The 112309-nt window shown below is 68.5% G+C and carries 108 protein-coding genes and 1 pseudogene (1 of these 109 cut by a window edge); 34 read left to right on the forward strand and 75 right to left on the reverse strand.

Annotated elements, in window-relative coordinates:
- The 12 genes from AB3K92_RS16065 to AB3K92_RS16120 form a co-directional block, all read right to left on the reverse strand.
- On the reverse strand, nt 1-152 hold the 5' end (the start) of the coding sequence (locus AB3K92_RS16065; RefSeq protein WP_369465416.1) for a collagen-like triple helix repeat-containing protein. Its footprint begins 1171 nt before the window's first position; the window shows 152 of its 1323 coding nt (coding positions 1-152); it begins with the start codon at nt 150-152; the stop codon falls past the left edge of the window.
- Between the two features lie 281 nt (nt 153-433).
- Nucleotides 434-781, reverse strand: coding sequence for a copper-binding protein (locus tag AB3K92_RS16070; RefSeq protein WP_318828155.1), 348 nt, complete (start codon nt 779-781; stop codon nt 434-436).
- A 66-nt stretch (nt 782-847) separates the two neighbouring features.
- Nucleotides 848-1639 carry a DUF2182 domain-containing protein gene (locus tag AB3K92_RS16075; protein WP_318828156.1) on the reverse strand — a complete coding sequence of 264 codons (792 nt, stop codon included), beginning with the start codon at nt 1637-1639 and terminating at the stop codon, nt 848-850.
- Nucleotides 1636-2280 carry a DUF1326 domain-containing protein gene (locus tag AB3K92_RS16080; protein WP_059588880.1) on the reverse strand — a complete coding sequence of 215 codons (645 nt, stop codon included), beginning with the start codon at nt 2278-2280 and terminating at the stop codon, nt 1636-1638. The genes AB3K92_RS16075 and AB3K92_RS16080 overlap by 4 nt, the downstream gene beginning before the upstream one ends.
- A gap of 178 nt (nt 2281-2458) precedes the next feature.
- Nucleotides 2459-2758, reverse strand: coding sequence for a hypothetical protein (locus tag AB3K92_RS16085; RefSeq protein ID WP_021164379.1), 300 nt, complete (start codon nt 2756-2758; stop codon nt 2459-2461).
- 39 nt (nt 2759-2797) lie between these two features.
- Complete coding sequence (locus AB3K92_RS16090; protein WP_124922708.1) at nt 2798-2944, reverse strand: LysR family transcriptional regulator; 147 nt, start codon at nt 2942-2944, stop codon at nt 2798-2800.
- A 42-nt stretch (nt 2945-2986) separates the two neighbouring features.
- Entirely contained in the window at nt 2987-3235 is a 249-nt protein-coding gene (locus tag AB3K92_RS16095; protein ID WP_042978349.1) for a hypothetical protein, read from the reverse strand.
- 94 nt (nt 3236-3329) lie between these two features.
- Nucleotides 3330-3857 carry a transferase hexapeptide repeat family protein gene (locus AB3K92_RS16100; RefSeq protein ID WP_175925280.1) on the reverse strand — a complete coding sequence of 176 codons (528 nt, stop codon included), beginning with the start codon at nt 3855-3857 and terminating at the stop codon, nt 3330-3332.
- 2 nt (nt 3858-3859) lie between these two features.
- Nucleotides 3860-4804, reverse strand: coding sequence for an electron transfer flavoprotein subunit alpha/FixB family protein (locus tag AB3K92_RS16105; RefSeq protein ID WP_192389359.1), 945 nt, complete (start codon nt 4802-4804; stop codon nt 3860-3862).
- A 16-nt stretch (nt 4805-4820) separates the two neighbouring features.
- Nucleotides 4821-5570, reverse strand: coding sequence for an electron transfer flavoprotein subunit beta/FixA family protein (locus AB3K92_RS16110; protein ID WP_369465417.1), 750 nt, complete (start codon nt 5568-5570; stop codon nt 4821-4823).
- A 32-nt stretch (nt 5571-5602) separates the two neighbouring features.
- A complete protein-coding gene (locus tag AB3K92_RS16115) occupies nt 5603-6391 on the reverse strand; it encodes an SDR family NAD(P)-dependent oxidoreductase (RefSeq protein WP_021159456.1) in 789 nt (262 codons plus the stop codon).
- Between the two features lie 66 nt (nt 6392-6457).
- Nucleotides 6458-7294, reverse strand: a complete 837-nt coding sequence (locus AB3K92_RS16120) for an alpha/beta fold hydrolase (protein WP_048025117.1) — start codon at nt 7292-7294, stop codon at nt 6458-6460.
- Nucleotides 7295-7433: 139 nt separating this feature from the next.
- Here AB3K92_RS16120 and AB3K92_RS16125 point away from each other — a divergent pair, with 139 nt between their 5' ends.
- The 7 genes and pseudogenes from AB3K92_RS16125 to AB3K92_RS16155 form a co-directional block, all read left to right on the forward strand.
- A complete protein-coding gene (locus tag AB3K92_RS16125; protein WP_193093921.1) occupies nt 7434-8213 on the forward strand; it encodes an SDR family oxidoreductase in 780 nt (259 codons plus the stop codon).
- Nucleotides 8214-8366: 153 nt separating this feature from the next.
- The gene (locus tag AB3K92_RS16130) at nt 8367-9932 is read left to right on the forward strand and encodes a DUF1302 domain-containing protein (protein WP_021159453.1); all 1566 of its coding nucleotides are present in this window, start codon (nt 8367-8369) and stop codon (nt 9930-9932) included.
- A gap of 38 nt (nt 9933-9970) precedes the next feature.
- Nucleotides 9971-11353, forward strand: a complete 1383-nt coding sequence (locus AB3K92_RS16135; protein ID WP_369465418.1) for a DUF1329 domain-containing protein — start codon at nt 9971-9973, stop codon at nt 11351-11353.
- A gap of 98 nt (nt 11354-11451) precedes the next feature.
- Nucleotides 11452-12234: a 2-oxopent-4-enoate hydratase gene (gene dmpE, locus AB3K92_RS16140; protein WP_021159451.1), complete on the forward strand. Its 783-nt coding sequence runs from the start codon at nt 11452-11454 to the stop codon at nt 12232-12234.
- Between the two features lie 13 nt (nt 12235-12247).
- Nucleotides 12248-13147: an acetaldehyde dehydrogenase (acetylating) gene (locus AB3K92_RS16145; protein ID WP_369465419.1), complete on the forward strand. Its 900-nt coding sequence runs from the start codon at nt 12248-12250 to the stop codon at nt 13145-13147.
- Nucleotides 13148-13163: 16 nt separating this feature from the next.
- On the forward strand, nt 13164-14195 hold the full coding sequence (gene dmpG / locus AB3K92_RS16150; protein WP_059484845.1) for a 4-hydroxy-2-oxovalerate aldolase: 1032 nt from the start codon (nt 13164-13166) through the stop codon (nt 14193-14195).
- A 6-nt stretch (nt 14196-14201) separates the two neighbouring features.
- Nucleotides 14202-14378, forward strand: a pseudogene (locus tag AB3K92_RS16155) (MFS transporter); the annotation flags it as partial.
- 12 nt (nt 14379-14390) lie between these two features.
- Here AB3K92_RS16155 and AB3K92_RS16160 read toward each other — a convergent pair.
- Nucleotides 14391-14633, reverse strand: a complete 243-nt coding sequence (locus AB3K92_RS16160) for a hypothetical protein (RefSeq protein ID WP_021159448.1) — start codon at nt 14631-14633, stop codon at nt 14391-14393.
- Entirely contained in the window at nt 14630-15877 is a 1248-nt protein-coding gene (locus tag AB3K92_RS16165; protein ID WP_059864082.1) for an alkaline phosphatase family protein, read from the reverse strand. The genes AB3K92_RS16160 and AB3K92_RS16165 overlap by 4 nt, the downstream gene beginning before the upstream one ends.
- 420 nt (nt 15878-16297) lie before the next feature.
- Between AB3K92_RS16165 and AB3K92_RS16170 the strand changes: the two genes are divergently transcribed.
- Nucleotides 16298-17104, forward strand: coding sequence for an alpha/beta fold hydrolase (locus tag AB3K92_RS16170; protein ID WP_369465420.1), 807 nt, complete (start codon nt 16298-16300; stop codon nt 17102-17104).
- Between the two features lie 168 nt (nt 17105-17272).
- On the opposite strand, the gene infA is transcribed toward AB3K92_RS16170, so the two are convergent.
- From infA to AB3K92_RS16320, 30 genes are all read right to left on the reverse strand, one after another.
- Nucleotides 17273-17536 carry a translation initiation factor IF-1 gene (infA, locus tag AB3K92_RS16175; RefSeq protein ID WP_027791717.1) on the reverse strand — a complete coding sequence of 88 codons (264 nt, stop codon included), beginning with the start codon at nt 17534-17536 and terminating at the stop codon, nt 17273-17275.
- A gap of 468 nt (nt 17537-18004) precedes the next feature.
- Nucleotides 18005-18208 (reverse strand): cold-shock protein, encoded by a 204-nt coding sequence (locus AB3K92_RS16180; protein WP_006483056.1) that lies wholly within the window; start codon nt 18206-18208, stop codon nt 18005-18007.
- A 290-nt stretch (nt 18209-18498) separates the two neighbouring features.
- On the reverse strand, nt 18499-19578 hold the full coding sequence (locus tag AB3K92_RS16185; protein ID WP_021159445.1) for a Rieske 2Fe-2S domain-containing protein: 1080 nt from the start codon (nt 19576-19578) through the stop codon (nt 18499-18501).
- Between the two features lie 68 nt (nt 19579-19646).
- Complete coding sequence (locus AB3K92_RS16190; protein WP_059484842.1) at nt 19647-22112, reverse strand: RND family transporter; 2466 nt, start codon at nt 22110-22112, stop codon at nt 19647-19649.
- Between the two features lie 64 nt (nt 22113-22176).
- Complete coding sequence (locus AB3K92_RS16195; RefSeq protein WP_369465421.1) at nt 22177-23154, reverse strand: WD40/YVTN/BNR-like repeat-containing protein; 978 nt, start codon at nt 23152-23154, stop codon at nt 22177-22179.
- A 181-nt stretch (nt 23155-23335) separates the two neighbouring features.
- Complete coding sequence (locus tag AB3K92_RS16200; protein ID WP_369465422.1) at nt 23336-24541, reverse strand: acetyl-CoA C-acyltransferase; 1206 nt, start codon at nt 24539-24541, stop codon at nt 23336-23338.
- A 17-nt stretch (nt 24542-24558) separates the two neighbouring features.
- Nucleotides 24559-25044: a MaoC family dehydratase gene (locus AB3K92_RS16205; RefSeq protein WP_027791722.1), complete on the reverse strand. Its 486-nt coding sequence runs from the start codon at nt 25042-25044 to the stop codon at nt 24559-24561.
- Complete coding sequence (locus AB3K92_RS16210; protein WP_059622847.1) at nt 25044-25844, reverse strand: SDR family oxidoreductase; 801 nt, start codon at nt 25842-25844, stop codon at nt 25044-25046. The genes AB3K92_RS16205 and AB3K92_RS16210 overlap by 1 nt, the downstream gene beginning before the upstream one ends.
- On the reverse strand, nt 25841-27043 hold the full coding sequence (locus tag AB3K92_RS16215; RefSeq protein WP_059622845.1) for an acyl-CoA dehydrogenase family protein: 1203 nt from the start codon (nt 27041-27043) through the stop codon (nt 25841-25843). Before AB3K92_RS16215 ends, AB3K92_RS16210 begins: the two co-directional genes overlap by 4 nt.
- A complete protein-coding gene (locus tag AB3K92_RS16220; protein WP_060324537.1) occupies nt 27040-28371 on the reverse strand; it encodes an acyl-CoA dehydrogenase family protein in 1332 nt (443 codons plus the stop codon). The genes AB3K92_RS16215 and AB3K92_RS16220 overlap by 4 nt, the downstream gene beginning before the upstream one ends.
- A gap of 2 nt (nt 28372-28373) precedes the next feature.
- Complete coding sequence (locus AB3K92_RS16225; protein WP_369465423.1) at nt 28374-29252, reverse strand: SDR family oxidoreductase; 879 nt, start codon at nt 29250-29252, stop codon at nt 28374-28376.
- Nucleotides 29253-29293: 41 nt separating this feature from the next.
- Nucleotides 29294-30445, reverse strand: coding sequence for an acetyl-CoA C-acetyltransferase (locus tag AB3K92_RS16230; protein WP_059498520.1), 1152 nt, complete (start codon nt 30443-30445; stop codon nt 29294-29296).
- Nucleotides 30445-31512 (reverse strand): acyl-CoA dehydrogenase family protein, encoded by a 1068-nt coding sequence (locus tag AB3K92_RS16235; protein ID WP_369465424.1) that lies wholly within the window; start codon nt 31510-31512, stop codon nt 30445-30447. Before AB3K92_RS16235 ends, AB3K92_RS16230 begins: the two co-directional genes overlap by 1 nt.
- Before the next feature lie 35 nt (nt 31513-31547).
- Nucleotides 31548-32717 carry an acyl-CoA dehydrogenase family protein gene (locus AB3K92_RS16240; protein ID WP_059484833.1) on the reverse strand — a complete coding sequence of 390 codons (1170 nt, stop codon included), beginning with the start codon at nt 32715-32717 and terminating at the stop codon, nt 31548-31550.
- Nucleotides 32714-33529, reverse strand: coding sequence for an enoyl-CoA hydratase family protein (locus AB3K92_RS16245; RefSeq protein WP_059484832.1), 816 nt, complete (start codon nt 33527-33529; stop codon nt 32714-32716). The genes AB3K92_RS16240 and AB3K92_RS16245 overlap by 4 nt, the downstream gene beginning before the upstream one ends.
- A 19-nt stretch (nt 33530-33548) precedes the next feature.
- Nucleotides 33549-34649 (reverse strand): nitronate monooxygenase family protein, encoded by a 1101-nt coding sequence (locus AB3K92_RS16250; RefSeq protein ID WP_175849931.1) that lies wholly within the window; start codon nt 34647-34649, stop codon nt 33549-33551.
- Nucleotides 34646-35566 (reverse strand): enoyl-CoA hydratase, encoded by a 921-nt coding sequence (locus tag AB3K92_RS16255; RefSeq protein WP_369465425.1) that lies wholly within the window; start codon nt 35564-35566, stop codon nt 34646-34648. The genes AB3K92_RS16250 and AB3K92_RS16255 overlap by 4 nt, the downstream gene beginning before the upstream one ends.
- A gap of 8 nt (nt 35567-35574) precedes the next feature.
- Nucleotides 35575-36372: a CoA-transferase subunit beta gene (locus AB3K92_RS16260; protein WP_048025082.1), complete on the reverse strand. Its 798-nt coding sequence runs from the start codon at nt 36370-36372 to the stop codon at nt 35575-35577.
- Between the two features lie 10 nt (nt 36373-36382).
- Complete coding sequence (locus AB3K92_RS16265) at nt 36383-37276, reverse strand: CoA transferase subunit A (RefSeq protein ID WP_369465426.1); 894 nt, start codon at nt 37274-37276, stop codon at nt 36383-36385.
- Between the two features lie 9 nt (nt 37277-37285).
- Entirely contained in the window at nt 37286-38182 is an 897-nt protein-coding gene (locus AB3K92_RS16270) for a VOC family protein (protein WP_104766184.1), read from the reverse strand.
- A 199-nt stretch (nt 38183-38381) separates the two neighbouring features.
- Nucleotides 38382-38852 carry a type II toxin-antitoxin system VapC family toxin gene (locus AB3K92_RS16275; protein ID WP_175755016.1) on the reverse strand — a complete coding sequence of 157 codons (471 nt, stop codon included), beginning with the start codon at nt 38850-38852 and terminating at the stop codon, nt 38382-38384.
- Nucleotides 38785-39021, reverse strand: coding sequence for a hypothetical protein (locus AB3K92_RS16280; RefSeq protein ID WP_021159426.1), 237 nt, complete (start codon nt 39019-39021; stop codon nt 38785-38787). Before AB3K92_RS16280 ends, AB3K92_RS16275 begins: the two co-directional genes overlap by 68 nt.
- Nucleotides 39022-39417: 396 nt before the next feature.
- Complete coding sequence (locus AB3K92_RS16285; RefSeq protein WP_059487948.1) at nt 39418-40095, reverse strand: hypothetical protein; 678 nt, start codon at nt 40093-40095, stop codon at nt 39418-39420.
- A 774-nt stretch (nt 40096-40869) separates the two neighbouring features.
- Nucleotides 40870-41643, reverse strand: coding sequence for an SDR family NAD(P)-dependent oxidoreductase (locus tag AB3K92_RS16290; RefSeq protein WP_060072513.1), 774 nt, complete (start codon nt 41641-41643; stop codon nt 40870-40872).
- Between the two features lie 32 nt (nt 41644-41675).
- Entirely contained in the window at nt 41676-43262 is a 1587-nt protein-coding gene (locus tag AB3K92_RS16295) for a FadD3 family acyl-CoA ligase (protein ID WP_369465427.1), read from the reverse strand.
- A 39-nt stretch (nt 43263-43301) separates the two neighbouring features.
- Complete coding sequence (locus AB3K92_RS16300; protein WP_369465428.1) at nt 43302-44345, reverse strand: 2Fe-2S iron-sulfur cluster-binding protein; 1044 nt, start codon at nt 44343-44345, stop codon at nt 43302-43304.
- A 15-nt stretch (nt 44346-44360) separates the two neighbouring features.
- Complete coding sequence (locus tag AB3K92_RS16305) at nt 44361-44879, reverse strand: flavin reductase family protein (RefSeq protein WP_021159417.1); 519 nt, start codon at nt 44877-44879, stop codon at nt 44361-44363.
- A complete protein-coding gene (locus AB3K92_RS16310; RefSeq protein WP_369465429.1) occupies nt 44876-46636 on the reverse strand; it encodes an FAD-dependent oxidoreductase in 1761 nt (586 codons plus the stop codon). Before AB3K92_RS16310 ends, AB3K92_RS16305 begins: the two co-directional genes overlap by 4 nt.
- Before the next feature lie 10 nt (nt 46637-46646).
- On the reverse strand, nt 46647-47840 hold the full coding sequence (locus AB3K92_RS16315; protein WP_060055500.1) for an acyl-CoA dehydrogenase family protein: 1194 nt from the start codon (nt 47838-47840) through the stop codon (nt 46647-46649).
- A 170-nt stretch (nt 47841-48010) separates the two neighbouring features.
- A complete protein-coding gene (locus tag AB3K92_RS16320; protein WP_011355016.1) occupies nt 48011-49150 on the reverse strand; it encodes an LLM class flavin-dependent oxidoreductase in 1140 nt (379 codons plus the stop codon).
- Nucleotides 49151-49410: 260 nt separating this feature from the next.
- Between AB3K92_RS16320 and AB3K92_RS16325 the strand changes: the two genes are divergently transcribed.
- A complete protein-coding gene (locus AB3K92_RS16325; RefSeq protein WP_011355015.1) occupies nt 49411-49761 on the forward strand; it encodes a VOC family protein in 351 nt (116 codons plus the stop codon).
- An 85-nt stretch (nt 49762-49846) separates the two neighbouring features.
- Here AB3K92_RS16325 and AB3K92_RS16330 read toward each other — a convergent pair whose 3' ends face one another.
- Nucleotides 49847-50707, reverse strand: a complete 861-nt coding sequence (locus tag AB3K92_RS16330) for a LysR family transcriptional regulator (RefSeq protein WP_021159414.1) — start codon at nt 50705-50707, stop codon at nt 49847-49849.
- Between the two features lie 150 nt (nt 50708-50857).
- On the opposite strand from AB3K92_RS16330, the gene AB3K92_RS16335 reads away from it, so the two are divergent.
- Nucleotides 50858-52246, forward strand: coding sequence for a DHA2 family efflux MFS transporter permease subunit (locus AB3K92_RS16335; protein WP_059622818.1), 1389 nt, complete (start codon nt 50858-50860; stop codon nt 52244-52246).
- Nucleotides 52247-52255: 9 nt separating this feature from the next.
- Here the strand turns inward: AB3K92_RS16335 and AB3K92_RS16340 are convergent, their stop codons facing one another.
- Nucleotides 52256-52639 carry a DUF4377 domain-containing protein gene (locus AB3K92_RS16340; RefSeq protein WP_059588922.1) on the reverse strand — a complete coding sequence of 128 codons (384 nt, stop codon included), beginning with the start codon at nt 52637-52639 and terminating at the stop codon, nt 52256-52258.
- Between the two features lie 624 nt (nt 52640-53263).
- On the opposite strand from AB3K92_RS16340, the gene AB3K92_RS16345 reads away from it, so the two are divergent.
- Nucleotides 53264-54457, forward strand: coding sequence for a tyrosine-type recombinase/integrase (locus AB3K92_RS16345; protein WP_369465430.1), 1194 nt, complete (start codon nt 53264-53266; stop codon nt 54455-54457).
- A gap of 46 nt (nt 54458-54503) precedes the next feature.
- Here AB3K92_RS16345 and AB3K92_RS16350 read toward each other — a convergent pair whose 3' ends face one another.
- The 4 genes from AB3K92_RS16350 to AB3K92_RS16365 form a co-directional block, all read right to left on the reverse strand.
- Nucleotides 54504-54902 (reverse strand): lysozyme inhibitor LprI family protein, encoded by a 399-nt coding sequence (locus AB3K92_RS16350; protein WP_021162957.1) that lies wholly within the window; start codon nt 54900-54902, stop codon nt 54504-54506.
- Between the two features lie 184 nt (nt 54903-55086).
- Nucleotides 55087-55305 carry a YXWGXW repeat-containing protein gene (locus tag AB3K92_RS16355; RefSeq protein WP_027791772.1) on the reverse strand — a complete coding sequence of 73 codons (219 nt, stop codon included), beginning with the start codon at nt 55303-55305 and terminating at the stop codon, nt 55087-55089.
- Between the two features lie 60 nt (nt 55306-55365).
- Nucleotides 55366-56529, reverse strand: coding sequence for a DUF1501 domain-containing protein (locus tag AB3K92_RS16360; protein ID WP_175852910.1), 1164 nt, complete (start codon nt 56527-56529; stop codon nt 55366-55368).
- Nucleotides 56526-57920, reverse strand: coding sequence for a DUF1800 family protein (locus tag AB3K92_RS16365; protein WP_059864064.1), 1395 nt, complete (start codon nt 57918-57920; stop codon nt 56526-56528). The genes AB3K92_RS16360 and AB3K92_RS16365 overlap by 4 nt, the downstream gene beginning before the upstream one ends.
- 481 nt (nt 57921-58401) lie before the next feature.
- Between AB3K92_RS16365 and AB3K92_RS16370 the strand changes: the two genes are divergently transcribed.
- Entirely contained in the window at nt 58402-59247 is an 846-nt protein-coding gene (locus AB3K92_RS16370) for an alpha/beta hydrolase (RefSeq protein ID WP_369465431.1), read from the forward strand.
- Nucleotides 59248-59391: 144 nt separating this feature from the next.
- Here the strand turns inward: AB3K92_RS16370 and AB3K92_RS16375 are convergent, their stop codons facing one another.
- The 4 genes from AB3K92_RS16375 to AB3K92_RS16390 form a co-directional block, all read right to left on the reverse strand.
- Nucleotides 59392-59895 carry a periplasmic heavy metal sensor gene (locus AB3K92_RS16375; protein WP_226165256.1) on the reverse strand — a complete coding sequence of 168 codons (504 nt, stop codon included), beginning with the start codon at nt 59893-59895 and terminating at the stop codon, nt 59392-59394.
- Nucleotides 59892-60314, reverse strand: a complete 423-nt coding sequence (locus AB3K92_RS16380; RefSeq protein WP_021162949.1) for a hypothetical protein — start codon at nt 60312-60314, stop codon at nt 59892-59894. Before AB3K92_RS16380 ends, AB3K92_RS16375 begins: the two co-directional genes overlap by 4 nt.
- The gene (locus AB3K92_RS16385) at nt 60311-61075 is read right to left on the reverse strand and encodes an RNA polymerase sigma factor (RefSeq protein WP_081052779.1); all 765 of its coding nucleotides are present in this window, start codon (nt 61073-61075) and stop codon (nt 60311-60313) included. Before AB3K92_RS16385 ends, AB3K92_RS16380 begins: the two co-directional genes overlap by 4 nt.
- Before the next feature lie 250 nt (nt 61076-61325).
- A complete protein-coding gene (locus AB3K92_RS16390; protein ID WP_027791779.1) occupies nt 61326-61625 on the reverse strand; it encodes a YXWGXW repeat-containing protein in 300 nt (99 codons plus the stop codon).
- A gap of 323 nt (nt 61626-61948) precedes the next feature.
- Here AB3K92_RS16390 and AB3K92_RS16395 point away from each other — a divergent pair, with 323 nt between their 5' ends.
- Nucleotides 61949-63634 (forward strand): metallophosphoesterase family protein, encoded by a 1686-nt coding sequence (locus AB3K92_RS16395; protein WP_059498566.1) that lies wholly within the window; start codon nt 61949-61951, stop codon nt 63632-63634.
- A 66-nt stretch (nt 63635-63700) separates the two neighbouring features.
- On the opposite strand, the gene AB3K92_RS16400 is transcribed toward AB3K92_RS16395, so the two are convergent.
- Nucleotides 63701-64312, reverse strand: a complete 612-nt coding sequence (locus tag AB3K92_RS16400) for a C39 family peptidase (protein ID WP_059498568.1) — start codon at nt 64310-64312, stop codon at nt 63701-63703.
- Nucleotides 64313-64487: 175 nt separating this feature from the next.
- Between AB3K92_RS16400 and AB3K92_RS16405 the strand changes: the two genes are divergently transcribed.
- Nucleotides 64488-64727, forward strand: a complete 240-nt coding sequence (locus AB3K92_RS16405; RefSeq protein ID WP_059498570.1) for a hypothetical protein — start codon at nt 64488-64490, stop codon at nt 64725-64727.
- Entirely contained in the window at nt 64711-65655 is a 945-nt protein-coding gene (yddG, locus tag AB3K92_RS16410) for an aromatic amino acid DMT transporter YddG (RefSeq protein WP_148095767.1), read from the forward strand. Before AB3K92_RS16405 ends, yddG begins: the two co-directional genes overlap by 17 nt.
- A gap of 72 nt (nt 65656-65727) precedes the next feature.
- Here yddG and AB3K92_RS16415 read toward each other — a convergent pair whose 3' ends face one another.
- Entirely contained in the window at nt 65728-66360 is a 633-nt protein-coding gene (locus AB3K92_RS16415) for a LysE family translocator (RefSeq protein WP_042977494.1), read from the reverse strand.
- Between the two features lie 123 nt (nt 66361-66483).
- Complete coding sequence (locus tag AB3K92_RS16420) at nt 66484-67380, reverse strand: LysR family transcriptional regulator (RefSeq protein WP_060308014.1); 897 nt, start codon at nt 67378-67380, stop codon at nt 66484-66486.
- Between the two features lie 318 nt (nt 67381-67698).
- On the opposite strand from AB3K92_RS16420, the gene AB3K92_RS16425 reads away from it, so the two are divergent.
- On the forward strand, nt 67699-68547 hold the full coding sequence (locus tag AB3K92_RS16425) for a sulfite exporter TauE/SafE family protein (protein WP_369465432.1): 849 nt from the start codon (nt 67699-67701) through the stop codon (nt 68545-68547).
- Between the two features lie 369 nt (nt 68548-68916).
- Here AB3K92_RS16425 and AB3K92_RS16430 read toward each other — a convergent pair whose 3' ends face one another.
- Nucleotides 68917-69873, reverse strand: a complete 957-nt coding sequence (locus AB3K92_RS16430) for a LysR substrate-binding domain-containing protein (RefSeq protein WP_369465795.1) — start codon at nt 69871-69873, stop codon at nt 68917-68919.
- Nucleotides 69874-69976: 103 nt separating this feature from the next.
- Between AB3K92_RS16430 and AB3K92_RS16435 the strand changes: the two genes are divergently transcribed.
- The 3 genes from AB3K92_RS16435 to AB3K92_RS16445 all read left to right on the forward strand — a co-directional run bounded on the left by AB3K92_RS16435 (nt 69977) and on the right by AB3K92_RS16445 (nt 72192).
- Nucleotides 69977-71302, forward strand: coding sequence for a D-serine ammonia-lyase (locus AB3K92_RS16435; protein WP_369465433.1), 1326 nt, complete (start codon nt 69977-69979; stop codon nt 71300-71302).
- Between the two features lie 53 nt (nt 71303-71355).
- Nucleotides 71356-71610, forward strand: coding sequence for a hypothetical protein (locus AB3K92_RS16440; RefSeq protein WP_027791787.1), 255 nt, complete (start codon nt 71356-71358; stop codon nt 71608-71610).
- 282 nt (nt 71611-71892) lie between these two features.
- Nucleotides 71893-72192 (forward strand): DUF4148 domain-containing protein, encoded by a 300-nt coding sequence (locus AB3K92_RS16445; RefSeq protein WP_048025041.1) that lies wholly within the window; start codon nt 71893-71895, stop codon nt 72190-72192.
- Nucleotides 72193-72292: 100 nt separating this feature from the next.
- On the opposite strand, the gene AB3K92_RS16450 is transcribed toward AB3K92_RS16445, so the two are convergent.
- From AB3K92_RS16450 to AB3K92_RS16460, 3 genes are all read right to left on the reverse strand, one after another.
- The gene (locus tag AB3K92_RS16450) at nt 72293-74080 is read right to left on the reverse strand and encodes a diguanylate cyclase (RefSeq protein ID WP_369465434.1); all 1788 of its coding nucleotides are present in this window, start codon (nt 74078-74080) and stop codon (nt 72293-72295) included.
- On the reverse strand, nt 74077-75207 hold the full coding sequence (locus tag AB3K92_RS16455; protein ID WP_059498580.1) for an extracellular solute-binding protein: 1131 nt from the start codon (nt 75205-75207) through the stop codon (nt 74077-74079). Before AB3K92_RS16455 ends, AB3K92_RS16450 begins: the two co-directional genes overlap by 4 nt.
- Before the next feature lie 159 nt (nt 75208-75366).
- Nucleotides 75367-76089 carry a FadR/GntR family transcriptional regulator gene (locus AB3K92_RS16460; RefSeq protein WP_042977492.1) on the reverse strand — a complete coding sequence of 241 codons (723 nt, stop codon included), beginning with the start codon at nt 76087-76089 and terminating at the stop codon, nt 75367-75369.
- Between the two features lie 267 nt (nt 76090-76356).
- On the opposite strand from AB3K92_RS16460, the gene uxuA reads away from it, so the two are divergent.
- From uxuA to AB3K92_RS16490, 6 genes are all read left to right on the forward strand, one after another.
- Nucleotides 76357-77421, forward strand: coding sequence for a mannonate dehydratase (uxuA, locus tag AB3K92_RS16465; protein WP_185633887.1), 1065 nt, complete (start codon nt 76357-76359; stop codon nt 77419-77421).
- A gap of 71 nt (nt 77422-77492) precedes the next feature.
- Nucleotides 77493-78803, forward strand: coding sequence for an MFS transporter (locus tag AB3K92_RS16470; RefSeq protein ID WP_369465435.1), 1311 nt, complete (start codon nt 77493-77495; stop codon nt 78801-78803).
- Nucleotides 78804-78932: 129 nt separating this feature from the next.
- The gene (locus AB3K92_RS16475; protein WP_060220403.1) at nt 78933-80366 is read left to right on the forward strand and encodes a PLP-dependent aminotransferase family protein; all 1434 of its coding nucleotides are present in this window, start codon (nt 78933-78935) and stop codon (nt 80364-80366) included.
- 91 nt (nt 80367-80457) lie between these two features.
- Complete coding sequence (locus tag AB3K92_RS16480; RefSeq protein ID WP_060220402.1) at nt 80458-80853, forward strand: hypothetical protein; 396 nt, start codon at nt 80458-80460, stop codon at nt 80851-80853.
- A 216-nt stretch (nt 80854-81069) separates the two neighbouring features.
- Entirely contained in the window at nt 81070-82854 is a 1785-nt protein-coding gene (locus AB3K92_RS16485) for a nitrite/sulfite reductase (protein WP_060220401.1), read from the forward strand.
- A complete protein-coding gene (locus tag AB3K92_RS16490; protein WP_060220400.1) occupies nt 82851-83288 on the forward strand; it encodes a DUF934 domain-containing protein in 438 nt (145 codons plus the stop codon). The genes AB3K92_RS16485 and AB3K92_RS16490 overlap by 4 nt, the downstream gene beginning before the upstream one ends.
- Nucleotides 83289-83366: 78 nt before the next feature.
- Here AB3K92_RS16490 and AB3K92_RS16495 read toward each other — a convergent pair whose 3' ends face one another.
- The 7 genes from AB3K92_RS16495 to AB3K92_RS16525 all read right to left on the reverse strand — a co-directional run bounded on the left by AB3K92_RS16495 (nt 83367) and on the right by AB3K92_RS16525 (nt 91368).
- Nucleotides 83367-84647 carry a virulence factor family protein gene (locus AB3K92_RS16495; RefSeq protein ID WP_048025030.1) on the reverse strand — a complete coding sequence of 427 codons (1281 nt, stop codon included), beginning with the start codon at nt 84645-84647 and terminating at the stop codon, nt 83367-83369.
- Nucleotides 84644-87238: a bifunctional lysylphosphatidylglycerol flippase/synthetase MprF gene (mprF, locus tag AB3K92_RS16500; protein ID WP_059622789.1), complete on the reverse strand. Its 2595-nt coding sequence runs from the start codon at nt 87236-87238 to the stop codon at nt 84644-84646. Before mprF ends, AB3K92_RS16495 begins: the two co-directional genes overlap by 4 nt.
- A 539-nt stretch (nt 87239-87777) precedes the next feature.
- A complete protein-coding gene (locus AB3K92_RS16505) occupies nt 87778-88395 on the reverse strand; it encodes a hypothetical protein (protein ID WP_059496792.1) in 618 nt (205 codons plus the stop codon).
- A 172-nt stretch (nt 88396-88567) separates the two neighbouring features.
- Complete coding sequence (locus AB3K92_RS16510) at nt 88568-88795, reverse strand: hypothetical protein (protein WP_369465436.1); 228 nt, start codon at nt 88793-88795, stop codon at nt 88568-88570.
- Nucleotides 88796-88991: 196 nt separating this feature from the next.
- Nucleotides 88992-89372, reverse strand: coding sequence for a hypothetical protein (locus AB3K92_RS16515; protein WP_369465437.1), 381 nt, complete (start codon nt 89370-89372; stop codon nt 88992-88994).
- Between the two features lie 563 nt (nt 89373-89935).
- Nucleotides 89936-90370, reverse strand: coding sequence for a hypothetical protein (locus tag AB3K92_RS16520; protein ID WP_021162920.1), 435 nt, complete (start codon nt 90368-90370; stop codon nt 89936-89938).
- An 83-nt stretch (nt 90371-90453) separates the two neighbouring features.
- Complete coding sequence (locus AB3K92_RS16525) at nt 90454-91368, reverse strand: LysR family transcriptional regulator (RefSeq protein ID WP_081057341.1); 915 nt, start codon at nt 91366-91368, stop codon at nt 90454-90456.
- A 95-nt stretch (nt 91369-91463) separates the two neighbouring features.
- Between AB3K92_RS16525 and AB3K92_RS16530 the strand changes: the two genes are divergently transcribed.
- Both AB3K92_RS16530 and AB3K92_RS16535 read left to right on the forward strand, forming a co-directional pair.
- Complete coding sequence (locus AB3K92_RS16530) at nt 91464-91901, forward strand: heme-binding protein (RefSeq protein ID WP_059622785.1); 438 nt, start codon at nt 91464-91466, stop codon at nt 91899-91901.
- A gap of 4 nt (nt 91902-91905) precedes the next feature.
- Nucleotides 91906-92682 carry an SDR family oxidoreductase gene (locus tag AB3K92_RS16535; RefSeq protein ID WP_369465438.1) on the forward strand — a complete coding sequence of 259 codons (777 nt, stop codon included), beginning with the start codon at nt 91906-91908 and terminating at the stop codon, nt 92680-92682.
- 186 nt (nt 92683-92868) lie between these two features.
- Here the strand turns inward: AB3K92_RS16535 and AB3K92_RS16540 are convergent, their stop codons facing one another.
- From AB3K92_RS16540 to AB3K92_RS16555, 4 genes are read right to left on the reverse strand one after another with little or no spacing between them, the layout of a single operon-like run.
- Nucleotides 92869-97056 carry a molybdopterin-dependent oxidoreductase gene (locus AB3K92_RS16540; protein WP_369465439.1) on the reverse strand — a complete coding sequence of 1396 codons (4188 nt, stop codon included), beginning with the start codon at nt 97054-97056 and terminating at the stop codon, nt 92869-92871.
- Between the two features lie 16 nt (nt 97057-97072).
- Nucleotides 97073-97420: a nitrite reductase small subunit NirD gene (gene nirD / locus AB3K92_RS16545; protein ID WP_021162917.1), complete on the reverse strand. Its 348-nt coding sequence runs from the start codon at nt 97418-97420 to the stop codon at nt 97073-97075.
- A gap of 31 nt (nt 97421-97451) precedes the next feature.
- Nucleotides 97452-100049: a nitrite reductase large subunit NirB gene (gene nirB / locus AB3K92_RS16550; protein WP_369465440.1), complete on the reverse strand. Its 2598-nt coding sequence runs from the start codon at nt 100047-100049 to the stop codon at nt 97452-97454.
- A gap of 21 nt (nt 100050-100070) precedes the next feature.
- Nucleotides 100071-101396 (reverse strand): MFS transporter, encoded by a 1326-nt coding sequence (locus tag AB3K92_RS16555; RefSeq protein WP_369465441.1) that lies wholly within the window; start codon nt 101394-101396, stop codon nt 100071-100073.
- Nucleotides 101397-102113: 717 nt separating this feature from the next.
- On the opposite strand from AB3K92_RS16555, the gene cobA reads away from it, so the two are divergent.
- The 7 genes from cobA to AB3K92_RS16590 all read left to right on the forward strand — a co-directional run bounded on the left by cobA (nt 102114) and on the right by AB3K92_RS16590 (nt 108152).
- Nucleotides 102114-102893: a uroporphyrinogen-III C-methyltransferase gene (gene cobA, locus AB3K92_RS16560; protein WP_369465442.1), complete on the forward strand. Its 780-nt coding sequence runs from the start codon at nt 102114-102116 to the stop codon at nt 102891-102893.
- A gap of 159 nt (nt 102894-103052) precedes the next feature.
- Entirely contained in the window at nt 103053-103649 is a 597-nt protein-coding gene (locus AB3K92_RS16565) for an ANTAR domain-containing response regulator (protein ID WP_042977474.1), read from the forward strand.
- A 5-nt stretch (nt 103650-103654) separates the two neighbouring features.
- Entirely contained in the window at nt 103655-104707 is a 1053-nt protein-coding gene (locus AB3K92_RS16570) for a CmpA/NrtA family ABC transporter substrate-binding protein (RefSeq protein ID WP_369465443.1), read from the forward strand.
- A 120-nt stretch (nt 104708-104827) separates the two neighbouring features.
- Nucleotides 104828-105427 carry a uracil-DNA glycosylase family protein gene (locus AB3K92_RS16575; RefSeq protein ID WP_369465444.1) on the forward strand — a complete coding sequence of 200 codons (600 nt, stop codon included), beginning with the start codon at nt 104828-104830 and terminating at the stop codon, nt 105425-105427.
- Between the two features lie 60 nt (nt 105428-105487).
- Nucleotides 105488-106267, forward strand: a complete 780-nt coding sequence (locus tag AB3K92_RS16580; protein ID WP_219706620.1) for a YkgJ family cysteine cluster protein — start codon at nt 105488-105490, stop codon at nt 106265-106267.
- 119 nt (nt 106268-106386) lie between these two features.
- Nucleotides 106387-107328: a helix-turn-helix transcriptional regulator gene (locus AB3K92_RS16585; RefSeq protein ID WP_027791818.1), complete on the forward strand. Its 942-nt coding sequence runs from the start codon at nt 106387-106389 to the stop codon at nt 107326-107328.
- Nucleotides 107329-107453: 125 nt separating this feature from the next.
- Nucleotides 107454-108152: a fumarylacetoacetate hydrolase family protein gene (locus tag AB3K92_RS16590; RefSeq protein ID WP_048025513.1), complete on the forward strand. Its 699-nt coding sequence runs from the start codon at nt 107454-107456 to the stop codon at nt 108150-108152.
- A gap of 76 nt (nt 108153-108228) precedes the next feature.
- Here the strand turns inward: AB3K92_RS16590 and AB3K92_RS16595 are convergent, their stop codons facing one another.
- From AB3K92_RS16595 to AB3K92_RS16605, 3 genes are all read right to left on the reverse strand, one after another.
- Nucleotides 108229-108768, reverse strand: a complete 540-nt coding sequence (locus AB3K92_RS16595) for a DUF4303 domain-containing protein (protein WP_369465445.1) — start codon at nt 108766-108768, stop codon at nt 108229-108231.
- Between the two features lie 173 nt (nt 108769-108941).
- Complete coding sequence (locus tag AB3K92_RS16600) at nt 108942-110153, reverse strand: MFS transporter (RefSeq protein ID WP_124589052.1); 1212 nt, start codon at nt 110151-110153, stop codon at nt 108942-108944.
- A 238-nt stretch (nt 110154-110391) separates the two neighbouring features.
- On the reverse strand, nt 110392-111978 hold the full coding sequence (locus tag AB3K92_RS16605; RefSeq protein ID WP_369465446.1) for a trypsin-like peptidase domain-containing protein: 1587 nt from the start codon (nt 111976-111978) through the stop codon (nt 110392-110394).
- Between the last annotated feature and the right edge of the window lie 331 nt (nt 111979-112309).

The following is a 112309-nucleotide window of genomic DNA, read 5'->3' on the forward strand; positions in this document are numbered from 1 at the left end:
CCGCTCGTCCCACCCGTCCCGCTCGTACTCGTTCCGATGTTGTTGCCACCCGGCTTCGGCGCCGTGACATCGCTGCCACCGCACGCCGCCAGCGCACACGCCGCGGCAATCGCGGCGAGCGCAACGTTCGCCTTGATGAAATGATTTTGCATGGAAGCCCCCGTCTGCAATTCAGCGCGATCCTTCCTGCAAGCATCTACCGTGCCATGCCCGTCGGTTCCGGGAACGATCCCGCCGCCGCACCGCAGCGCCCCTGCCGACGCCATACTCCCGCGCAGCACATCGCCCGCGCCTCCACCCGCGGCGTTCAATCCGGCCGTGCGTTCCGGCAGCACCGACGTAACACCGATCCGGCGTTACGTAGCACGACTCCAAAAAAAACGGCCGGGACCGCACACCGCCGGTCCCGGCACATTGCACATGCCACGCGTCGTCACGGACGCTTCACGATCTTCACGATCGTAAGCGTGCCGTTCACGCTTTCGACCCGCACCCTGACCTTGTCGTCGACATGAAGCGACGTCAGCATCGCAGCATCCTCGACCTTGAACGCCATCGTCATCGGCGGCATCCCGACGTTGTCGAGCGGGCCATGCTTCAACATGACCAGCCCGCGCCCGGCATCGATCTCCTTGACCTCGGCATCGGTCAGCGCCGCATCCGGCGCCGACATCTTCGAGCTCCCCATGCTCATCGCAGGCATGTCGCTGCCCGCGAACGCCGGCATCGCGACGACTGCCGCCGCGCACCACGCGGCGAAAGCGTGAAAGCAGGTCTTCATCGATCGCCCCCCGCAGCCCCGACGACATTCCCGTTGTTCATCGAAGCCGCGACGTGGATGCCCGGCTCAAACGAACAACGTCGCACCGGCCCATGCGATCAGCACGACGCCCAGCACGCGCCCGGCGCGCTCGCCGCCGGGCAGGATTTTTTCCGCGAACACGAACACCGACAGCGCGGCGATCCACACGACGTTCATCACGCCGCCGACGAACAGCAGCGCCATCAGCAACCCGCAGCACCCGACGCAATACATCCCGTGTCGCGCACCGAGCAGGAAACTGCCGGCGATGCCCGGACGCCAGTGCGCAACCAGAAAGGCGGCCGGCGCGCGGCATTGCCGAAGGCATGCACGTTTCAGCGGCGAGAATTGATAGAGCCCGGCCAGCGCGAGCACGGCCGCGGAAAGCACCGCACTCTTCGACCACAGCATCATCGCGGAGATCAGCCCGGCCGGCTGCAGCAGTTCCTGGAGCAACGCCGCGCCGACCGAGAACGCGAACCACGCGGCCAGATAGCCGGCCAGCAGCGACAGCGACGTCAACGCAGCCGCCGCACCGTCCGCGCCGCGATGCGTTAGCACACGCCGGTAGAGCATCACGAGCGGCGCCGCGCTGGGCGTCATCATCGCGATCATCATCACCCACCACATCACGATCACGGTCGGCAGCGACGGATCCATGCTGCCCATGTCGCCCGTCAGCCGATGCGGAAAGAGCGCGATCGCCGTCATCTGCAGCGCCGACATGCCGGTGCCTGCGCCGGTCCACAGGTAGAACCAGCACACGCCGACGAGCGCGGCCATGCCGAGCAGCGTGACGACGCGCTCGCGCCCGAGCCAGGTGTCGAACGGGGTCATGCCGCCGCGCGATGCCGGATCAGCCCGTGGTTGTTCAGGTGCAGCCGCGCGAACTGCGCATAGGTTCCGTCGAGGTTCAGCACGATGTTGCCTTGCGAGCGCCCGGTGCCCGAACCGATCTCGGCGAGTTCGTACTCGAAACCGTTCGGCAGGTCGATCCGCGCGCGATGCTCGGCACCCGTCACCGGGTTGCGGATCGGATCGCCCGCGACGTCGAACACGCCGTCGACATGAATCCGGCCGTGCCGCGCATCGACATCGACGTCGAAATCGATCTTCGTGAAGATCGGCTCGAACGCGTGCTCGAGCGTCGACGCGAATACCGCGAACATCGTCGCAAACGGATCGGTATCCTGACCGGTCATGATCTTCAGCACCGCTTCGCGCTGCGCCGGACTCGCGCGCTCGTCGACGATCGGCTGACACTTGCCCCGGCCTTCGTGGACCGCCCCCGGCCACTGAAACACGACCGCGATCCTGACGCCGTCGAGCACCACGTCGCCATGGTGGCCGCTGTCGATCGAAATCGCACCCATTGCTTCGCATCCGCCGTGCGTCGGCGGTGCATTGAACTGGCAAGGGCATCCGTATGAGCAATTGCAGCTCATCATTTCGGTGCCCTGAATCTCCCACGGCGTCATGGCTTCACCTCGCGCGCTGTAACACATGAACGCTTCGAATCTAGTGCACGGCATCGGGGAAATCAAAGCGGGAACGGATGACCGATACGGCAGGAGAAACCCGCGAATTCCGGTGTCGCGCATGTCGCGTCGACCGGCTCGCGGACGGCCGCTCAGATCCAGACGTCACGCCCGCACGTCACACGACCAGCGACGCGACGATCGCACACCACACGGCACTTGCGCCGCACAGAAACACGCGCCGCGCGACGAGCATCCGCGACTCGTCGCCGGCAGTCTTCATCGGCGAAGTCGCGAGAAACGGAACGCTGGCGAGGCACGCGAAACCCGCGAGCGCGAGCACGATCACGACGTAATCGCCGAACCGCCAGGGCAACGGTTCGTGCAATCCCCAGTAGCCGAGAAACAGCATGCCCATCGAAAACATCGTCGCGGCGGCCGAACTGAGCGCGACCACCGATCCCGTCGGAAATTGCATGGGAGCCTCTCCTCGCGCAGCATGCGCGACGCCGGATCATTATCCCGGCGCGGAGGGGAAAAGCACAACGCCGGCCGGCCGCAACCCGCGCGGCGCGCGCTCGAGCAACGATACGCCGATCGCTTCCTCGAGCAGCCGCAGATGCGTGTCGATCGCGGACGGCGCGGCGCCGATGATCGTTGTCACGGATTGACAGAAACCGGATTCGCGCGATGGAAGTGCCCGCCTTCAACCCGGCTTCTTCGTGGCCTGCACGACGGAAATCCAGCCCACCACCGCCGCGGCGACCCAGCAACAGGCGATCATCAGGTCGAGATCCATCCAGCCTTCGAAATTCGCGCTGTTTTCGAAGCTGCAGCGCTGATGGCCCCTGACCCACACGCAGCCGCTGATGAGCTGCTGGATGTGCATATAAACGCTGTAGACAGCAAAAGCCGACGCGATGACCGTGAGCCGCAAACGGACGTTCTTTTTCATGTGACGCGAATGCCGGTGGAAAGCCAGTGCCGATCTTACGGCAACGGCAACCTGCCCGGCAATCCGTCGCATCCTGCCCCCGGATGCCTTTCGCTCACGCGTCGATCCGCCTGATCGTCCTCAGGCAATCCGCTGCCAGCTGCTGATAAATCCGCGTGCCGTTCGCCTTCGCGTCGATCTCCGCGTCGCTCAGCCGACGCACGACCCGCCCCGGCATGCCCGCGAGCAGCACGCCGCGCGGCACGTCGTAGCCGGCCTTCACGAATGCGCACGCGGCAACGATCGTCGTGGCGCCGATGGTCGCGCCGTCCATCACGACCGCATTCATTCCAATCATCGTGTCGGGTTCGAGCGTCGCGCCATGCACGATCGCGCCGTGACCGATGTGGCTGTTGACGCCGAGGCGGCACGTCTCGCCGATCCCGACGTGCAGCACGCAGCCATCCTGCACGTTGCTGCCGTCCTCGACGACGATCGCACCGAAGTCGCCGCGCAGGCTCGCATGCGGGCCGATGTAGCAGCGCGCGCCGATCGTCACGTCGCCGATCACGACCGCGCTCGGGTCGATGTACGCGGACGGATCGACGCGCGGCCGCATCCCGTTGAATTCGAACAGCGGCATCGTCAGAGCGCCGCGACCGCTTCCGGCACGAGCGCGAACAGGTCGCCGACCACGCCGTAGTCGGCCACGCTGAAGATCGGCGCTTCCGGGTCCTTGTTGATCGCGACGATCACCTTCGAATCCTTCATGCCGGCCAGATGCTGGATCGCACCCGAGATGCCCACCGCGATGTACAACTGCGGTGCGACGATCTTGCCGGTCTGGCCGACCTGGTAGTCGTTCGGCACGTAGCCGGCGTCGACTGCCGCGCGCGATGCGCCGAGCGCCGCCGACAGCTTGTCGGCCAGCGGCTCCAGCACCTTCGTGTAGTTCTCGCCGCTGCCCAGACCACGGCCGCCCGACACGATGATCTTCGCGCTCGTCAGCTCCGGACGGTCCAGCTTCGTCACTTCACGGCTCACGAACTGCGACTTGCCGGCGTCTGCCGCCGCCTCGATCTTCTCGACCACCGCGCTGCCGCCTTCCGCTGCAACCGGATCGAAACCCGTCGCGCGCACCGTGATGACCTTGATCGGGTCGCTCGACTGCACCGTCGCGATCGCGTTGCCCGCGTAGATCGGGCGCTCGAAGGTATCGGCCGACACGACCGCCGTGATCTCGGAGACCTGCGCGACGTCCAGCTTCGCGGCGATACGCGGCGCGATGTTCTTGCCGTACGCAGTCGCAGGCGCGAGGATGTGCGAATAGTTCTTCGCGATGTTCAGCACGGTCGCCTCGACGTTTTCCGCGAGGCCCGCTTCGAGCTGCGGCGCATCGGCCAGCAGCACCTTCGATACCCCCGCGATCTTCGCTGCCGCATCGGCCGCGCCTTGCGCGTCGTGGCCCGCGACCAGAACATGCACGTCACCGCCGCCTGCCGCGCCGAGCGCCTGCGCAGCCGCGACCGCATTGAGTGTCGCGGCCCTGATCGATGCGTTGTCGTGTTCCGCAATTACCAGAATCGTCATTTCGTTGCGTTCCCTGTTACAGCACCCTGGCTTCGGTCTTCAGCTTCGCGACCAGCGTCTGCACGTCCGACACCTTCACGCCGGCTGCGCGCTTCGGCGGCTCGTTCACGTTGAGCACTTTCAAACGCGGCGTCACATCCACGCCAAGGTCGCCGGGCTGCACAATCTCGAGCGGCTTCTTCTTCGCCTTCATGATGTTTGGCAAGGTCACGTAGCGCGGCTCGTTCAAACGCAGGTCGGTGGTCACCACGGCCGGCAGCGTCAGCGACAGCGTTTCCGCGCCGCCGTCGACTTCGCGCGCAACCGTCGCACGCCCGTCGGCTACCACCACCTTCGATGCAAACGTCGCCTGCGGCAAACCGGCCAGCGCGGCCAGCATCTGCCCGGTCTGGTTCGAATCGTCGTCGATCGCCTGCTTGCCGAGAATCACGAGCGACGGCTGCTCCTTGTCGACCAGCGCCTTCAACACCTTCGCGACGCCCAGCGGTTCTACGCTGTCGTTCGACTCGACGAGGATCGCGCGATCCGCGCCGATCGCCAGCGCCGTGCGCAGCGTTTCCTGCGCCTGCGCGACGCCGACCGACACCGCGACCACTTCGGTCACGACACCGGCCTCCTTCAACCGCACGGCCTCCTCCACCGCAATCTCGTCGAACGGGTTCATCGACATCTTCACGTTCGCGATGTCGACGCCCGTCCGGTCGGATTTCACGCCGACCTTCACGTTCGCGTCGACCACGCGTTTCACTGCCACGAGCACTTTCAACTGCGCGTCTCCCTTGTGGTGCGATAGCCGCGTCAGCGCGCGGTATAACCGCCGTCGATCACGAGCTCCGCGCCCGTCACGTAACGGCCGGCCGGCGACACGAGATACAGGATGCCGGCCGCGATGTCGCGCGGGCTGCCGATCTTCGCCATCGGGACGTGCGTCTGCAGGTAGCCGAACACGTTGTCCGGGTCCTGCCCCATCTGGCGGAACGCGTCCTCGAGCATCGGCGTGCGGATATAGCCGGGGTGCACCGAGTTCGCGCGGATGTTCTTCGCCGCGTACAGCATCGCATCGACCTTCGCCATCATCCGCACCGCGGCCTTCGACGCGTGATACGCGGGCACATCGGGGCCGCCGACGATCCCGTACATCGACGACAGGTTCACGATCGACCCGCCGCCGGCCGCGTCGATGTGCGGAATCGCGGCACGCGTGCACAGGAACACGCCGTTCACGTTCACGTCCTGCACGCGCTGCCACTGCGCAAGCGTGAGCTCGTGCGTCGGCACGTTGTGGCCTTCGATGCCCGCGTTGTTGACGAGCACGTCGAGGCGCCCGAAGCGCGCGACGATCTCGCCGAACACGCGCGCCACGTCGGCCTCCTGCGTCACGTCGAGCGCCCAGAACGCGGCCTGGCCGCCCTGCGCGCGAATCTCCTCGACGAGCGCTTCCGCCGGTTGCGACAGCACGTCGAGAATCGCGACGCTCGCCCCGGCCGCGGCCAGCGTGCGCGCGGTCTCCGCGCCGATGCCGCGCGCGCCGCCGGTGATCGCGGCCACCTTGCCGCGCAGGTCGAACAGGTCTTCGATGAGCTTCATGTCGTCTCCATGTATGTGTTCAGACGGCCCGCCCGCATCGGGGCAGGCCCTCGCGGGCATCCGGCGTTATCGCGTATTCCGCGCCGCAAGAAAATCGAGGCATTCCCGATTGAAATAGTCGGCGTGTTCCACCATCACCCAGTGGCCGCACCGGTTCATCAGCACGAAACGCGCGTCGCGACAGTGTTCGAGGAACTTCAGCGCGCCGCCGACCGGATTGAATCGGTCGTCCGTTCCCCAGAAACCCAGCACCGGGCAGCGCAGGTCGCCGAGCGCACCGGTCAGGTTCGGCACGCTCATCGTCGACAACACTTCGGTCGGCTGCTCGACGCACACCTTCATCCGCTCGGCCACGAGCGCGTCGGTGACGATCGCCGGATCGTGCACGAGCAGCGTCAGCAGCTCGCGCATCGTGTCGTCATTCATCTGGCGATTGGTGAACAGCTTCACCATCCGCTGGATGCCCTCCATCCGGAAATAGGTGTCGCGATCCTCGACGCCGCCCGGCGCCATCATGATCAGCCCGTCGACTTCGTCCGGGTAATCGAGCGCGTACTTGAGTGCGATCGCGCCGCCGAGCGAGTTGCCGAGCAGCACGGCCGGCCCGATCCCGAGCGCGTCCAGTTGCGCATGCAGCGCGCCGACGAAGAAATCGAGCGTATAGGCGACGTCGGACGGCTTCGACGACTGCCCGTAGCCCGGCAGGTCGACGACGATCGCGCGATGGCCGGCCGCCGCGAACGCGGGCACGTTGTGCTTGAAATTGCTGAAACCGCTGGCGCCCGGGCCGCTGCCGTGGATGAACACCACGGGCCGGCCCTCGCCCGCCTCGTAATGGTGCAGGCGCAGGCCGCCCGGCACGTCGGTGAAGATGCCGGCCGGCGGCGTCGTGGGGATCGTCATCGCGGGTTGTCTCCTTCGTCGTTCGATGGATGCCTGACCACGATGATTGCGTCGCCGGAGCCGGCCGGCATCGTCCTTTCAGACTACGAAGCCGCGCGCGCTTCTTCCTATCATCGGCCCACCGAAACGGAGGCAGACGATGAACGGATTCGACTACAGCGGCAAGACGGTGCTCGTGACGGGCGGCACCAAGGGCATCGGGCGGCGCATCGCCGAACGGTTTCTCGCGGCGGGCGCGCGCGTGTTCGTCTGCGGACGCAGCGCGCCCGACACGCCGCCCGCGGCCGGCGGCCGCACGGCGGCATTCGTCGCGGCCGACCTGCGCGACATCGAGCAGGTCGACACGATGCTCGCAACCATCCGCGCGGAGGCCGGCGGCCTCGACGTGCTCGTCAACAACGCGGGCGGCTCGCCGTTCGCGCTTGCAGCCGATGCGTCGCCGCGCTTCACCGAATCGATCGTGCGGCTGAACCTGATCGCACCGCTGCAGCTCGCGCAGCGCGTGAACGCGATCATGCAGCCGCAGCCCGAGGGCGGCGTGATGCTGTTCATCGCGAGCGTCAGCGCGTCGCGGCCGTCGCCCGGCACGGCCGCGTACGGCGCCGCGAAAGCGGGCCTCGTCAATGCGGTCACGTCGCTCGCGGTCGAGTGGGCGCCGCGGGTGCGCGTGTGCGCAATCAGCCCGAGCCTCGTCCAGACGGAATCGGCCACCGAAGGCCACTATGGCGACGACGATGCGCTCGACGCGATCCGCGCGACGATTCCCGCCGGCCGCCTCGCGACACCCGACGACGTTGCCTCCGCGTGCCTCTTTCTCGCGTCGCCCGACGCGTCGTACACGTCGGGCGCGAACCTCCGGCTCGACGGCGGCGGCGAACGGCCCGCGTTCCTGTCGGCGGCACAGGCGAACGCGCGATGACACGCGCCGCGCACGCGGCCTCGCGCGATCGTTGCCAGTCCTAGGGAAGTCATCTAGTTCATTTTGACGATTCCCTGCTACCGCGATCTCCCTACTCTGCCTCTCACGACAACACATAGTCGACCGTCGTCGATACCCCCAAGAGGAGACACCATGCATCAACGGATTTCGCGCCGTACCGGCAAGCGGGCAACCGCCACGCTGTCGACGCTGGCCGCCGCGCTGCTGACGTGCGCCGTTCCCGACGCGCACGCCGGCAGCACGATCGAGCTGGGCGCCGACACGACGCTGGACTACACGTTCACGCTCAGTTACGGCCTCGGCATGCGCACCCGCGCACCGAGCGGCAATCTCCTCACGCCGGCGAACATCAACGGCGACGACGGCGATCGCAACTTCGCGAAGAACAAGCTGATCGAGAACCAGGTCAGCCTGCTCGGCGAAGTGAACCTGAAGCACGACGACTGGGGTGTGTTCGTGCGGGCCGACACGTTCTACGACCAGGCGTACCACCGCCCGAACTACAACGACGCGCCGGGCACCGTGAACCAGTCGGGCCAGTACAACAATTTCACGAGCGACGCTCGCTACTGGTCGGGCGGCCACACGACGCTGCTCGCCGCGTACGCGTACAACACGTTCCACATCGGCTCGACGAGCCTGAACGTGAAGGTCGGCGATCAAGTGGTCGCGTGGGGCGAAAGCCTGTTCTTCCCGAACATCGCGGGCGCGCAGGGCCCCGCCGACGCGACCAAGTCGTACATGGCCGGCGCCGAGGTGAAGGACATCCTGCTGCCGGTGCCGCAGATCTCGACGCAGTGGCAGATCACGCCGAACTTCAGCCTGCTCGCGTACTACCAGTTCGCGTTCAAGGAGAACCGCCTCACCGCGCCGGGCACCTACTGGAGCTATTCGGACGTGGTTGGCCCGGGCGCGCAGTTCATCATCGGCCCGGGTGGGATGATCATTCCGCGCGGCGCCGACGACAAGCCGAGCGCACGCAACCAGTGGGGGATCGGCGCGCGCTTCCGCGTGTTCGGCGACACCGAGCTGGGCGTGTATCACCTGCACTACAACGACATGAACCCCAGTGTCGTCACGACGTACTTCCCGACGCTCCAGTACCAGCAGACCTACTTCAACAACATCAAGCTGACCGGTGCGAGCTTCTCGACGCAGGTCGGCCCCGTGAACGTCGCGGGCGAAGTGTCGTACCGCCAGGGCGCGGCCGTGCTCGTCAATACCGCGATGGGCCCGCAGTCGACGCGCGCGAACGTGCTGCAGACCAACCTGTCCGGCATCTACTCGATCGGGCCGAGTTTCCTCGCGAATTCGCAGTCGCTGATCGGCGAACTCACGTACGTGCACGCGGGCAGCATCTCGGAGCAAGGCGGGTCGACCACGCTCGCGAATTCGCGCAACGCGCTCGCGATGGAGATCGCGTGGACGCTCAGCTACAAGAACGTGTTCAACGGCTGGGATCTCGACGTGCCGCTGACCTACACGCACGACCTGACGGGCACGTCGCCGCTCGCCGGCGCGCTCGGCTCGCTGACGGGCCAGGGCGACCACCGCGTGACGGCCGGCGTGACGTTCACGCGCCTGAGCAACCTGCAGCTGTCGCTCGTCTACGCGAAGTTCCTCGGCTCGCCGAACCCGGTCACGCGCCCGCTCGCGGATCGCGACTACGTGCTGGCCACGGCGACCTATCACTTCTGAGCGGCCCGGCCGCTCGTCACTCAGCAAGAGGATTTGTCATGAAGCGAATTCGTCTCCCCCTCCTGCGCGCGTCGGCGATCGCCGCGTGCGCACTCGCCGCGACGGCGTCGTACCCGAAGGTCACGCCGGACGACCTGAAGGCGCTCGACGGCCAGTTGACCCCGATGGGCGCCGTGCGCGCCGCAAGCAAGGACAGCGGCGTGCCCGAGTGGTCGGGCAAGTGGCTCGGCACGCCGCCGGACGTGCAGTACAAGCGCGGCAGCCGTTACCCCGATCCGTACGCGAGCGAGAAGCCGGCCGCGACGATCACCGCGGAGAACATGGCGCAGTACGCCGAGCACTTGACCGACGGCCAGAAGGCGATGTTCAAGCGCTATCCGGCCACGTTCAAGATCGTCGTCTACCCGACCCACCGCGACTTCCGCTACCCGGATTCCGTCTACAAGGACATTCGCACGTATGCGCCGGACTCGACGATGACGTCCGACGCAAACGGCCTCACGAACGCGCCGCCGACGGTGCCCTATCCGATCCCGAAGACCGCCGCCGAATTGCTGTGGAACCAGCGCTTCTCGTCGTCGATCGGCACCGAGCAGGCCACCTACGACCAGGCGGTCGTCTACTCCGACGGCAACATCGCGTGGGGCAAGGTGCGCTACGACATCTACTCGCCGCGCAACGTCGGCAAGTACGACGTGAAGAGCGACCTGAACAACCGCACGTACTACCGCAACGCGACGGAGCTGCCGCTGTCCGACCGCGGCTCGCTGATCGTCGGCTTCACGAACTGGGACAAGGCCGGCGCGGACAACTCGTCGCGCACGTGGATGTACAACCCCGGCACGCGGCGCGTGCGCCAGGCGCCCGAATACGGCTACGACCAGCCGCAGGGCCCGGGCGGCTTCCGCACGGTCGACGACGACCGCCTGTACAACGGCCCCGGCGATCGCTACGACTGGAAGATCGTCGGCAAGCGCGAGATCTACGTGCCGTACAACAACTACAAGGTGATGGACAGCGCGGTGAAGTACGGCGAACTGCTGACCAAGGGCCACGAGAACCCGAGCTACATCCGCTACGAACTGCATCGCGTGTGGGTGCTGCAGGCCACGCTGAAGAGCGGCTACCGTCACCAGTACGCGAAGCGCGTGCTGTACATCGACGAGGATTCGTGGCAATCGCTGCTCGCGGACAACTACGACGCGCGCGGCCAGCTGTGGCGCACCAACGTCGCGACGTCGCTGTACGCCTACGACGCGAAGGTGTTCTACCCGAGCGCGGTGTTCTTCCACGACCTGATCTCCGGCGCGTACATGGCCGACCGTCTGACGAACGAAGGCCCGATGCCGAAGCTCGACAACAGCCCGCAGTTCAACGAGGCGTATTTCTCGCCTGACGCGATCCGCAGTTCGGGCAACTGATCGACCGACGCGGCATGCCCGTGACCCACGCGCCGGAGCCCCGCTCCGGCGCACCACGCCGCCCGTGACGGCGGCCATTTCCATTCGAGGGCCCTTTCATGTCTTCCCGCCTGCATACGACGCTCGGCGACGAGCTGTACGCCGCATGGCACGCGCGCGCACCGGTCGCGCCGCTGTCGGGCCGGGCGCGCCGCCTGTCGCTCGACGACGCGTACCGCATCCAGCAGCGCTTCATCGAACGCCGCGTCGAACACGGCGAGGCGGTCGTCGGCAAGAAGATCGGCGTGACGAGCCAGGCCGTGCAGGACATGCTGAACGTGCGCCAGCCCGATTTCGGCATCCTGCTGTCGGGCATGCACTACGCGGCCGGCGAGGCGATCGCCGCCGATTCGCTGATCGCGCCGCGCGCCGAGGGCGAGATCGCGTTCATCCTCGCGCGCGACCTGCGCGGGCCCGGCATCGACCGCACCGACGTGATCGCCGCGACGGCCGCCGTCGCGCCCTGCTTCGAGATCGTCGACTCGCGCATCCGCGACTGGGCGATCCGCATCGAGGACACCGTCGCCGACAACGCGTCGTGCGGCGTGTACGTGCTCGGCGAAACGCGCGTCGACCCGCGCACGCTCGATCTCGCCGCGTGCGAGATGACGATCGAGAAGAACGGCGAGCCCGTCGCGCAAGGCCGCGGCGACGCGGCGCTCGGCCATCCCGCCGACGCGGTCGCGTGGCTCGCGAACACGCTCGCCGCGTACGACGTGCCGCTGCTTGCCGGCGAGATCGTGCTGTCCGGCTCGCTCGCGAAACTGATTCCGGTCACGGCCGGCGACGCACTGTCGATGCATATCTCCGGCATCGGCAGTTGCGACGTCCGCTTTATCTAAAGGAACCATCCTGATGAAGAAAATCAAATGCGCACTGATCGGGCCCGGCAACATCGGCACCGATCTGTTGGTCAAGCTGCGCCGCTCGCCGGTGCTCGAACCCGTGTGGATGGTCGGTGTCGATCCGGCCTCCGACGGCCTCGCGCGCGCCCGCGAATTCGGCCTGAAGACCACCGACAAGGGCGTCGACGGGCTGCTGCCGCACGTCGCCGCCGACGATATCCGCATCGCGTTCGACGCGACGTCGGCCTACGTGCACCGCGACAACTCCGACAAGCTCACCGCGCTCGGCGTGAAGATGATCGACCTGACGCCCGCCGCGATCGGGCCGTACTGCGTGCCGCCGGTGAACCTCGACGCGCATCTCGACAGCGCGCAGATGAACGTGAACATGGTCACGTGCGGCGGCCAGGCGACGATCCCGATGGTGTACGCGGTGTCGCGCGTGCAGCCGGTCGCGTACGGCGAGATCGTCGCGACGGTATCGTCGCGCTCGGTCGGCCCCGGCACGCGCAAGAACATCGACGAATTCACGCGCACGACATCCGGCGCGATCGAACAGGTCGGCGGCGCCCGCAAGGGCAAGGCGATCATCGTGATCAACCCGGCCGAGCCGCCGCTGATCATGCGCGACACGATCCACTGCCTGACCGACGGCCCGCCCGACGTCGACGCGATCACCGCGTCCGTGCATGCGATGGTCAAGGAAGTGCAAAGCTACGTGCCCGGCTATACGCTGAAGAACGGCCCGGTGTTCGACGGCAATCGCGTGTCGGTGTTCATGGAAGTCGAAGGGCTCGGTGATTACCTGCCGAAGTACGCGGGCAACCTCGACATCATGACCGCCGCCGCGGCCGCCACGGCCGAGCGTTTCGCCGAACAGATGCTGGCCGCGACGGCCGCCACAGCTTGAGTCGAGGAGTCACACGATGTCACTTGCAGGCAAGAAGATCACCGTCCACGACATGTCGCTGCGCGACGGGATGCACCCGAAGCGCCACCAGATCACGCTCGACCAGATGCGCAGCATCGCGCGCGGGCTCGACGCGGCCGGCGTGCCGCTGATCGAGGTCACGCACGGCGACGGGCTCGGCGGCGCCTCGGTCAACTACGGTTTCCCCGCGCACACCGACGAGGCGTACCTGGGCGCCGTGATCCCGGAGCTGAAGCAGGCAAAGGTGTCGGCACTGCTGCTGCCCGGCATCGGCACCGTCGAGCATCTGCGCATGGCGCACGAACTCGGCGTCGGCACGATTCGCGTCGCGACGCACTGCACCGAAGCGGACGTATCGGAACAGCACATCGGCCTCGCGCGCACGCTCGACCTCGATACGGTCGGCTTCCTGATGATGGCGCACATGTCGTCGCCGGCGCAGCTCGTCGTGCAGGCGAAGCTGATGGAATCGTACGGCGCGAACTGCATCTACATCACCGATTCGGCCGGCCACATGCTGCCCGACGACGTGACCGCGCGGATCGGCCAGGTGCGCGACGCGCTGAAGCCGGAGACGGAGCTGGGTTTCCACGGCCATCACAACCTCGCGATGGGTGTCGCGAACTCGGTCGCGGCCGTGGCGGCCGGTGCGAACCGGATCGATGCGGCCGCGGCCGGCCTCGGCGCCGGCGCGGGCAACACGCCGATGGAAGTGTTCGTCGCGGTATGCGACCGGATGGGGATCGAGACGGGCGTCGACGTGTTCGCGATCTCGGACGTCGCCGAGGATCTCGTCGTGCCGATCATGGATGCGCCGATCCGCCTCGACCGCGATGCGCTGACGCTCGGCTATGCGGGCGTCTACTCGTCGTTCCTGCTGTTCGCGAAGCGCGCGGAAGCGAAGTACGGGATTCCCGCACGCGACATCCTCGTCGAGCTGGGCCGGCAGCGGCTCGTCGGCGGGCAGGAGGACATGATCGAGGACGCAGCGCTGACGATGGTGCGGGCGCGGGAGGTGGCGGCGTAAGCGAGCGCCGGCGTCGGTGCAGTGCAACGGGTTGTCGGCATCGACAACCTCGCTTGCGCGGCACTGCTGCCGACGGGCCGGCTGCTCGCCGATTTGCACGGCCGGCGCCGCATCGTCATCGCAGGCACGGCCCCCTTCACCGTCGCGTCGCTGCTGTGCGCGCTCGCGCCTTCGATATCGGTGCCGCTCGCCGCATCACCGATGCTTCCCGCCGTGCCTGCGCCGCCGATGCGCTTCGCGCGCCTGCAGCAGCGACGGCATCAGCTCCTCGATGTATTGCCGCGCCTGCCCTCGCGTCACGATCTCGCTGAAGCGCTGATGGGCCTTGTCATGGCCGACCAGCGCCGCATGCGCTTTCTTCAGGATGTGTAGGTACGCGATCAGGCTCGTGCCGTCGCGCACGGGCAGCGCATCGCGCGGGTCCGGTGTCGTACTCATGTTCCGATCCTTTGCGGACAATCCGTCCGGCACGTAGTCGTCACGAGCGCCAGCAGGTCGTTCGCGAGACGGTCGCGGTCGGTCAGCGGCGCCAGGCCGAACAACCGCTCGAGCGTCGCGGCGACCGACGCATGGTCGTACACCGTATGGTCGACCCGCCCGGCCGCGACCCACGGCGAAATCACGATCGCCGGCACCCGCACGCCGTACACGTCGAACCCGAAGCCGCTCGCGTTCAGCGTCGCCGCCGCGCCATCGTTCGGCGGCGGCGCAGCGCCCGGCCCGACCGAATCGTAGAAGCCGCCGTGCTCGTCGTAGCAGATCACGAGCAGGCTGCTGTTCCACACCGGCGAATTGCGGATCGCGTTGTACACGCGCGCGACGAGCTGGTCGCCGCCGGCGAGGCCGTCCATCGGATGCTGCGAGCTGCCGTTCTGGTAGGTGCCGTGCACGATGTCGCCGTAACCGGGCTCGATGAACGTATAGCGCGCCGTATAGCCCGCCGCTAGATCGGCCTCGAAATGCGCGAGGTCGTCGATGTCGAAGAAGCTGATGCCCTTCAGCGACGCCACCTGCGGCACGTGGCCGAGCGGATTGCCCGTCTGGTCCTGGTAGATGCGCCAGTTGTCGTCGCCGAGCGCGGCGAAGATCGAACCCTTCGGATACGGGAAACCGTCGAACGCGTCCCACCCGGCCATTTCCTCCTTGGTGGGCGAATGGTCGAGCCCGGCCGACGACGCACCGTGCAGGAAAAAGCGATTCGGCCAGGTCGGCCCGGGCATCGACGCGTGCCACGCGTCGCACAGCACGAACGCGTTCGCGAGTGCGTGCAGCGACGGGGCCTGCGTCGCGATGTCGACGCCCTGCATGATCTTGCCCGCGTCGGCCGGCTGCGGCGGCTTGCCTTCGGAACGCGACGTCGCGTAGTTCGACACGAATCCGGTATTGCGGACCGGCGGATAGGCCTGCCCTTTCACGAACGGCACGCCCGCGCCGCAGAGCTGCTCGAGCACGTCGGTGAATTCGTGGCACGGATCGGTCGGCATCCGGTCGGGCGCGCCGCCGCCGAACGGATAGACCGCGCCGCCATACGCGTTGCTGTTGCCCGGCGACGCGGCGACGATGCCGGGGTAGCCCGACAGCGCGAACAGGTGATCGAAGGAGCGGTTCTCGAGCATCAGCACGAACACGTGCCGGATGCGGTCCTGAACCGACGGAGATGCGGGGGCTGCGTCTGCACTCATGGCGCCTCCTGGCGTCGCGCGACGAAAGTCCGGCTGGCACGGCCGTTGGCCCGCTGAAAGACGCTGAAGGGATTGAAAGCCGCACGCGCGGCGCGGGCCGCGAATTGCCGACGAGTGTACGACCGCGCCGGCCCGCACGTAAAGCCATACGCGAGCCGCACGCGAACCGCGTCGCCGCGCGTGCGGTCAGCCGCCGGCCGGCGCGGTTTTCCGCGTCACGACATCGGGCTGACGATCGCGTTGCGGCTGTCGGACGACAACGGCCAATGCGCGCCGCATCGACGTATCGGGCGGGATAGCGCGTCGAACGTTGACTTTCGCCGATCGGCCCGATACGATCGACGCACTTTCAAGACGCCCTCCCGGTCCGCCGGGAGGGCGTTTCGTTTTGGTTCACCCACCAAAAGGAAACGCCTTGAAATGAACCGTATCGACACCCTATCCTCCGCGCCGAACGCCGACCACGACGGCCTCGGCTACCTGCGGCACGGTACCGGCCCCGAATGCGTGATGGTCCTGCACGACTGGCTCGGCGACCATACGAACTACGCGGCGCTGCTCCCGTATCTCGACGAATCGACATTCACGTACGTGTTCGTCGACCTGCGCGGCTACGGCGAATCCATCCACCTGCGCGGCACCTGTACCGTCGACGAGATCTCGGCCGACTGCCTCGCGCTCGCGGACCGTCTCGGCTGGCCGCGCTTTCACGTGATCGGCCATTCGATGACGGGCATGGCGACACAACGGCTCGCCGCCGATGCGCCCTCCCGCATCAAGAGCGCGATCGCCGTGTGCCCGGTGTCGGCCGCCGGCAACCGCCTGAACGACGACGCACGCGCGTTCTTCGCGAGCACGGCCGTCGATGACGATGCGTTTCGCCGGCTCATGCGATTCGTGACGGGTGGATTGTCGGCGCGCTGGGCCGACCTGAAGCTGCGGCAGAACCGCGAGCGCGTGGCGCCGGCCTGCCGGCTCGCGTATCTCGACATGCTGACCGGAACGGATTTCGTCGACGATATCCGCGGGCTCGACACGCGCTTCCTGGTGATCGTCGGCGACAAGGATCCGGGGCTCGACGAAGCGGCGATGCAGGCGACGTTCCTCGCGTGGCACCCGAACGCGCGGGTCGCGACGATACCGAATAGCGGGCATTACCCGATGCAGGAGTGCCCGCCGTATTTCGCGATGGTCATCGAGGATTTCCTGCGGGACGCGGCTGCCTGAGCGTTGGCGCACGCGCGGCGGCCGGTGAAGGCGATGTGGGCCGCTGCGGCATGACGACGCTGCCGGCGGCCGGTAAACGGCAAGCAACGGGCCGTTCATCCGGATCGTCCGGCCGTGGAGGCCGGACGGGATTCGATCGGCACGCGGTTGCGCGCCGATCGTTGCCGCTTAACGACGCGGCCCGCCGGTGCGCTGCGGACGCGGCGAATTCGCGTCCTTGTGCCGGAAGTTGATGCGGCCCTTGGTGAGGTCATAGACCGACAGTTCCAGCGTCACGCGGTCGCCCGCGAGAATGCGGATGTGGTTCTTGCGCATGCGGCCGGACGCGTATGCGCCCACCACGACGCCGTTTTCCAGCGTGACACGGTATTTGCTGTCCGGCAGCACTTCGTCGACGATTCCGTCCAGTTCCAGCAGTTCTTCTTTTGCCAAACCAATTCCTCCAGACAAGGTAATTGACCGCAGCCGCGGCGATCTGCCCGGCGCCGTGTCCCGCAACGGGACGGCGGCCGGCAGGCTGCCGGGGATCGGTTCGTTCAGACGGGCCATGGGCCTGTCTTGCGATCGGAGCCCGGCGCGTTGCGGCGTTCAGGCGGTCGGTGGCGGCGGCGCATACGGCGCCGCGCAAGTCGGGACCGCGCCGGCAAGGCATGGCGGCGGTCTGCTCGGGTTGATGCGTTGAAGCGGTGATGCGCTGGCGAAGCGGCGGGCGCTTCGCGAGGGCGTTGCGTCGCACGCCGTACAGGCATGCGATGAGGGAGGCGACACGACCGATGCATCGTGAATGTCGCGATGCATCGGTCGTGCGCATCGGAAACGCGCCGGCTGCCGCCAAAGCGGCGCCGTGCGCGCCAATCCGTCCGGCGACGGCCACCGTTTGGCGGCCGCTGCCGATGCGGCTTACTGCGGCGTGATGTTCGACGCTTGCAGACCCTTCGGGCCGCGCTTCACTTCGAAGCTGACCTTCTGGCCTTCGGCCAGGGTCTTGAAGCCCGTGCCGCGAATTTCAGAGAAATGGGCGAACAGATCGTCGCCGCCGTTGTCCGGGGAGATGAAACCAAAGCCCTTGGTTTCGTTGAACCACTTGACGGTACCGGTATCCACAAATACTTCCTTAATACGAATAATTGAACATGCGCCCGCAATGGGCACAGAAAGACTCAAAAGAGGGAGAGACCAACGACCGCCGCACGGAGTGCGGCCAATGATGAGCAATCGAACTTCTTGAACACTTCGGCCATGGACACTACGCGGTAGCGGCCGTTTCGTCAAGTCATTTTGATGCGGCGCACAAGCACACCCGCCGCGTGCGCCTTGCGCGACGGGTGTTGCCGGCCGACGGGACGCATTTCGATGCGCCCCCGCTTTCCGGCCGGCGGACGGGCCGCCGGTTCTTACCGCGGCTCGAACACGTGATGCAGCGCCGGCGGTGCATCGCCTTCGCGAATCCGCATCTCGAACGCCTTGCGCGCGACGCTCGTCGGCCGCACGTCCGCCACGTCCAGGTAGAACTGCGAATACCAGTCGCGCATCTGGTACAGCGGCCCGTCGCCCTCGCACAGCAGCGGGTTGTCGATCCGCGTCTTGCTGTGCCAGATGTCGACGTCCTCGTAGAACGCGCGCTGCGCTTCCTTCACGTACGCGTTCGCGATCTCCGTGTTCTGCTCGTCGGACAGCCCGGCCACCTTTTTCACGATCACGCCGTAACGCAGCTCGAAGCTGTTCATGTCGATCGGCACGTGGCAGTTCAGCAGCACCGAGTGGATCGGCTGCCCGCCGCTCTGCCCCGTCATCTGCGTGATGTGCACGGCCGGCCCGAAATACGTCGACAGCGCGGTCAGGGCGTCGCCGCCGAGCTTCTCGCTGCGGCCGACCATCAGCTGCGTCGCCTTGTGGCCCTCGAACAGGTTCGCGAAATAGTCGATCGGCGCGCGGTGCACGGTCGCGAAGTGCGCGACGTCCGAGATGTTGTCGACCAGCTCGCGACAGTTGGCCTGGATCACCATCTTGTCGACGACCCAGCCCGACCATTCGTCGGAGAAGCACACGTCGAGGCGCGGAATCGCGACTTCGGGCGGCGGTGCGTTGCCTTCCGGGTCGTTCCAGACGAACAGCAGGTTGTTTTCCTCGCAGGTCGGCCATGCGCCGATGCGCGCCTTCGGCGGGATCCGCTTGCAGTATGGAATCGATGCGCACTGGCCTTCGCCGCTCCACGCCCAGCCGTGGAACGGGCACACGAGGTTGTCGCCCTGCACCGTGCCGAGGCTCAGGTCGGCGCCCATGTGCGGGCAGTACGCGTCGACGACGTTGACCTTGCCGGTCGAATCGGCGAACACGGCGAGCTTGCGGCCGAAGGCGTTCAGCGTGTGCGGCTTGCCGTCCTTGTAGTCGCGGGCGAGCCCGAGGCAGTGCCAGCCGCGCGCATAGCGCTGCGCGAGCGGCTGGGCTTCGATCTTGTAAGGGCGTGCGGACATGTGGGTTGACTCCTCTTGTGGACAACGCGCGGCGGCCGGCCGCGCGCAGGGGGAAATGGGGGCGCCGGTCAGCGCATCGGGCTGCCGGGTTCGAGCGCGGGCGACGGTTTCAGCGTTGCCGGAGCCGCCGGCGACGGCTGCGCGTGCGCGTGCTGCACGCGGCGCTCGGCACGCTCGACGCCGAGCCACGCGGCGAGCGCGGGCAGCAGGAACACGGCGCCGAACAGGTTCACGAGGAACATGAACGCGAGCAGCACGCCCATGTCGACCTGGAACTTCAGCGCGGAAAACGCCCACGTGCCGACGCCGATGAACATCGTGACGGCCGTGAACAGCGCGGCCGTGCCGCGCTGGCGCATCGCGTCGGCGAATGCGTCCGGCAGCGTCGCGCCGTGGCGGAGGTCGTGCTGCAGGCGTTCGTACAGGTAGATCCCGTAGTCGACGCCCACGCCCACGCCGAGCGTGATCACCGGCAGCGTCGCGACCTTCAGCCCGATGCCGAGAAGCGCCATCACCGCATTGCACAGGATCGACACGAGCGTGAGCGGCACGATGATGCACAGCACCGCGCGCCACGAGCGGAACGTGACCGCGCAGAGCAGCGCGATCGCGCCGAAGATCGACAGCAGCATCGCGATCTCCGCGTCGCCGACCGCCTCGTTGGTCGCCGCCATCACGCCGACGTTGCCGCCCGCGAGCCGGAACGCGACGTTCGGTGTCGGGTTCTCGGCCGCGAAACGCTTGATCTCGTCGACGATGTGCGCGATGGTCGTGCCTTCGTGGTTCTTCGTGTAGATCAGGACCTGGATCGCCTTGCAGTTCGCGGTGTTCATCCCGTTGTCGGGGTCGAACGCGTTGGAGCCTTGCGTGAGCCCGTCGCTCGAGCGCGGCAACGCGGCCCAGCGCGGGTTGCCTTCGTTGAACGCGGCGATGAACACCTTGCCCTGCGACGACACGCTCGTCACCGACTGCACGCCGGCCACGCCGCGCATGTTCATCTCGAACTGCTCGATCGCGCTCATCACCGGGTAATGCAGGCACGCGTCGTCGAAGCCGGTCGTCTCGACGATCACCGACAGCACGTCCACGCCGATGTTGTACTGGTGCGTGATCGCCGCGTTGTCGATGTTGTAGCGCGAGTTCGCGCGCAGCTCCGGCGCGCCGGTGCCGATGTCGCCGATCTCCAGCTTGCGCGACTCGAGCGTGCCGTACGCGAGCAGCGCCAGCGCCACCGCGAACACGCCGAGCGCGGGCGCCGGCCGCGCGAATACCGCGAAGCGCGACCACCTCCCGCTCCCGCCGGCCGCCGCCGTGCGCTGCGCGCGCGCGAGCGTGCCGCGTTCGAGGCGCGTGTACGACAGCAGGATCGGCAGGAACACCTTGTTCGTCACGATCATCAGCAGCACGCCGAGGCACGCGGTAATGCCGAGCTCGCGCACGATGTCGATCCTGATCCGCATGATCACCATGAAGCCGAGCGCGTTGGTCAGCAGCGCGACCGTGCCCGGCACGAACAGCTTGCGGAACGCGTCGCGCGCGGCGTCGGCCGGCGACGCGCCGCGCACCAGCGCCTGCTTCCACGCGTTGGTCATCTGCACCGCGTGCGACACGCCGATCGAGAAGATCAGGAACGGCACGAGGATCGACATCGGGTCGATGCCGAGCCCGAGCAGCGGCAGCGCGCCGAGCAGCCACACGACCGGCAGCAGCGCGACGACGAGCGCCAGCACGGTGGTCTTCAGCGAGCGCGTGTAGGCAAACAGCAGCGCGGCCGTCACGAGGAACGCGAGCGCGAAGAACGCCATCACGCCCGCGATGCCGTTCTCGACGTCGCCCACCAGCTTCGCGAAGCCGATGATGTTCACGTCGATGCCCTGCTTCGCATAACGCGCGCGGATTTCCTCGAGCTGGCGCGCGACCGCGCTGTAGTCGAGCCGCTTGCCGGTGGCCGGGTCGGTCTCGCGCAGTTCCGCGCGGATCAGCGCCGATTTCAGGTCGTTGCCGACGAGGCGGCCGATCTGCCCGGAACGCGCGACGTTGCGGCGCACCTTCGCGAGATCGTCCGGGTTCGCGCTCGAGAACTGGCCGGGCACGACCACGTCGCCGCGAAAGCCGGCTTCGGTCACTTCCGTGTAGTGGACGTTCGGCGTGAACAGCGAGAACACGCGCGAGCGGTTCACGCCGGGGATGAAGAAGACGTCGTCGGTCGCGTGGCGCAGCGCGTCCATGAACGTCTGGTTGTAGATGTCGCCGTCGCCCTTCCAGCGCAGGCTCACGAGGATCGTGTTCGCGCCGGGGAACGCACCCGCATAGCGCTCGAACACCTGCATGTACGGGTGCTGCATCGGGATCATCTTGTTGAAGCCCGGATCGAGCTTCAGGCGCGTGGCCGACAAGCCGAGCGCGAGCGTCACCGCGACGCACAGCAGCATCAGCAGCTTGCGCCGGCGGATGATCGTGTCGGCGCAGCGCTCGACGAACGCGGCGAGACGCGACGCGGAAACGGCTTCAGGAGGACGTGACAGGTCGTTCATGGAATTCTCGGGTCGGGACGGACGATGCGAAACGAACGGAAGCTGGCGGTGCGGGCGGCCGGCGTCAGGACGGCGACGGCGTCGACGCAGGCGCGCCGGCCAGCGGCGCGACGCCGGCCTCGCCGCCGAGCAGCAGCGCGCCGTGGCCCATGTCGAGCACGGCCGCGAGGCTCTGCACGCCGCCGAGCTTGCGCACGTCGAAGGTCAGCCCGCCGTCGCGCGACGCGACGATCGCGCCGCCCTGGCCTACCAGCACGAGTTCGCCGTCGGCGAGCTGGGTCGCGCCGAAATACGACACCGGCACATGGCTGTCCACATGCGTCCAGGTCGCGCCGCGATCGGTGCTGCGCACCACGTTGCCGCGCATCCCGTATGCGACCCAGTCGCCGTTCGCGAGCATCAGCGCGCCGAACAGCGAACCGGCGTACGGCGACGGCAGCTTGTCCCACGTGGCGCCGTTGTCGGTCGAGCGCAGCAGCGTGCCGCTCTCGCCCGCGACCAGCAGGTTGCCGTGGCCGTCGCCGACGATCGCGTTGAGGTGACGGTCGCCGGCCGGCGTCTTCAGCGGCTGCCACGTGAGGCCCGCGTCGTCCGAGCGCAGCAGCTGGCCGAAGCTGCCGGCCGCGAACAGCGGGCCGCCCGCCGCGCCCCACACGGACAGCAGCGGATCGGAATGCTCGTGGTCGATATGCACTTCACGCCAGTGCATGCCGGCGTCGTCGCTGCGGACGATCCGGCCGTCGTGGCCGACCGCGATCCCGAGCGTCGGCGTGACGAAACGCACCTGCGTGAGCGTCGATGCCTGGTCGGGCGTGACCGACGCCGGCCGCCAGCGGGCGCCCGAATCGTCGCTCAGCAGGATCACGCCGCGTTCGCCGACCGCGACGATGCGCGCGCCGGCCCGGGCGAGCCCGTTGATCTGCAGCCGGTCCGCATGGATCGCGGTAACCGGGAACGCCGGCAGCGGGCGCGGCGAAAACGCGAACAGCGCGGCGCCGAGCACGAGCGCCGACATCGCGAGTCCGGGCAAGGTTCGTTTCATGGCTTGTCTCCTGTTTCTGCGTTCGACGGCCGTTGGCGCGTACGCGCCGACGACCGTCGCCTGCAAGTCTCCGGGCCGCCGGTCATGGCCGCGGCCTCGAATCGTCGTTCGTGAATGGTTCGCCGCGTGCGCGGCGCGGCCCATCCGCGTGCCGCTACGTCCGAGACGTGCGCTACGTGCGCTATGCGCCGACCTCGAACAGCGCGGCGGCACCCATCCCGCCGCCGATGCACATCGTCACGACCGCGTGCCGTACGCCGCGCCGCGCGCCTTCGAGCAGTGCGTGCATCGTCATCCGCGTACCCGACATCCCGAACGGATGGCCGAGCGCGATCGCACCGCCGTCGACGTTCAGCCGGTCGTCGGGAATGCCGAGCGTGTCGCGGCAGTACAGCGCCTGGCACGCGAACGCCTCGTTCAGCTCCCACAGCCCGATGTCGCCGACGGTCATGCCGAAGCGCGCCAGCAGCTTCGGAATCGCGAACACCGGGCCGATGCCCATCTCGTCCGGCTCGCAGCCGGCCACCGCGAGGCCGCGGAACACGCCGAGCGGCGTCAGCCCGCGGCGTAGCGCCTCGCTGCGCGACATCACGACCACGGCCGCCGCGCCGTCCGACAGCTGCGACGCATTGCCGGCCGTCACGAACTCGCCCTGCTCCACGACCTTGCCGCCGCTCCACGACGGCTTCAGCCCCGCGAGCCGCTCGGCTGTCGTATCGGCGCGGACGCCTTCGTCGCGCGCCGCACGCAGATCCTCGTGGCCGGCCGGGTTGCCTTCCTTGTCGAACAGCGCGCGTCGCACGTCGAGCGGCCCGATTTCCGCATCGAAGCGGCCGGCCGCCTGGGCGTCGGCCGTGCGCTGGTGGCTCTGCAGCGCGAATTCATCCTGCGCCGCACGCGAGATCCCGTAGCGGCGCGACACGATCTCGGCCGTCTCCATCATCGCCATGTACGCGGCCGGCTGGTGGTCGAGAACGGCCTGCGAACGCGCGCGATACGCGTTCTTGTGCTTGTTCTGCGTAAGCGAGATCGACTCGACGCCGCCCGCGACGACGATCCGCGCATCGCCCGCGCCGATGCTGCGCGCGGCGCTCGCGATCGACATCAGGCCCGACGAGCACATGCGGTCGATCGCCATGCCGGGCACCGATGCCGGCAGCCCGGCCGCCGCCGCCGACAGGCGGCCGATGTTGTAGCCCTGCGTGCCCTGCTGCGCGGCGCAGCCGATCAGCACGTCGTCGACGTCGGCCGGCGCGACGCCCGCGCGCTCGAGCGCGGTACGCACCACGTGGCCGCCCAGCGCGGGCGCCTCGGTGTCGTTGAACATGCCGCGAAACGCCTTGCCGATCGGCGTGCGCGCGACGGAAACGATGACTGCGTCTTCCATGAGCTGGTTCTCTGAATCTAGAAGTAGTAACGGCTGATCGTGTCGGCCACGCAGCCGGGTTTCGCTTCGCCTTCGATCTCGACGGTCACGCGAATCCATGCCTGCACGCCGCCGTCGAGCGGCTCGACGCGCAGCAGCTCGCCGACGCCGCGCACGCGCGCGCCGACCTTCACCGGCGCGGGGAAACGGATCCTGTCGCAGCCGTAGTTGACGCCGAGCCGCGCGCCGTCGATACGCACGATCTGCGGCAGGAAATGATTGACGAGCGACAGCGTCAGGTAGCCGTGCGCGATGCACGCGCCGAACGGGCCGTCCTTCGCGCGCACCGGGTCGACGTGCACCCACTGGTGATCGCCGGTCGCGTCGGCGAAGCCGTCGATGCGGATCTGGTCGATCGCGAGCCACGCGCTCGCGCCGAGCGTGTCGCCGACGGCAGCCGCGAGTTCGCCGGGATGCGCGAACACGCGGGGCGTCGCGCGCACGGGGTCGAGGGTCGTGCTCATCATGCGTGCTGGCTGCTGACCGACAGCACTTCGCCCGTCATGTACGACGCGTAATCGCTTGCAAGGAACACCATCACGTTCGCGACCTCCCAGACTTCGGCGGCGCGCCCGAAGGCTTCGCGCGACGCCAGTTGATTCAGCAGGTCGGCCGGGGCCGACTTCTTCAGAAAATCGTGCATCGCGATGCTCGGCGCGACCGCGTTGATGCGCACGCCGTACGGCGACGCCTCGAGCGCCGCGCAGCGCGTGAGCGCCATCACGCCCGCTTTCGCCGCCGCGTAGTGCGCCTGTTCCGCCTGCGCGCGCCAGCCGAGCACCGATGCGTTGTTGACGATCGCGCCGCGGCCGCGGGCCTGCATGTGCGGCAGCATCGCGCGCGTCATCCGGAACGTCCCGGTGAGGCTAATGTCGATCACCCGCGACCATTCGGCATCGTCCATATCGACGATGCGGGTCGCCCCGCCGAGCCCCGCGTTGTTGATCAGCACGTCGACGCCGTCGAGCTTGTCCTGCGCGTCGGCAACGAGTGCCTGCACGTCGGCTTCGACCGCGACGTTGCACAGGCGGCCATAGACCTGTTGCAGCCCCGTTTCGGCGCGCAGTGTCTGAACCGCCTGTTCGAGGCGCTTTTCGTGGATGTCGGAGATGAACAGCGCGCGGCAGCCTTCCTCCGCGCAGCGGCGCGCGGCCGCGAAGCCGATGCCGGCGCCGGCGGCGGCCGTGATCAGCACCGATTTGCCGGCGAGCAGCTGGTGGCCCGGCACGTAGGCCGGCGCTTTCTGGATCTGGGGTTCGGTCATGCGGTGCCTCGTGGTTCCCTGGGCATGCCGAGCCCGCGCTCGGCCATGATGTTGAGCTGGATTTCGTTGGTACCCGCGTAGATCGTGTCCGCACGGGAGAACAGGAATACGCGCTGCAGATGGGTGAGCTTTTCGTCGGCCGGATCGATCACGTTCGCGCGAGGCCCGAGCGCATCCATCGCAAGCTGGCCGAGGTCGCGGTGCCAGTTCGACCAGAAATACTTGTAGATCAGTGCCTCGCGGCGCAGCGGCGCGGTGCCACCGCCATCGGCGTCGTCGGCGCCGGACAGCATGCGCAGCGCGTTGTAGCGCATCACGCGCAGCCCAGCCCACGCGCGGCCGATCCGCTGCCGCAGCACCGGGTCGCGGTCCGCGCCCGATTCGCGCGCGGCGTCGATCACCCATTCGAGTTCGCGGACGAACTGCATCTGCTGGCCGAGCGTCGACATCCCGCGTTCGAAACCGAGCAGCGTCATCGCGATCCGCCAGCCGTCGCCGGGGGCGCCGACGAGGTCGCGTGCTTCCGCGCGCGCGCCGTCGAAGAACACCTCGTTGAATTCCGCACCGCCGTTGAGCTGCCTGATCGGCCGGATCTCGATGCCCGGCTGGTCGAGCGGCATCAGCAGGAACGACAGCCCCTTGTTGCCCTTCGACGCGGGATCGGTGCGCGCGAGCACGAAGATCCAGTCGGAATCGTGTGCGAGCGACGTCCAGACCTTCTGGCCGTGGACGCGCCACGTACCGTCCGCATCCTGTTCGGCACGCGTGCGCACGTTGGCCAGGTCGGAACCCGCGCCCGGCTCCGAATAGCCCTGGCACCAGAACTGCGTGCCGGCAAGAATGCCGGGCAGGAAGCGCGCGCGCTGGTCGTCGGTGCCGCAGGCGACGAGCGTCGGCCCGAGCAGCCCTTCGCCGATGTGGCCCATCCTTCCCGGGCCTCCGGCGCGCGCGTATTCCTCGTGGAAGATCACCTGTTCGGCCACCGAGAAGCCACGCCCGCCGGCGGCGGTCGGCCAGCCGAGGCCGGTCCAGCCGCCCTGCGCGAGTTCCCGCTCCCATGCCTTGCGCAGGTCGGGAAACGCTTCCTCGTCGCCGGGGCCGCCGCGGTATTTCAGGCACGCGAATTCGCCGGTCAGGTGCGATTGCACCCAGTCGGCCACTTCGTGCCGCAATTGCTGTTCGCGCGTTTCGCTGTTCATTGAAGGGCTCCTGCGCGTGCGGCGGACGGGCGGGATGCGGCTGCAGCCGGTGGCTCGAACGCTTCGCCACGCTGCGATGCGCCGCCTTCGATCGCATGGCATGCGATCCATTCGAGCAGTTGCGGCGTGCTGCCGAACTGCGCGCCCGACGCCTGCGCGCGCTTGAAGTAGAGATGCGGGTCGTATTCCCACGTAAAGCCGACGCCGCCGTGCAACTGGATCGCTTCCTGGGCGCAGAACGCGTACGCGTCGTTCGCGGCGGATTTCGCCGCGGCGATGTCGGCACGCAATGCGGCGCCCGGCCCCACGCTGCCGGCTTCCGCGTCCCATGCGTGCGCGGCGCCGAGCACGGCCGAGCGCGCCGATTCGATCAGCACCATCATCTGCGCGCAACGGTGCTTGACGGCCTGGAACGACGCGATCGCGCGGCCGAACTGCACGCGCTGGCTCGTGTAGTCGAGCGTCAGGTCGAGGCATTGCTGTGCGCCGCCGAGTTGTTCGGCGGCCAGCGCGAGCGCCGCGAACCATGCGGCGCGTTCGAGCACCTGCGCCGCGTCGCGGCCTGCAATCAGCGCGTCGCGGCTCACGCGCACGTCGTCGAGCGCAATTCGTGCGAGCGGCCTCGTCGCGTCGAGCGTGTCGAGCGGCGTCACCGCAACGCCGGCCGCGCCGGCGGTCATGTCGATCGCGAACAGGCCGACCGACTGCCCTTCGTTCGCGATCCGCGCCGGAACCAGCAGCAGGTCGGCGCGCGCACCGTCGAGCACTTGTGCTGCGACGCCGGACAATGCGAAGCCGGCCGCGGTTTCTTCCGCGATGAACGGAAGCGATCGCGCACTGGCCGGTTCGTCGAACGAGTCGCCGAAAGATGCGCCGAACGCATTGGCACCCGGCCGGCCATATGGCCGGCCGACCCGCGCGCCACCCGGCTCGCCGAATAGCCAGTCGAACGGCAGCGCCAGCGTCGCGCTGCACGCGCCTTCGGCGATCTTCGCGAGCCAGCCGGTCGCCAGCGACGTGTCGCAGCCGCCCAGCGCGGTCGCCGCGAGGCACGCGGTCGAAAAATACGGCACGCATGCGATGCGCCGGCCCAGCTGTTCCATCAGCACCGCCTGCTCGACCGCACCGAGCCCGAGCCCGCCCGCCGCCTCCGGCAGCGCAAGCGCGTTCCAGCCGAGTTCGCCTGCTAGTGCAGCCCACAGCGCATCGTCGCGGCCGGCCGATTGCTCGAGTGCGCGGCGCACGTCGGCGGACGCGCTGCGTTCGGCGAGCACGTCGGCGGCCGCGTCGCGGATCATCGCCTGTTCGTCGGTGAGCGCCAGATCCATGCTCAGCTCCCGTACACGCGCTGCGCGGGCCGCGCGTCGGCGAGCAGCCGCGCGACCGCCGGGCCGACCTCGGCCGCCGCCCAGCGCGCGCCGCGGTCGACGCTCGGGCCCGTGCGCCAGCCTTCCGCGACCGCGATCATCCCGCCCGCGACCTCGAACACCCGGCCCGTCACGTCGGCCGACAGCGCGCTGCCGAGCCACACGACGAGCGGCGCGACGTTGGCCGGGTCGAAATAGTCGAAGCCGCCGTCCTCGGGCTTCTTCATCATGTCGGCGAACACGCCTTCGGTCATCGACGTGCGCGCGGCCGGCGCGAGCGCGTTCACGCGCACGCCGTAGCGCTGCAGCTCGGCCGCCTGCATCAGCGTGAGCGCGGCAATGCCGGCCTTCGCCGCGCCGTAGTTCGACTGGCCGATCGAGCCTTGCAGCCCGGCGCCGGAACTCGTGTTGACGATCCGCGCGTCGACCGCGTGGCCGGCCTTCGCGGCATCGCGCCACACACGCGCCAGCACGCTCGACAGGCAGAAGTGGCCACGCAGATGCACGCGCATCACGTCGTCCCAGTCGGTTTCGGTCATGCTCGTGAACATCTTGTCGCGGCAGATGCCCGCGTTGTTGACGAGCACGTGCACATCGCCGAACGCTCCGCGGGCCGCGTCGACGATCCGCTGCGCCGTTTCGACGCGCGTGATGTCGTCCGCATTCGCAAGCGCGTTGCCGCCGCGTCGTGCGATCTCGTCGCACACGGCCTGCGCGGCCTCGTGCCGGATGTCGTTGACGACGACCGCCGCGCCTTCGGCCGCAAACGCGAGCGCATATTCGCGCCCGAGCCCGCCGCCCGCGCCGGTGATGATGACGGTGCGTCCGTTACAGATTCCCATGCTGGTGCCTCTTGGATCGTGAGATCGTGAAAGTGACGCGCTCACAGGCGCTCGATGATCGTGACGTTCGCGAGGCCGCCGCCTTCGCACATCGTCTGCAATCCGTAACGGCCGCCGGTGCGTTCCAGTTCGTGCAGCAGCGTCGTCATCAGCCGCGCACCGGTCGCGCCGAGCGGATGGCCGAGCGCGATGCCGCCGCCGTTCGGGTTGGTCTTCTCATGCGGGAAACGCGTATCGGCCAGCCACGCCTGCGCGACCGACGCGAACGCCTCGTTCATCTCGACGACGTCGATCTGCGACCAGTCGAGCCCGCTCTTCTTCAACGCGGCCTTCGTCGCCGGGATCGGCGCGGTCAGCATCCACAGCGGATCGTCGCCCAGCACGCTCAGGTGATGGATGCGCGCGCGCGGCGTGAGGCCGTAGCGCTTCAACGCGTCCTCCGACACGATCAGCAACGCCGCAGCCGCGTCGCAGGTCTGGCTCGCGACGGCGGCCGTCAGCGAGCCGCCCGGCGTCAGCGGCTCGAGCGTCGCCATCTTTTCCAGCGACGTGTCGGGGCGCGGCGTCTCGTCGTGCAGCACGCCTTCGAGCGGCACGATTTCCCGCTTGAAATGCCCGGCCTCGATCGCGGCGACCGCACGGCGGTGGCTTTCGAGCGCATAACGCTCCATTGCGTCGCGCGACAGGTTCCAGTGATCGGCGATCCGCTGCGCGGCGACGAACTGCGACACCGGCGCATCGCCGAAGCGCGCGCGCCAGCCGGTGCTGCCCGAGAACGGGTCGTCGAAGCCGAGCGGCGCCGCGCAGGTCATCGCGGACGAGATCGGGATCTGCGTCATCGTCTGCACGCCGCCCGCGACCACCACGTCCTGCACGCCGCTCATCACGGCCTGTGCGGCGAAATGCACGGCCTGCTGCGACGAGCCGCACTGGCGATCGACCGTCACGCCCGGCACCTGCAGCGGCAACCCGGCCGCGAGCCAGCAGGTGCGCGCGATGTTGCCCGCGAGCGGGCCGATCGTGTCGACGCAGCCGAACACCACGTCGTCGTATTCGTCGGCGGGAATCGCGTTGCGCTCGACGAGCGTCTTCAGCACGAAGCCGCCGAGGTCGGCCGCATGCACGTGCGCGAGCCCGCCCTTGCGGCGGCCGGTCGGCGTGCGCAGCGCGTCGACGATATAGGCTTGTCTCATCAGTTGGATTCCTCGAGGTCGAAGGTCTGCGCGGGGCCGATCGGCAACGCGTCGCCGAGGATCGCGTCGGCCACGCGGGCCTTGTGGAACGCGTTGTCGCCCCAGTTGCCGGAGAGCGCCCAGATGCGCTTCATGAAGATCTGCAGGTCGAGTTCCCACGTGTAGCCGATCGCCCCGTGCACCTGCATCGAGTGCCGCGCGGCGAGCTGCGCGGCCGACGTCGCCGCGAGCTTCGCGTGGGACACGAACACCGCGCGCTGCGGGTGATCGTCGGCGATCGCCTGCGCGGCGCGCGCGACCACCGGCCGCGCGAACTCGTAGCGGATCGCGACGTCGGCAAGCAGATGCTTGAGCGCCTGGTACGACCCGATCGCCTTGCCGAACTGCTTGCGCTGCGCGCTGTAGTCGATCGCGACGTCGAGCACGCGCTGCGTGAGGCCGAGCAGTTGCGCAGCGACCGCGAACGCGCCGTGGTCGAGCGCACGATCCAGCAACGGCGAGGCTTCGTCGGCGCCTGCGATGCGCGTGGCCGCCGACGGCTCCCAGTCGAGCGTGAACAGCCGCCGCGACGGGTCGACGCTGTCCACCGCGCGCCACGCGCACTGCGCAGGATCGACGCGGTGCAGCTCGCCACGGTGCTCGCACAGGAGCGTCTGCGCGACGTGCACGTCGGCCGCATACGGGTTCGCCGGATGCACGAGCGCGACGCGCGCGCGCCCTTCGGCGATGTCGCGCAGCAGCGCGTCGCGCCAGTCGCTCGCCGGCAGCCGCGCGAGCACGCCGGCCGAGACGAGCGCCGTGTCGAGCAGCGGCTCGGGGCTGCCGAAGTAACCGTAGGTCTGCGCGAGCAGCGCCCATTCCGCTTCGCTCAGGCCGAGGCCGCCGTACGCCTCGGGCACCGACACGGCGGTCAGCCCCTGTGACGCGAACAGCGCCCACAGGTCGTCCGAACGCCCGGTCGGCGTGGCCCAGAGCTCGCGGATCAGCTCGGGCGTCATCTCGGTCATCAGCAGGCGCTTCACGCTGTCCGCGAGCGCTTCCTGGTCTTCATCGAATACGAAATCCATACGATGTCCGTTCAGTGAGGGTGGCGCCGGCGCCGTCATGCGCGCGGCATGCCGAGCATCCGTTCGGCGACGATGTTCCGCTGGATCTCGTTGGTGCCCGCGTAGATCGTGCCGGCCTGCGCGAACAGGAAGCCGTCGAGCCAGTGGCCGAGCGTCGCGTGCTGCGCGGCCGTCTGCGGGACGACCTCGCCGTGCGCGCCGAGAATGTCGAGCGCGGTCTGGTGCATGCGCAGGTCGAGCTCAGACCAGAACACCTTGTTGGTGCTCGACTCCGCGCCGATATGGCCGCCCTTCAGCAGCCGGCTCGCGGTCGCGTAGGTCGACAGCGCATACGCCTGCGCATCCATCCACGCCTGCACCACGCGCTCGCGCAGCGTCGGATCGCGATCCGCGCTGTCGCGATGGGCGAGATACAGGTCGCGCAGCGCCTGCGCGGTGCGCTGGAAGCGCGCGGGCGAACGCAGCATCAGCCCGCGCTCGAAGCCGGCCGTCGCCATCGCGACCTGCCAGCCCGCGCCTTCGGCCGCGAGCCGGTTCTCGACCGGCACGCGCACGTCGTCGAAGAAGATTTCCGCGAAGCCCGTCTGCCCGTTCAGCTGGCGGATCGGCCGCACCGTGATGCCCGGCGCGGACAGCGGCACCATCAGGAACGTGAGCCCGTGGTGGCGTGACGATTCCGGGTCGCTGCGGAACAGCCCGAACAGCCAGTCGGCCCACACCGCGCGCGTCGACCAGATCTTCTGGCCGTTCAACACGTATTCGTCGCCGATCCGGGCGGCCGTCGTGCGGATCGCGGCCATGTCGGAACCTGCATTCGGCTCCGACCAGCCCTGTGCCCATACGTGCTCGCCGGCCGCCATCGCGGGCAGGAAACGCGCCTTCTGCTCCGCGGTGCCGAAATCCATCAGCGTCGGGCCGAGCAGGAAGATGCCGTTCTGGTTCACGCGCATCGGCGCGTCGGCACGCCAGTACTCTTCCTCGAAGATCAGCCACTCGATCAGGTCGCAGCCGCGTCCGCCCAGCTCGCGCGGCCACGTGACCATGCTCCAGCGGCCCGAGTGCAGCGTGCGCTCCCATTCGCGGTGCGCGGCGAAGCCTTCCTCGGTGTCGAAGCTCGGCAGCCGCTCGCGCGGCACGTGCGCGGCGAGCCATTCGCGGATCTCCGTGCGAAACGCCTGTTGCTGCGGCGTGTAGGTCAGGTTCATGCGCGTGCCTCCTCGGCGGCGGCATGCGCATCGAAACGCGCGTCGCGCTTCTCGACGAACGCGGCGCGCGCTTCGGTCGAATCGTTCGTCATGTACGCCTGCAGCGTGAAGCCCTGCTCCCAGCGGTACTTGTCCTCGAGATCGCCGTCCTCGACGCCGTTCAGCGCCTCCTTCGCGAGCCGCACCATCGCCGGGCTCTTCTCCGCGATCTTGCGGGCGAGCGCGAGCGCCGCGTCGCGCAGCGTGTCGCGCGTCACGACCTGCTCGACCGCACCGAGCCGGTACGCTTCGGCCGCATCGATCATCTCGCCGGTGAAATACATCGCGCGTACCTTCTGCACGCCGAACAGCCGCTGCAGGTGCGCGCCGCCGCCCATCGCGCCACGGTCGATCTCGGGCACGCCGAAGCGCGCGCAGTCGGCCGCGACGACGATGTCCGCCGCGCCGCAGATGCCGATCCCGCCGCCGAGCACGAAACCGTGCACGGCCGCGATCACCGGCTTCGGGTTGCGGTGCACTGCGCGGAACGTCTCGTAATTGCCCGCGTTGACCGCCACGATCCGCTCCGGATGCGCGGCCAGCTCCTTGATGTCGACGCCCGCGCAGAAGCCGCGCCCCTCGCCGCGCACGACGATCACGCGGACCTCGTCGTCCTCGCCGAGCGCATCGAGCGCGCGGGAGAGCGCATGCCAGCCCTGCGCGTCGAGCGCGTTCACGGGCGGATGGGCGATCACCAGCTCGGCGATGCCGTCGGCGCGATCGATCCGGAACGGCATCGCGCCGGCCGGTTGGTTGGATCCTGTCATCTCCATTGCCTCCCTGTGATGTTGTTCATGCGGCCTGCGCTGCCGCCGCGCCGCGCAGCGCGGCCAGTGCGTCGAGTCGCTCGCCGGCTTCCGCGACGATCCGGGCGATCAGCGCGTCGCACGGTTCGATCGCGCCGATCATCGCGGCCGCCTGGCCGCTCGGCAGCACGCCTTCATCGGGGCGGCCCTCGACGATCGCGCGCTGGATCAGGAACGGCGCGTTCGCCGCCATCAGCGTCTGGCTCGCCGTGTAGTCGTGCGAGCGCAGCGCCTTGATCGCGAGACCGAGCATGTCGCCCGTGCTCAGGCCGTTCTGGCGGCGCCATGCGTCGGCCGTCTTCAGCGCGAACAGCGTGCGGCGCAGCGGGCCGAAGCGCTCGAGCTTCAGCAGGTACGGGTTGTCGATCATCCGTTGCGGCAGCCCGTCGAGCGCATCCGACACGCGGATGCGCGCCGGGTCGCCGACCGCGACGTAGCGTTCGAGCGTCTCGCGCGGCACCGGCGATTCGGCGCTCATCAGGAAGCGCGTGCCCATCGCGATGCCGGCCGCTCCGTATGCGAGCGCGGCAGCCAGCCCGCGCCCGTCGAAGAACCCGCCGGCCGCGACCACCGGCACCCGCACCGCATCGAGCACCTTCGGCAGCAGCAGCGTGGTCGGCACCGAGCCCGTGTGGCCGCCGCCTTCCGCGCCCTGCACCGTCACGATGTCCGCGCCGAGCTCGACCGCCTTCACCGCATGCTTCGGTGCGCCGACGGTCGGCATGCAGACGATGCCGGCGTCCTTGAAGCGGCGGATCGTCTTTGCATCCGGCCCGCGGCCGTAGCTCACCGCGCGCAGCCGGTGCCGAATGGCCAGCTCGACGACCTGCTGCGCGTTCTTCTGGAACATGTGGAAATTGATGCCGAACGGCTTGTCCGTGAGCGACTTCACTTTCAGGATCTCGGCCTCGACCTGCTCGGGTTCGAGCGTCGCGCCGGCCAGGAAGCCGAAGCCCCCGGCGTTGGCGGTCGCCGCAACGAGCCGCGCGTCGGCCACCCAGCCCATCGCGGTCTGCACGATCGGATAACGGCAGCCGAGCAGCTCGCACAAAGGCGTATGCAGCGGGCTTTGAAGCGTCGTGCTCATGCGGCTGCTCCGTTGGCGGCGACCGGTGCGGACGCGTCGCCGCGATCAACGCCGTTCGGCTGACGCTGCGAACTGGCCATGCTGCGCGCGTCGTAGCCGCCGAGACGGTCGCCGCTCACGAGCTCGTTGTGCGCATGCGCGAAGTGATGCCACGCGAACGCCGCATCCATCGCCGCGCGCTTGCCCTGCAGTTCCTCGACGTGATTCAGTGCCTGCTTGGTCAGCGCGAGCCCGAGGCGCGGCATCGTCGCGACCTTCGCGGCGATCGCATAGGTCGCGTCGTGCAGCCGTTCGCGCGGCACGACGCGGTTGACCATCCCCATCTGGTACGCACGCTCGGCCGGCATCCGTTCGCCGAGGAACAGGAATTCCTTCGCGATGCGCGGGTTCAGTTCGTACGCGTGCGCGAAATACTCGACGCCCGGAATCCCCATCCGCACGACCGGATCGGCAAAAAACGCATCCTCGGACGCGACGATCAGGTCGCACACCCACGCGAGCATCAGGCCGCCCGCGATGCATGCGCCCTGCACCATCGCGATCGTCGGCTTCGGCAGGTCGCGCCAGCGCCGGCACATCCCGAGGTAGACCTCCTGCTCGCGTGCATAGAGGAATTCGCCGCCGTCCTTGTCGACGTGGTCGTACCACAGCGATGCGCGATCGAACGACTCGTGGATGTCGCGGCCCGGCGTGCCGATATCGTGGCCCGCCGAGAAATGCTTGCCGGCGCCCGCGAGCACGATCGCCTTCACCGCGTCGTCGTGCGCCGCGCGCCGGAACGCCGCGTCGAGCGCATACGTCATCTTCGAGTTCTGCGCGTTGTGATACTCGGGGCGGTTCATCGTGATCGTCGCGATGCCGCCGTCGACCGCGTAGTCGACGACACCGTCGCCGAACGTCATCTGGGTCGCTTCCATGTGGGACCTCATCCCCGGCGCGGCGCCGGATTGTTGCGCACGATCGTCGCGCGCAGGTTGTGCGGATCGAGCGCGCGCACGATGCGCAGGTCTTCCGCGTTCGGCGCTGCCGTCGTGCCGAGCTCCGGATGCGCGATCAACGGGAAGCCCGTCGCGTCCTGCACCTCGTCGAAGCTCACGCCCGGGTGCAGCGAGCGCACGCGGATCGCGTGGTCGGGGCCGCCGAAATCCATCACGCACAGGTCGGTGACGATGCTGCGCAGGTCGACGAAGGTTTTCATCCCGGGCAGCCGGCGCGCCGGGTTGTGGCCGACGGTGCACACCATGTCGACTTCGCCTTCGACGAACGTGCGCTTGCCGTGGCCGCTGACGAAGAACGAGTTCGCGTGGTTCGTCGTGTTGCCGGGGAAGCCGCGCGCGCCGAGCAGCTGGGTTTTCGGGCGCGCGTAGTCGTCGCCGAGCCACGAGATGTTGGCCTGGCCGAAACGGTCGATCTGCGTCGGCATCACGAGCGCGTGGCGGCGGCCGTGCCACAGGCAGTCGAACACGCGTTCGTAGGTCATCCAGCCGCTCGCCTTCACGCGGTAGCCGTCGGGGCGCGGGCCGAGCGGCACCGGCTCCTCGACGAGATACGCTTCGCCGTCGGTCAGCATCAGCCCGTTGTTGTACGCAAGCCGCGCGAGGCCGGCCGCGAGCCGCGGGCCCGTACCGATGCCGGTCGCCAGCACTTCGCCGTCGTCGCGCCAGAGTCGCGCGGACGCGACGATCATCAGTTCCGCGAGGGAATGGTCGAGAGATTCGCTCACAGGCGCTCCTTTACAGAATCGGCAACGGCAGCGTCGTCACGTGCGACAGCCCGCCGACGCCTTCGAGGTACTGGCGTTCGTCCTGGCCGACCACGTCGCGCAGGTACGCCGCCGTCTTCGCATCATCTTCCGCACTGGCGCAGTACGCGCGCAGGTGCGGCAGGTCCCAGCCGTAGGCCGGCCCGCACGACGTCGGGTGTGCGCCGCCCGGCGCGTGCACGACGCCGGTGACGAGCGAGCGCTCGAACGGATTGCGTTTCGCTGCGTCGAGGTCTTCGCTCGCGAGCGACGCGTCGACCGTTTCCGCCGACACGTAACAACGCTGCGCGGCACGTGCCATCCACGCGTCGAAGAACGGATCGGGGCCGTCGATACGCGTGTTGCCCATCCGGTCGGCCGCGTTCACGTGCAGCAGCGCGACGTCGAGGCCGATCGCCGGCATCGCGAGCAGCGTTTCGCCGTCGTCGTACGGCGACTGCACCGTGCGCAGTGGCGGCGCGTGATCGAGCAGCGCGGTGCCGAGCCCGGCACGCGTCGGCAGGAACGGCAGCCGGGCGGCGGCCGCGCGCAGGCCGAGCTGCAGCATCCCTTCGTCGAGTTCCAGCACGTCGATGCGGCCCTGTTCACGCGCACGGCGGAATTGCGGTTCGAGCGGGATCACGTCGAGCGACACGAAGCCGAACACCACCTTGCGTACCTTGCCGGCCGCGCACAGCAGCCCGACATCGGCGCCGCCGTACGCGACGATCGTCAGGTCCTTCAGGTTCGAGCGCGCGATTTCGCGCACCAGCGCCATCGGCTTGCGCCGCGGCCCCCATCCGCCGATGCCGATCGTCATGCCGTCGGCGAGTTGCGCGACCACATCGCGCGCGGACATCGTCTTGTCGAGAGGTTTCATCGTCATCGTGCTGGCTTACCGGTATCCGATGCTGAAATCGTGGCCCCACTGGCTCACCTTGGTGGCCTCGAACACCGCGTGCTTCGACCAGTCGACCGTGAGGCCGCCGAAGCCGTATTCGAGATCGAAGCCGCCGGGGGTCTTCATGTAGAAAGAGATCATCTGGTCGTTGCAGTGACGGCCGAGCGTCGCGGACATCTTCACGTCGTGCGCGGCGACGCGGTCGAGCGCGCGGCCGACTTCGTCCATCGAGTCGACTTCGGCCATCACGTGCACGCAGCCCGACGGCACGGCCATCTCGAACAGCGCGAGGCTGTGATGGCGCGCGTTGCGGCAGTGCATGAAGTGGATGCGCTTTTCGGGTTCGGCGGGATCGGGCGTGAATTTCACGCGATAGATGTCGGACAGCTCGAAGCCGAGCACGCCGCGCACGAACGCGTCGGTCGCGTCGAACTGCGGCGCGGGCAGCACCGCATGGCCGAGCCCCATGTCGCCGGTGACGAAGTGCGCAACACCCAGCGGCGACACGAAACGGCGGAAATCGCAGCGCGCGCCCCAGTACAGCTCGTGGCGGTTGCCGGACGGGTCGGTGCACCACGCCATCGCCTGCACGCGGCGCAGCGCGGCTTCGGCGGGCGTCGCGCGGATCGGCTCGATGCCTGCCCGCTGCAGCACCGCAAGCGCGGCGTCGAACGCGGCGCCGTCGGGCAGTTCCCAGCCCGACGCGAAATAGCGGTCGGTCGAGGCGGGGACGATCACGTAGCGGAAATCGCGCTCGTCCATCTTCAGGTACAACGCACCGTCGGGCGCGTCGAGCGCCTGCATGCCCAGCACGTCTTCCGCGTAGCGGCGCCACGCATCGACGCGCGTCGCCTCGACGACGATATAGCCAAGCGCACGGACATCGATCATGTCGGCCTCCTCCTGGTTCAGAATCCGTTGTTCGTGAAAGGATTCTGGCCGGTCGGGGGTGGTGTTACATCGTCTGTTGGGACGAGAGGCGGCGGCGAATCGGAGCGGCGCGGACGCGCGCGGCAGCCCGGCGGAACGGGCCATGCCTGCGGAAGGAGACGGGAAGCCGTAACAGGTTGCCGCGACGCGGCAACCCGGATCAGTCGAACGGGTTCAGCAACCTGACGCCGGTGCGGGCGAAATCCGCGACGTTGCGCGTAACCACGGTGAGATCGTTGATCAGCGCGGTGGCCGCGATCAGCTTGTCGAGTTCGTGCGTCGGATCGGGCACGCGCAAATGCCCCCACGTCTGGCTGATCTCGATGTCGACCGGCAGGATGTTCGGTGCATAGCCGGCCAGGATGGTTGCCACCCAGGCCTCGAGCGCCGACGCCTGGGGGTGATCGCCGCGATGACGGATCAGGTCGACGCCGCGCCGAAGTTCAGCAACTGTCACGACGGACAGGTAAAGCGGGCTGGCGTCCGCCGCGGCCTGCCTGAAGAACGCCCGCACGCCACGGTTGGTTCGCTTGCCCTTCCTGATTTCACTGATGACGTTGGTATCAATCAAATACACGCCTGGCCTCGCCGGAATCCTGAATACGTTGAAAATCCGCGTCTTCGCCGACATCGGGCATGCTCATCAGCACTTGCGCAAACGTCTTTCGCTTCGGCCTGCCGAGCGCATCGGCCAGAATGGCCCGATGTTCGGCCTCGGCACTCCGGCCATTTGCCGCAGCCCGCTCACGCAGGCTCTGAACGATATTGTCATCCACGTTACGTACCAGTAGATTTGCCATGGTTCCCTCCATCCAGATTGATATCAATGATAGCGCCATGACCGGGAATTGCAATCATTGCTATCATCGCCGCCAACGGAAGGAGGACGGTGGTCGGCGTCAGCGAACGGCAACGAACCGCATGCCCCCTTTCGGCATGCGCCGCTCGCCCGACACGTCGAACTGCTGTTTGAAAGGTAAGCCGGATCGGAACGGCAGGAAAGACGGCCGATCGGCTATTCACGGCTGAACGGCCTGCGCGGGCGCGCGCCGGTCGATGCGGGACGGCTGCATTCACCGACTCCGCGCGCGGTGCTCGCGAGGGTCGTCGGCCCTCGCGTGCCGACATCCGTTGGCCCGGCCTGATCGGCGATGCCGGCCATTCCCCGCCCGGCGCACGCAACGACGCCCCGCCGCTCAGAACCGATACGAAATCCCGATCTGCAACACCGGATACCACCGGTAGCGCGACATTACCTGCCGCAGCGAATCCAGCCCGCTCGCGGCCAGGATCTGGCTCTTCGCGGGGCCGGCCGCGGCCGCCAGTTCCGGCGACAGCGTGTACGAGCATTTCGGTATCCCGTACGCAACGCCGAGATCGGCGACGAATCCCAGCCCTTTCGACGCCGGCCGGTGCCCGTAGCCGATCCCGAAGTACGGCATCACGGTCGGATAGCGCGCTTCCGCGACCGCGTACATCCCCGGCATCGCCGGATAGCGCTTGCCGCCGAACACATAAGTGCCATTGGTCGGCACCGATACGCCGCGAAGCTCGTCGTCGTTGAAGCGTAGCCCGAGCGTCGCGCGGAAGCCGCTGCCTCGCCACGGAAAGATGTCCGCGTACAAGCCGCCCTGGCGCAGCTTCAGGTCGTCCTGATAGCGATTGCCGGCCACCGTGAAGTCATGCGAAAGATCGATCGCATTGAAATCCGCATGCGCACCGAGCATCGAATTGAAGCTCACGGCCGCGCCGATGCCGACGCCCTGCGTGCCGCCCTGCAGGTAGATTTCCTGCGCATGCGCACTCGCGGCGAACACCACCGCGACGAATGCCCATTGGTTCACTGTCGTTTTCACGGGCGCCTCCCCCGACATGTGCCGGGCGCGCCTCGCCAACGCATGCGACCTGCGTCGCCATGCGTGATGCGAACCCCGGCACGACACCTTGCAAGCACGCTTGCTGTTCGACGGATCGGGAACACGTTGCCGATTCGCATGACCGATACGACATGCGCGGCAGGTACGCCGCGACAGGCGGCAACCGCGGCCCGATCCGATTCCCCGTTTGTTTCGATGTCCTTGCATGCCGCCGACGCGTTCGTCGTTCTCGCGAAATTCGTTTGCGCCAGCGGCACCGGGTCAACCGCAAGGCACGTGCCATGCGGCGCAAATCGAAGCGGGAAAAGCGTGTCCGCGTCGCACGGGCGGCAACGCGGGGCGCAATGGTGGGGAAATGTTTCAGGAACGTATCCGTATCCGGCGCGCCGCGCCGAAAGGCGCGATTGGCGGATTTGCGCGTCGATCGCGCAACGCCTGCGGAACGAGGCCGGACGGCCGTCAGCGCACGCGCGTCGCCACGACGATCAATCGTGGGCAGAGGAATACGTCGGAAAAGCGTTGCAAAAGTGTGACCTTTGGGCGGGCGCACGCGATGCCGATGCGCGATCGTGCGTGACGAGGCAGGGTGAATACCGATGCGTGCGCATCCATCTGTCCGTGTCCGGGACAGATGCAATACGCGAGCCGATCGGTATATCGGCCCGCGTCGTCGATGATTTTCGGAAGGGATGGTGCGCGCGATATCCGCGCGCAAAACCACCGACCGTTCAGATACGGTTGTCCGAATGAATTTGCCGCTTCGGCATGCCGCTACAACCCATACCCACCGGAAACATTCAACTGCTGCCCGGTAATGTAACCAGCCCGATCAGACGCCAGGAACACCGCCGCCCGCCCGACATCGTGCGCCTTCCCCCATCGCTTGAGCGCGAGCATCTTCTGTGTCTCGTCGATCCACGCCTGGTCGAACTGCCCCTGTTCGAGCAGCACCGGAAACATCCCGGCCTCGATCACGCCGACCAGGATCGAATTCGCGCGAATGTCGTAGCGCCCTTCCTCGCGCGCCAGCCCTTTCACCAGCGCCTCGTTCGCCGCCTTCGGTGCGACCGACAGCCCGTCGCGGTCGGGCCAGCGCAGATGCCCGGCCGACCCGAGCGTCACGAACGATCCGCCGCCCGACGCGCGGAAGTGCGGCAGCGCGGCCTTCGCCGCCACGAAGAAGCCGATCGTCTCGACGTCGATCGCGCGGCGCCAGTCGTCGTGTGTCATGTCGCCGATATGGCGCTGGTTCACGAACGGCCCGGCCGCCCAGACCACCGTGTGCACGCGGCCATGCGCGCCGATCGCGGCCGCGAGCGCGGCGTCGACCTGTGCGGGATCGGTCACGTCCACGCAGTGCGTGGTGGCCGCGACACCCTCGCCGCGAATGTCGCGCGCGACCCGCTCGGCCACGTCGGCCTTGCTGCGGTAGCCCACCGCGACCGGCACGCCGGCCCGCGCGAACTCGAGCGCGACACCCTGCCCGATCCCGCCGCTGCCGCCGAACACCAGCACCGCACCCTGCGGAAACCCGTTGTCGTTCATGCGTTCATCCCGATCGTGTACGGCGGCGGCGCTCAGGCCGCCGCCTCGGTCCCCGCCCGCAGGCGGTACTTCAGCACCTTCCCGGCCGCACTCGTCGGTAGTTGCCCGACGAACGTGAAATAGCGCGGCACCTTGTAGTTCGCCATGTTGCGGCGCGCCCAGTCGTTCAGTTCGTCGGCGTCGGCATGCGCGCCCGGCCGCAGCACGACATACGCGTGCCCGACCTCGCCGAGCCGCGTATCGGGCACGCCGACCAGCGCGACCTGCGCAATCGCCGGATGCGCAGCAAGCAGCCGCTCGATCTCGGCCGGATAGCAGTTGAAGCCGCCGACGATGAACATGTCCTTGATGCGGTCGGTGATCTTCAGGTTGCCGTTCGCGTCGACGCAGCCGAGATCGCCCGTATGCAGCCAGCCATCGGGATCGACGGTTTCGCGCGTCGCGTCCGGCTGGTTGAAATAGCCGCGCATCACGTTGTAGCCGCGCACCCAGATCTCGCCGGTCTCGTCCGGCCCGAGCGGCGTGCCGCCCGGCCCCGCGATACGTAATTCGACATCCGGCATCGGCCGGCCCGACGTACAGGCGACCGTCTGCGCATCGTCGCCTTGACGGCACAGCGTCGCGAAGCCGCACGATTCGGTCAGCCCGTAGCCGGTCAGCACCGTCTCGAAGCCGAGCTCGGCGCGCATCCGTTCGATCAGGCTCGGGGCGATCGCCGCCGCGCCCGTGACCGCGATCCGCAGCGACGACAGGTCGTGCGTCGCCCGATCGGGCGCGTCGAGCAGCGCGTAGTACAGCGTCGGCGGGCCGGGCAGCACCGATATGCGGTCGACGGCAACGCGCCGCAGCACGTCGGCCGGCTGGAACACGAGATGCGGCAGCACGGTCGCACCGCTCGACAGCGCGGCGAGCCAGCCCGCCTTGTAGCCGAACGTGTGGAAAAACGGATTGACGATCAGGTAGCGGTCGTCGGCACGCACGCCGGCGATCGCCGCCCATGCCTGCGCGGCGCGCAGGTTCTGGCCGTGCGCGGTCATCACGCCCTTCGGGCGGCCCGTCGTGCCGGACGTGAACATCAGGTCCATCACGGTGTCGGGCGTCACCCGTGCCTCGCGTTCACGCACCGCGTCCAGCGGCACCTCGGCGCCGCGCGCGAGGAACGCGTTCCAGGTCTCGTCATGCGCGCCGCACGGCGGTTCGCCATCGAACACGACGACACGTTCGAGCGTCGCGGGGCGGTGCGGCGCGAGCATCGCCGGATAGGATTCGCCGAGGAACGTGCCGCAACAGAACAGCAGCCGCGCGCCGCCGTCGTGCAGGATGCCGCCCACCTCCATCCCCTTCATCCGCGTGTTGACCGGCACGAGGATCGCGCCGACGGTGTGGATCGCCAGCGCCGCGACGATCCATTGCGGCAGGTTCGGCGCCCATACCGCGATGCGGTCGCCGGCCTCGATGCCGCTCGCGAGCAGCGCGCGAGCTGCGTCGAGGCGGGCCGTGTCGAGTTCCGCGTAGGTCAGCCGGCCGTGCTCCGACTCGATCGCCGGATGCGCGCCGTGGCGCGCGGCTGCCCGCGCGATCAGCGCGGGCGTGGTCAGGATTTCGTTGTCCATCGTCATAGATCAGGGTGGCCGTGCGCGCCGCCGGCGCGCGTCGGCTCAGTCGGGAAACACCACGCGCAGTGCATCGCTCGCGGGCCGTGCGCAACAGGCGAGCGTCCAGCCGGCCGCGATCTCGTCGTCGTCGAGCACGTGGTTGCTGTCGAGCGCGACCTCGCCGCGCTCGATCCGGCACATGCACGCGCCGCATTGCCCCATCCGGCAGGAATTCGGCGCCGGCACACCCGCGCGCAGCATCGCGTCGAGCAGCGTTTCGCCGGGCGCGCTGTCGAATGCGAACGCGTCGCCGTCGAGCACCGTCTCGATCGCCGCACCGTCGCCGGCCGACGACGCTGCCGCCGTTGCCGCCGTCGCCGCGGCCTGCGCCGGTGCATCGGGCAACGACGCGAACCGCTCGACATGCACGCGCGCACGCGGCAGCCCGAGGCCGAGCATCGCGGCCAGCGCGTTCTCCATGAACAGCGCGGGCCCGCAGATGAACGTCTCCTGCCGGCTGAACGGCCGCGCGAGTTCCTCGAGATGGCGCTGCTGCGGAATACCCTGCACGCTGTCGAGCCAGTGAATCACGCGCACGCGCCCCGGATGGCGCTGCGCGAGCTGCTGCAGTTCGTCGCGGAAAATCACCGAGCGTTCGTCGCGGTTCGCGTAGATCAACGTCAGCATCCCGCGCCCGTGCACAAGCGCCGATTTCAGGATCGACAGCACGGGCGTGATGCCGCTGCCGCCCGCGAACAGCAGCAGGTCGCCGTCGAGTGCGCGCGGCGTGAACACGCCGGCCGGCGGCAGCACCTCGAGCGTGTCGCCCGCCTGCACGCGGTCGCACAGCCAGTTCGACGCCCGGCCGTCGCGCACGCGCTTGACGGTGATCTTCGGCGCGGCGTCGATGCCGGGCGCACTCGACAGCGAATAGCAGCGCGCAACGGCCGCGGCCGCGCACGGCACGTTCAGCGTCAGGAACTGCCCGGGCCGGTACGCGAATGCGTCGCGCAACGCGACCGGCACGTCGAACACGAACGAGCACGCGTCGTCGCTTTCGGCAATCACTTCGGCGACGGTCAGCCGATGGAAGCGCGAATCGCTCATCGCCGGCTCCTCACGTCACGCGGCCGCACGGGCCACCGGCGCGCCGGGCGTCGTGTAGGCGCCGTCGAGATAGACGAGCGGATCGACGTCGCCGCACATCAGCACCTCGCGAATGCGCCCGATGAACACCGTATGCGTGCCGTATTCGAAGCGGCCGTCCTGCTCGCATACGAGGCTCGCCTGCGAATCGCGCAGATAGGGCACGCCGTGCGGCGACGTGTGCCAGTCGCCGGTCGTGAAGCGCGCCTCGCCCTTCAGCCGGCCGCTGCAGTCGATCGCGATGCCTTCGTGGCGGGCCGACAGCACGTTCACGCAGAACGGGGCGCCCGCATCGAGCGGCGGATACAGCGACGCGGTGCGGTTGATGCAGATCAGCAGCGAAGGCGGATCGGTCGACAGCGAGTCGACCGCCGTCGCGGACATCGAGTAGCGCCGGCCGTCGTGCGCGCTGCTGATGACCGTGACGGAGCGCGCGAGGCGGCGCATCGCGAGCAGCATGTCGGTGCGCAGCGGATGGGGGGTGAGATCGCTCATCTTTGGACTCCGTCAAGTTCAGTCGTGGATGGCCGGGCCGGCCGGCCGCCGGCGTCGGCCGCGTGCGCGGCCAGGTGATCGGCGGCGATGAAACCGAAGGTCATCGCCGGGCCGAGCGTCGAGCCCGCGCCGGGGTAGCTCGCGCCCATCATCGACGCGCTGGTGTTGCCGATCGCGTAAAGGCCGGCGATCGGCTCGCCGTCGGCGCGCAGCACGCGGGCCAGCGCGTCGGTGACGAGCCCGCCTTTCGTGCCGATGTCGCCCGCGTCGATCCGCACCGCGTAGAACGGCGCCTGGTCGACCGGCCCGAGGCACGGGTTCGGCTCGTTCCGCGGATCGCCGTAGTACGTGTCGAACGCGTTGTCGCCCTTGCCGAACGCCTCGTCGATTCCGGTCGCCGCGTAGCGCGCCATGTCGCGCAGCGTGTCGTGCAGCCCGGCCGCGTCGACGCCGATGCGCGCGGCCAGCGCGTCGATCGTGTCGGCCTTCACGAGCACGTCGCGAAACGCCGCCGGAATCCGCGCATCGGGCATCATCGACGCCGGCATGATCGGCCCGCACGGATACTTGCGCCGAAACCGCGCGTCGAACACCATCCATGCAGGCACGCTCGCACCGGTGCGCGCATGGTCGCGATACATCGCCGGCACGAATTCGGAATACGGCGCGGCTTCGTTGACGAAGCGCTTGCCGAGGCTGTTGACGATCACGCAGCCCGGCAGGTTGCGCTCGACGAACAGCGCGCGCTGTTTCTCCTCGCCGGCGATCCCGACCGTCGGTGCGCCCCACACGTGTTCCATCAGCGCCAGCGCGGCGCCGAGCCGATGGCCTTCGGCGATCGCATCGCCGGTGTTGGCAGGCGGCGTCGCGCTCCACTGCGCCTGCGTCGGCTGCGGCAGGTAGCGTTCGCGCATCGGCTGGTTACGCTCGAAACCGCCCGCGCCGAGGATCACGCCGCATCGCGCGGCGATCGTCACGGGCTGCCCGAAGCGCTGCGCGCGCACGCCCGTCACGCGGCCGTCCACGTCGAGCAGGTCGCGCATCGGCGTGTCGAGCCACACCGGCACGTTGCGCTCGAGCAGCGCGCGGCGCAGCCCGCCGATCAGCGCGTTGCCGAGCGTCAGGCGCCGGTCGCGCCGCGTGCGGCGGCGCATCCCGATATCGAGCCAGTAACGGCCGAACTGTGCGATCGCGAGCTTCATGAAGCCGGGCCCGCGCGAGAAGAGCGTGTGCGCTTCCTTCGACGTCACCGCCACGCGCCCGCCGATCAGCGTGCCGGGCGACGGCGGCCGCAGCCGGTCGAGCTCGTCGCCGAGCAGCGCGCCGTCGAACGGCAGCGGATCGAGCGCGCGATAACCCGGCATCGCGCCCGGCACCTTCTGGAAATAGTCCGCGTACTTCGGCAGCGACTGGTAGCGCACCGGGGTCTTCGATTCGAGGTAGCGCAGCATCTCCGGCGCGCGGTCGAGATACGTGTCGAGCTTCTCGGGTGTCGACGCGCCGGCCACGCAGGCTTCGATGTAGCCGCGCGCGGCCTCGCGCGAATCGGTCGCGCCCAGCTCGGCGATATGGTGGTTGCACGGCACCCAGATCCCGCCGCCCGACACGGCCGACGTGCCGCCGTACAGCGCCGTCTTCTCGATCACGACGACGGACAGGCCGCGGTCGGCCGCGCGGCACGCGGCGAGCAGCGCGCCCGCGCCCGAACCGACGACCACCACGTCGTACACGTATTGCTGTGCTTGCGGGTCGTTCATCGCGTCTCCGTCAGATGAAGAAGTCGGTGTTCTCGCGGCCGAGCATCACGGCGCCGAGGTTCTGGCCGAAACGGTCCACGTTGTTCGCGTAATGCGCGCGGGCCGCATGCAGGTCGAGGAAGCGGCGCACCAGCGGATTGCGGTGATAGATGCCGTTGCCGCCCGCGTAGCGCAGCAGCGCGTTCGCCGCCTGCGCGCAGCGCTCGGCGACCTGCGCGGACTGGTAGCGGAAATGCACGCGGCGCTCGATCGACACGGCCGGGCCGCCGGTCACCGACGCCATCAGTTCCGCGAAATTGCGCCTGAGCAGCACCTTCATCTCGTCGATCGCGACGGCCGCGTTCGCGCACGCGTTCTGCGCGCCCGGATCGTCGGTCGTCTTCGCGCCGCTGTTGGCCGATACGCGCGTGGCCGCATAACCGGTGAAATCGTCGAGCGCGCCCTGCAGCGCGCCGATGCACGACGTGCACACGGCGCGCACGAAGATCTGCGCGAACGGCAGCCTGAACAGCGGCGCGTCGTTGACCGCCAGGCCCGGGCTCGTGCCCATCATCCCGTCGATGGCCTTGTGCGTGCGGTACGCGGGCACGAACACGTCGTCGACGACGATGTCGTGGCTGCCCGTCGCGCGCAGGCCGAGCACGTCCCAGTCCTGCTCGATCCGGTAATCGGATTTCGGCAGCAGGAAGGTGCGGTATTCGGGCGGCTGGCCGGACTCGGCCGGCGGCACCAGCGCGCCGAGGAACACCCATTCGCACAGTTCGCTGCCGCTCGAGAACTTCCAGTGGCCCGACAGGCGAAAGCCGCCGTCGACCGGCGTGACGCGGCCGACCGGCATGTAGGTCGACGCGATCAGCGTCGCCGGGTCGTTGCCCCACACGTCCTGCTGCGCGCGCTCGTCGAACAGCGCGAGCTGCCAGTTGTGCACGCCGACGACGCCATACACCCACGCGGTCGACATGCAGCCGCGCGCGAGTGCCATCTGGATGTCGAAGAAGGCCTGCGGATCGAGCTCGTAGCCGCCGTAGCGCTTCGGCTGCAGCACCTTGAAGAAGCCGGCGGCCTGCATGTCGGCGATCGTCTCGGCCGGGATGCGGCCCTGCGCTTCCGCCTGCGCGGCGCGGCCGGCCAGCGTCGGCGCCAGCGCCTCGGCCCGGGCGACCAGCGTGGCGGCCAATGCGTTCGAATCGTTGTCGCGATGCACGAATGTCTCCTGTGGAACGGGGCATGCGCCGCGGCGCCCGCCCCGCTCTCGTTCAAAGTTGTTCTGCGCGGCCTGGCCGCGGGCGATGCTCGCCACCACCGATGGTCGGCTTCGCGCGACCGCGCCGCATCGTCCGACCGGACGGGACGACGGGCGCGGCCCGCCCCGCCTTACGCGCAGGCCCGCTCCTTCTCCTTGTTGAAGAACGGGATCACGTGCTCGCCGATATTGCGGATCGTCTCCATCTGCGCTTCGTGCGGCACCGTGCCCATCTGGCACAGGAACAGCACTTCGTCGACGCCGGCTTCCTGCAGGCGGCCGACATAGCCGATGCAGTCGTCCACCGTGCCGTACGCGTGGTTCGGGTTCATCATCGCGAGCGCCGGATCGGCGAAGTTCACGACGACTTCCTCCGACGCGAAGCGCGAGCGGATCACCATCTCGCCGGTGTCGGCCTGCACGAGGTCGTCGCCCCACTTCGCCGGGTCCGGACGCTCGCCGCCCGTGTACCAGTACGCGAGCGATTCCATGAAGTAGCGCTGGCCGCGGATGCCGATCTTGCGGGCGGCCTGGCCGTCGGCCATCACGACCGTCGGGCACAGCGCCGCGAGGTGCTGGGTCGGGCGGAAGCCGACCTGGTCTTCGGGCTTGCGGTTCGCCCACGCTTCGCGATACACGGCGTTCTTCTTCGCGACTTCATCGGGGCCGCCGAAACCGAGCACCAGCGCGCCCATCCCGCGCTGGCCGGCGCGCAGCAGCGCGTCGGTGTTGGTGCACGCGAGGTACATCGGCGGGTGCGGATCCTGGAACGGCTTCGGGTGGATCGGACGCTTCGGGATCTTGATGTACTTGCCGTCGTGCTCGATCTCGTCCTGCACGAACATCTTCGGCACGAGGTACATCGATTCGTCGATCATCGGCTGCAGCTCGTTGAGGTCGTAGCCGAACGCGCCGGCTTCCTGCTGGCTCCCGCCCTTGCCGACGCCGAAATGCACGCGGCCGCCCGACAGGATGTCGAGCAGCGCGACGCGCTCGGCGACCTTGATCGGGTGGTTCATCGCGGGCGGCAGGCACACGACGCCGTGGCCGAGGCCGATGCGCGTCGTGCGGCCGGCCAGGTACGCAAGGAAGGTTTCCGGCGCGCTCATGTGCGCATAGTTGGTCAGCGACGTGTGCTCGACGCACCAGATCGTGTCGAAGCCGACCTGCTCGGCAAGCAGCGCCTGTTCGACCGTCTCCTTGAACACCCGGTGGTCGCCCTCGCGCGATGCGTCGGTGGTCTGGGCTTCGTAGATGAGGGAAAACTTCATTGCGTGCGTCTCCATGTATGTTGGACGAGTCGGGGTCGCGCAGCCCGCCCGCACGATACGGACGAATAGCGACGGTCCACGGATGGGAGTGTCGGCGCGCGGCCGGGCGCGGGCATCGTCTGTTCGGAGTATCGGCACGCGTGCGGGGACAGAGGGGTTTCACGGTCATCCGATCGGACTGCGTGAGCGCGCGAACGGCGCGCTAGCATCGAACGGCGGCACGTTGCACGCCGCCCACATCAAGACAAGGGAGATCCGGGATGAAGGTTTCGATGCTGCTGTATCCCGTCGACGACATCGATACGGCGCTGCCGCTGTTCGTCGACGGGCTGGGCCTGAACGTGAAGTTCCGCGACGGCGATCGTTATTGCGCGCTCGACGGCGGCCCGCTGACGATCGCGCTGGTCGCGGGCGACGAGCAGATCGTCGAGCGCGCGGCGCTCACGCTGCGCGTCGACGAGGACGACGACCTGTATGCGGCGATGGCGCGGGTCGTGAAGGCCGGCGCGTCGGTGCGCGTGCCCGTGCAGGCCGGGCCGCACGAATACCGTGCGGTGCTGGAGGACAAGAACGGCGCGCTGCTGGTGATTTCGCAGAAGCGGGCCGCATGACGGTCGCATGATGGCCGCGTGACGGAGCACATCACATCGCGTTGCGCGGGCGCCGGAGCCGGGCGCGTCGCGCGTGGCGAGCCCGTTACGCGTTCGCGCCCGGCGTGCTCAGGTCGCTCGCTTCCAGCAATTCGAGCAGCGTGCGCGCCGGCTGGCTGAGCCGCTTCGCAGCCAGTGCGATGAATTCGATGTCGGGCAGCACGGGCAGCGCGCCGCCGTTGACCAGCGGCGCCAGCCCGCCCGTCGACAAATAGTGCGACGTCGCGGTCAAGCCGAGCCCCGCGCGCGCGGCCGCGATGCAGCCCGGCTGGCTGCTGCTCGAGCACACGACTTCCCAGCCGATGCCCTTCTCGGCGAGCGCGTTCAGGACGATCGCGCGCGTCACGCTCGGCTCGGCGACCAACACGAGCGGCAGCGGCCGCTCCGGATCGACGACGGTGCCGGGCCGCGCGACCCACTCGAGCCGCGTGCGCAGGAGCGGCGTGCCGCGCCGCTCGCCGAGCCGCCGCTTGCCGATCATCAGGTCGAGCGCCCCCGCGTCCAGCCCTTCGTAGAGCCGGCTCGTCATGCCGGTGGTGATCTCCAGCGCGACGTCCGGGTGCGCGGCGCGAAATCCGGCCAGCACGTCCGGCAACGCGACGAGCGCGAGATCGTCCGGCGCGCCGAGCCGCACCAGGCCCTGCAGCCTCGGCTTGCGGAATTGCGATTCCGCGCGGTTCAGCGCCTGCAGGATCACGTTCGCATGCACGAGCAGCGCCTCGCCATCGGCCGTCATCGCGATCGAATGGGTGTCGCGCACGAACAGACGCCGCCCGACGCTTTCCTCGAGACGACGGATGTGTTCGCTGACGCTCGACTGGTTGAGCCCGAGCTGCCGGCCCGCTTCGGTGAAGCTGCGGCAGTTCGTGACGGTCGCGAACGTCTTGAGCCAGACGGGATTGAGCATCCCGCATTGTCATCGTTGTTTCCGATGACAGTCAATGTCATCAGGCAGCTTCCCGATGACCGCCGGAATCGGTACCATCGTGCGCTTGAAGACCGGCTGGCGCCGTGCCGACGCGCCGCCCGCGCCGGCCTTTGCACCATCGAATTCGCCATGTCCCGGGAACCCACACACTCCGCGCTGCTCTGGATCGTCGCCGCTGCGTTCTTCATGCAGTCGCTCGACACGACGATCGTCAACACCGCCCTGCCTTCGATCGCGCAAAGCCTGCACGCGTCGCCGCTCGCGATGCAGCCCGTCGTGGTCGTCTATACGCTGACGATGGCGATGCTCACGCCGGCGTCCGGCTGGCTGGCCGACCGGTTCGGCACGCGCCGCGTGTTCTCGATTGCGATTCTCGTGTTCGTGCTCGCATCGATCGCCTGCGCGGCGTCGCATACGCTCGGCCAGCTCGTCGCCGCGCGCGCGCTGCAGGGCATCGGCGGCTCGATGCTGCTGCCGATCGGGCGGCTCGCCGTGCTGCGCCGCGTGCCGGGCGAACAGTACGTCGCGGCGATCGCGTTCGTGTCGACCGCAGGCCAGCTCGGCCCGATCGTCGGGCCGACGCTCGGCGGCTGGCTCACGCAGGCGATTTCGTGGCACTGGGTGTTCATCGTCAACGTGCCGGTCGGTGTGGTCGGCTTCCTCACCGTGCAGCGCTACCTGCCGCACGACCAGGCGACACAACCGCCGCCCTTCGATTTCGTCGGCTGTGCACTGCTGTCGGTCGCGATGATCGCGCTGTCGCTCGCGATCGACCCGCCGATGCCCGCGCATCGCGCCGCCTGGGCGGCCGGGCTCGCGGCGCTCGGGCTGGCGAGCGCGCTCGCGTACCTGCCGTATGCGCGGCGCCGCGCGCAGCCGCTGTTCCGGCTCGGGCTGTTCCGCGAGCCGAATTTCGGTTCGGGGCTGCTCGGCAACCTGCTGTGCCGGATCGGCACGAGCTCGGTGCCGTTCATGCTGCCGCTGCTGATGCAGGTGCAGCTCGGCTATACGCCGCTGCAATCGGGGCTGATGATGCTGCCGGCCGCGATCGCGGGGGTCATCGCGAAACGCTGGATCGCGCCGCTCGTGAAGCGCTTCGGCTATGCGGCGTTCCTGGTCGTGAATACGGGGATCGTCGGGTGCGCGATCGCGGGGTTCGCGCTGGTGTCGGTGCGGCCCGCGCCGCTACTGGAAAGCGCGCTGCTGATCGTGTTCGGCACCGCGAACTCGATGCAGTTCGCGGCGATGAACGGCGTGACGCTCAAGGGGTTGTCGCATGCCGACGCCGGCAGCGGCAACAGCCTGTTCACGATGATGCAGATGCTGGCGATGGGGCTCGGCGTGTCGATCGGCGGCGGCCTCGTCAACCTGTTTGGCGCCTACCGGGGCTCGATGGCGCACGGATTCATGCTGTCGTTCGCGTGCATGGGTGGGGTGACGCTGCTGTCGTCCGTCGTGTTCCGGCGGATCGACACGGTCGCGCCGGCGGCCGGTGCCGCAGCGCGCCCGTCCGCGTGAGCGCGGCCGTCAGTTCACCTGACGGCGCTCGACGACGCGCTTGAGCACCCAGCGAATCGACGAGCCGTCGGCCGGCGGCTGAGCCACGCGGTATTCGTCGATTTCGAGCGTGTACAGGTATCCGGGCTGGTAAGCGAAGCCTTCGATGCCCGCGTACCACAGGCTCCACGGCTCGTTCGGGCGGTTTCGCACCTGCAGGCACTCCATCGGCGCGACGCCCGTGCATCGCGCGGATTGCGGCGCGACCTGGACGGTCCTGGCCACCGGCTTGCCGTCGTCGGCCGGGCGCACCGCGTTCGGCGCCGTGGCGACCGCGTCGGTCTGGCATCCGGCGACGAGCGTGCTGCCGGCAATGACGGCCGCGCCGAGCAGCGTTCTGGATTGGCGAATCATCTGATGTTCCTCAGGAAGCGTTGGCGGGCCGATTAGAAACCCTCGCCGCAAGAAAGTTCACAAACACCTTACAGAAATCGGGCCGCCACCTTCATTCGTGGGACGCCGCGCGCGCCGGTACATTACCGCGATCCGGTTCAGCCGCGCGCATCACCGCCAGCTGCTCGCACACGCGCGCCGGGCGACGCGGCCTGTTCAGCCCTGCCGGCCCGGTGCCCGCAACAGGAGACAACCCGAATGTCCACGGCGCCCGCGGCCCCGCCGTCGTATCTCGCCCAGCACGGGCCTGCGCACGCCCGACGGAATCGAGTGCGGTTTCCGCGTGTGCCACGGCGGCAATGCCCGTTCGACGAGCACCGGCCGCCCGGAAAACCGCGACGACAACGCGCAACGCACACCAGCCACGCCGATGGCGCGGCGCGGCGAGTCACCGCCACATCGCGAAAACGATGACGCGGCTGTGCTCGCCCGCCGCGCGCTTCATTACCCGTCTGGCAATCGCCGTCGACGGCGGGTTCACCGTGTGATGATCGTGTACCATCGACGCTTCCCGATTGGCCTGATCGCGCCGCGTTCGTCCGCCCGTCTCCACGCGTACGATCCGCTCAGCGCACCCCGCTTCGCATGACCTCACCCGTTCCGTCCGACACCGCGCTGCGCCCGCTGCCGATCGATGCGCTGACCGTGCCGGCCGCGCTCGATGGACGCACGGGCACCAACCGCTCGACCGGCACGCATCCGCAGATTGCCGCGACCAACGACCTCGACGCGGTGCGCGCCTGGCTCGCGCGCTTCGTCGATACACCGACCACGTTCCAGAACTACCGCAAGGAAGCCGAGCGCCTGCTGCTGTGGGCCGTGATCGCGTGCGGCAAGCCGCTGTCGTCGCTCACGCACGAAGATCTGATCGTCTACCGGCAGTTCCTGCTCGCGCCCGCGCCGGCCGAGCTGTGGTGCGCGAACGGCGGACGCAAGCATCCGCGCGACGATCCGCGCTGGCGGCCGTTCTACGGGCCGCTGTCGGCGGCCAGCCAGCGGCAGGCGCTGGTGATCCTGAACGTGATGTTCTCGTGGCTCGTGCAGGCCGGTTACCTGGCCGGCAATCCGCTCGCGTTGTCGCGCCAGCGGCAACGCCGGCCCGCACCGCGCGTCACGCGCCATCTCGGGCCACCGCTGTGGCAGTCGGTCAAGGAAGCGATCGCCGCGATGCCGCGCGACGACGCGCGGGCAGGCTTCCATGCGGACCGCGCGCGGTGGCTGTTCACGCTGCTGTATCTCGGCGGGCTGCGCATCACCGAAGCGGCCGACACGACGATGGGCCAGTTCTTCTGCCGGCGCGACGCGGACGGGCGCGACCGCTGGTGGCTCGACGTGACGGGCAAAGGCGGCCGGCAGCGGCTCGTGCCGGCCACCGACGAAATGATGGCCGAGCTGTCGCGCTACCGGCGCGCGCACGGCCTGCCCGCGTTGCCGTCCGACGGCGAGTCCACGCCGCTCGTGCTGCCGGTCGGCAAGGCGTACAAGCCGCTCACGCGCGCGGCGCTGCACCGGATCGTGAAGCAGGTGTTCCGGCATGCGGCCGACCGGCTGCGCGCGAACGGCGAAGCCGGCGAGCAGCAGGCACGCGTGCTCGAACAGGCATCCGCGCACTGGCTGCGCCACAGCGCGGGCTCGCACATGGCCGACGGCCGCGTCGACCTGCGGCTCGTGCGCGACAACCTCGGCCACGCGTCGCTCACGACGACGAGCCAGTACCTGCATGCGGACGACGACTGGCGGCATCGCGAGACGGAGGAGAAGCACCGGATCGGATGGTAGGCGCGCACCGGCCTGGCGGCTCCCGGCTCGCACGCCACGCCGGCGCTCAGTGATCGAGTTCGAGCCCGCCCAGGCCGCCGTTGCTGCGGCATTTCGCGCGGTCGCTTTTCGCCGGCACGTCGATCTGGCCGCACAGCACGTCGATGCGCTTGCGGTAGCTGTCGATCAGGCACTGCGTCGTCGTGCAGCGGTTACGCGTCTTCAGCCACGCCCTCTGCGTCGCCATGAACTGCTCGTACTCGGGCGGATCCTCGACCGGATAGTTGCTGAAGTCGTAGAGCATGTGCTGGAAATCCGCGTTGAGCGCATCGTCGAGACGCGACAACGTCGGATTGGTGCAGATTTCACGCTCCACGAACGTGGACGCCTTCGTGCAGTTGAACGACGCGGCGTGCGCGCCGGTCATGCCGGCGACGACGGCCAGCGCAACGAGCCATGCTTTCATGTGGGTGCCGTAACGAAGAAACCGGCGGCCGCGGATCGGCTCGCCGTGGCGGACGAACGGGAATGCGCGTCGCCGGATGCCCGTCGCCACGATCCGGCAGCTTAGGGCAACGCGCATCGCAGTTCAATACGCAGCGCCGCTTCCCCGCACCCTCGCCGCACGCCGCGCGGCACGTCACGCCCGATCAGTACACGCCCACCCAGTGCCCGGGCACCCACGCCCAGTGATTGCCGGCCCACCGGTAATGCCCCTTCGCCCAGCGATAGCCCGGCGCGGGCATCGGCGGCGGCACCTCGACGACCGGCGCCGGCTGCGGCGGCCGCACGGGCTCGACCACGCAGGCGGACATCAACGTCGCACTGGCCGCTACCAGCACGGTGAGCGAAACGGAGCGGATCTTCATCATCTTGCATTCTCCCTTTGTGTCGTGAATGAATCGGCGCGGAAGCGGCAACCCGGTGCATCACGCCGTGCCGCGAATCAGCCCGCTCATCGGCCGCATCGCGCCGCTTTCGGCGAACAGCGCGGACGCGGTGCGGTGCGGATCGAGCCGCAGGCTTTCGGCGGCGGCGCCCGAGATCAGCGCGTCGAGCGACGCGGTCGGCTTCAGGTCACGCCCTTCGTACAGGTCGCCGGGCCGCAAACCCGGCCAGTCGGCGATCACGCGGCCGCCCGCGACCGCGCCGCCCGCGAGCATCGCGACCGACGCCTGCCCGTGATCGGTGCCGCCCGTGCCGTTCGCGGCGGCCGTGCGGCCGAACTCGGTCGCCACCAGCACCGTGGTCTGCTGCCATGCGGGCCCGAGGCCGTCGCGCAGCGCGGCGAGCATCGTGTCGAGCGCTTTCAGCTGATTCGCGAGCCGTGCGTTCTGCGCACTATGCGTGTCCCAGCCGCCCGTTTCGATCATCGCGATGCGCGGACCGTCGTCGCGAGCGAGAAACGTCGCGGCGAGCTTGCCGACACCCGCCGGATCCTGCCGCGCATGCGCATCGCCGGCGAGGCCGCGCGCATCCATCGCCGATTGCCACAACGGGCCGAGCTGCGCGTCGGCCTCGTAGAGCGCCGACACGCGCGCGAGCAGGTCGTCCGGTGCGGCCGGCAAACCGGACGGCGCGTACGACGCCGCCTGCACGGTGCCGCGCAGCGCGAGCGGCACGGTCGGTGCGAACGCGATCGCGCTTTCGCGTGTCGCCGGCAGCAGCGCGGCGAGCCGGTTCAGCCATCCGTCCTTCACCTGGTACGGCGCACGGCCGCCCGTCTCGAGCACGTTCTGGCCGTCGAAATGCGAGCGGTCGCGATACGGCGACGCGATCGCATGAACGAACAGCGCCTGCCCGTCGCGGTACAACTGCGCGGTCTGCACGAGCGACGGATGCAATGCGAACGTGCCGTCGAGCCGCGTCGCGGCCGCCGTGTCGATCGCCAGCGGGCCGCGCAGCGACGCATATGCGGGTTCGGCATACGGCACCAGGGTGTTCAGGCCGTCGGCGGCGCCGCGCTGGATCACGAACACGAAGCGCCGGTCGGTCTCGACGTTCGCGAACACGATTCGCGGCGCGACGAGCATCGCGCCGGCGCCGGCGGCCGCCACGCGCAGGAATTGTCGGCGGGACAGTGCCATGGTCATCTCCGTTGGAAATCGGGCGATACGAGCAGCAACGCGAGCGATGTGGTCGCGCTTTCGGCACGCGACAGCGCGGTCGCCGTCGGCGCGCTCAACGAACCCGCGAGCAACGTGTTGCCGAGCGTGCGCGGATCGAGCCGGTCGCCCGTGCGGGCGGCCAGCCGCTGCGCCAGCTCGACGCGGCGCACGAGCGCATCGGGCGCGGCCCAGCTCGCGGCCACGTCGTCGTAGCCGGCCGGCGAGCCCGGCCGCCACACCGGCTGGCCGAGCTGCGCGAGCAGCGGCGCGGCCTTCAGGTCGCCCGTGTCGTGCCAGCCGAGCCCGCGCAGCGAAGAAACGGCCCACTCCCACGGCGTCTTGAACTTGCGGTTGACCGGCGACCACGCATCGGGCGCGTCGACGAGCGCGCGATAGACGGTCGGCAAATCGCCGCCGCTCGCGTCGAATGCGCGGGCGAGCCGGTCGGTCAGCGCGGGCGGCGGATTGTCGGCGACGAAATGACGCGCGAGCTGGAACGCGATATGCCGACCGGTCGCCTCCGAATGCGCGAGGTCGTGCAGGATCGCGCGGGCCTGCGATTCGCCGGGCTGGTCGTAGCTGCGCCCCATCACGGTCCGCACGCCGGGCTCGTGCAGTTTCGGGCGAAACACGAACGCGCCGGGCGCCGCATCGCCGGGCTGCGGGCCGCGCCCGCCGACGATGCTCCAGCCGGTCAGCGCGCGCGCGAATTCCGTCACGTCGGCTTGCGTATAACCCGTGCGTACGCCAAGCGTGTGCAGCTCCATGATTTCGCGCGCGAGATTCTCGTTGAGCCCGCGTCGGCCCGACGGATTGCGCGCTTCGGCACGCAGCGCGGCCGGGCTGTCGGGGCCGACCGAGCGCGCCTGGTCGAGGAACAGCTGCATCGCGGGATGCTGCTCGACGGCGACCAGCATGTCCTCGAAACGGCCGAGCACGTGCGGGCGGATCGCGTCGCGTTCGAACGCGCCCGCGTAGGCCGCCACCGGCCCCTTGTCGACCGATACCGCGAAATGGTTCGCCCAGAAGTGCACGAGACGCTCGACGAACGGCGCGGGCGTGTTCAACGCACTGTTGACCCGCGCGACGACGGCACTGCGATACGTGTCGTTGCCGTCACGCCGGATCGACTGCTCGGTCGCGCGCTTCGTTGCGGGATCCTCGCTGGTCATCGCATTGCGCGCGTTCGCGAAGCGCGTGGCGAGCGCCACCGCGTCGGGCTCGCCGGCCCACGCGGCCGGCCGTACTTCGTAACGGTCGAATTGCGCGACGAGCGCCGCCTTCGGGTCGGCAGGCGGCGCTTCGTCGGCCCGCGCGCCGAGACCGAAGCGGTTCAGCGCGATGGCGGCCGGGGTGATGTCGTTCGGGTGGTCCATGGCGGGGCTCGTGCGATGCGTACCCGTGTTAAACGTCGGCCGGCGGGAAATCCGTCGCCGGGAAGACGAATATTTCGGGTTTGGCGCGCGGGGTTGAAAACGTGTGTGTCGGCGTGCGAGTTTCCGGCGTGGACTTCAATGCGTGTGTGTCGCCGTTCGAGTTTCCTGCGCGGATTCGACCGACGGTGGCAACGCATCGACAGATCGCTCAGCCGCCGCAACGCGGCACCGTGCCCCGCCGAGGGACGGACACGCTTCGACATTCGGCCGACAGGCTTTCACCCGCCTGACCGGCGTGGACCGGCCGGATCGTGCGTCGGCCGAAACCCTGGACGGGTCGAATGCCGCCTTGTCGCCCATATCCGCCCGGCGCTTGCCGTTCCCGGAAAGCGGCCTAGACTCAATGGAATGTATCGCTCCGGGTCACGGAGGTAACGTCGTCCCGCCCCGAACAAGAATTCGACGCCACCGGAGATCGGCCATGACCAAGCTGCTCGCCATCCTGCTGCCGGCTCCCGTTGTCGCCTTTGCAGATCGGTTCGCACGCGCGTGGCTGCTCGCCATGGTGCTGGCGCTGCACGGCTATCCCGCTCACGCGCAGGGTCAGCCCAAGGTCGTCGACGTCCCGACCCGCCCCGGGGTCACCCAGCGGTTTCTCTTCATCGCGCCGGATGCGCCGAAAGCCGCGGCCATCCTTTACGCCGGCGGACACGGCGGGCTGCAACTGGACCCGTCCGGCCGTTTCGGATGGGGTGCAGGCAACTTTCTCGTCCGCACCAGGCAGCTGTTCGTGAATGACGGTATCGCTGTCGCGGTCATCGATGCACCGAGCGACCGGCAATCCGCGCCCTACCTCAACGGCTTTCGACTCTCGAAGGAACACGCCGACGACGCGCGTGCCGTGATCGCGTGGTTGAGGGAGCAACTGCACGTGCCGGTCTGGCTGGTCGGGACAAGCCGCGGCACCCAGTCCGCGGCTGCCGTTGCGATCGCGCTGGCCGGCGGCGGCGGGCCGGACGGTATCGTGCTGACGTCCACGATCCTCCGTGAAGATCGAGGCGGTACCGCGGTCACCGACATGAACCTCGCCAGCCTCAGGATTCCGGTGCTCGTCGTTCATCACCAGGATGACGGCTGCAAGCATTGCCCCGTGTCCGACACGGATACGCTGTTGAAGAAACTGGATGCATCGCCGAAGGCCGAACGGATGATCGTGTCGGGCGGCACGTCCCGGGGCGATCCATGCGAAGCGTTCGCCTATCACGGCTTCAACGGCCTGGAGAGCAGCGTGGTCGACGCGATCTCCGCCTGGATGCTGGCACGTTGAACGTCTCCGTCGCGTCACGTGGCCGTGGTCGCGTTGCGATCGTTCACGAACGCGTACCTGAAAGCATTGCCGACCGGTGTTCCGCGTAGGCGTTGCACAGCGCAGGAAAGGCGCGCCGCCGCACGTCCCCCGCGCCGCGTTTCCTTACTGACTCCCCGCCTCGCCCTGCTTTTTCTGCAACTTCGGCGGCAACCGCCAATTGCCGCTACGCCGCAACCCGTCGACGAACTTCGCGCGCTCGTCCGGCGTCAGCGTCGCCGCGAAATCGACGACGCTGCGCTCCACCTGCGCACGCAGCGCGGTATCGGCCGCACGCGTGCGGTCGAGCGCGGCGTCGATCGCCGTGCGATCGAGTTGCGGCGCGGCGAGCAGATCCAGCACGGTGATCCGGTCGTCGCGCCCTTCCCGCGCGAAATCGCGACCGTCCTTGCGTGCCGCCTTCAGCGCGGCGGCGAATTCCTGCTGGCGCGTGTCCGGCAACTCGTCCGCGGCGAAACGCAATGCGGTGCGCGAAGCAGGTGCGCCCGCGGCCCGCAGGTCGCGATGCGTCGAGAACCACTGATACGCGCCGCCGCCGATCGCGCCGAGCATGAATACGTTCAGCAAGACCGAGCCGACGAGAACGAATTTCCAGCCACGCTCACTCATTCATCACTCCAGTCCACGCTCGGTCCGCCGAACGTCGTTGTCAGGTAGCCCTGCTCGTGCGCGGGCGGCACGCTCCCGAGCATCAGCATCGACACGGCCACCGCGCCCGCGAGCGCGCCGGCAAGGCCCACGCCCGCGAATGCCGCGCCCGACCACCACACGGTGCCCCGCCGCCGCGTGCGCCGCGGCGCCGGGGCCGGCGCCGTCGCGACGATGCGCTCGACGAGCGCCGGCGCGGGCGGTGCGACCGTATCGTTGGCGAGCCACGCGTCGAGTTCGGCGGCCTCGTCCAGCGCCGCCAGCGCGTCGCCCGGATGCGCGCGCGCCCATGCCTCGGCAGCCGCGCGCTCGCCGTCCGGCCAGCGCCGCGCATCCGAGCCGTACGCGGCGACGATGGTACGAAATCGTTCGGGTGTCATCGGATGTCCTCGCTAGGTGAATCGCCGGCCAGTTGCGCGCGCAAGTTTCGCCGCGCGCGCGCAAGCAGACTTTCCAGCGCGTCGACGGTAATGCCCATCAGGTCGGCCGCCTCGATGTTCGACATGTCCTGATAGTACTGGAGCACGAGCGCTTCGCGCTGCCGCGCCGGCAACGCCGCGAGCGCCTGCCGCACGCGCGCGTCGCGCGAGCGGGTCTCCGCGCGGGCGGCCGGTTCCGGTTGCGGATCGGGCACGTCGGGCAACACGTCGACCGGTTCCTCGCGGCGGCCGCGCAAGCGGTCGTAGCACAGGTTCAGCACGACACGATGCAGCCACGTGTCGAACCGTGCCTCGCCCTCGCGCCAGCCCGGCGCCTGTTTCCAGATCCGCAAGAACGTCTCCTGTGCGACGTCCTCGGCTTCCGTGCGGTCGCCGAGCATGCGCGTCGCGAGTGCGAGCAGCCGCGGCAGCTTGCGCGCGACGAGCACGCGCACGGCCGACGCGTCGCGCGCGCCGACCCGTGCCACCAGCGCGGCGTCCGGATCGCCGTCGCTCAACGCGGGGCGCTCCAGCGCATCGCGCGTCTGTGCCGCGGCGCGTTCGTCAATGCGCCCGCCGTCAGACCGAAGCTCATCGTCGTGCTCTCCTTGCATGCGCCGCGCCATTACCCGGCCCCGCCACGCTGGCGGTTCGGGATCGCCGCACGCATCGCGCACGGCATCGGCAAGGTCCGTTTCATCGGCATCCGTTTCAGGCCGCATGGCGATCGTGTCGATCGGTTCGATCGGATGCCGGCCGCCCGGTCGCGCGAGCGGCGGCCGGCGCGCTCAATATACGACGACCGGCGCGGGCCGGTAATAGACCGGACGCGCCGGCACGACGACACAGCCGGCCAGCACGATGGCTGCGGCTGCCAGTATCACCACGGTTCGAAAGGGCATGGCTGCGACTCATGACGTTGCGGGAAGGCGCCGCCGCGCCGGCACCGCGTGCCGTGCGACGGCGTGCGCATCAGGCCCAATGACCCGGAACCCAGCGCCACGCCGGACCGCGCGCGGCCCAGTGGCCCGGCACCCAGTGATAACCGACGCGAACCACTTGCCAGTGGCCTGGAATCCAGACATAACGACCCTGGCGCCAGTGCCAGTGGCCCTGGTCCCACACATAGCCCGCGCGCGGCGCCGGCATCACTTCGACGCGAGGCGGCGGCGGCGCGTAAGGCGCGACGATGACGGCCTGCGCGAACGCAGCGGACGCAGCCAGCGCGGCCACGCATGCCGTGGCAAACCGCAACGGGATGGAAAGCTTCATGAAAGACTCCGATGTGGCAGGTATCGACCGGAAGCGGCCGTTCATGCGTTAAACGGCGCGAGTGATCAGAATCCGTCGCGATGTCGGCAAATAAATATCGGCGCGAAGCGGACGCGCGTCGGCGCGGATGGGATGCCCCGATCCGCAAGCTCGGCAGGTGCCGGGGTTCCCGCGGGGCTGCCGTGCTGTCACAACCCGGCAAAACTGCGCTCCGACAATGTCCGGCACCGGGATCCCGCTCGTTTCCGGCCCACGCCCCGGCCACGCTCACGCGCGGCCGGATGGTTCCGCATCTCGCGTCTCCACCCACGAAAACACCGACCATGTCGAACCAGGACAACTCCCCGATCCAGCCGAACGAGCCCGCCGCGTCCGTCTCGCGCCGCGGCTTCCTGAAACTCGCCGGCGTATCCGGCCTCGCCACCGCCGCCGGTGGCCTCGCGGCAGCCCGGGCCGCCGCGTCGACCCCGGACGGCACACCCGAACAGGTCCACCTGACGTGGGGCAACGACCCGACGTCGGAAGTCGTGATCTCGTGGGCATCGCTCGCGTCGGCCGTCAATCCGCGCGCGCGCATCGTCGCCGACGGCGAGCCGCCGCGCACCGTGCATGGCGTCCAGCGCCTGTACACCGACGGCCTGAACGGCGAGACCGTGTTCGCGTACCACGCGCGCGTGCACGGCCTGAAGCCGAATACGCGCTACCGCTACGAGATCACGGCCGACAACGACAGCAATGCCGCGCAGCCGTTCTCCGCGAATTTCTCGACCGCACCGCGCGGCCGCGCGCCGTTCCGCTTCACGAGCTACGGCGACCTTGCGACGCCGAACGGTGCGTGGGTGCTGTCGTCGCCGCAGAGCCGCTTCGCGGTGCAGGCCGTCGAGCAGTTCCAGCCGCTGTTCCACCTGCTGAACGGCGACCTCTGCTACGCGAACCTGAACCCCGCGCACCAGCCCGAGGTGTGGCGCGATTTCGGCAACAACAACCAGACGTCGGCGGCGAATCGTCCGTGGATGCCGTGCCCCGGCAACCATGAGATCGAGTTCAACAATGGTCCGCAGGGGCTCGACTCGTATCTCGCGCGCTATACGCTGCCGGAGAACGGCACGCGCTTCCCGGGCCGCTGGTACAGCTTCCGCGTGAGCTCGGTGCTGTTCGTGTCGCTCGACGCCGACGACGTCGTGTACCAGGATGCCGCCGCGTTCGTCGGCGGCCCCGCGCCGCTCGTGCCGGCCGCGAGCACGGGCCGCCCGCCGATCGAGCCCGGTACGTCGTTCTACGTGCGCGGCTACAGCAACGGCGAGCAGACGCGCTGGCTCGAACACACGCTGCGTCATGCCGCGCACGACGACGACATCGACTGGATCGTCGTGCAGATGCACCAGGACGCGCTCAGTTCGTCGAAGACGGGCAACGGTTCCGACAAGGGCATTCGCGAAGCATGGCTGCCGCTGTTCGACCGTTACGGCGTCGACCTCGTGCTGTGCGGCCACGATCACGACTACGAGCGCAGCTACCCGGTACGCGGCTGCAATCACCACGCTGGCGTCGATGCGACGACCGGCGAAGTGGTCGAGACGCTGCAGCCGCGCCCGGTCGGATCGAACGACCCGGACCGCACGACGTTCGACACGAGCCACGGCACGATCCACCTGATCCTGGGCGGCGGCGGCACCAGCGCGCCGCTCGACGTATACGGCGAGAACCCGGCAACCGGCTTTGCGCGGGCGAAGGTGTTCACGAAGCCGAACCGGCCGGTGCCGGGCACGGCGCCGAATACGTTCGTGCGCCAGCCGGCCGATGCACTCGAGGATGCGATCTGGTCCGCGCGTCGCGATACGGGCACCGGCTACGGGATTGCCGTGTTCGACCACGACCCGGGCAAGCCGGGCGGGCATACGACGATCACGATGCGCTACTACCACGCGCCGGGCGCCGACCAGCACCCGACCGCCGACTACGCGCTGTTCGAGACGATCGAGCTGAGCAAGAAGCGCAACGACCGGTGATCGGTCAGGCGCCCGTTGCGACGGGCGCCTGACGCTGCGCGCGCAGGATTCGTTGCATGCGCAACGTCATGGGGCAATCAGGATGCCGCGGTTCGCGAAATAGCGGTCGAACGCGGCGCGCGGCATCGCCACGTTCCGCTGCGTGCGCACGTCGAACCCGGACGGGTTGTGGAACAGCCAGTCACCGGTGTCGCGATTCGTGCCGAACACGAGCACCAGGTGCCCGCCCCGCGACGGCGGCTCGAAGCCGTCGTGCCGGATACCGGGATGCACCGACGCCATCAGCATGTGCCCGTCATGCAGCTTCGGTTCGAGCGCGGCCGAATCGACTCCTTCCACCACATCGCCATCGATCCCGTAGCGCTCGCGCACCCAGTGCACGAAGGGCCGGTAATGCAGGCGCTTGCCGGTGTCGCCGAGTTCGGGCCGGTAGACGCCGAACCCGACGGCCTCGCGTACCAGTTCGAGCAGCGGCACGATCGTGTTCAAACGGTATGCGAGCAACATCTTCAGGCACGCGATACCGCAGATGTTCGGGCTCCACTGCGCGTATTCCTCCGGCGTGCTGGCGCCGGAGCGATGCCACAACGGGTCGTCCTCCGCGCGCAATTCGCGGGACACGAACCGCGAAACCAGGTGCATCGATTCCCACTGCGAGAAATACGGCACTTCCTTCATGGCTTCCCTCCCTGAAAGCGCGATACGGGCGACTGGCTGCAACGAAAACCTGACCAACTGCTCGATGCGAATCTGCTGCGCGACTATACCGCGATGGCGCACGGTGACGTGTTGTACGCCCATCTCAAGCCATTGCGCGACGACACGCGGTAGACTGCGCGCCTCGTACTCCGCCATGAGCGAGACGTTCGCGACCGTCAGCTGCTTCGGCGAAGACGACGGGACGACGCCGTTCGACAGCGACGAGGCGTCCGGGGTCGGCGGCCGTGACATGTCGATCCCGGTGCGCGGCCGGCACACCGGGATCGAGACCGTCCGGATCGACGTACCCGTGGGCCCTGCGCAGGCGGAACCGAATCATCCGATAGCGAATTTGAATGTTGAAACAGGCAGGACGCATGAAGCGCAAGAATAAGGCAACGCTCGCCGGGCTCGGCGCGGTGTTGTTGTGGGCCTCCGTGGTCGCTCTCGTTCGTGGAGTCAGCGAAAGCCTCGGCGCGACCGGTGGCGCCGCGATGATCTATACCGTGGCATCCGTGCTTCTGCTGTTCTCGATCGGGTTCCCCGACCTGAGCCGGTTCCCGAAAAACTATCTGCTCTGGGGCGGGCTGCTGTTCGTCTCGTACGAGGTGTGCCTGTCGCTGTCGATCGGCTATGCCAGCAACGGCCGGCAGGCGATCGAAGTCGCGATGGTCAACTATCTGTGGCCGAGCTTCACGCTGGTCGCGGCAATCGTGTTCAACAAGCAGCGCGCCAACCTGCTGGTCGTGCCCGGCGTCCTGCTGTCGATGCTCGGGATCTGCCGGGTGCTCGGCGGCGACCAGGGGCTCGATCCGGCCGGCATGCTGCACAACGTCACGGACAATCCGCTGAGCTACGGCCTCGCGTTCTTCGGCGCGCTGATCTGGGCCGGCTATTGCACGGTGACGGCGCGCATCGCCGACGGCAAGAACGGCGTCACGCCGTTCTTCATGCTGGTTGCGCTGGCGCTCTGGATCAAGTTCGCGATCGAAGGCGGCGGCGGCATGACGTTCAGCCTGCAGGCGGCCATCTACATCGTGCTGGCGGCATCGGCGCTGGGGTTCGGCTATGCGGCCTGGAACACCGGCATCATGCACGGCAACGTGACGATCATCGTCGGCGCATCGTATTTCACCCCGGTACTCGCCGCCATGCTCGCCGCGACGTTGCTGCATGCGCCGCTGTCGATCGAATTCTGGGAAGGCGCGTCGATGGTATGCGGCGGGTCGATCCTGTGCTGGCTCGCGACGCGCGGCCGGCGCAACGCAAAAGCCGCGCCCGTGCGGGCCGGCAATGAAGCGCAGGGCAACTGCCAGCGCTGACGATACCGGGTGCGTTCGTCACGATGCAACTCGGGAGCCCCCTGCTATCCCGCAACCCGTCGGCCACTCGCGTCAGCTGCGCGACTCCAGTGCGATACGCACGGCGAGTCCCGCCAGCACGGTGCCCATCAACCAGCGCTGAACCGACGCCCAGACCGGCCGCCCCGCCAGAAAACCCGCGATGGCGCCGGCCATGCAGGCAATCAGCGCGTTCACGCTGACGCTCACCGCGATCTGCACGCTGCCGAGCGCCAGCGATTGCGCGAGCACGCTGCCGTGCCCCGGCAAAATGAACTGCGGCAGCAGCGACAGATACATCACCGCGATCTTCGGATTCGCGAGGTTCGTGACGAAGCCCATCGTGAAAAGCCTGGCGCGGCTATCGTGCGGCAGTTGCCTGACCTGGAACGCCGAGCGGCCGCCCGGCTTCAGCGCCTGCCACGCCAGGTACGCCAGATAAAGCGCACCGGCAAAGCGCAACACGTCGTACGCATACGGCACGGCCAACACCAGCGCGGTGATGCCCAGCGCCGCGCACACCATGTAGAAGACGAACCCCAGCGCGACGCCGCCGAGCGACACCAGCCCGGCACGGCGGCCCTGGCAGATCGAGCGCGACACCAGGTAGATCATGTTCGGCCCGGGTGTCAGCACCATGCCGAGCGACACGAGTCCGAATGCAAGCAAGGTGGGCAAGGCCGGCACGGCAATCTCCTTCGGGACTAAGCGGTCAAGGGCGAGTTAGATCAATATATTGCATCTCGACCACCATCGGCATGAATAAACTGCAAGCCACCCATGAGCGCTTTTCATCGCATCGGCCGTTCGTCACCGGCTCCTTTTCGCGCGCGCGTGAATCGCCTTCGCCGCCTTCGAGCGTTGCGCGTCGACGAGCCGCACGAACGCATCGGCGATCGCATTGCCGGACGTGTTCCACGACAGCCGGACGGAACGATGCAGCCGCGGCGAAAGCGCCAGCACGCGGCCACCGAACGGCGTGTACGTGAGCGTGATGCGCGGAACGATCGACACACCCATGCCGGCCTCCGCCATCGACAGGATGGTGCGCATCTCGACCACGTTGAACGCGGCGCGAAGCGGCGTGCCGCTGCGCGCGAAGTAATCCGCGATCACCGGCCCGCATCCGGCCTTCGAGAAAATGAACGGGGCCGCGGACAACTGCTTCGCCGACACGCTCTTGCGGCCCGTGAACATGCCATCCGCCGCCACCGCGACGAAGTCCTCGTCGAGCAGCGGCAGCGTGTGCGCGAAGGTCTTCGTGCCGGCCACCACGCCGACGTCGGCGGTACCGTCCTCGATCCACCCTTCGACTTCGCTGTCCGTGCCTTCGAGCAGCACCGCCGACACGCCCTGGTGCATCTCCTTCAACGCCTCGAGCGCAGGCACGACGAATGCCAGCGACACGCTCGGCAGCGACGCGACCACCAGCTTCCCTTCGAGCTTGCCGCGCGACACGCTGAACTGCTGGCGCAGCAACTGCGCTTCGCGCACCACGTTCTGGATGTACGGCCACAGGCGTTCACCCGCCGCCGTCAGGACGACCGGCTGCCGGTCGCGCCAGAGCAGCTTGACCTCCGTGATGTCTTCCAGCTCGGTCAGCGCATGACTGATCGCGGATTGACTGCGGCTCAGGCGGTCGGCCGCGGCCGTGAGCGAGCCGAGTTCGACCACGGCTGCCAGGGCCTGCAACTGCGCAAGCGTCATCGGGTCTCCTTGTTCCAGTGAATGCATATCGCGCATGAGGCGACACACGGTCATGAATTATATTGAACCGCGTACCTGATCGCGCCGACGATACCGGCGGCACGCCGCGCCCCGCGCCGAATGCCCTCCGCAACGCTCGGGTAAAATGCATCCTCGAACCGCGCGTCGATTGCCTGCGGACGCGGCCGCGCAACGGTGCGGCGCCGTGCAATCGACGCCCGGTCAAGCCGATCCAGAACACATGCGTGCAACACGCACGCGCCGCAACGGGCACCTTCGACAGCGCTCGCTGCCGGATATGCCGCGACAAGCCGATCCATGATGCATTTCAATCTGACTGAAGGTGTGCTGGTTTCCAGCCTGCAGGGGCTCGGCGCGTTCGATCTGGCCGGCATCGCCGTCGCGCTGCTGCTGGGCGGCATGGCCAAGGGGATCACGGGCATCGGTGTGCCGTTGATCGCGATGCCGATACTCAGCCAGTTCCTGCCAATCCGGCATGCGGTGCTGCTGCTGTCGATGCCGATCATCCTCGGCAACATTCCGCAGGCGCTGGAAGGCGGCCAGGTGCTGGCGACGGCACGCAAGATCGCCGCGCCGATCGCGGGCACCGTGATCGGCAATATCGTCGGTGTCGCGATCCTGCTCTCGCTCAATCCGGGTCATGCGCAGGCGGCGTCCGGCGCACTGCTGATCGTCGCCGCGACGCTGATGCTCGCGGCGCCGAAGCTCAACCTGCCTCCTGCGTGGCAGAAGCCCGTCGGCTTCGTACTCGGCTTCGGCGCCGCGCTGATGGAAAGCATCGCGTCGGTTCCCGGCCCGCTGCTCGCCACCTACCTGATCTCGTCCGGCGCGACCGGGCGCGCCTTCACGAAGCAGATCGCGATCATCCTCGTGGTGTCGATCGTCACGCTGCTCACGACGTTCAGCGGCGCCGCGCACGCGAGCGCCGCCGACCTCGCGATCTCGGCGGCGGCCAGCCTGCCGGCCATTGCCGGCATGTGGCTCGTCCGCCCGCTGCGGGACAAGATGTCGCCCCGCAGCTTCAGGATAGTCGTGCTGCTCTTCGTGCTCGTCGCGGCCTCACAGATGATCTGGAAATCGGGCGTGTTCCGGCACGGCGGATCGCACGTTACCCAGCTGGACAACACGCACGCGGTCAAGCAATGACAGGCGGCGGATTGCCATCGATCCCGCATGCGTTCTGAAAGCTGCCGAGCGTAGTATTCGCGGACCCGGCGTATCGCCGCGCCCGACGATGCGAACGATACGTCACCGACTGCCCTGCTCGCACGCCGATGTCCGCATCGGCGCTGCCACGCTTTCAGAGACCTGCAATGGAAACCTACGTGTTGCTCGGCTGCGGATTCGGCCTTGGCCTGTTGATCGCCATCTGGGGTATCTGGCAACTCAAGTAACGCTCGCCAGCCGCGTCCGTGCGCAAGCATTCCGTATGGAGACGGACGGGAAATCGTAGTGTGCGGCGCCACCCGTTTCTCAACTACTTCGCACTCCGACGCAGCCATCCGGCAGTTTCGGCTACCCGTGCCGGCTTCCGTTCGAAAGCAGGCGTGACCGAGCCGCCTCGAAGCGTGCGCACTCGGCCTTGAGCCAGTCCGAAAAAACCGTGGTGCGCGGATCGTCGGGATTGCGTGACAACAGCATGTAGCGCGCCGGCGCACGCACTTGCCTGCGGAATACATCCACGAGCCGTCCGCTCGCGATCTCGTCGTGTACCAGCGCGGCGCGCCCCATCGCGACGCCCTGATGGTTCAGCGCAGCCGTGATTGCCAGGCTGGAGAAATTGAACTGCGGGCCGTCAAGATGCGCCATCCACGCAGGACGAACCGCCTCCAGCCACGTGCGCCACTCCACGAACTCGGGTGCGCCGCCCCACGGAGCCGCGTCGTGCAGCAGAACGACGCCGTCCAGCGACTCCCCGCCGGCAAAGGACGGATGCTGCGCCAGATACGTGGGCGTGGCGACCGGAAACAGGACTTCGTCGAGGATGGCCTCGGCATGCAGCCGCCCGTATTGCACCGGGTCGTAGCGCACCGCCACGTCGATGTCGTCGGTCTCCATGGCCTGACGATCCAGCACCTGAAACTCGGCCTTCACGCGAACCGGCACGTCCGGTTGCAGCCGATGAAATTCGGACAGGCGCGGCATCAGCCATTGCAGCGCGAGCGACGGCAGACAGCTCACCTGCAGCGGCGCGTCCGGGATGCCGAGCGCCTGAAGCGTGCGATGGATGTCGCCGAACGCGCTCGACATCGTTCCGAGCAGGGTCGCGCCCTTCTCGGTCAACTTCAGCCCGCGCGCCTGACGTACGAACAGCGGGTAACCCAGCCGCTCCTCCAGGTTCCGGATTTGCTGGCTCACGGCGCTTTGCGTCAGGTTGAACGCCTGAGCCGTTTTCGTGAAGCTCAGCAACCGGCCGGCTGTTTCAAAGCACAGCAACGCACCAAGGATCGAACCATCGAGTCGCATCGTTATAAGTCAGGCTAATGCATTCATTAGAAATCGGCGCTTTTGCGCAACCGGTTCGAATCGTAGCATTCAAGCCTGATTCGCCGTTCATCCGACGCAAGACCGATCCATGACCTTCACGCTCCAGCCTTCCGATCTATTAGCCAAGCTGCAATCGTGCCACCCGCTGCTGTGGCTGAACCCCCACGCCGGCAGCCCGCTGCCGCACGACGCACCGGCGATCGACGCCATTGCGATGGCCGAAGCGCGGCTGGCGCGCTGCGAACCGCTGATGGCCGAGCTGTTTCCCGAACTCGCGGCGAGCGCGGGAAAAATCGAATCGCCGCTGATGCCGGCAGACAGCCTGCAGCGCAGCCTGTCGCTCCCGGCGGACGAACACGGCGCGTGGTTCATCAAGCGCGACGACGCACTGCCGGTCGCCGGCTCGATCAAGGCGCGCGGCGGCTTTCATGAAGTGCTCGCGCTCGCGGAGTCGATCGCGATCGGACACGGCCTGCTCGAACCCGCGGGCGACCGACGGCTCCTCGCATCGACCGCCGCACGCGAACTGTTTGCCGCGCACACCGTCATCGTGGGCAGCACCGGCAATCTCGGCCTGAGCATCGGCGTGATGGCCGCCGCGCTGGGGTTCGAGTCGGTCGTCCACATGTCGACCGACGCGAAGCCGTGGAAGAAGGCGCGCCTGAGAGCACGCGGCGTTCGCGTGATCGAACATGACGGCGACTACGCGCAAGCCGTCGCGGCGGGACGCGCGCAGGCACGCCATCAGCCGCGCAGCCACTTCGTCGACGACGAAGGCTCGCTGATGCTGTTCCTCGGCTACGCGGCCAGTGCCCGGCATCTCGCCGCGCAGCTCGCCGGGACGGGCCGCGTCGTGGATGCGGCGCATCCGCTCTTCGTCCATATCCCGTGCGGCGTCGGCGGCGCGCCGGGCGGGATCGCCTATGGTCTCAAGGCGCTGTTCGGCGAGCACGTGCATTGCTTTTTCGCGGAACCCGTCGCTTCGCCGTGCATGCTGGTCCAGTTGGCCGCCGGCCCCGGGAAGCCCGTTTCCGTCTACGACGCGGGGCTCGACAACCGGACCGAGGCCGATGGTCTGGCAGTCGCGCAGGCGTCGCACCTCGTCAGCCCGCTGATGGCGTCCCAGCTGTCGGGCGTCTTCACCGTCAGCGACGCGCAGCTTTACGCGCAGTTGCTCGCGGTCCGGCGCGCGACGGGCGTGGAACTCGAGCCGTCGGCCGCCGCTGCCGTCGGCGGCCCCGGCTGGCTGGCGCACTCTCCGGCCGGAAAGGACTACGTCCATCGCCATGCGATCGACCTGCGCCGGGCGACGCACGTCATCTGGGCGACGGGCGGCTCGCTCGTGCCGCCGGAAGAACATCGCCGCTTCCAGTCGCATGCGAAAGCGCTCGCCGCTGCCGCGCCCGGCGCGTGACGCGTTCAGGCCAGCGTCCAGCCCCGTTCCCGAAGACGCGTTAGACTGTCCGGATGGAACAATGCCGTTATTGCCAGAGAATCCGCGATGAATGGGATTGCCACGGTGACGAATGCCGCCGGGCAATCGCCAAGGCGCTGCGCCGGCAGCGCGCGGGCCTGCCCATGGTGCCCGATCGCATCCGCAACGAACTGCCGTCCGGCGCGCCGACCCAGCAGGTGATCGCCGTGCTGTCGCGCCAGCGCCTGCGCGCGCGCCGCGGCAACGAGGAACGCCGGGAACGCAAGGAAATCGACGACGACGTCTGACCCGTCGGCAACGCAACCCTTCCGCCGCCTCTCCACCCGCGCTTTCGCCGCCCGGCACCTGTCCGCGTACGCCGTCCGCGTGGCGCGCATTCGCTCCGCTCCCTTGCAAATCCGGCAACATCGAATAGGGACGGAACGCGTATATCCCGGAATTATTACTCCAGCGACAACGATCTTTCACCAAAACTCACGTTTACCCTAGGTCGACCGGCGCCTACGATGTAATCAACCGCTTACGACATGGTGTCGAACGCGGAAAGCCAATAAACATCGGAGGTCATCATGAAATCGCTCGTTTCCGCAGTCGTTGCCGCTGTCGCCCTGTCCGCTTCGTTCGGCGCATTCGCCCAAAGCACCGTCACCCGCGCGCAAGTGAAGAACGAACTGGTTCAGCTCGAACAAGCCGGCTACAAGCCGAGCCAGGCAAGCCCGCACTACCCGGCCGACATCGAAGCCGCGCAAGCCCGCGTGCGCGGCGCCGACAACAGCGGCTACGGTGCGCAACCGGCCGCGACCGTCCAGGGCGGCGCACCGGCCGTCAAGGTGCAGAACCCGCGCGACTCGGTCTACTTCGGCCACTAAGCCTGCCGCCGCGCGCCTTCGCGCGCAGCCCGCACCATCGACGAGCCCGTCCCGCGACGGGCTCGTTGCGTTTGCATCGCACGGATCGTGCGGCCGGCCGTCACCGGCTTCCGCCCGACGCGACGCGGCCGGCCGCTTCGTCCGCCCCGCCGCCGGCACGCCCGCTGCCGACCAGCTCCTGGTAGCGCACGTATGCGCATTGCGCAGACGCCTTCGCCGCGTACATCGCCGCATCCGCCTTGACGAGCAGTTCCTCGGCGGACGCGCCGTCGGCCGGAAACTCGCTGACGCCGATGCTCGCACCGACGGCCATGCGCCGGTCGCCGAACTCCAGTTCTTCAGCCATCACGAGCTGGATGCGCGACGCGACGTCGCCGATCACCGCCGGTGAGCGCACGTCCGCAATCAGCACGATGAATTCGTCGCCGCCGAGCCGCGCAACCATGTCGCCGCCGCGCAGCACGAGGCTCAACCGCTTGGCGACCGCGACGAGCGCGCGGTCGCCGGCCGAGTGCCCGTGCTGGTCGTTGATCTGCTTGAAGCGGTCGAGATCGACGAACATCACGGCCAGCCCCTCGTGCATCGCGGCCGCCCGCCGGATCGCGGCATCGAGCTGCTCCATGAACAGCAGCCGGTTCGGCAGCGCGGTCAGCGCATCGTGGCCGGCGAGGTGCGTGAGCTCCCGCTGCTTCGCGCGCAGCATCGCGACCTGCGTGCGGATCTCGACACGCATGCTGTCGAAACAACGCGCGAGCACGCCAATCTCGTCGGCGCGCCCGACCGGCAGCTGCTCGGTGGCCGGATCGTCGAACACGTGCGTCGCCGCGCGCGCGAGCGTCTGCAGCGGCCGCGTGATCGCACGCGCGAACAGGATCGCGAGAATGACCGCCATTAGGCTCGACACGAGCACCATCCGGATGATCCGCTCGCCGAGCACGCCGGCCGGCACCAGCACGTCGGCCAGCGGACGCCCCATCCCGAGCACGACGAAGCGGTTGCCCTCGTCGTGCCCGAACGGCGTGCGCGCGAACGCGAACATCTGCCCCGGCGCATCGGCGGGATCGGTCAGGCCGTTGAGGGTAACGTTCGTGCGGGCGCTGTCGAACAGCGCGCGCGTGACGGCGAAGCGGTCCTGCATCAGCACGCGCCGCCCGCGATCGAAGCCGAACGTCTGCGACGGATCGGGGTGCACGAGGAAATCGCCCCACTCGTTCGCGAGATACACCGCGTAGTCTTCCGGCAGATCGCGCTCGAGCCGGTCGAACACGCGCGACAGTTCGACATCGACGACGAGTGCGCCGACCGTCTGGCCCGACCCGTCGACGACCGGCGTGCCCACGCGCAGGATCGGCAGCCCCTCGGCCGCGTGCGTTCCCGTCTCGTGGTTGATCACGATCGGCGACAGGTAGATATGACCCGGTGCCGTCGCGAGCGTATCGAATACGTAGGAAAACTGTCCTTTCTCCTGGAACGCGCTGTCCGGCAGCACGACGATGCCGTGCGCATCGCGATCGACGCGAATGCGTTCGAGCCCGAAATCCCCGCGCGCGATCAGGCGAACCTGCAGGTATTCCGGGTGATTTCTCATGAAGCTGTAGAACACCTGCTCGAGCCGCGCGCGTGCCGCGCCATCCCGGTTGTCGCCGCCCGAGACCAGTGCGCACGACGGCATCTGCGCGAGCACGAGCGCATCGTCCGCAACGTCGGACAGCGCGGTGGTGAAGCGTTGCCCGAGCAGTTGCGTCGACATCAGCAGGCTGTGCTGTGCCTCCTGCACGAGCATCGCGCGGTTCGCGCGATACGCGTAATAGCCAGTCGTGCCGGACGCGATCACGCCGATGCACGCGAACAGCACCGACAGTTTCGATGTGAGCCCGAGCCGGATCATTTTCCGAACCGCTCCGGACGGTCGCCCGACACGATGCGGCTCCACAGCGATTCGCGCCGCGCGATGTCCTCGACGGGCTGGAGCCAGACGAGATGCTGGTGCCCGGTGTCGAGGCCCGGCGGCGGCGCGAACGTGTTCGCGAGGCCCTGGCGTTCAGTCAGCAGCGCACCGATCGCCGGTTCGAGCATGTAGTTGATCCATGCGAACGCGAGCTCGGGATGCTGCGCGCCGCGCGTGACGGCCCAGCAGTCGAGCCACGCGAGCGCACCTTCGTCCGGGATCACGTAGCCGACATCCGCGCCGGCGCGCCGCAGCAGTTCCACCTGTTGCGTGCCGTAATTGCCGAACATCAGCGCCGCGCGATGCTGGACGAACAGCGCGGTCGCCTCTTCAGGAAGCGTGTAGTACGTCAGCAGGTTGCGGCGCAGATCGATCAGCTTGTGCGCGACGGCGAGCGTCTGCGCGGGCGACAGGCGGAACGGATCGGGATAGCCGAGCGCCAGCGCCGCGAACGAAAAATTGTGCTGCGCGCTGTTGAAGTCGAGCACCTTGCCGCGGTAGCGCGGATTCCACAGCTCCCGCATCGAGCGCGGCACGGCGGAAACCTGCTTGCGGTCGTAGATCAGCCCCATCGACGAATACGTAAACGGGATCGCATAGGCAGCCCCCTCTTCCACGAGCCCGTCGATCGTCGCGAGCTGCTGGAAGTTCGGCAACTGCCGCCGCCGGTTCGGGATGCGCGACAGGTCGATCGGCGCGAGCAGGCGTTCGTGCGCGTAGCGCTGGATCTCGGCCGTGTTTGCGGCCAGCACGTCGTACGGCGGCGGCGCCGCGCTGTGCATCCGCGTCCACAACGCTTCGTCGGAGTCGACGAACGTCACTTCGACGCGTACGTGAAATTGCGCCTCGAACGCGCTGACGACATCGCTGTCCGCATAACCGGGCCATGCGAGCACGCGCAGCACGTTGTCGTTGACGGTTTCGGGAGAGGCGGCGAGCACCGGCAGCGCAGCGGCAAGTAAGCCTGCCGTCAAAATGATGAGCAGCCTGCGCACGGCGATACGTACGCGTGTACGTGCGCCGATTCCCCTGATCAATCGGACCCCGCGTGAATCGCCCCGCTGCATTCGACTGTCCTTTTTCGAGTCGATGCGATATCACGCAACAAGACCATAAAACCTACGGTCGCGCAATTGGAAGAAGCCGTATACGGCGCCCGCGCGCCATCAGCGACGCCGCATGCCGGTGCCGTTACGGCGGCCCGTTTCCGTCGACCGGAACGAACGTCAGCGCCACGCCTGCGTGAATTCCGCGATCACGCGCGACAGGTGTGCGCCCATCGCCTCGCGTGCAGCCGCCGCGTCGCGCGCCATGATCGCCGCGAAGATCCGCTGGTGATCCTCCTGCGATGCCTCGCGCAGCGCGCTCGAGTGAAAGTGCTCCTCGATCTTGTCCCACAGCGGATCGCTGCGCGCGCAGTCCCACATCGCGGTGACCATGTGCAGCAGCACCGTGTTGCCGGTCGACTCCGCGATGCGCAGGTGGAACTGGCGATCGGCCGCGTCGTACGCGGCCTTGTCGTCCATCTGTTCGCGCATCGTCGTCAGCGAGAAGAACAGCCGGTCGAGATCCGCATCCTTGCGCTCGGTCGCCGCGAGCGCGGCGACTTCCGCCTCGATCAACCCGCGTGCGCGCAGCGTCTCGATCGGCCCGGGGCCGCGCGGCACCTCGAACGTCACCGGCCGCGCGGCATCGGCCGCCGATACGTAGATGCCCGAACCGATCCGCACCTCGACGATCCCCTGCACCTCGAGCGCGATGATCGCCTCGCGCACCTGCGTGCGGCTCACGCCGAACTGGTCGGCCAGGCTGCGCTCGGACGGCAGCCGCGCGCCGGCCTCGAACGCACCGGCAGCCACCATCGCGTGAATCTGCCGCGCGAGGCCGATATAGGAGCGGTCCGCGGCATCGGTATCGCGGCTGGCTGGCTGGCTGGAAAGATCGGTCATCGAAAGGCTCGCAACAGGCTGGCCGGCGCCGTCGCGGCGCCGGATCGGCAAAATGGTACACCAATTTCGGCCAGCGTCCGGTTCGACGTATTGGCCGGCGCGCGAGGGTGCGTGCCGAAGCGTCATGCCGCCGGTTGCGATCCCGACAACTGGTAAACCACTATCCCGCGTAACTGGCATACCAATCATAATCCGCACACCGGAGACGGGCCGGCACGCCGCCGCCCGTCCGCCCGATGCATCAACCGCCAGCCAGGAGCCGCTCCAGTGAAGATGTCTTTCCGTTGGTACGGCGAGTCCGATCCGGTCTCGCTGCAATACATCCGCCAGATCCCGGGCGTCACGCATATCGTGTCGGCGATCTACGACGAACCGGTGGGCGAAGTCTGGCCCGCGCACAAGATCGACGCGCTGAAGGCGACGATCGAACGCGCCGGCCTGCAGTTCGAAGTCGTCGAATCGGTGCCGGTGCACGAGGACATCAAGCTCGGCAAGCCGGGCCGCGACCGCCTGATCGACAACTACCGTCAGACGATTCGCCACCTCGGCGCGGCCGGCGTGCGCGTCATCTGCTACAACTTCATGCCTGTCTTCGACTGGACGCGCACCGAGCTGTCGAAGACGCTCGACGACGGCTCGACCTGCCTCGCGTTCAGCACCGACGCGGTCGACCGGATCGATCCGGACGACGGCATCGCGCTGCCGGGCTGGGATTCGAGCTACCAGCCCGAACAGTTGCAGGCGCTGCTCGCCGAGTATCGCGACGTCGACGAAGCGGCGCTGTGGGCGAACCTCGAATACTTCCTGAAGGCGATCGTCCCGGTCGCCGAGGAAGCCGGCGTGAAGATGGCGATCCACCCCGACGATCCGCCGCGCCCGATCTTCGGGCTGCCGCGCATCGTGAAGAACCGCGACGATCTCGCGCGGATCGTGCGCATCGTCGACACGCCCGCGAACGGGCTGACGCTGTGCTCGGGCTCGCTCGGCGCGGGCCCGCAGAACGACGTCGAGGCGCTCGTGCGCGAATTCGGCGCGATGGGCCGCATCCACTTCGCGCACATCCGCAACGTGAAGGTCGACGCGAACGGCGATTTCGAGGAAACGGCGCATCTGTCGAGCTGCGGCTCGCTCGACATCGCCGCGATCGTGAAGGCGTACCACGACACCGGCTTCACCGGCTACGTGCGCCCCGACCACGGCCGCATGATCTGGGGCGAGACGGGCAAGCCCGGTTACGGCCTCTATGACCGCGCGCTCGGCGCGGTCTACCTGAACGGCCTGTGGGAAGCGCTCGCGAAGTTCGACCGCACGCCGTCGCAAGTTACCCGATAAGCCGCCCATCGAGGCGGCCGGCGCAGCGGATCGCCGGCCGTCCGTCACGACATTCCGCGCGGAGACACCGCATGCCACGCATCCGATGGGCCATGATCCTGATGTGCTTCCTGGCCAACGTCATCAACTTCATCGATCGCGCGAACCTCGCGATCGCGGCGCCCAGCATCCGCGCCGACCTCGGCCTCGACGCGGTCGGCATGGGGCTCGTGCTGAGCGCGTTCTTCTGGACCTACGCGTTCCTGCAGTTGCCGGCCGGCTGGTTCATCGACAAGGTCGGCGTGCGCGTGAGCCTCGCGCTCGCGGTCGGCTGGTGGTCGGTGTTCACCGTCGCGACGGGCGCCGCGCGCGGCCTCGCGCAGCTCGTCGGCGTGCGGCTGATGCTCGGCGTCGGCGAAGCGGCTGCGATCCCGTCGTTCGCGAAGGTCGCGTTCAACTGGTTCCCGCGCAGCGAACGCGGGCTCGCGAGCAGCATCTTCGACAGCGGCTCGCGCGTCGGCTCCGCGCTGTCGCTGCCGCTCGTCGCATGGCTGATCTCGATCGTCGGCTGGCGCGGGTCGTTCGTGATCACGGGCGGCATCGGCATCGTGTGGGCGCTGGCGTGGTGGTTCGTCTATCGCGACCCGGAACGCTATCGCGCGATCGCGCCTGACGCCGTCGATGCCCTGCTCGCGCAACGCGGCGCGCCGGCCGTTGCGGCCGCAACCAACGGCCCGAAGGTGTCGTGGCTCGACCTGTTCCGCTATCGCACCGTGTGGGGCATGATGATCGGCCTGTTCTGCCTGAACTTCGCGATCTACTTCTTCATCACGTGGTTCCCGAGCTACCTGCTGCAGTCGCGCGGCTTCTCGCTCGCGTCGCTCGGCACGTGGGGCATGCTGCCCGCGCTGCTCGCGATTCCCGGCGGCTGGCTCGGCGGCTACGTGTCGGACAGCCTGTTCCGCCGCGGCTGGAGCGCGACTGCCGCGCGCAAGACCTGCCTCGTGCTCGGGATGCTGCTGTCTTCGTCGATCGCGCTGTCGGCCTTCGTCGAGAACGTCTGGGCGTGCCTTGCGCTGTTCGCGCTCGCGTATGCCAGCCTGTCGTTCGCGGGCGCCAACGTGTGGACGCTCGTCGGTGAAGTCGCACCGACGCCGGCGCATGTCGCGTCGCTCGGCGGCATCCAGAATTTCGCCGGCAATCTCGCGGGGATCTTCATCACGACGTTCACGGGCGTGATGCTGTCGATCACGAAGGGCTCGTTCGTCGTGCCGCTCGCGGTGGCCGGTGCGTTGTGCGTGGTCGGCGCGCTGTCGTACCTGTTCATCGTCGGCAAGGTCGAGCCGCTGCCGCCGCTGCGCGGCGGTGCGAACCGTCGGAACGTGGAGCCGAACGCGGCCTGACGCGGCAGGAACGCGCGGTCGACACGCGTGCACTTTCCTTTTCGGGCCGCGCATCGGACAATGAGCCGCGCCCGCCGGCGCGGCGCCAGTCCGGCCCGCGCGTGGCGACGGCGCGCACCACCCTCGCCGATGAAACGCTACGAAACCCTCGCCCACACGATCGCCGACGACATCCGCAACGGCAACCTCGCCGTCGGCACGCGCCTGCCGTCGCTGCGGCAGATCATCGCGCAGCACGGCGTGAGCCAGTCGACGGTGTTTCGCGCGTACTACCTGCTCGAACAGTGGGGGCTGATCCGCGCACGCGAACGCTCGGGCTACTACGTCGCGCCGGGCGCAACGCCGGAGGCAGGCCCGGCGCCCACGCGCCGCGCGAAACGGGCCGGCGCCACGCGCAAGGTCGACATCAGCAGCCTCGTGTTCTCCGTCCTCGACGCGGCCACGCAGCCCGGCATCGTGCCGCTCGGCTCCGCATTCCCGTCGCCGCAACTGTTTCCGTTGCCTCGTCTAGCGAAATCGCTCGCGCAGGCCACGCGGCTCGTCAGCCCGTGGAGCACGGTCGTCGACCTGCCGCCCGGCAACGAGGCGCTGCGCCAGCAGATCGCCCGGCGCTATCTCGCGACGGGCATCTCGCAGCCCATCGACGAGATCGTCGTCACGAACGGCGCGCTCGAGGCGCTGAACCTGTGCCTGATGGCCGTCACGCGGCCCGGCGACGTCGTGGCCGTCGAAGCGCCCGGCTTCTATGCGGCGCTGCAGGCGATCGAACGGCTCGACCTGCGCGCGGTCGAGATTCCCGTCGATCCGCGCACGGGCCTCGATCTCGATGCGCTCGCGAACGCGCTCGACCGGCACGACATTCGCGCGTGCTGGTTCATGACCAATTTCCAGAATCCGACCGGCGTCACGCTGTCCACCGAAAAAAAGCGTGCGCTCGTCGAAATGCTCGCCGCGCGCGACGTGCCGCTGATCGAGGACGACGTATACGGCGAGCTGCATTTCGGCCCCGACTACCCGCTGCCCGCGCGCGCGTTCGATCGGCACGGCCTCGTGATGCACTGCAGCTCGTTCTCGAAGACGCTCGCGCCCGGCTACCGGATCGGCTGGGCCGCCGCCGGCCGGTTCGCGGAGAAGGTGCAGCGGCTCAAGCTGATGACGACGCTGTCGGCCAGCATTCCCGCGCAGGCCGGCATCGCGAATTATCTCGAGCACGGCGGCTACGACCGGCACTTGCGCAAGCTGCGCGGCGCGCTGCACACGCAGCTCGACCGGATGGACGACGCGCTGCGGCGCTGGCTGCCGGCCGGCGTCGAGTGGGTGCGGCCCGAAGGCGGCTATTTTCTGTGGCTCGCGTTTCCCGACGCGATCGACGCGATGGAGTTGCATCGCCAGGCGATCGCACGCGGGATCAGTTTCGCGCCGGGGCCGCTGTTTTCGGCCGCGCACGGCTTCGAACGTTGCGTGCGCGTGAACTTCGGCCATCCGTGGAGCCGCGACATCGAACGCGCGATCCGCATGCTCGGCGAGCTGGTCGCGCAGCCGTCGGTCCGCAAGGGCGATTGAAGCGCACACGGTGCGCCGCCTGCGTCACGACCATGCACGCAACCGGTGCGCGGGTTACAGTGCTGATCCCGCCGCCTCTTCATGATTTCCCATGAGTCAACTGCCCTACCTCGATCACGACGCGCTGTTGAAACTGGCCACCGAAGCAGCGCACGTCACGCAGCCGTGCGCCTGCACGAAAACGCCGCTCGCCGGATGGACGACCTTGCCGCTGTCGCTGCAGGACACGCAATTGACCGAAGTCGCCACGCTCACGCCGCCCGGCGAGGCTGAGCCGACCTACGCCGAATATCATCCGGCCGGCACGCGCTACGCGTCGGACGACGCGCCGATCGCACTGCGCCATTTCCCGTACAACCGCTGCACCGTGAGCCGCTGCCGCGCGTGCGGTCGCTTGTTCCTGCGCTACCAGGAAGGCGGCGGCTACTTCATCGACCAGCGCATCCGCGCGCTCGATCCGGCGCTCGTCGTCGACGCCGACGCGTAAGCACCCGTCGCGGGCATGCACGCATGCCCGGCCCGCGCCGGCCTGCACCGGCCACCACCGGCCTCTCGCCGGCCATCTGCTGCGCCCTTTTCGTCCCGATCTGCTGCTTGTCCCGCCGCGCCGCGTTCCCTACGCTGTCTCCGGTTGCCTGACACCCGTCGCAACGCCTTCCCGAGCCGCGCGCATCGTGCCGTGGCTCCTCTCGCGTACCACGTCATGTATCGATATACCGTTTTCGACCGGGCGCTCGTGCACAGCCGCGCCGCCCAGTTTCGCGACCAGCTCGAGCGCTGGCAGCTCGGCACGCTGAGCGAAGACGCGTTCCGGCCGCTGCGCCTGCAGAACGGCTGGTACGTGCAGCGCCACGCGCCGATGCTGCGCGTGGCCGTGCCGTACGGCGAACTGTCCAGCGCGCAGCTGCGCGTGCTCGCGCGGATCGCGCGCGACTACGACGTGCCCGACGATGCCACCTACCGCGCCGCATGCGACGCGCAGGCCCTGCTCGGCACGATGCGCCTGCCGACCCGCAGCGCGCACTTCACGACGCGCACCAACGTGCAGTTCAACTGGATTCCGCTCACGAAGGCCGCCGACGTGATGGACCTGCTCGCGACCGTCGACATGCACGGCATCCAGACGAGCGGCAACTGCATCCGCAATATCTCGTGCGACGAGCGCGCCGGCGTCGCGCCGGACGAGATCGCCGATCCGCGCCCGTTCGCCGAAGTGATGCGCCAGTGGACGACGCTGCACCCCGAATTCGCGTTCCTGCCGCGCAAGTTCAAGATCGCGATCACCGGGGCGGCCGAGGATCGCGCCGCGACCGACTGGCACGACGTCGGCCTCAAGCTCGTGCGCGACGACACGGGCGCACTCGGCTTTCGCGTGAGCGTCGGCGGCGGAATGGGTCGCACGCCGACTATCGCGACGCTGCTGCGCGCGTTCCTGCCCTGGCAGCACGTGATGAACTACATCGAGGCGATCGTCCGCGTGTACAACCGCTACGGACGGCGCGACAACAAGTACAAGGCGCGCATCAAGATCCTCGTGAAGACCGAGGGGCAACGCTACATCGACGACGTCGAGGAAGAGTTCCGCCAGATCGTCGAACACGACGGCGGGCTGCACACGATCGCCCAGGTCGAGTTCGACCGCGTCGCCGCGTCGTTCGTCGCGCCGCGCCTCAAGCCGCGCACGGTCAGCCTGCGCGACGCGAACCTGCGCGTGTCGGCCCAGGCGGCACACCACCCGGCCTTCGCGCGCTGGCTCGCACGCAATGTCGCCGATCACCGCGACCCGGCGCTGCGCATCGTCACGCTGTCGTTCAAGCGCCGCCTGCAGGCACCGGGAGACGCATCGCCGGACCAGCTCGACGCGCTCGCCGATCTCGCCGACCGCTTCTCGGCCGGCGAGGCGCGCGTCACGCATACGCAGAACGTCGTGCTGCCGTGGGTGCATGTCGACGACCTGTTCCCGCTGTGGGAAAACGCCCGTGCGATCGGGCTCGCCAGCGCGAACGTCGGACTCCTGACGGACATGATCGCGTGCCCAGGCGGTGACTTCTGCGCGCTGGCGAACGCACGCTCGATCCCGATCGCCGATGCGATCGCCGAGCGCTTCCAGGATCTCGACATGCTGCACGACGTCGGCGACATCGACCTGCACATCAGCGGCTGCATCAACTCGTGCGGCCATCATCACAGCGGCCACCTCGGCATCCTCGGCGTCGACAAGGACGGCGCCGAGTGGTACCAGGTCACGCTCGGCGGCTCGGACGGCTCGACCGCGAGCGGCCCGGCGCGGCCGGGCAAGGTGATCGGCCCGTCGTTTTCGGCGGACGAGATCGTCGATGTCGTCGACGCGATCGTCAACGCGTACCTCGACGCACGGATAGACGACGACGGCCGCAGCGAACGGTTCATCGACACCGTGCGCCGCATCGGTACGGAACCCTTCAAGGCCGCCGCGAACGACGCGCGCCATCAGGTGGAGCCCGCATGAACCAGCAAGCTTCGAACGCACACGCGCGCATCCGCCTGCTGACGCCGGCCGAACACGTCGGCAACACGCAGCCGCACGACGACACGATGCTGACGATCGGCAACGACGAGGAACTGCCGCCGCTTGCCGGGCGGATCGCGCAAGTCACGCGCATCGACCTGCAGTTCCCGTCGTTCACCGACGGCCGCGCATACAGCCAGGCGTACCTGCTGCGCAAGCGCTACGGCTTCATCGGCGACCTGCGCGCGACCGGCGAGGTGCTGGTCGACCAGTTGCTGCTGATGGAACGCACGGGGTTCTCGAGCGCGGTGCTCGGCGACGGCACGGACATCACGGCCGCGCGGCGGCAGCTCGACCGGTTCCCGGGCTTCTATCAGCGCGATGCGAGAACGGTCGCGCCGCAGCAGAACGCGGCAACGCCCGCCGCAAAATGAAACGGGCGGCACGCTGGCCGCCCGTACGAAGAACCGGAAAGGTCCGGCCGGCGCCCGCCGCGAAGCGGGCGCCGGCGTTCAGCGCGCCGCCACCGGCTTGCCGAACGCGCCGAGAATCTTCTTCTCGAGCGCGATGTAGTCGCGGCCGAAGTGGTGATCGCCCTGCGTCTTGATCACGTCGGCGCCCGTGTTCACGAGCGCCGGACACATCGTGTCCTTCTCCTCCGCGCCATAGAAGCACTGCACGAGCTGCGGCGGCACCTTCGCGATTTCCGGCGCGACCTTCAGCGCCTTGTCGCTCGCGGGCATGCCGAGCCAGCCCGTCACGCGGATCTGGAAATCGGCGGCCGGCGCGAAGCCGAGCAGCGACATCACGGCGACCTTGTCGCGCAGGTCGGCCGGCAGCCGGTTGTACGCGAACGGCATCACGTCGGCACCGAACGAGTAGCCGACCAGCGCCACGCGATTCGCATGCCAGCGCGCCATGTAGGTGCGCATCACGCGCGCGAGATCGCGGCTCACCTGCGCCGGCGGCTTCTCGCTCCAGAAATAGCGCAGGCTGTCGATACCGACCACCGATACGCCGTCGCGCTGCAGCGCCTCGGCGATCGTCTTGTCGAGATCGCGCCAGCCGCCGTCGCCCGAGATCACGATCGCGAGCTGGCCGTTGCCGCCCTTGGCCGGCAGCTCGACGAGCGGCAGATCCGACACGTCGAGTTCGTCGCTGCTGGTGGTGTCCCGCAGGTGCGACGTGACGAGCGACACGAGCTTCGCGGAATCGCCCGCGGCCGCCGTTTCGACGAAACCCGGCATCGCGCGGCGCACGATCGTCGGATCGGGCGGACACGGCTTGAAGCGCGGATCGAGCTTCGCCGCCGGATCGACCGATACGACGCCGGCAATCGTGTTCTCCGGCGCCATCGACAGGATCTGCTTCGCGATCGCGCCGCCCTGGCCCACGCCCGCGACGATCGGCGTGAAATAACGCGACGACTGCGCAAGGCGTTCGAGCTGGTGGCTGACCGCTTCGGCGTCGCCGTCGAGGTGGTGGCAGGTCTCCTGCTTCGCGGCGAGATTCGTCGCGTAACGCTCCGAATCGACGCCGACCGTCATCGCACCGGCTTTCGCGAGCGCGTCGGCCGCCTGCTGATCGGCGGCATTCCAGCCCGCCTCACGCGAGAACAGTACGACGAATCCGCGCAGCGGCCCGCTGGGTTTGGTCACGGTGACGGGCCCATACCGACCGCCCGACACGGTTTCTGCTTTTACGGCGGCAGGCTGCGTGGCGCACGCGGCGCCGGCCAGCATCATTCCCGCGCAGGCGGCTGCCGCCCGCGCGATTCCCTTCTTCAAACTCATGAACGCCGACCTCCAGCCAGCAATGACAGATCCGCGAGCGTGACGAACACGCCGACCGTGCCCGAGGCCGCGAGGTAACGCGGTTCCCAGTGCGGTTCAAACTTGCTCTTGAAAGCGCGCAAGCCGCGGAAGTTGTAGAAACGGCCGCCGAAGCGCCAGACCATCAGGCCGATCCGGTGCAACGGCGACGGCATCTTCGCCGCCCCCATCCCCGAGAACGGCGCGATACCCAGGCTCAGCTTGCGGAAGCCCGCTTCCTTCAGATGCAGCGCGAGCTGCGTAAATAGATATTCCATCGCGTACGGCGACGCGTCCGGAAGATGGCGCATCACGCCGACCGTCGCCTCGGTGTTGAGGTCGGTCGTCATGAACGTGACGAACGCGATCGGCTTGTCGGCCTGCCGCACGAGCATCACCGACTGCGTCGCGAGATAACCGTCGTGGAACGCGGCCACCGAGAAGCTCTTCTCGCGCGCGTCGCGGCTGTCGAGCCAGCCGTCGGAGATGTCGCGCAAAGCCGGCAACGTGGCCGGCACGTCGGGCGGTGCGATCACCTCGACCGTCAGTGCATCCTTGTCGCCACGGCGCAGCGCGTAGCGCAGGTGCGACCGGTTCGAACCCTTCAGGTCGAACTGGTCGAGCGCGATATGCGCTTCCTCGCCGAGCTTCATCAGCGTGAGCCCCGCGTCGAGATACAGCGGCAGCGCGTTGGCGCGCACCTGGTAGAACGCCGCACGGCCGCTGTGCGCGTGTGCGAGCGCGATGAACTTGCTGATCAGCCCCGGCCACTCCTCGCGCGGCCCGACCGGGTCGTGGAGCGCGGCCCACGTGCGGCCGTTCTTGGCATACATCAGGAAGGCCCGGCGGGATTCCGAGAACAGGAACGACTTGTCGCCCATCAACGCGAGGCCCGCATCGCTGCACTCCTGCGCGCGGATGATCCGTTCGGCGTCCGACAGGTCCTGCGCCGCGGGCTTCACGAAACGGCCGGGCGCCGGGCGCAGCAGTTGCCAGAGCGCGAACAGCGCGACGAACACGCCGGACGCAAGCGTCGCACGCAGCGCCCGCGGCGCGCGCGCGTCGAACGAGAAATGCGACCACAGCTCGCGCGTGTACGGCACGTCGCGGAACGCGAAGAACAGCACCCACACGGCCAGCATCAGCACCATGGTCACCGACACGAACCAGCTCACCGTGAAGCGCTCGGCGAGCAGCGACGAATGGCGGTTGAAACGGCGGCGGCTGACGAGCAGCAGCACGAGCAGCGTGCCGAGCACGCCGGCCTCGACGAACGCGAGGCCTTTCGCGAGCGACAGCGCGAGGCTTGCGAGCGTCAGCGCGAAGGTCATCCACCACGCACCGTCGAGGCGGCGCAGCAGCCCGCGCGCGACGAACAGCAGCGCGACGCCGAGCACGCTGCAGATCACCTGCGAGCCTTCGAGCACCCACAGCGGCACGAGGTGGCGCAGGATCGCGATCCGGTGCCAGAACGCGGGCGTCGCGCTCGAGATCACCAGCATGCTACCGACCGCGAACGTCACGAGGCTCAGGAACACCGGCGCGAGCTGCGACACGCGCACGGCCTGCCGCGTGACGAGCCGGCGGCGCAGCGCGCGGCCCTCGAAACCGGCCAGCAGGCCGGCCGACAGCACGAGCGGCACGCCGAAATAGATTGCGCGATACGCGATGAGCGCGGCGACCATCGCGTGCGGGGGCACTTCGCGACCGAGCGTGAAGACCATCGCGGCTTCGAACACGCCGATCCCGCCCGGCGTATGGCCGATCATCCCGAGCAGCAGCGCGGCCGCATACACCGTGATGAAGGTCGGGAAGCCGACCGGCGCGGCCGGCAGCAGCACCCACAGCGTCAGGCCCGCGGCAACGACGTCGAGCACCGCGTAGACGACCTGCGCGACGAGATCGCGCCGCGCCGGCACGTCGAACGACAGCCACTTGAAGCGCGTGACGACCGGGCGCGCCGTGTTGCCGCACATCGCGACGATCGCGGCCAGTATCACGAGCAGCGCGGCGCCGCCCCACGTCAGCACGCCGGGCGTGACGTGCAGCATCGCGGCGAGCGCCTCCGGCACGCAGACCATGCCGACCGCCGTCATCAACACCATCGCGAGCGCCAGCGTGCCGCTCGTGAACACCGTCATCCGGCCGATCTGCGCGGGCGTAACGCCCGACACGCCGTACACGCGTGCGCGGACCGCGCCGCCCGTCAGGGCGCCGAAGCCGGTCGCGTTACCGAGCGCGGATCCGGCGATCGCGCCGATCCACAACGCGACGCGCGGCACCTTCGCGGCGACATAACGCAGGCCGACCGCATCGCGGGCGACGAGCGCGAGATAACTGAGGGCCGTCGCGGCCAGCGATGCGCCCCACTCGCCGACGGACATGTGACGCAACTCGCGGATCACCGACCGGTAGTCGACGGATTCCGACAGGTGCTGGAAAACCACGATCAGCAGCAGGCCGATGCCGAGCGCGAGCAGCGGCGACAGCACACGCTCGTTGCGGATCAGCGCCCGGACACGGGCGATCACCGCCGCGGCGAGGCCGGGCGAACCAGAGTGGCGGGAAGACATAGATGTTCAGTGGTGGTGCATAGCGTGTCGCGGCGCAAGACGGCCAGGCGGCGACGTATCTGGTTGTTCTGCGTGGGCGGTCGGCCGAAGGAATTGGCAGGCGGCGCCTGGATCAGAACTTACGAGTATACGGAATTTATATTACAGAATCTTTCACGCGCTCGTTGTGCGGATTTGTAGCGCCGCGTGTATCAATGTCGTATCAAAGTTCGACGACCGATCACGCGCAAGGTGCGCATCATACCGGTATCCGACGGGGATTTTTCATCGGATGAATGACTTGTGATGCATTTGGGAGAAATCTGCCGGATGGAGCGCCCCGACGAGCACGAATGCGCAAGGCCGGGCGGGCTTCTTTGAATGGGGTCAAATGCTTTCGGCCAGCTTGTCAGATCTTGCTGCCCCTTCGCCGGCCAAGTGTGCAAGGACACCTGGGCGACCCGATATCAAAGAAGCCGTGCTCGCCATGATGGCCACGGCTCAACGCGCCAAGTCGTCGGTTTGACGGCACGGGACGCTCGCCGTGGCCGGCACGGCACTTATCGTTTCAGGCGCACCACATACAAACCGGGAGCGTTCGGATAGACGCTCAGGCTGAAATTCGGCGGAGTCGAAATGAGGTTGCCCTGGATCGCCGGCTTGTACGTGACCGTCCCGCTCGATACGTCGGCCAGCTCAATAACCGGCGGAGACGGATCGGGAATGAGGTTCGACGTGAAGTTCAGGGTCAGTTTCCGGTCGGACATTTCGTAGAAACCGCCATACGTCTTGATCTCGTAGATCACATCGGCCTGCACGCCTGCGGGAACCGGATCGGGCTTGCCCAGACACACCGTCCCGTCACGGACCACGCCGTCCTGCGGCGTCTTGAACGTATACGTCGCCACGCCGTCGTCGGTCACGAGCGTCATCGTTGCATTCGGGATCGTGCTCTTCGTCAGCTGTATCGACTTGTAGCCGCTCGGACACTTGAATGTGGTGGTTTGATCGGTCGACGTGGTATCGGTCGCTGTACCGGTAGAGCCGTTGTTGCTGGTGCTGGTGTTACCGGTTGCGGTTGTGGTGGGGCTGCTACCGTCACCATCGCCACCGCCACATCCCGCCAGCAGTACCGCCGCTCCGATCGCGGTAGCGAGACACAGTCGATTTATTTTCATTTTCTTCTCTCTTATTTGTTAAATATCTTTAATTACTTATACCAGATGACCTACTTGATCTATGCAGGCCATTACCCTCTTGGCGGAGCTAAGCCAGCTTTCCGTCGCATAGCCGTCGCCGTCAAAACTGCGTCGTCAACTGGAAGCCGAACGTCACAATAGACACTACACATCACCACTCAAACCTGGAATACAACCCTCTCAAAATTTCAACAAACTGCTGACTCACGCCTTGATTGAGTGCATCCCAAGAATTCAAACCCAACGATTGCAATATTCCATCCATCTTTGGCGTCGAACTGAAATATAAAATACTCCATACCATTTCAGCATCCACGCGCTTTTCTTTATCACCGAAATTCAGCAACCCTCGTAATAAAACCTCACCATCTTCACCCATATCTCCTTTCGATTCACACACCGCAGCAAACCCACCCGAACGTTAATACACAGGAATTCAACAACAGCCGCCCTCCATTTTTCAGGACTCGATCCGAACTGACCACCAAACACATGGGGAAGCGCCGCATTCGGAGAAAAGTCATCAATTCCAGATACGATAAGTTGCTTCTGGCAATCAATTTCCGACAATTCGCTCACGACAATTCCTGACCTTCCTTTCGGCATTTACTCAGACCATCGCCAGCCCCCGAGATATCAAAAATCCAAATCAGTAAAAAATCCCAAAAATCGCATCCAACATTCATTCCCGACCAATTCCAGCATGACGCGCTCCGAAAAAGATCGCAATCCATCACCAACATCTCTCTCACACTCTGAAATATAGTATTCAAAGAAATCCACACGTCATTGGTTGCAACATCAGAAGTTACCCCCCCAGCAACAATCAATCTCTTCAGTTCCCAAGCAGAGTTCGACGACACCGTGAGAAAGCTCTGCTCAAGTTGTCCCTGAATCAGCCTGGCGATATTCACCGGCGATAAGCCGTTCCGTGTCTGGATCACGTCGGTGGGCACGTCCGCTTCGTCACGATCTGCGCTGTGCATGCGAAAGCGCACCGGCCAGCGATGCAGCCGCGATCAGCCAGCCCGAACCGTCGAGCGGATGCCGGCCGGCGCGGCGCTCGCCGGAAGCTGTTTTCGCCGAAGCAGTAGCCGTCCCGTCGACGGCCACCGCCATTCCCCGGAGTCTGGAATACGCCAGACGGTAGGCTCTCTGATTCATCGTTCTTTATTTGATTTCTTTCAGACCGACGAACAGTAGCAAAGCAATCGTCAGCAATCCATAGGGCGAATGTCAAAAATTGCCAAGAATTTCAACGATGTGGAGCAATGCATTTTTAGGATATTTCTCATCCCCTTGCCATCACATATAAGTCACCCCATTTTGATTGCGACCAACCCAACTTCTCCAGCATTGGTTCGCAATCCACCTCTCCACAGATAAAAATCCTGCCGATATCGCACTGCGTATCGATAATCGAGAGTCAGTCAAAATATGTTGACCCGCAAATCGCCGCATCGGGATATTCGGCCTCTGCTTGCATTCTTACGGGACCATGCAGCACGCACGCGCAACCTCACTTCGCCCGCTCATGCTCCCCCAACCCGATCGCCTTGTAGTCGTAAGTCGGGTAGAACTCCGTCCGATACGCCCCCCACGCCGTATCCTCGAGCACCCGATTGACCTCGCGCACCCGCGATGCCGGCAACCGCAACACGACGATTTGCCCGATCCCCATCGTCACGGTCCAGCTCACCACTTCGACGCCCGGCGGCGGAAACGCCTTGTAGAACCCCTGCTTCGCCAGTTGCGCGTTCAGCTCGGCGAGCGGGCGCGACTGGTCGTGTTTCAGGAAGACGGTGAGCAGCACCGCATTGTCGGGCGTTGCCGCAGCCGAACCGGCGGGTACGGTCGATGTCTGGCCGATGGCCGGCGCGCTGCAGGTCACGGCCGCGACCAGCGCCGCGGCAATGGCCAAAGTACGAACCGGAAAATGAAGCGATACCGTCATGACGCGACTCCTTCGTTTCGTGGCTGGAGCCGCCATCATGCGCCGCCTCGGCCAGCGCTGCAGTCGACCGGCCGATGCAACGCTTACGCCGCGCCCGCGCCGTCGCGCTCCCGCAGCACGTCGATGAACGCGCGCAGCTTCGCCGGCACGTGCTTGCGATTCACGTAATACAGCCACATCGGCGGCAGCGTCCGGCACGCGCCCGGCAACACCTCGACGAGCGTGCCGTCGCGCAAGTCCTGCTCGATCCGTTCGCGCATGAACGCAAACGCGATCCCGACACCGGCACGCGCCGCGTCGATCACCGCATCCGCATCGTTCGTCACGAATACGCCTTCCGGATCGAGATCGACATCGCGGCGCCCGTCGTGCAGCAGCCATTTGTGCAGCCGCCCGCTCTCCGAAAACCGGAAGCGGATACAGGCATGAGTTTCGAGCGCCGCGATCGACGCCGGCGTGCCGTACCGCGCCAGATAACCGGGCGACGCGACCAGCGCGCACGAGAGCGCCGGCGCGATCCGCACGCCGATCGTCCCCGGCTGCAGCCGGTCGGCGAGGCGAATCCCCGCATCGAACCCGTCCTTCGCGATGTCGACGAGTTCGTTCTCGTAGCGGATCTCGAGCCGCACTTTCGGATAACGCTCGCGGAATACGGCCAGCACCGGCGCGATCACGAGCGTGCGCGCCAGCGGCAGCGCGGTGACGCGCAACACGCCGCTCGGCTCGCTGCGCGCATCCTTCAGCGCGTCGCGCGCGTGCACGACCTGCCGGTACGCGGGCTCCGTCTGCCGCCAGTAGTGCTGCCCGGCTTCCGTCAGGCTCACGCCGCGCGTGCTGCGATTGAACAGCTTCACGTTCAGCTCGCCCTCGAGCTGCCCGATCGCGAGGCTGACGGCAGCCGGCGTCAGGCCGAGCGCGGCAGCCGCCCGCGTGAAGTTGCCGGCCGTCGCGACCGTCATGAACACGTGCAGCCCGGCCATCGGATCGCGTCGGCTCATCATTAGAAAAACTTGAAACTCTTTCGAGCGGAATGAGGATTCTCCCATATACCGCAACTGCCTACACTGGGCCTGTCGTCCCTCCGGAGCCTCGCATGAACCCGCTCACCGCCGCGCTGCCGCTCGCAGCCGCCCGCCGTACGATCGACGCAGCACTCGCGCATGCGGCGTCGCTGCAGGTCGCCGGCGTCGCCATCGCAATCGTCGATGCCGGCGCGAACCTGCTCGCGTTCGCGCGCACCGACGACTGTTTCCTCGGCGCGATCGATCTCGCGCAGCGCAAGGCGCTGACGGCGGTCCGCTTCCGCATATCGACCGGCGCGCTCGGTGCGATGTCGGGCGACGGGCCGCTGCGCGGGATCGAGCACAGCCACGGCGGGCTCGTCACGTTCGGCGGCGGCGAACCGCTCGTCGACGACAGCGGACGCTGCGTCGGCGCCATCGGCGTTTCGGGCGGCAGCGTCGACGAAGACACAGCGATCGCCCGGCACGGCCGCGACCGCTTTCAGGCAACCCTTCCCACCACAAGGTAAGCACATGGCACGGAAACACATCCTCATTACCGGCGCAGGCACCGGCTTCGGCCGCGAAGTGGCGCTGCGGCTCGCCGAACGCGGCCACGACGTGACGGCCGGCGTGCGCGTCACCGTCGAAATCGACGCACTGACGGACGCCGCCGCGCAACGCGGCACCACGCTGCGCGCCATCAAGCTCGATGTCACGTCGGCCGACGATCGCGCCCGCGCGGCCGAGCTGGACGTCGACGTGCTCGTGAACAACGCGGGCGTCGGCGAAGCCGGCGCGCTCGTCGACCTGCCGGTCGGGATCGTCCGCGACCTGTTCGACGTCAACGTGTTCGGGCCGCTCGAACTCACGCAGCACATCGCGCGCGGGATGCTCGCGCGCCGGCACGGCAAGATCGTGTTCGTGACGTCGATCGCGGGCCTGATCACCGGGCCGTTCACGGGCGCCTATTGCGCGTCGAAGCACGCGGTCGAATCGATCGCCGAAGCGATGCACGCGGAGCTGGCGCCGCACGGAATCCGTGTCGCGGTCGTGAACCCCGGCCCGTACAGCACGGGTTTCAACGACCGGATGATGGAAACGACGCGGCGCTGGCACGATCCGGCCGTTCACACGGTGACGCCCGAGCGGCTGACGTTCCCGCTCGAGCAGCACGATCCGGAAGAGATGATCGCGAAGATGGTCGACGTGATCGACAGCGACGGCGGCGCGTTCCGCACCCTGCTGCCGCGGTCGTCGGAAACGTTCGTCCGTGCCGAACAGGCGCGCGCGTGGGAGCGTCAGCAGTAACGCAAACCGGCGGCGGCCGGCGGTTCATGTCATGCAGGAACACCGTGCCCGCTGCCCGGCCTGTCGCGTGCGACGTTCGCCGTCGACGGCCTTCCCGACGGCCCGGCGCGGCTCGTCGCAGGCCAACGCGTCGCCCGAAGCCGGGCCCGCAAACCGGCGGGCCGCGTCACGCCGCACCGCTCGCGGTCAGTACACGTCCCGCATGTAGCGGCGCGCCTTCGCGAGCCGCGCGACATAGTCGTTCGCGGCTTCGTCCGACATGCCGCCGTGCTCGGCGACGACGGCCTTCAGCGCGGCATCGACGTCCTTCGCCATCCGCGCGGCGTCGCCGCACACGTAGAAGTGCGCGCCTTCCTCCAGCCACGCGAACAGCTCGGCGCCCTGCTCGCGCATCCGGTCCTGCACGTAGATCTTGTCGGCCTGGTCGCGCGAGAACGCGAGATCGAGCCGCGTCAGGAAACCGCTGTCGCGCATCGCGCCCAGCTCGTCGCCGTAGTAGAAGTCCGTCTGCGCATGCTGTTCGCCGAAGAACAGCCAGTTGCGCCCGCGCGCGCCGCGCGCCTGCCGTTCGTGCAGGAAGCCGCGGAACGGCGCGACGCCGGTGCCGGGGCCGACCATCACGATCGGCACGTCGCCGTTCACCGGCGGCCGGAAATGCGCGGATTTCTGCACGAATACGGGCACGCGGCCGTCGTCCGCGCGATCGGCGAGGAACGTCGATGCGACACCTTTGCGCGCGCGCCGGCCGTTGTGATAGCGCACTGCCGACACGGTCAGGTGGATCTCGCCGTGGTGCGCGCTCGGGCTCGACGCAATCGAATAAAGACGCGGCTGCATGCGCTTGAGCATCCCGACGAGTTCGTTGCCCGACAGCTCGACCGGAAACTCGTGCAGCACGTCCGCGAGTTGTTGCCCCCACAACCATTGCTTCAGGTCGCCCTTGCGGTCGTCGCCGAGCAGCGCCTTCAGCGCGCCGTTCGCGCTGCGCGACGCGATGAACGCGAGCGTGTCCGGATGCGGGCGCGTGATGTCGAAATGACGCGCGAGTGCGTCTCCGAGGCGCACGTCGCCGACACCCGCCACCGACACGGGTGCATCGGCCTTCAGCGCGGTAACGGACAGCAGTTCGTCGACCAGTTCCGGGCAGTTGGTCGGCCATACGCCGAGCGCGTCGCCGGCTTCGTATTCGAGGTTCGCGCCTTCGGTCGACAGCGACACGTAGCGTGTGTCCTTCGCCGCGCCCGGACGGTTGAGCCGCAGGTTCGCGACGAGCTTCGACGGCGCCGGATGCGCCTTCGTCGGCAGCAGCCCGGACGGGCCCAGGCCGCCGGTCGGCACCGCGTGCAGCGCGGCATCGGCCTCCTTGATCCGCGCGACGACGCGTTCGAGCCACTGGTCGGCATCGCGCTGGAATTCGACGTCGCAATCGACGCGCGCGCACAGGCGCGCCGCGCCGAGTTCCGCAAGCCGCGCGTCGAGCCGGCGGCCATGGCCGCAGAACTGGTCGTAGTTGCGGTCGCCGAACGCGAGCACCGCGAAATGCACGCCGTCGAGGCGCGCGGCGCTGCCGGCCTGCAGCGCTTCCCAGAATTCGCTGCCGTTGTCGGGGGCATCGCCGTCGCCGAACGTGCTCGTCATCAGCAGCACGTATTGCGCGCCGGCGAGCGACGCCACCGGATAGTCGGACATGCACGCGGTGCGGATCTCGAAGCCCGCGTTCATCAGCTGCGTCGCGTAATCCTCGGTCAACGATTCGATGTTGCCGGTCTGCGACGCCCACAGCAGCACGACCTTCGGCCGCGTGCGCACGATCCGCACGCCGCCGGACGCGGCGGCATCGGCCTGCAGCGCGGGCGCCGCGGCGCCCGGCAAGCTCGCCGGCAGCGAGCGGCTGAACAACCCCGCGAGCATCCCGTCGAGCCAGAACCGCACCGGCGGCGTGAGCGGCGCGCCGGCCGGCAGTACCGGCACGCCGCCCTCGCGCCGGCCGGCGCTTGCCTTCAGCCCGCTGACGAACCCGGCCACATACAGCCGTTCGGTGTCCGTCAGCGGCGGCGGCGCGAAGTCGGCGACGCCGAGCGCGGCCGCGAAAGTGTCGATGTCTGCCATGTCGGATTCCTGTGAAGCAGTCGCCTGCACCGTCGCCGGCGCGGGCCGTGCGTCGTCGGCGCGGGCATCGGGTTGCGCCGTCTCGTCGTCGGCGGACGCGAACGCATCGGTCTCGACGCGCCGCAGTGCGACCGCGCAGTATTTCAGTTCGGGCTGCTGAGATTCCGGATCGATCGCGTCGTTCGTCACCGCGTTGATGCACAGGTCGTCGCCGTACACGTCGTTCCAGTGCATCGGCGCGAAGCAGTCGCCGCGCCGCACGCGCTCGGTCACGACGGCCGGCAGCACCGCACGGCCGCGCACCGAGCGGATCTCGACGCTGTCCTTCGCGGCGATGCCGAGCGCGCTCGCGTCGTCCGGATGCAGCTCGACGAACGGGCGCGGGTTCAGCTTGTTCAGCATCGCGACCTTGCCCGTCTTCGTCATCGTGTGCCACTGATGCTGCAGCCGCCCCGTGTTCAGCACGATCGGGAACGTGTCGTCGGGCAATTCGGCCGGATCGACATGCGGCCGGGCGAAGAAGCGCGCCTTGCCCGACGGCGTCGGGAACGCGATGCGCGGCGCGTCGTCGCCGTCGGCGGCCGGGCGCAGCGGCTGGCTCACGCCGTCGTTCAGGTAGCGGATCGGGTGCCGCTCGCGCGCGGTGCCCGGCGCGACCGGCCACTGCACGGGCCCGTCGCGCAGCGCCGCATGGCTCGCGCCGCGCAGGTCGTAGCCCGTCGCCGGATTCGAGAAGCGGACGATCTCGTCGAACACGTCGGCCGCCGACGCATAGTCGAACGCATCGCCGAACCCCATCGCGCGCGCGACTTCCGCGACGATGCGCCAGTCGGGCAGCGCGTCGCCCGGCGGCGCGACCGCCGCGCGCATCAGCGTCATGTTGCGCTCGGAGTTGATCATCACGCCGTCGCCCTCGGCCCACAGCGCGCCGGGCAGCAGGATGTCCGCGTAGCGGTTGGTTTCGGTATCGAGGAACGCGTCCTGCGCGATCACGAGTTCCGCGGCCTGCAATCCGGCGATCACGTTCTGCCGGTTCGGCACCGTGGCGACCGGGTTCGTGCAGATGATCCAGCATGCCTTGATGTCGCCGGCCGCCATCCGCTCGAACAGGTCGACGGTGCCGTTGCCGGTTTCCTTGCGCAGCGTGCCGGCCGGCACGCGCCACAGGTGCTCGACGAAACGGCGATCGTCGTCGGACGCCACCGAGCGCTGGCCCGGCAGCCCGGGGCCCATGTAGCCCATCTCGCGCCCGCCCATCGCGTTCGGCTGGCCGGTCAGCGAGAACGGCCCGCTGCCGGCACGGCAGATCCTGCCCGTCGCGAGATGCAGGTTGCAGATCGCGTTGGTGTTCCACACGCCGTGCGTGCTCTGGTTGAGCCCCATCGTCCAGCAGCTCATCCATTCCTGCGCGTCGCCGATCCATTGCGCGGCCGTGCGCAGGTCGGCTTCCGCGAGCCCCGTGATTTCAGCCACGCGCCCGGGCGTGTAGTCGGCGAGGAACGCGGGCATCGCGTCCCAGCCTTCGGTGTACGCGTCGATGAACGCGCCGTCGGTGCGGCCGTTCGCATGCAGCAGGTGCAGCAGCCCGTTGGTCAGCGCGAGATCGGTGCCCGGCCGGATCTGCAGGAACAGGTCGGCCTTGTCGGCGGTGCCGGTGCGGCGCGGATCGACGACGATCAGCTTCGCGCCGGCCTTCACGCGATCCATCATCCGCAGGAACAGGATCGGATGGCAGTCGGCCATGTTCGCGCCGATCACGAAGAACAGGTTCGCGCGATCGAAGTCCTGGTACGACCCGGGCGGGCCGTCCGCGCCGAGCGACTGCTTGTAGCCGGTGCTCGCGCTCGCCATGCAGAGGCGCGAGTTCGACTCGATGTTGTTGGTGCCGACGAAACCCTTCGCGAGCTTGTTGACGAGGTATTGCGCCTCGATCGACATCTGCCCCGACACGTAGAACGACAGCGCGTCCGGCCCGTGCGCATCGAGCACCGCGCGCAGGCGGCGCGCGGTGTCGGCGATCGCGTCGCGCGCCGGCAGCGGCACGAGGTCGTCCTCGCGCGCGCGGCGCACGAACGCGCGGTCGAGCCGCCCCGAGCGGCGCAGCGCGACGTGCGCCGATGAACCCTTCGTGCACAGCCGCCCGAAGTTGGCCGGATGGTCGGCGTCGCCGGACACCTTGACGACTTCGCCTTCCTCGACGTGCAGCACCATCCCGCAGCCGACGCCGCAGTACGGGCACACGCTCTTGACGGGGGTGGCGGTCATGCGCGCTCCGGGGCGGTCAGGCCGCGATCCACACGAAGCCGTCCTCGACCCGCGACGGATACGTGCTCACCGACTGCCCGGGTGCCTCCAGGCATTCGCCGGTGCGCAGGTCGAAATGTTGCTTGTACAGCGGCGACGCGACGACGACACGCTCGCCGAGGCTGCCGATCAGCCCGCGCGACATCACGGCCGCCCGCGACACGGGATCGACGTTGTCGATCGCGAACACGCCGCCTTCCTCGGCATGCGCGACGTGAAAGACCGCGACCTGCTCGCCGTTGACGAGTGCACACACGCCGGTGTTCGGCACGATGTCGTCGAGCGCGCACACGCGGGTCCAGGACGGCGGAAGACGATCGTTCATGATGGGCTCCTTGAAGTGGTGCGGATATCGGTCAGGCGGTTGCGGGTTCGATCACGGCTTGCGCCGCGCTTTCGGCGACGACGGGAATCGACACGGGCTTGCCGCCCGCCCGTTCGCCGGGCATCGCGGGCCGGATCTGGCCGCGCGTCTCGACGAATTCGATGGTCGTGTCCGGCGCATCGCTGTTCACGAAGTGACGGAAGCGCTTGCGCGTGTCGGGATCGGTGACGGCCCGCTTCCACTCGCACTCGTAGGTGTCGACCACGTGCTGCATGTCGGTTTCGAGTTCGGCGCCGATCCCGAGCCGGTCGTGCACGACGACGTCGATCAGGTAGTCGAGGCCGCCCTCGAGGTTGTCGCGCCAAACGCTCGTGCGCTGCAGCCGGTCGGCCGTGCGCACGTAGAACATCAGCAAACGGTCGATGTAGCGAACCAGCGTCGCGCGGTCGAGGTCGGACGCGAGCAGTTCCGCGTGGCGCGGCTTCATCCCGCCGTTGCCGCACACGTACAGGTTCCAGCCCTTCTCGGTCGCGATGATGCCGACGTCCTTGCCCTGCGCTTCCGCACACTCGCGCGTGCAGCCAGACACGCCGAACTTGATCTTGTGCGGCGCGCGCAACCCCTTGTAGCGATTCTCGAGGTCGATCGCGAGGCCGACCGAATCGTCGACGCCGTAACGGCACCACGTTGAGCCGACACACGACTTCACGGTGCGCAGCGCCTTGCCGTATGCGTGGCCCGATTCGAAACCGGCCGCGATCAGTTCCTCCCAGATCGACGGCAGTTGCTCGACGCGCGCACCGAACAGGTCGACGCGCTGGCCGCCGGTGATCTTCGTGTAGAGCCCGTACTTCTTCGCGACCTGACCGACCGCGATCAACCCTTCCGGCGTGACCTCGCCGCCCGGCATGCGCGGCACGACCGAATACGTGCCGTCGCGCTGGATGTTCGCGAGGTAGTAGTCGTTCGAATCCTGCAGCCCCGCGTGCTCCTTCTTCAGCACGAATTCGTTGAAGCACGACGCGAGGATGCCCGCCACCGCCGGCTTGCACACGTCGCAGCCGAGGCCATGGCCGTGCTTCGCGAGCAGCGCGTCGAAGGTCGTGAGGCGCTCGACGCGGATCAGGTGGAACAGCTCCTGGCGCGAATACGGGAAGTGCTCGCAGATATGGTTGTCGACCGCGAGGCCCTGCTTCTTCATCTCGGCCTTCATGATCTGCGTGACGAGCGGCACGCAGCCGCCGCACGACGTGCCGGCGCCCGTGCACGACTTCAGCGCGCCGAGGCTCGTCGCGCCGTCGGCGACCGCCGTGCAGATCTGCGACTTCGACACGTTGTTGCACGAGCAGATCTGGGCGCCGTCAGGCAGCGCGTCGACACCGAGCGCCGGCTTCGCGGCGCCGTCCGACGATGGCAGGATCAGGAATTCCGGCGACTCGGGCAGCTCGATGCGGTTCAGCATCATCTGCAGCAGCGTGCCGTATTCGGCCGCGTCGCCGACCATCACCGCGCCGTGCAGGAACTTGCCGCAGTCGGACACGACGAGCTTCTTGTAGACCTGGCGGCGCTCGTCCGCGTACTGGTAGGTGCGGCTGCCGGCCGTCGTGCCGTGCGCGTCGCCGATGCTCGCGACGTCGACGCCCATCAGCTTCAGCTTCGTGCTCATGTCGGCGCCCGCGAACGTAGCCCCGGCCTCGCCGTCCGCATCGCCGCCCAGTTGCTTCGCCACCACGCGCGCCATGTCGTAGCCGGGGGCGACGAGGCCGTACACCATGCCGTTCCAGGCCGCGCATTCGCCGATCGCGTAGATGTCGGCGTCGCTCGTGCGGCACGCGTCGTCGATCGCGACGCCGCCGCGCGGGCCGATTTCCAGGCCGCACGCGCGCGCCAGTTCGTCGCGTGCGCGAATGCCGGCCGAAAACACGATCATGTCGGCGTCGAGATGAGAGCCGTCGGCGAACGCCATCCGGTGCGTGCCCTCTTCGCCATCGACGATCTCGAGCGTGTTCTTGCCCGTATGCACGGTCACGCCGAGCGCCTCGATCTTCGCGCGCAGCATCCGGCCGCCGCCGTCGTCGACCTGCACGGCCATCAGCCGCGGCGCGAATTCGACGACGTGCGTGTCGAGCCCCATGTCGCGCAGCGCCTTCGCGCATTCGAGGCCCAGCAGCCCGCCGCCGATCACGACGCCGCGCTTCGCGTGCGTGCCGCACGCCTGCATCGCCTCGAGATCCTCGATCGTCCGGTACACGAAGCAGCCCTCACGATCGTGCCCCGGCATCGGCGGCACGAACGGGCGCGAACCCGTCGCCAGCACCAGCTTGTCGTACGCGAGCGTTTCCCCGGACGCGAGCGTGACCGTATGCGCGGCGCGGTCGATCGACGCGACGCGCGCGTTCAGGCACAGGTCGAACTGCGGATGACGCTCGAAGAAGCCGGGTTCGACGAGCGACAGGTCGTCCGCCGACTTGCCCGCGAAGAACTCGGACAGGTGCACGCGGTCGTAGGCCGGGCGCGGCTCCTCTCCGAGCACGGTGACCTGCAGCGCGCCCGCCGCGCTCGCTTGCGCCGCGACGCATTCGAGCAGCTTGTGGCCGACCATGCCGTGGCCGATGACGATGAGTTTCATGATGACGTTTCCCTCGGTCGATCAGTTCGCGACGCTGCCGGCAGCCAGCGCGCGGTCGCGCAGCTCGGCTTCGCGTGCCTTGTGTTCCTCGCTGAAGCGCACGGCCATCGCGCACAGCGCGGTCGCGGTGACGGCAAGGCCGAGCAGGCCGAGCGTGTGCTGCACGTCGCCGACGCCTTTGAGCAGGAAGCTCGCGGCGACCGCGCCGACGTTGCCGCCCGCGCCGACGATCCCCGCGACGCCGCCGAGTGCCTTGCGGTCGATGAAGGGCACCAGCGCGTAGGTCGCGCCGCACGCCATGTGCGTGAAGAGGCCGAACGCGAGCATCGCGACGAGTGCGATGCCGACGCTTTGCGCATGCGAGAACCAGATCAGCCCGAGCCCTTCGCCGACGATCAGCGCGCACAACAGCATCGCGCGCACGTCGAGGCTGCGGCGCGCGGCGATCTTGTCGGACAGCCAGCCGCCGAGCGCGCGGGCGAACAGGGCGAGCAGCCCGAACATGCCGACCGCGAAACCGGCGTCCTTCAGCGACAGGCTGAAGTGATCGACGTAGTACAGCGCGGCGATGTTGTGGATGAACACCTCGACGCCGAAGCACGCGCCGTACGTGATGAACAGCATCCACACGCGATAGTTGCCGCAGGCCGCGAAGAAGCTCGCCCAGCCGCCCTTCTTGCCGCTGTCGACCGTCACGCCTTCCTTGCGCAGCGCGGCGAAGTCGCCTTGCGGGCAATCCTGCGTGAAGCGCCAGTACGCCCAGGCCATCGCGAGCATCGCGACGCCCGGCACGACCAGCGCAATACGCCACGACGAATCCTCGCCGAAGCCGAGCATCAGGCCGGCGGCGACGAGCAGCGGCATCAGCGCCTGCGTCGCGCCCGCGCCGGCGTTGCCCCAGCCGGCCGTCGTCGCGTTCGCGGTGCCGACCACGTTCGGCGCGAACATCACCGACGTGTGGTACTGCGTGATCACGAAACCCGCGCCGATCGCGCCGATGCCGAGCCGGCAGATCAGGAACGACAGGTAGTCGTACGTGAACGACACCGCGAACACGGGGATCGCGCCGAGCAGCAGCAGGCCGACGTACACGCGGCGCGGGCCGAAGCGGTCGCACAGCGGGCCGACCAGCAGCCGCACGGCGATCGTCGCGGCCACGGCCGCGATGTTGATGTTGGCGACCTGCGCCGCGCTCAGGTGGAATTCGCGTGCAATCAGCGGCATCAGCGGCGCGCACGCGAACCATGCGAAGAAGCACACGAAAAACGCCATCCACGTCAGGTGGAACGCGCGCATCGGCGCGGTGCGGAGGCTGAAGAGATCGATACGGGTAGCTTTGTCGGTCATGTCATCCGCCAAACGAAAAACGGCGTCCTGCGCACCCGGTCTCGTCGAGACCCGATGCGTAGGACGCCGTTGCCCATGAAGCCCGTTGCCGGGCGCGTCTGTAATCGGTACTGCCGGACGAATCGCCATTGATTCGCCCGAACCGGCTTACGCAAACGCCGTGCCATGTCGCCGCGAATCGGGCCCGCAGTCCCGCCGCGCAAGGCTCGTCCGGCGTCGCGCGGCGCGCGGCGACAGCCGGCACACGATGCGCGGTGATGCAGCGAGGCACAGATGTGGTGCGATGCAGCACTGTCGCCGTGCGACATCGCGGTGCGTACGGGCGGGGCACGATGCACGCCGATGCGGCATTGCGGGTGCCGGCGCGCGGCGGCCGCGCGCCGGCACGGGGGTCGTACTTGGCCCGCGATTGGCCCATATTCGGCCCGCATTTCGCCCTCACATGACCATCGCGCGGCACGGTGCGCGCCATTCCCGCCGCGCGGGCGCGACGGGCGATGCCGGTTGGCCCGGATATTGCTGAACCCGCTGCATGACACCGGCAACGGCGCCGGTGGGCAGTCCCCGCAAAACCGGGCCCGTCGTGCACGCGGGCCGCTCAGGACAACGGCGTCCTCCCGTGCGCGGCACGGCCGGATGCCGATACGTCGACCGCCCGCCGCCGCCGCGCAACAACGCGCTATCGGCCGCCGCATGCAGGCGGCACTGGAACACGACATGACGACAGGCAAAGTCACCCTGCTGGGCGCCGGCCCCGGCGATCCCGATCTCCTCACGCTCAAGGCCGTGAAAGCGCTGGCCGCTGCCGACGTGCTGCTGCTCGACGATCTCGTCGCGCCCGGCATCGTCGAACTCGCGCCGCAGGCGCGCGTCATCCGCGTCGGCAAGCGCGGCGGTTGCCGCTCCACGCCGCAGGCATTCATCGAGAAGCTGATGCGCCGTTACGCACTGCGCGGCGCGCACGTGGTGCGCGTGAAAGGCGGCGAGGCGCTGCTGTTCGGGCGCGCCGGCGAAGAACTCGCGACGCTGCGCGCCGCCGCGATTCCGGTCGAGATCGTCAACGGCATCTCGTCGGGGTTCGCCGCCGCCGCGAGCCTCGGCATCTCGCTCACGCACCGCGCGCATTGCCACGGCGTCACGTTCGTCACCGCCCATCGTCAGGACCACGGCGAACCCGACTGGGCGCGTCTCGCCGCGACCGGCACCACGCTCGCGATCTACATGGGCATGAGCCGCGTCGACAGCATCGCCGCCGGCCTGCTCGCCGTGCTGCCGGCATCGACGCCGGCCGCGGCCGTGCAATGGGCCGGCACGCCCGACGAACGCCGCTGGACCGGCACGCTCGGCGATCTCGCGCGCGGCATCGACGCAGCACGGCTCGGCAGTCCGGCCGTGATCCTCGTCGGCGGCGCGATCGGCGAAACGGCCGTGCGTGAGGTGCCGGGCGCTGGCTCAGCGGGGGCCGCGATCGACACGGCCTTCTCCCGGGCCGCGTAGCATGCGCGACACCACGCGGCACCGGCCGCCCACCTGTCATGAAAACCGCGGCGCCGTTCGCACCGGCTGCCGGGTCGCCGCGCGCGGCACCGGCACGACGTGCGCGCGGGGCCGCCTCCGATCCGCGCATCGCGCCACGATTTCGCCGCCGTTCGCATCATGAGTGCGCCCGCTTCCTCCCCCCGCCTGCGCGTGCTGCTCGTCACCGATACCGACAAACCGATCGGCGAGCTCGGCGACGCGCTCGCGCAGCTCGGCTACGACATGCTGAACGACGTCGCGACGCCCGCGCGCCTGCCGGCCGCCGTCGAGGAGCAGCATCCCGACGTCGTGATCATCGATACCGACTCGCCGTCGCGCGACACGCTCGAGCAGCTCGCGGTCATGCATGCGACCGCGCCGCGCCCCGTGCTGATGTTCAGCCACGACGCCAACCAGTCGCTGATCCGCGCGGCGGTCGGCGCGGGCGTCAGCGCGTATCTCGTCGAAGGGCTGTCGGCCGAACGCCTTGCACCGATTCTCGAAGTCGCGCTCGCGCGCTTCTCGCACGACGATGCGCTGCGCCGCCGGCTCGCCGATGTCGAGCGCGAACTCGCCGAACGCAAGCTGATCGACCGCGCGAAGCGGATGCTGATGGACCAGCGCAGGCTGTCCGAACACGACGCGTATGCGGCGCTGCGCAAGCGCGCGATGGATCAGGGCCTGCGCATCGTCGACGTCGCGCGGCAATTGCTCGACGCGTCACCCCAGTCATGACCGCCATGGACACCACCTCTCCCGTCGCGCCGGAACGCGCGCATCTTCGTCTCGGGTTCGTCGCGCTGAGCGACGCGGCCCCGCTGATCGTCGCACAGCGCCTGGATCTCGGTGCGCGGCACGGCCTCACGCTCGAGCTCAGCCGCCAGCCGTCGTGGGCCGCCGTCCGCGACAAGCTGCTGAGCGGCGAGCTCGACGCCGCGCATGCGTTGTACGGGCTGGTCTGCGGGCTGCAGCTCGGGATCGGCGGCCCGCAGGCCGACATGGCCGCGCTGATGGTGCTGAACCGCAACGGCCAGGCGATCTCGTTGTCGCGCGGCCTCGCCGACGCCTATCGCGAAAGCGGCAGCGTGCGCGACGCGTTCGCGACGCTCGGCCGCAAGCCGCTCCTCGCGCAGACGTTCCCGACCGGCACGCACGCGATGTGGCTGAACCACTGGCTCGCGTCGCACGGCGTCGATCCGCTGCGCGACGTGCGCAGTGTCGTGATCCCGCCGCCCGAGATGGTGGCCGCGCTCGCGGGCGGCGAACTCGACGGCTTCTGCGCCGGCGAACCGTGGCATGCCGTGGCCGAGGCCTGCAACGCGGGGCGGACCGTCGCCGTCACGAGCGAGATCTGGCCCGATCATCCGGAGAAGGTGCTCGCGGCCCGGCGCGATTTCGTCGCGCTGTATCCGGCCACCGCGCGCGCGCTGATCCGCACGCTCGTCGATGCGTGCGCGTGGCTCGACAGTGCCGCGCACCGTCGGGAGGCGGCCGGCTGGCTCGCGTCGCCCGACGCGCTCGGCGTGCCGGCCCGGCTGATCGCGCCGCGCCTGCTCGGCGACTACGGATCGGGGCCGTTCGCCGTGCCGCCGCTGCCGATCCGCTTCCACGACGGCGGCGCCGTGAACCGCCCCGATCCGCGCGAAGGCGAGTGGTTCCTGTCGCAATACCGGCGCTGGGGCATGCTCGACGGTTCGCACGACGACGCGGCGATCGCCCGCGCGATCGCGCAAACCGCGTTGTATGATGCTGCCGTCGCCGAAAGCGGCGCACCGGGCCCGTCGCGGACGTGAGGCGCGCCGCGTGATGCAGGCGGCGCGCGCTCCCGCGCCACGCCTGCCCGGGCCGCCTGTCGGCGCCGGGCACGCGGCTCCCGGGGCGCCGCATGACCACTCCGTCCCCGATCCGATTCGATGCCGAAACCCACGCGCGCGCCGCTCGACGTGCTGCTCACTGAAATCCGCGCGTGCCGTGCCTGCGAAGCCGACCTGCCGCTCGGCCCGCGCCCGGTCGTGCTTGCCCATCGCGACGCGCGCATCCTGATCGTCGGGCAGGCGCCGGGCGCACGCGTCCATGCGAGCGGCATCCCTTGGGACGATGCGAGCGGCAAGCGGCTGCGCGGCTGGCTCGACGTCGACGCCGACACGTTCTACGACGAAACCCGCTTCGCGATCGTGCCGATGGGCTTCTGCTACCCGGGCCGCGGCTCGAGCGGCGACAACCCGCCGCGCCCCGAATGCGCGCCGCTGTGGATAGACCGGCTGCTCGCCGGGTTGCCGTCGATCCGGCTCACGCTGCTGATCGGCCAGTATGCGCAGCGGCACTTCCTGCGCGACGCGCGCAAGGCCACGCTGACGGACACCGTACATGCGTGGCGCGACTACGGCCCCGGCGTGCTGCCGCTGCCGCATCCGTCGCCGCGCAACCAGGCGTGGTTCAAGCACCATCCGTGGTTCGACGCCGACGTCGTGCCCGAGCTGCGACGCCGGATCGCGCCGCTGGTCGCCCGGTAAACGAAATCACCGCCGTGTCGCGACGCTTCGCGACACCCCGTCATCCGTATCGAATCAAGCATGAACGACACCCCTACCGACCTCGACTTTGCCTGCAACGGCTGCGGCGGATGCTGCCGCGACCTGCGCATTCCGCTGACGATCGACGAGGCCACCGCATGGCTGCAGCGCGGCGGCCACGTGGAGCTGCTGTGCGACGCGATGCCGTGGCTCGTCGAGCCCGAGCCCGACAACGCGTTCGCCGCGTACAAACGCGCACGCTCGAGCGCCGCGCTCAGCGGTTCGCTGCCCGTCCGCGTGACGGTCATGCTCACGGCGTCCCATGCGGGGCCGTGCCCGAACCTGCGCGACGACCTGCGGTGCGCGATCTACGACGAGCGCCCGCTCGTGTGCCGGATCTACCCGGCCGAAGTGAATCCGTTCGTACCGCTGGTACCGGCCGGCAAGCAATGCACGCCCGACGCGTGGCAGCAGGCGCCGTTCGTCCGCGGCGGCACGATCGTCGACGCGGCCACCCGCGAGAACATCGCGCGCTCGCGTGCGGCGAGCGAAGCCGAAACGCCGCTGCGGGCACGGTTGTGCAAGGTGCTGGGGATCGAGACGGCGGCCGTGGCCAACGAAGGGTTCGCGATCCACGCGCCGCCGGCCGCCACGCTGCTCGCCGCGCTGACGGATTTGCGCGCGTCGGCACCGGCCGGCGCCGACGACGCCGTCGCGTGGACGCTGATCTCGAACCGCGCGACGACGGTGGACGCGCTCGCATCGGTCGGCGGGGCAAGCCGGCGCGCCGGCGGCGACAGCCCGCACGCCCGCTACCTCGGTTTCCACCCGGACGAATGACCGCCTCGCGGCACGCCGCGAGCGACACCGGGCAACGCCGCACGGCCGCGCGGATCGCCGCCGCGCCCGGTTCGCTGTACCATCGCGGCTCAACCGCGTCACGACCAGCAGAATCCTTCATGCCCTCCACCGCCCCGCCGCGCCTGTACGGGATGCCCGAACGCAGCGACCGGCTCGACTTCTACATCCGCGACCAGGCGTCGCGCCAGGCCATCACCGAGCCGCACCGGCACGCGTATTTCCAGATCCAGTTCAATCTCGGCGGCGACACCGAGCAGCGGATCGGCGGCGTCACGCGGCCGTTTCCGCGCGGCGCGCTCGCGTTCGTGCTGCCGCACCGCGAGCACCTGATCCCGCATCCGGAAGGCGCGCACTTCATCGTGATCAACTTCAGCCAGGCGTTCCTGCGCGCCGATCTCGACGTCGACCCGCTCGACCTGGAGGACGTGCCCGCCCACCGTTTTCCCGAGCTGACGCCGTTCCGCTTCCAGGAGCACCTCGACTTCATCCTGACCGGCGACACCTACGACGAAGCGCGCCGCCTCGCGCTATGCATGCTCGACACCGATCGCGTGCGCACGTTCGGCTCGACCACGTTGCTGCGCGGCTACCTGCTGCAGCTGATCGGGCTCGTCTGCACGCAGTACGCGGGCGCGCTCGACAAGCTCGCGCAGCGCGGCGCCCAGCGCGCCGGCCGGCGCGATGCGCTCGCGCGCGTGCTGCGGCACGTCCGCGCCAACCTCACCCGCGAGGACCTGACGCTCGCCGCGACCGCCGAAGCCGCGTTCCTGTCGCCCAACTACCTCGCGCACCTGGTCCGCAAGGAAACCGGCAGCACCTTCACCGATCTCGTGACGGAGCGCCGGATCGCGCTCGCGCAGTCGCTGCTGGCTCACACGAGCCGGCGCATCGCGGACATCGCCCGCTCGGTCGGCTTCCGCGACGAAGGGTATTTCGCGCGGCGTTTCCGCGCGCGGGTCGGCGTGTCGCCGAAGGCGTACCGCGACGCGAACGCCGCGCTGCCGGACGGCGACGACACGCCGGCCGCGCCAGACGCGTAGTTTTGTCCCGGTAAAACGCAGTTGCGTCGCATCCGGCCGCACGGGCGTCGGGTATCGTTGCACGCATGCCGGCCCGTGCGCCGCACGGGCGCGGCATCCGTCTTCCCACCGAACGAGGCCATCCGATGTCCGCCTATGTCATCGACGCTGCCGAGCGTCCTTCCGTCGAAGTCGACCAGTCGTCCGCGCGCTTTCCGGTGCGCCGCGTCTTCTGCGTCGGCCGCAACTACGCCGACCACGCGCGCGAAATGGGCGCCGATCCCGACCGCGAACCGCCGTTCTTCTTCACGAAGCCGGGCGACGCGATCGTCCCGGCCAGCGGCACCGTCCCGTATCCGCCGCTGACGAACGACCTCCATCACGAAATCGAGCTGGTCGTCGCGATCGGCAAGGACGGGCGGTCGATCGACCCGGCCGACGCGCTGTCGCATGTATGGGGCTACGGCGTCGGCGTCGACCTCACGCGCCGCGACCTGCAGGCCGAAGCGAAGAAACTGAGCCGTCCGTGGGACTGGGCGAAAGGCTTCGACGCGTCGGGCCCCGTGACCGCGTTGCGCGCGGCGTCGGCCACCGGTCATCCGGCCAAGGGCCGCATCTGGCTCGCGGTCAACGGCGACACGCGCCAGCAAGGCGACCTGGCCGACATGATCTGGGCCGTGCCCGACGTCATCGCGTACGTGTCGCGCTCGGTCGAGTTGAAGGCCGGCGATTTGATCTTCACGGGCACGCCGGCCGGCGTCGGCGCGCTGCAACCCGGTGACCGCGTGACGGGCGGCGTCGACGGCGTCGCGACGTTCGAGTTCGTGGTGGGCGCGAAGCCGTAAGCCGTAAGCCATAAGCCGTACCGCAGCAAGCACGGCGGCCTCCCCACGGGGCCGCCGTGCGATATCCCGATTTGGGTCAGTCGTAGCGGCGCAGGAATGCGTCGGCGACGGCCGGCGGATTCAGCGCTTTCGCCGATTCGTTTTCCAGCGCTTCGGCCGCGTCGTCGTCGCTGATCGACACGAACAGCGTGATCGCCGCCCGTTCTTCGCCGGTGCCGAACAGGCCCTCGCGGTCGAGCAGGCGCAACGCACCGATCATGTCGGCGTGCAGTTGCCGCGAAAATTCCGGGAATCTCGACCGGACAAACTGCGGGCTCAGCACGTGGTCGGCGAGCTTGCCGCAGATCGCATTGAACGGCGACGCTTCCGCCGCCGCATACGCCCATTCCGAAAAGCCCCACACATACCACGGGTCGTCGTCCGCGACAGCCTGCTGCTCGCGGACCCGGCGCAGCCCCTCGACCGAATTGGCTGCCGGCACCACCGTCATCGCGCCGCTGTCGGTATACAGCGCGAACGCGTAGAAATGCTCGTCCGGGTGCAGCGCCCGCAGCGCCCTGAATGTCGCTCTCGCGGCGTCGGCGATGTCTCGCTGGAAATCAGAAAAGTCGCTCATCGTTCCCTCGTCCAATCGACCTTCGCGCGCCGGAGCATGCTCGGCGCGCGGCGGGTTCGTCGTCTCCCGATATGCGATCGATTGTCCGCCCATCGCCCGCGGGACGGTAGCGGTACCCGCACCCATGCCCGCGCCGATGCCCGATTCGGCGCGGCGATACCGCGTACTCGCGTTCACCGCCCGGCGTCCCGTGCGTCGAACACCCGCACGCAGACGGCCGCCGCCAGCGCGATCGCGGCCGACAGCAGCATCATCGCCAGCGGCGCATAGCCCGCGTTGCCGGGCGTCAGTACCGCCCCCGTCAACGACGAAAGCGCGGCGCCGCCGGCGATTGTCATCGCACCGGCCAGCCCCGACGCGCTCCCGGCCAGCGCCGGGCGCACCGACACCGCGCCGGCATGGGCACCGGGATTCGTCAGCCCGTTGCCGATGCCGACCAGCACGCACGGCCCGAACCACGCGATCGCATGCGTCGCGCCGCCGAACATCGACGCGAGGCCGATCAACGGTCCCGCGCATGCAACGATCCGCCCGCACAGGATCGTCGTGGCCAGCGCGAAGCGGCGCGCGTAACGCGCGGCCAGGAAGCTGCCGCACACGAAGCCGGCCGTGATGGTCCCCATGTAGAAGCCGATTTCCGCGGGCGGGATGCCGAACACCGTTTGCGCGGCCAGCGGCGCGCCGGCCAGGAACGCGTAGAACGAGCCGGTCGAAAACGCCATGCACAGCGCGTAGGCCCAGAAACGGCGCGCGCGCAGCAGCGCCGGATACGCGCGCAGCTGCTGCCCGAGGCTCGACGACCGGTTCGCGTGGGTTTCGACGAAATCGAACCCGCACCAGACGAACAGCGCAATGCCCGCCGCGCCGAGCAGCCAGAAGCTCGCGCGCCAGCCCGCCGTCTGGTCGAGCGCGCCGCCGAGCGTCGGGCCGAGCATCGGCGCGAACGCGGCCGCCATCGCCGCGTAGCCGATCCGGCTCGCCGCGTGCGCACCGCCGCCGGTATCCCTGATCGTCGCCATCGACACCGGATAAACCGACGTGATCGCCGCCTGCATCAGCCGGCATGCCAGAAACACCCGGATATCGGTCGCCATCGCACAGCCGAGCGAGCCGAGCGCGAAGATGCCGACGCCCGCCAGCACGACCGGCCGCCGCCCGAACCGGTCGGACAGCGGCCCCATCACGAACTCCAGCGACGCGGCCACCGCCGCGTAACCGCCGAGCGACAGCGCGACGAGCGCGTAGTCGGCGCGCAGGTCGCGCGCGATTGCCGGCAGCGACGGCAGGAACAGGCTCAGCGGCAGCACCGAGCACGCGCACAGCAGGATCAGCGTCGCGTGTCGCGGCGACGCCCGTTCGGAAGCGATCGGCAGGTTCGGTTGCAAGCGGATGTCCTCCGCGCACGTGCCGCACGGCCGTGCGCAATGCAAAAAAAAAGCCCCCGAACGAGTCGGGGGCGCAGGGATGCCGGCGCGGTGCCGCTACCGGACCCTGCGCCTGTGTACGACTACGATGAAGGTTGCTGCTTTCATGCCGGATGGCTCCTGGTTGCCGGGCTGGCCTGGTGCGGTGTCGGACGATACCGGACGATGGTAGGCGGACGATACCGGCCGCGTCAACGCCCTAACGCGCCCGCACCGACACGAACTTCCGCGCGTTGTTGCGCTGGATCAGCACCGCGATCACGCTGCCGCCGTTCGCTTCGAGCGACTGCACGTCGTCCGGCGTCTCGAGCAGCGTGTCGTTGAGCTCCAGCACGACGTCGCCCGGCTGGATGCCCGCGTGGGCTGCCGGGCCGTGCACCGCGTCCACCATCATCCCGACCGCGAGCCCGGTCGAGCGGCGCTCGTCGTCGCTCAGCGCGTGCATCGTCAGCCCGAGGCGGTCGCCGCCGTCGCCCGCGCCCGCGCCCGCACTCGCTCCCGCCCCCGGCCCCGGTCGTGCGGCCGCCTTCGGCGCGGCCATGCCGACAGTCGTGCCCGCGTTGCCGGCGGCCTCGTCGGCGCCCGTGATCGTCAGCCTCACCGGCGCGCGATTGCGGATCACGCGCAGCGGCGTCTTCTGGCCGGGCGGCAGCGCGGCGGCCAGGTCGTTCAGCTCGGCCGAACGGCCGATTGACTTGTCGCCCAGCTTGACGATCACGTCGCCGGGCCTCACGCCGGCCGCGGCCGCCGGCGAGCCGGGCGCCACGCCGTTGACGAGCGCGCCCGCCGGACGCGGCAGCCCGAACGCCGCGGCCAGCCCGATGCCGACATCCTGCACGTCGACGCCAAGCGCGTTGCCGGACGACGGCTCGCCCGGCTCCTGGGACTGCTGCGCCTGCGCCTGCATCTGCTTCTGCAGTTGCGCACGCACCTTTGCGGCAAACGCGATCGGAATCGCGAACGTCATGCTCGCGTAGCGGTCGGTGCCCGTATACACCTGCACCGCGATGCCGATCACGTCGCCCGCGCGATTGAATACGGGGCCGCCCGAGTTGTCGGGGTTCGGGGCGATGTCGGTTTCGAAGAACGGAAACGCGCTGCCGTCCGGCAGCCGGTGCGACGTCGCGCTGACGATGCCGGCCGTGACCGTGTTGCCCGATCCGTCCGGCGCGCCGATCGTCATCACCGGTTCGCCCGCGCGTACCTTCGCCGAATCGCCGATGCGCACGAACGGCAGTTTCGTCGCGGTAACGCGCAGCACGGCGACGTCGCTTTGCGGATCGACGGCCAGCACGGTCGCCTTGAATTCGCGGCGGTCCGTGAGCCGCACGGTCACGTCGGTCGCATCGTCGACCACGTGCGCGGAGGTGAGGATCAGGCCGTCGGCGCTGACGATGAAACCCGAGCCGCTGCCCGATACCGCACGCGGCGCCGTGTCGGGCGCCGGCGTCTGCGGGCCCTGCGCGGGAGGCGGCGCGCCGCGCCGGAAGAATGCGGCGAGCGGATCGTCGGGATCGAGGATCGTGAACGACTGGACACCGGCCTGCTGGTCGGGTGCGGCGGTCGTGACGGTCACGACCGCCGGGCCGTAGCGGTCGACGATCGCCGGAAAATCGACCGGCATCGCATAAGGCGTCGCACCCGGCCTTTGCTTCATCGCGGGTGGCGTGGCGGATGGCGACGGGGTTCCGGAAACGGCGGCCGGCGAAGGCAGCAAACAGCCGGCAAACACGCCCCCGATCAACGCGGTGCGAAGCACGGCGCGAGCAAGCGTCTGGCGAACCACGGTGCACCTCCCCCGGGCGTCGCGGCGCCGACATGCGCGAGACGCGCAGGCGCCTGACAAGCACCGGTACACGCATCCATTTATAGTCCACGCGGCCTGTTCGAACATACGAATCGAAACCCGTATGCCGGGCGGCACGGCAGGCGCGGAGCCGCGACGGCGTTCGTTTCGAACAAAGTGTGCGGTTCGTCAATCCGCACAAGTCCGATTGTCGCGCGCGGCAGTGAGCGGTGTGTGCTGGTATGCGGAGCCGAACCCGGCGGCTGCATGCGGTACAAGTCCGATTGTCGTGCGCGGCGGTAAGCGGTGTGTGCTGGTATGCGGAGCCGAA

This window comes from Burkholderia sp. Bmkn7, from assembly GCF_041103175.1.
GTDB lineage: Bacteria > Pseudomonadota > Gammaproteobacteria > Burkholderiales > Burkholderiaceae > Burkholderia > Burkholderia cepacia.

What these genes read in the sequence shown, in the direction of transcription:
- AB3K92_RS16395 (WP_059498566.1), top strand. Translation starts at nt 61,949, where the DNA reads ATGTCGAACCAGGACAACTCCCCGATCCAGCCGAACGAGCCCGCCGCG.
- AB3K92_RS16525 (WP_081057341.1), bottom strand. Translation starts at nt 91,368, where the DNA reads ATGAGCCGACGCGATCCGATGGCCGGGCTGCACGTGTTCATGACGGTC.
- AB3K92_RS16380 (WP_021162949.1), bottom strand. Translation starts at nt 60,314, where the DNA reads ATGACACCCGAACGATTTCGTACCATCGTCGCCGCGTACGGCTCGGAT.
- yddG (WP_148095767.1), top strand. Translation starts at nt 64,711, where the DNA reads ATGAAGCGCAAGAATAAGGCAACGCTCGCCGGGCTCGGCGCGGTGTTG.
- AB3K92_RS16275 (WP_175755016.1), bottom strand. Translation starts at nt 38,852, where the DNA reads ATGTCGGCGAAGACGCGGATTTTCAACGTATTCAGGATTCCGGCGAGG.
- AB3K92_RS16575 (WP_369465444.1), top strand. Translation starts at nt 104,828, where the DNA reads ATGCCGAAACCCACGCGCGCGCCGCTCGACGTGCTGCTCACTGAAATC.
- AB3K92_RS16220 (WP_060324537.1), bottom strand. Translation starts at nt 28,371, where the DNA reads ATGGATCTGGCGCTCACCGACGAACAGGCGATGATCCGCGACGCGGCC.
- AB3K92_RS16170 (WP_369465420.1), top strand. Translation starts at nt 16,298, where the DNA reads ATGAACCGTATCGACACCCTATCCTCCGCGCCGAACGCCGACCACGAC.
- AB3K92_RS16165 (WP_059864082.1), bottom strand. Translation starts at nt 15,877, where the DNA reads ATGAGTGCAGACGCAGCCCCCGCATCTCCGTCGGTTCAGGACCGCATC.
- AB3K92_RS16195 (WP_369465421.1), bottom strand. Translation starts at nt 23,154, where the DNA reads ATGAAACGAACCTTGCCCGGACTCGCGATGTCGGCGCTCGTGCTCGGC.
- AB3K92_RS16300 (WP_369465428.1), bottom strand. Translation starts at nt 44,345, where the DNA reads ATGAGCGATTCGCGCTTCCATCGGCTGACCGTCGCCGAAGTGATTGCC.
- AB3K92_RS16565 (WP_042977474.1), top strand. Translation starts at nt 103,053, where the DNA reads ATGAGTGCGCCCGCTTCCTCCCCCCGCCTGCGCGTGCTGCTCGTCACC.
- AB3K92_RS16445 (WP_048025041.1), top strand. Translation starts at nt 71,893, where the DNA reads ATGAAATCGCTCGTTTCCGCAGTCGTTGCCGCTGTCGCCCTGTCCGCT.
- AB3K92_RS16505 (WP_059496792.1), bottom strand. Translation starts at nt 88,395, where the DNA reads ATGAAAATAAATCGACTGTGTCTCGCTACCGCGATCGGAGCGGCGGTA.
- AB3K92_RS16480 (WP_060220402.1), top strand. Translation starts at nt 80,458, where the DNA reads ATGAGTCAACTGCCCTACCTCGATCACGACGCGCTGTTGAAACTGGCC.
- AB3K92_RS16190 (WP_059484842.1), bottom strand. Translation starts at nt 22,112, where the DNA reads ATGAACGACCTGTCACGTCCTCCTGAAGCCGTTTCCGCGTCGCGTCTC.
- AB3K92_RS16075 (WP_318828156.1), bottom strand. Translation starts at nt 1,639, where the DNA reads ATGACCCCGTTCGACACCTGGCTCGGGCGCGAGCGCGTCGTCACGCTG.
- AB3K92_RS16160 (WP_021159448.1), bottom strand. Translation starts at nt 14,633, where the DNA reads ATGAGTACGACACCGGACCCGCGCGATGCGCTGCCCGTGCGCGACGGC.
- AB3K92_RS16350 (WP_021162957.1), bottom strand. Translation starts at nt 54,902, where the DNA reads ATGAAAGCATGGCTCGTTGCGCTGGCCGTCGTCGCCGGCATGACCGGC.
- AB3K92_RS16435 (WP_369465433.1), top strand. Translation starts at nt 69,977, where the DNA reads ATGACCTTCACGCTCCAGCCTTCCGATCTATTAGCCAAGCTGCAATCG.
- mprF (WP_059622789.1), bottom strand. Translation starts at nt 87,238, where the DNA reads ATGTCTTCCCGCCACTCTGGTTCGCCCGGCCTCGCCGCGGCGGTGATC.
- AB3K92_RS16225 (WP_369465423.1), bottom strand. Translation starts at nt 29,252, where the DNA reads ATGGGAATCTGTAACGGACGCACCGTCATCATCACCGGCGCGGGCGGC.
- AB3K92_RS16095 (WP_042978349.1), bottom strand. Translation starts at nt 3,235, where the DNA reads ATGAAAAAGAACGTCCGTTTGCGGCTCACGGTCATCGCGTCGGCTTTT.
- cobA (WP_369465442.1), top strand. Translation starts at nt 102,114, where the DNA reads ATGACGACAGGCAAAGTCACCCTGCTGGGCGCCGGCCCCGGCGATCCC.
- AB3K92_RS16215 (WP_059622845.1), bottom strand. Translation starts at nt 27,043, where the DNA reads ATGAACAGCGAAACGCGCGAACAGCAATTGCGGCACGAAGTGGCCGAC.
- AB3K92_RS16475 (WP_060220403.1), top strand. Translation starts at nt 78,933, where the DNA reads ATGAAACGCTACGAAACCCTCGCCCACACGATCGCCGACGACATCCGC.
- AB3K92_RS16400 (WP_059498568.1), bottom strand. Translation starts at nt 64,312, where the DNA reads ATGAAGGAAGTGCCGTATTTCTCGCAGTGGGAATCGATGCACCTGGTT.
- AB3K92_RS16390 (WP_027791779.1), bottom strand. Translation starts at nt 61,625, where the DNA reads ATGAAGCTTTCCATCCCGTTGCGGTTTGCCACGGCATGCGTGGCCGCG.
- AB3K92_RS16295 (WP_369465427.1), bottom strand. Translation starts at nt 43,262, where the DNA reads ATGACGATGGACAACGAAATCCTGACCACGCCCGCGCTGATCGCGCGG.
- AB3K92_RS16455 (WP_059498580.1), bottom strand. Translation starts at nt 75,207, where the DNA reads ATGCAGCGGGGCGATTCACGCGGGGTCCGATTGATCAGGGGAATCGGC.
- nirB (WP_369465440.1), bottom strand. Translation starts at nt 100,049, where the DNA reads ATGAAACTCATCGTCATCGGCCACGGCATGGTCGGCCACAAGCTGCTC.
- AB3K92_RS16370 (WP_369465431.1), top strand. Translation starts at nt 58,402, where the DNA reads ATGACCAAGCTGCTCGCCATCCTGCTGCCGGCTCCCGTTGTCGCCTTT.
- AB3K92_RS16105 (WP_192389359.1), bottom strand. Translation starts at nt 4,804, where the DNA reads ATGACGATTCTGGTAATTGCGGAACACGACAACGCATCGATCAGGGCC.
- AB3K92_RS16585 (WP_027791818.1), top strand. Translation starts at nt 106,387, where the DNA reads ATGCCCTCCACCGCCCCGCCGCGCCTGTACGGGATGCCCGAACGCAGC.
- AB3K92_RS16070 (WP_318828155.1), bottom strand. Translation starts at nt 781, where the DNA reads ATGAAGACCTGCTTTCACGCTTTCGCCGCGTGGTGCGCGGCGGCAGTC.
- AB3K92_RS16335 (WP_059622818.1), top strand. Translation starts at nt 50,858, where the DNA reads ATGTCCCGGGAACCCACACACTCCGCGCTGCTCTGGATCGTCGCCGCT.
- AB3K92_RS16145 (WP_369465419.1), top strand. Translation starts at nt 12,248, where the DNA reads ATGAAGAAAATCAAATGCGCACTGATCGGGCCCGGCAACATCGGCACC.
- AB3K92_RS16210 (WP_059622847.1), bottom strand. Translation starts at nt 25,844, where the DNA reads ATGACCGAACCCCAGATCCAGAAAGCGCCGGCCTACGTGCCGGGCCAC.
- AB3K92_RS16255 (WP_369465425.1), bottom strand. Translation starts at nt 35,566, where the DNA reads ATGGAAGCGACCCAGATGACGTTCGGCGACGGTGTCGTCGACTACGCG.
- AB3K92_RS16125 (WP_193093921.1), top strand. Translation starts at nt 7,434, where the DNA reads ATGAACGGATTCGACTACAGCGGCAAGACGGTGCTCGTGACGGGCGGC.
- AB3K92_RS16235 (WP_369465424.1), bottom strand. Translation starts at nt 31,512, where the DNA reads ATGGATTTCGTATTCGATGAAGACCAGGAAGCGCTCGCGGACAGCGTG.
- AB3K92_RS16135 (WP_369465418.1), top strand. Translation starts at nt 9,971, where the DNA reads ATGAAGCGAATTCGTCTCCCCCTCCTGCGCGCGTCGGCGATCGCCGCG.
- AB3K92_RS16185 (WP_021159445.1), bottom strand. Translation starts at nt 19,578, where the DNA reads ATGTCCGCACGCCCTTACAAGATCGAAGCCCAGCCGCTCGCGCAGCGC.
- AB3K92_RS16250 (WP_175849931.1), bottom strand. Translation starts at nt 34,649, where the DNA reads ATGAGCACGACGCTTCAAAGCCCGCTGCATACGCCTTTGTGCGAGCTG.
- AB3K92_RS16405 (WP_059498570.1), top strand. Translation starts at nt 64,488, where the DNA reads ATGAGCGAGACGTTCGCGACCGTCAGCTGCTTCGGCGAAGACGACGGG.
- AB3K92_RS16345 (WP_369465430.1), top strand. Translation starts at nt 53,264, where the DNA reads ATGACCTCACCCGTTCCGTCCGACACCGCGCTGCGCCCGCTGCCGATC.
- AB3K92_RS16285 (WP_059487948.1), bottom strand. Translation starts at nt 40,095, where the DNA reads ATGTCGGGGGAGGCGCCCGTGAAAACGACAGTGAACCAATGGGCATTC.
- AB3K92_RS16365 (WP_059864064.1), bottom strand. Translation starts at nt 57,920, where the DNA reads ATGGACCACCCGAACGACATCACCCCGGCCGCCATCGCGCTGAACCGC.
- AB3K92_RS16120 (WP_048025117.1), bottom strand. Translation starts at nt 7,294, where the DNA reads ATGACGATCCCCACGACGCCGCCGGCCGGCATCTTCACCGACGTGCCG.
- nirD (WP_021162917.1), bottom strand. Translation starts at nt 97,420, where the DNA reads ATGAACGATCGTCTTCCGCCGTCCTGGACCCGCGTGTGCGCGCTCGAC.
- AB3K92_RS16590 (WP_048025513.1), top strand. Translation starts at nt 107,454, where the DNA reads ATGTCCGCCTATGTCATCGACGCTGCCGAGCGTCCTTCCGTCGAAGTC.
- AB3K92_RS16375 (WP_226165256.1), bottom strand. Translation starts at nt 59,895, where the DNA reads ATGAGTGAGCGTGGCTGGAAATTCGTTCTCGTCGGCTCGGTCTTGCTG.
- AB3K92_RS16230 (WP_059498520.1), bottom strand. Translation starts at nt 30,445, where the DNA reads ATGAGACAAGCCTATATCGTCGACGCGCTGCGCACGCCGACCGGCCGC.
- AB3K92_RS16205 (WP_027791722.1), bottom strand. Translation starts at nt 25,044, where the DNA reads ATGAGCACGACCCTCGACCCCGTGCGCGCGACGCCCCGCGTGTTCGCG.
- AB3K92_RS16360 (WP_175852910.1), bottom strand. Translation starts at nt 56,529, where the DNA reads ATGACCATGGCACTGTCCCGCCGACAATTCCTGCGCGTGGCGGCCGCC.
- AB3K92_RS16495 (WP_048025030.1), bottom strand. Translation starts at nt 84,647, where the DNA reads ATGAGTTTGAAGAAGGGAATCGCGCGGGCGGCAGCCGCCTGCGCGGGA.
- AB3K92_RS16535 (WP_369465438.1), top strand. Translation starts at nt 91,906, where the DNA reads ATGGCACGGAAACACATCCTCATTACCGGCGCAGGCACCGGCTTCGGC.
- AB3K92_RS16460 (WP_042977492.1), bottom strand. Translation starts at nt 76,089, where the DNA reads ATGACCGATCTTTCCAGCCAGCCAGCCAGCCGCGATACCGATGCCGCG.
- AB3K92_RS16325 (WP_011355015.1), top strand. Translation starts at nt 49,411, where the DNA reads ATGAAGGTTTCGATGCTGCTGTATCCCGTCGACGACATCGATACGGCG.
- AB3K92_RS16540 (WP_369465439.1), bottom strand. Translation starts at nt 97,056, where the DNA reads ATGACCGCCACCCCCGTCAAGAGCGTGTGCCCGTACTGCGGCGTCGGC.
- AB3K92_RS16240 (WP_059484833.1), bottom strand. Translation starts at nt 32,717, where the DNA reads ATGAACCTGACCTACACGCCGCAGCAACAGGCGTTTCGCACGGAGATC.
- AB3K92_RS16470 (WP_369465435.1), top strand. Translation starts at nt 77,493, where the DNA reads ATGCCACGCATCCGATGGGCCATGATCCTGATGTGCTTCCTGGCCAAC.
- AB3K92_RS16555 (WP_369465441.1), bottom strand. Translation starts at nt 101,396, where the DNA reads ATGACCGACAAAGCTACCCGTATCGATCTCTTCAGCCTCCGCACCGCG.
- AB3K92_RS16265 (WP_369465426.1), bottom strand. Translation starts at nt 37,276, where the DNA reads ATGACGATGAAACCTCTCGACAAGACGATGTCCGCGCGCGATGTGGTC.
- AB3K92_RS16100 (WP_175925280.1), bottom strand. Translation starts at nt 3,857, where the DNA reads ATGCCGCTGTTCGAATTCAACGGGATGCGGCCGCGCGTCGATCCGTCC.
- AB3K92_RS16200 (WP_369465422.1), bottom strand. Translation starts at nt 24,541, where the DNA reads ATGGAAGACGCAGTCATCGTTTCCGTCGCGCGCACGCCGATCGGCAAG.
- AB3K92_RS16420 (WP_060308014.1), bottom strand. Translation starts at nt 67,380, where the DNA reads ATGACGCTTGCGCAGTTGCAGGCCCTGGCAGCCGTGGTCGAACTCGGC.
- AB3K92_RS16425 (WP_369465432.1), top strand. Translation starts at nt 67,699, where the DNA reads ATGATGCATTTCAATCTGACTGAAGGTGTGCTGGTTTCCAGCCTGCAG.
- AB3K92_RS16245 (WP_059484832.1), bottom strand. Translation starts at nt 33,529, where the DNA reads ATGGAGATGACAGGATCCAACCAACCGGCCGGCGCGATGCCGTTCCGG.
- AB3K92_RS16355 (WP_027791772.1), bottom strand. Translation starts at nt 55,305, where the DNA reads ATGAAGATCCGCTCCGTTTCGCTCACCGTGCTGGTAGCGGCCAGTGCG.
- AB3K92_RS16520 (WP_021162920.1), bottom strand. Translation starts at nt 90,370, where the DNA reads ATGACGGTATCGCTTCATTTTCCGGTTCGTACTTTGGCCATTGCCGCG.
- AB3K92_RS16130 (WP_021159453.1), top strand. Translation starts at nt 8,367, where the DNA reads ATGCATCAACGGATTTCGCGCCGTACCGGCAAGCGGGCAACCGCCACG.
- AB3K92_RS16320 (WP_011355016.1), bottom strand. Translation starts at nt 49,150, where the DNA reads ATGAAGTTTTCCCTCATCTACGAAGCCCAGACCACCGACGCATCGCGC.
- AB3K92_RS16440 (WP_027791787.1), top strand. Translation starts at nt 71,356, where the DNA reads ATGGAACAATGCCGTTATTGCCAGAGAATCCGCGATGAATGGGATTGC.
- AB3K92_RS16280 (WP_021159426.1), bottom strand. Translation starts at nt 39,021, where the DNA reads ATGGCAAATCTACTGGTACGTAACGTGGATGACAATATCGTTCAGAGC.
- AB3K92_RS16080 (WP_059588880.1), bottom strand. Translation starts at nt 2,280, where the DNA reads ATGACGCCGTGGGAGATTCAGGGCACCGAAATGATGAGCTGCAATTGC.
- AB3K92_RS16490 (WP_060220400.1), top strand. Translation starts at nt 82,851, where the DNA reads ATGAACCAGCAAGCTTCGAACGCACACGCGCGCATCCGCCTGCTGACG.
- AB3K92_RS16580 (WP_219706620.1), top strand. Translation starts at nt 105,488, where the DNA reads ATGAACGACACCCCTACCGACCTCGACTTTGCCTGCAACGGCTGCGGC.
- AB3K92_RS16530 (WP_059622785.1), top strand. Translation starts at nt 91,464, where the DNA reads ATGAACCCGCTCACCGCCGCGCTGCCGCTCGCAGCCGCCCGCCGTACG.
- AB3K92_RS16595 (WP_369465445.1), bottom strand. Translation starts at nt 108,768, where the DNA reads ATGAGCGACTTTTCTGATTTCCAGCGAGACATCGCCGACGCCGCGAGA.
- AB3K92_RS16510 (WP_369465436.1), bottom strand. Translation starts at nt 88,795, where the DNA reads ATGGGTGAAGATGGTGAGGTTTTATTACGAGGGTTGCTGAATTTCGGT.
- dmpE (WP_021159451.1), top strand. Translation starts at nt 11,452, where the DNA reads ATGTCTTCCCGCCTGCATACGACGCTCGGCGACGAGCTGTACGCCGCA.
- AB3K92_RS16485 (WP_060220401.1), top strand. Translation starts at nt 81,070, where the DNA reads ATGTATCGATATACCGTTTTCGACCGGGCGCTCGTGCACAGCCGCGCC.
- AB3K92_RS16115 (WP_021159456.1), bottom strand. Translation starts at nt 6,391, where the DNA reads ATGAAGCTCATCGAAGACCTGTTCGACCTGCGCGGCAAGGTGGCCGCG.
- AB3K92_RS16385 (WP_081052779.1), bottom strand. Translation starts at nt 61,075, where the DNA reads ATGCGGCCTGAAACGGATGCCGATGAAACGGACCTTGCCGATGCCGTG.
- AB3K92_RS16310 (WP_369465429.1), bottom strand. Translation starts at nt 46,636, where the DNA reads ATGAACGACCCGCAAGCACAGCAATACGTGTACGACGTGGTGGTCGTC.
- AB3K92_RS16340 (WP_059588922.1), bottom strand. Translation starts at nt 52,639, where the DNA reads ATGATTCGCCAATCCAGAACGCTGCTCGGCGCGGCCGTCATTGCCGGC.
- AB3K92_RS16085 (WP_021164379.1), bottom strand. Translation starts at nt 2,758, where the DNA reads ATGCAATTTCCGACGGGATCGGTGGTCGCGCTCAGTTCGGCCGCCGCG.
- AB3K92_RS16570 (WP_369465443.1), top strand. Translation starts at nt 103,655, where the DNA reads ATGGACACCACCTCTCCCGTCGCGCCGGAACGCGCGCATCTTCGTCTC.
- dmpG (WP_059484845.1), top strand. Translation starts at nt 13,164, where the DNA reads ATGTCACTTGCAGGCAAGAAGATCACCGTCCACGACATGTCGCTGCGC.
- AB3K92_RS16330 (WP_021159414.1), bottom strand. Translation starts at nt 50,707, where the DNA reads ATGCTCAATCCCGTCTGGCTCAAGACGTTCGCGACCGTCACGAACTGC.
- AB3K92_RS16450 (WP_369465434.1), bottom strand. Translation starts at nt 74,080, where the DNA reads ATGATCCGGCTCGGGCTCACATCGAAACTGTCGGTGCTGTTCGCGTGC.
- AB3K92_RS16270 (WP_104766184.1), bottom strand. Translation starts at nt 38,182, where the DNA reads ATGATCGATGTCCGTGCGCTTGGCTATATCGTCGTCGAGGCGACGCGC.
- AB3K92_RS16305 (WP_021159417.1), bottom strand. Translation starts at nt 44,879, where the DNA reads ATGAGCGATCTCACCCCCCATCCGCTGCGCACCGACATGCTGCTCGCG.
- AB3K92_RS16290 (WP_060072513.1), bottom strand. Translation starts at nt 41,643, where the DNA reads ATGAACGACAACGGGTTTCCGCAGGGTGCGGTGCTGGTGTTCGGCGGC.